Source organism: Bradyrhizobium sp. Pha-3, assembly GCF_042258615.1.
Classification (GTDB): domain Bacteria; phylum Pseudomonadota; class Alphaproteobacteria; order Rhizobiales; family Xanthobacteraceae; genus Bradyrhizobium.
Genome location: NZ_CP170152.1, coordinates 3815293 through 3926421 on the forward strand (window position 1 = coordinate 3815293; position 111129 = coordinate 3926421).

At 65.1% G+C, this 111129-nt stretch carries 114 protein-coding genes (2 of these 114 cut by a window edge); 66 read left to right on the forward strand and 48 right to left on the reverse strand.

Translation table 11 applies throughout. The annotated features are described in order from the left end of the window. Window positions 1–274, forward strand: partial view of a cyclic nucleotide-gated ion channel gene (locus ACE10Z_RS17880; RefSeq protein ID WP_375789089.1) — the 3' portion only. It extends 974 nt beyond the left edge of the window; 274 of the gene's 1248 nt are visible here — the last part of the coding sequence; its start codon lies beyond the left edge, outside the window; its stop codon occupies window positions 272–274. A 205-nt stretch (window positions 275–479) separates the two neighbouring features. Here ACE10Z_RS17880 and ACE10Z_RS17885 read toward each other — a convergent pair whose 3' ends face one another. From ACE10Z_RS17885 to ACE10Z_RS17900, 4 genes are all read right to left on the reverse strand, one after another. After that, window positions 480–980 (reverse strand): DUF3455 domain-containing protein, encoded by a 501-nt coding sequence (locus ACE10Z_RS17885; RefSeq protein ID WP_375789090.1) that lies wholly within the window; start codon window positions 978–980, stop codon window positions 480–482. Window positions 981–1017: 37 nt separating this feature from the next. Further along, window positions 1018–2232: an NADP-dependent isocitrate dehydrogenase gene (locus ACE10Z_RS17890; protein WP_375789091.1), complete on the reverse strand. Its 1215-nt coding sequence runs from the start codon at window positions 2230–2232 to the stop codon at window positions 1018–1020. A 193-nt stretch (window positions 2233–2425) separates the two neighbouring features. Then, on the reverse strand, window positions 2426–3604 hold the full coding sequence (locus ACE10Z_RS17895) for a hypothetical protein (RefSeq protein WP_375789092.1): 1179 nt from the start codon (window positions 3602–3604) through the stop codon (window positions 2426–2428). Between the two features lie 18 nt (window positions 3605–3622). Beyond that, entirely contained in the window at window positions 3623–4153 is a 531-nt protein-coding gene (locus ACE10Z_RS17900) for an alpha/beta hydrolase family protein (protein WP_375789093.1), read from the reverse strand. A 319-nt stretch (window positions 4154–4472) separates the two neighbouring features. On the opposite strand from ACE10Z_RS17900, the gene ACE10Z_RS17905 reads away from it, so the two are divergent. Continuing rightward, window positions 4473–5669, forward strand: a complete 1197-nt coding sequence (locus ACE10Z_RS17905) for a TrmJ/YjtD family RNA methyltransferase (protein WP_375789094.1) — start codon at window positions 4473–4475, stop codon at window positions 5667–5669. A 140-nt stretch (window positions 5670–5809) separates the two neighbouring features. Here ACE10Z_RS17905 and ACE10Z_RS17910 read toward each other — a convergent pair whose 3' ends face one another. Further along, window positions 5810–6004 (reverse strand): hypothetical protein, encoded by a 195-nt coding sequence (locus ACE10Z_RS17910; protein ID WP_375789095.1) that lies wholly within the window; start codon window positions 6002–6004, stop codon window positions 5810–5812. Between the two features lie 253 nt (window positions 6005–6257). On the opposite strand from ACE10Z_RS17910, the gene ACE10Z_RS17915 reads away from it, so the two are divergent. After that, window positions 6258–7103, forward strand: a complete 846-nt coding sequence (locus ACE10Z_RS17915; RefSeq protein WP_375789096.1) for a c-type cytochrome — start codon at window positions 6258–6260, stop codon at window positions 7101–7103. A 35-nt stretch (window positions 7104–7138) separates the two neighbouring features. On the opposite strand, the gene ACE10Z_RS17920 is transcribed toward ACE10Z_RS17915, so the two are convergent. The 4 genes from ACE10Z_RS17920 to ACE10Z_RS17935 all read right to left on the reverse strand — a co-directional run bounded on the left by ACE10Z_RS17920 (window position 7139) and on the right by ACE10Z_RS17935 (window position 11685). Further along, window positions 7139–7909, reverse strand: coding sequence for an SDR family NAD(P)-dependent oxidoreductase (locus ACE10Z_RS17920; protein WP_375789097.1), 771 nt, complete (start codon window positions 7907–7909; stop codon window positions 7139–7141). A 74-nt stretch (window positions 7910–7983) separates the two neighbouring features. Continuing rightward, window positions 7984–9648 carry a thiamine pyrophosphate-binding protein gene (locus ACE10Z_RS17925; RefSeq protein ID WP_375789098.1) on the reverse strand — a complete coding sequence of 555 codons (1665 nt, stop codon included), beginning with the start codon at window positions 9646–9648 and terminating at the stop codon, window positions 7984–7986. Window positions 9649–9766: 118 nt separating this feature from the next. Further along, window positions 9767–10993: an ABC transporter substrate-binding protein gene (locus tag ACE10Z_RS17930; RefSeq protein ID WP_375789099.1), complete on the reverse strand. Its 1227-nt coding sequence runs from the start codon at window positions 10991–10993 to the stop codon at window positions 9767–9769. 230 nt (window positions 10994–11223) lie between these two features. Beyond that, entirely contained in the window at window positions 11224–11685 is a 462-nt protein-coding gene (locus ACE10Z_RS17935; protein ID WP_375789100.1) for a PACE efflux transporter, read from the reverse strand. A gap of 149 nt (window positions 11686–11834) precedes the next feature. Between ACE10Z_RS17935 and ACE10Z_RS17940 the strand changes: the two genes are divergently transcribed. From ACE10Z_RS17940 to ACE10Z_RS17950, 3 genes are all read left to right on the forward strand, one after another. Continuing rightward, window positions 11835–12725, forward strand: a complete 891-nt coding sequence (locus ACE10Z_RS17940) for a LysR family transcriptional regulator (RefSeq protein ID WP_375789101.1) — start codon at window positions 11835–11837, stop codon at window positions 12723–12725. Between the two features lie 102 nt (window positions 12726–12827). Further along, the gene (locus ACE10Z_RS17945; protein ID WP_375789102.1) at window positions 12828–13556 is read left to right on the forward strand and encodes an SDR family oxidoreductase; all 729 of its coding nucleotides are present in this window, start codon (window positions 12828–12830) and stop codon (window positions 13554–13556) included. 106 nt (window positions 13557–13662) lie between these two features. After that, window positions 13663–15249, forward strand: a complete 1587-nt coding sequence (locus ACE10Z_RS17950; RefSeq protein ID WP_375789103.1) for a tetratricopeptide repeat protein — start codon at window positions 13663–13665, stop codon at window positions 15247–15249. Between the two features lie 38 nt (window positions 15250–15287). On the opposite strand, the gene ACE10Z_RS17955 is transcribed toward ACE10Z_RS17950, so the two are convergent. Together ACE10Z_RS17955 and ACE10Z_RS17960 are read right to left on the reverse strand one after the other, a co-directional pair. Further along, window positions 15288–16505, reverse strand: a complete 1218-nt coding sequence (locus ACE10Z_RS17955) for a diguanylate cyclase domain-containing protein (protein ID WP_375789104.1) — start codon at window positions 16503–16505, stop codon at window positions 15288–15290. Between the two features lie 259 nt (window positions 16506–16764). Further along, on the reverse strand, window positions 16765–17424 hold the full coding sequence (locus tag ACE10Z_RS17960) for a TetR/AcrR family transcriptional regulator (RefSeq protein ID WP_375789862.1): 660 nt from the start codon (window positions 17422–17424) through the stop codon (window positions 16765–16767). A gap of 267 nt (window positions 17425–17691) precedes the next feature. Between ACE10Z_RS17960 and ACE10Z_RS17965 the strand changes: the two genes are divergently transcribed. The 4 genes from ACE10Z_RS17965 (at window position 17692) to cynS (ending at window position 20987) form a co-directional block, all read left to right on the forward strand. Beyond that, window positions 17692–18234, forward strand: coding sequence for an OsmC family protein (locus tag ACE10Z_RS17965; protein ID WP_298374753.1), 543 nt, complete (start codon window positions 17692–17694; stop codon window positions 18232–18234). 35 nt (window positions 18235–18269) lie between these two features. Continuing rightward, window positions 18270–19397, forward strand: coding sequence for an acyl-CoA dehydrogenase family protein (locus ACE10Z_RS17970; protein ID WP_375789105.1), 1128 nt, complete (start codon window positions 18270–18272; stop codon window positions 19395–19397). A 123-nt stretch (window positions 19398–19520) separates the two neighbouring features. Beyond that, window positions 19521–20399: a sulfurtransferase gene (locus ACE10Z_RS17975; RefSeq protein ID WP_375789106.1), complete on the forward strand. Its 879-nt coding sequence runs from the start codon at window positions 19521–19523 to the stop codon at window positions 20397–20399. A 99-nt stretch (window positions 20400–20498) separates the two neighbouring features. Next, window positions 20499–20987, forward strand: coding sequence for a cyanase (cynS, locus tag ACE10Z_RS17980; RefSeq protein WP_106951845.1), 489 nt, complete (start codon window positions 20499–20501; stop codon window positions 20985–20987). 59 nt (window positions 20988–21046) lie between these two features. Here cynS and purB (ACE10Z_RS17985) read toward each other — a convergent pair whose 3' ends face one another. From purB (ACE10Z_RS17985) to ACE10Z_RS17995, 3 genes are all read right to left on the reverse strand, one after another. Beyond that, window positions 21047–22480: an adenylosuccinate lyase gene (gene purB, locus ACE10Z_RS17985; protein WP_375789863.1), complete on the reverse strand. Its 1434-nt coding sequence runs from the start codon at window positions 22478–22480 to the stop codon at window positions 21047–21049. A gap of 214 nt (window positions 22481–22694) precedes the next feature. After that, window positions 22695–23498, reverse strand: coding sequence for an oxaloacetate decarboxylase (locus ACE10Z_RS17990; RefSeq protein WP_375789107.1), 804 nt, complete (start codon window positions 23496–23498; stop codon window positions 22695–22697). Window positions 23499–23623: 125 nt separating this feature from the next. Then, on the reverse strand, window positions 23624–23947 hold the full coding sequence (locus ACE10Z_RS17995; protein WP_375789108.1) for a DUF1476 domain-containing protein: 324 nt from the start codon (window positions 23945–23947) through the stop codon (window positions 23624–23626). 347 nt (window positions 23948–24294) lie between these two features. Here ACE10Z_RS17995 and purC point away from each other — a divergent pair, with 347 nt between their 5' ends. From purC to ACE10Z_RS18025, 6 genes are all read left to right on the forward strand, one after another. Further along, window positions 24295–25062, forward strand: coding sequence for a phosphoribosylaminoimidazolesuccinocarboxamide synthase (purC, locus tag ACE10Z_RS18000; protein WP_016843454.1), 768 nt, complete (start codon window positions 24295–24297; stop codon window positions 25060–25062). A gap of 15 nt (window positions 25063–25077) precedes the next feature. Further along, on the forward strand, window positions 25078–25320 hold the full coding sequence (gene purS, locus ACE10Z_RS18005; RefSeq protein WP_029083848.1) for a phosphoribosylformylglycinamidine synthase subunit PurS: 243 nt from the start codon (window positions 25078–25080) through the stop codon (window positions 25318–25320). Window positions 25321–25528: 208 nt separating this feature from the next. After that, window positions 25529–25915 (forward strand): hypothetical protein, encoded by a 387-nt coding sequence (locus ACE10Z_RS18010; RefSeq protein WP_375789109.1) that lies wholly within the window; start codon window positions 25529–25531, stop codon window positions 25913–25915. A gap of 4 nt (window positions 25916–25919) precedes the next feature. Continuing rightward, window positions 25920–26621: a phosphoribosylformylglycinamidine synthase subunit PurQ gene (gene purQ, locus ACE10Z_RS18015; protein WP_375789110.1), complete on the forward strand. Its 702-nt coding sequence runs from the start codon at window positions 25920–25922 to the stop codon at window positions 26619–26621. 5 nt (window positions 26622–26626) lie between these two features. Next, complete coding sequence (locus ACE10Z_RS18020) at window positions 26627–27586, forward strand: tripartite tricarboxylate transporter substrate-binding protein (protein WP_375789111.1); 960 nt, start codon at window positions 26627–26629, stop codon at window positions 27584–27586. Between the two features lie 189 nt (window positions 27587–27775). Then, window positions 27776–28513 carry a tetratricopeptide repeat protein gene (locus ACE10Z_RS18025; RefSeq protein WP_375789112.1) on the forward strand — a complete coding sequence of 246 codons (738 nt, stop codon included), beginning with the start codon at window positions 27776–27778 and terminating at the stop codon, window positions 28511–28513. A 143-nt stretch (window positions 28514–28656) separates the two neighbouring features. Here ACE10Z_RS18025 and ACE10Z_RS18030 read toward each other — a convergent pair whose 3' ends face one another. Further along, a complete protein-coding gene (locus tag ACE10Z_RS18030) occupies window positions 28657–29631 on the reverse strand; it encodes a DMT family transporter (protein WP_375789113.1) in 975 nt (324 codons plus the stop codon). Between the two features lie 292 nt (window positions 29632–29923). Here ACE10Z_RS18030 and ACE10Z_RS18035 point away from each other — a divergent pair, with 292 nt between their 5' ends. Continuing rightward, window positions 29924–30328: a hypothetical protein gene (locus ACE10Z_RS18035; protein WP_375789114.1), complete on the forward strand. Its 405-nt coding sequence runs from the start codon at window positions 29924–29926 to the stop codon at window positions 30326–30328. A 65-nt stretch (window positions 30329–30393) separates the two neighbouring features. Here ACE10Z_RS18035 and ACE10Z_RS18040 read toward each other — a convergent pair whose 3' ends face one another. After that, window positions 30394–32625 (reverse strand): alkaline phosphatase family protein, encoded by a 2232-nt coding sequence (locus tag ACE10Z_RS18040; protein WP_375789115.1) that lies wholly within the window; start codon window positions 32623–32625, stop codon window positions 30394–30396. Between the two features lie 335 nt (window positions 32626–32960). After that, window positions 32961–33452 (reverse strand): PaaI family thioesterase, encoded by a 492-nt coding sequence (locus ACE10Z_RS18045; protein ID WP_375789116.1) that lies wholly within the window; start codon window positions 33450–33452, stop codon window positions 32961–32963. 198 nt (window positions 33453–33650) lie between these two features. Here ACE10Z_RS18045 and purL point away from each other — a divergent pair, with 198 nt between their 5' ends. Next, a complete protein-coding gene (gene purL / locus ACE10Z_RS18050; protein ID WP_375789117.1) occupies window positions 33651–35882 on the forward strand; it encodes a phosphoribosylformylglycinamidine synthase subunit PurL in 2232 nt (743 codons plus the stop codon). A 112-nt stretch (window positions 35883–35994) separates the two neighbouring features. On the opposite strand, the gene ACE10Z_RS18055 is transcribed toward purL, so the two are convergent. Next, on the reverse strand, window positions 35995–36255 hold the full coding sequence (locus tag ACE10Z_RS18055; protein ID WP_223976144.1) for a GlsB/YeaQ/YmgE family stress response membrane protein: 261 nt from the start codon (window positions 36253–36255) through the stop codon (window positions 35995–35997). Window positions 36256–36356: 101 nt separating this feature from the next. Further along, window positions 36357–36833, reverse strand: coding sequence for a redox-sensitive transcriptional activator SoxR (gene soxR, locus ACE10Z_RS18060; RefSeq protein ID WP_375789118.1), 477 nt, complete (start codon window positions 36831–36833; stop codon window positions 36357–36359). 136 nt (window positions 36834–36969) lie between these two features. On the opposite strand from soxR, the gene ACE10Z_RS18065 reads away from it, so the two are divergent. Both ACE10Z_RS18065 and ACE10Z_RS18070 read left to right on the forward strand, forming a co-directional pair. Next, window positions 36970–38085, forward strand: a complete 1116-nt coding sequence (locus ACE10Z_RS18065; RefSeq protein ID WP_375789119.1) for an efflux RND transporter periplasmic adaptor subunit — start codon at window positions 36970–36972, stop codon at window positions 38083–38085. Window positions 38086–38098: 13 nt separating this feature from the next. Next, window positions 38099–41197, forward strand: coding sequence for an efflux RND transporter permease subunit (locus ACE10Z_RS18070; RefSeq protein WP_375789120.1), 3099 nt, complete (start codon window positions 38099–38101; stop codon window positions 41195–41197). On the opposite strand, the gene ACE10Z_RS18075 is transcribed toward ACE10Z_RS18070, so the two are convergent. Continuing rightward, on the reverse strand, window positions 41198–42382 hold the full coding sequence (locus ACE10Z_RS18075) for an acyltransferase (RefSeq protein ID WP_375789121.1): 1185 nt from the start codon (window positions 42380–42382) through the stop codon (window positions 41198–41200). A gap of 184 nt (window positions 42383–42566) precedes the next feature. Between ACE10Z_RS18075 and ACE10Z_RS18080 the strand changes: the two genes are divergently transcribed. Beyond that, on the forward strand, window positions 42567–42740 hold the full coding sequence (locus tag ACE10Z_RS18080) for a DUF1328 domain-containing protein (RefSeq protein ID WP_021077845.1): 174 nt from the start codon (window positions 42567–42569) through the stop codon (window positions 42738–42740). Window positions 42741–42867: 127 nt separating this feature from the next. Here ACE10Z_RS18080 and ACE10Z_RS18085 read toward each other — a convergent pair whose 3' ends face one another. Continuing rightward, a complete protein-coding gene (locus ACE10Z_RS18085; RefSeq protein WP_097675699.1) occupies window positions 42868–43227 on the reverse strand; it encodes a DUF427 domain-containing protein in 360 nt (119 codons plus the stop codon). A 210-nt stretch (window positions 43228–43437) separates the two neighbouring features. On the opposite strand from ACE10Z_RS18085, the gene ACE10Z_RS18090 reads away from it, so the two are divergent. Together ACE10Z_RS18090 and ACE10Z_RS18095 are read left to right on the forward strand one after the other, a co-directional pair. After that, window positions 43438–43674, forward strand: a complete 237-nt coding sequence (locus ACE10Z_RS18090; RefSeq protein ID WP_021077843.1) for a BolA family protein — start codon at window positions 43438–43440, stop codon at window positions 43672–43674. A gap of 30 nt (window positions 43675–43704) precedes the next feature. After that, window positions 43705–44886: a low temperature requirement protein A gene (locus tag ACE10Z_RS18095; RefSeq protein WP_375789122.1), complete on the forward strand. Its 1182-nt coding sequence runs from the start codon at window positions 43705–43707 to the stop codon at window positions 44884–44886. Window positions 44887–44894: 8 nt separating this feature from the next. On the opposite strand, the gene ACE10Z_RS18100 is transcribed toward ACE10Z_RS18095, so the two are convergent. From ACE10Z_RS18100 to egtB, 3 genes are read right to left on the reverse strand one after another with little or no spacing between them, the layout of a single operon-like run. Further along, window positions 44895–45290, reverse strand: a complete 396-nt coding sequence (locus tag ACE10Z_RS18100; RefSeq protein WP_375789123.1) for a DUF4345 domain-containing protein — start codon at window positions 45288–45290, stop codon at window positions 44895–44897. A gap of 29 nt (window positions 45291–45319) precedes the next feature. Next, window positions 45320–46288, reverse strand: a complete 969-nt coding sequence (gene egtD / locus ACE10Z_RS18105; protein WP_375789124.1) for an L-histidine N(alpha)-methyltransferase — start codon at window positions 46286–46288, stop codon at window positions 45320–45322. A gap of 53 nt (window positions 46289–46341) precedes the next feature. Continuing rightward, window positions 46342–47595: an ergothioneine biosynthesis protein EgtB gene (egtB, locus tag ACE10Z_RS18110; RefSeq protein ID WP_375789125.1), complete on the reverse strand. Its 1254-nt coding sequence runs from the start codon at window positions 47593–47595 to the stop codon at window positions 46342–46344. A gap of 293 nt (window positions 47596–47888) precedes the next feature. Between egtB and grxD the strand changes: the two genes are divergently transcribed. Genes grxD through ACE10Z_RS18130 form a run of 4 tightly spaced genes read left to right on the forward strand, consistent with a single transcriptional unit; the run spans window position 47889 to window position 51369 of the window. Further along, on the forward strand, window positions 47889–48221 hold the full coding sequence (gene grxD, locus ACE10Z_RS18115) for a Grx4 family monothiol glutaredoxin (protein ID WP_028336765.1): 333 nt from the start codon (window positions 47889–47891) through the stop codon (window positions 48219–48221). Window positions 48222–48223: 2 nt separating this feature from the next. Further along, entirely contained in the window at window positions 48224–48769 is a 546-nt protein-coding gene (locus ACE10Z_RS18120; RefSeq protein ID WP_375789126.1) for an O-acetyl-ADP-ribose deacetylase, read from the forward strand. Between the two features lie 49 nt (window positions 48770–48818). Further along, window positions 48819–50105 carry a serine hydrolase domain-containing protein gene (locus tag ACE10Z_RS18125; protein WP_375789127.1) on the forward strand — a complete coding sequence of 429 codons (1287 nt, stop codon included), beginning with the start codon at window positions 48819–48821 and terminating at the stop codon, window positions 50103–50105. Between the two features lies 1 nt (window position 50106). Beyond that, a complete protein-coding gene (locus ACE10Z_RS18130) occupies window positions 50107–51369 on the forward strand; it encodes a serine hydrolase domain-containing protein (protein ID WP_375789128.1) in 1263 nt (420 codons plus the stop codon). A gap of 112 nt (window positions 51370–51481) precedes the next feature. Here ACE10Z_RS18130 and ACE10Z_RS18135 read toward each other — a convergent pair whose 3' ends face one another. The 5 genes from ACE10Z_RS18135 to ACE10Z_RS18155 form a co-directional block, all read right to left on the reverse strand. Beyond that, window positions 51482–52549 carry a threonine aldolase family protein gene (locus ACE10Z_RS18135; protein WP_375789129.1) on the reverse strand — a complete coding sequence of 356 codons (1068 nt, stop codon included), beginning with the start codon at window positions 52547–52549 and terminating at the stop codon, window positions 51482–51484. A gap of 38 nt (window positions 52550–52587) precedes the next feature. Then, complete coding sequence (locus tag ACE10Z_RS18140) at window positions 52588–52884, reverse strand: type II toxin-antitoxin system RelE/ParE family toxin (protein ID WP_375789130.1); 297 nt, start codon at window positions 52882–52884, stop codon at window positions 52588–52590. Then, on the reverse strand, window positions 52863–53090 hold the full coding sequence (locus tag ACE10Z_RS18145) for a hypothetical protein (protein ID WP_375789864.1): 228 nt from the start codon (window positions 53088–53090) through the stop codon (window positions 52863–52865). The genes ACE10Z_RS18140 and ACE10Z_RS18145 overlap by 22 nt, the downstream gene beginning before the upstream one ends. A gap of 134 nt (window positions 53091–53224) precedes the next feature. After that, window positions 53225–53842 (reverse strand): 30S ribosomal protein S4, encoded by a 618-nt coding sequence (rpsD, locus tag ACE10Z_RS18150; protein WP_092115295.1) that lies wholly within the window; start codon window positions 53840–53842, stop codon window positions 53225–53227. 333 nt (window positions 53843–54175) lie between these two features. Further along, window positions 54176–54565 carry a cupin domain-containing protein gene (locus ACE10Z_RS18155; protein ID WP_375789131.1) on the reverse strand — a complete coding sequence of 130 codons (390 nt, stop codon included), beginning with the start codon at window positions 54563–54565 and terminating at the stop codon, window positions 54176–54178. 784 nt (window positions 54566–55349) lie between these two features. On the opposite strand from ACE10Z_RS18155, the gene ACE10Z_RS18160 reads away from it, so the two are divergent. The 10 genes from ACE10Z_RS18160 (at window position 55350) to ACE10Z_RS18205 (ending at window position 66058) form a co-directional block, all read left to right on the forward strand. Beyond that, complete coding sequence (locus ACE10Z_RS18160) at window positions 55350–56351, forward strand: formylglycine-generating enzyme family protein (protein WP_375789132.1); 1002 nt, start codon at window positions 55350–55352, stop codon at window positions 56349–56351. A 26-nt stretch (window positions 56352–56377) separates the two neighbouring features. Further along, window positions 56378–58180 carry an arylsulfatase gene (locus ACE10Z_RS18165; protein WP_375789133.1) on the forward strand — a complete coding sequence of 601 codons (1803 nt, stop codon included), beginning with the start codon at window positions 56378–56380 and terminating at the stop codon, window positions 58178–58180. A 75-nt stretch (window positions 58181–58255) separates the two neighbouring features. Beyond that, window positions 58256–58540 carry a hypothetical protein gene (locus ACE10Z_RS18170; protein WP_375789134.1) on the forward strand — a complete coding sequence of 95 codons (285 nt, stop codon included), beginning with the start codon at window positions 58256–58258 and terminating at the stop codon, window positions 58538–58540. After that, window positions 58537–58776 carry a DUF3302 domain-containing protein gene (locus ACE10Z_RS18175; protein WP_375789135.1) on the forward strand — a complete coding sequence of 80 codons (240 nt, stop codon included), beginning with the start codon at window positions 58537–58539 and terminating at the stop codon, window positions 58774–58776. The genes ACE10Z_RS18170 and ACE10Z_RS18175 overlap by 4 nt, the downstream gene beginning before the upstream one ends. Beyond that, window positions 58776–59717, forward strand: a complete 942-nt coding sequence (locus ACE10Z_RS18180; RefSeq protein WP_375789136.1) for an HlyD family secretion protein — start codon at window positions 58776–58778, stop codon at window positions 59715–59717. Before ACE10Z_RS18175 ends, ACE10Z_RS18180 begins: the two co-directional genes overlap by 1 nt. Before the next feature lie 26 nt (window positions 59718–59743). Continuing rightward, on the forward strand, window positions 59744–61210 hold the full coding sequence (locus tag ACE10Z_RS18185) for a DUF1254 domain-containing protein (RefSeq protein WP_375789137.1): 1467 nt from the start codon (window positions 59744–59746) through the stop codon (window positions 61208–61210). A gap of 13 nt (window positions 61211–61223) precedes the next feature. Continuing rightward, window positions 61224–62252, forward strand: coding sequence for a DUF1254 domain-containing protein (locus ACE10Z_RS18190; protein WP_375789138.1), 1029 nt, complete (start codon window positions 61224–61226; stop codon window positions 62250–62252). Between the two features lie 46 nt (window positions 62253–62298). Then, a complete protein-coding gene (locus ACE10Z_RS18195; protein WP_375789139.1) occupies window positions 62299–62907 on the forward strand; it encodes a transporter in 609 nt (202 codons plus the stop codon). 21 nt (window positions 62908–62928) lie between these two features. After that, on the forward strand, window positions 62929–65031 hold the full coding sequence (locus ACE10Z_RS18200; protein WP_375789140.1) for a cache domain-containing protein: 2103 nt from the start codon (window positions 62929–62931) through the stop codon (window positions 65029–65031). 1 nt (window position 65032) lies between these two features. Next, entirely contained in the window at window positions 65033–66058 is a 1026-nt protein-coding gene (locus ACE10Z_RS18205; protein ID WP_375789141.1) for an ABC transporter substrate-binding protein, read from the forward strand. A 7-nt stretch (window positions 66059–66065) separates the two neighbouring features. Here ACE10Z_RS18205 and ACE10Z_RS18210 read toward each other — a convergent pair whose 3' ends face one another. Together ACE10Z_RS18210 and murI are read right to left on the reverse strand one after the other, a co-directional pair. Next, window positions 66066–66842 (reverse strand): HpcH/HpaI aldolase/citrate lyase family protein, encoded by a 777-nt coding sequence (locus ACE10Z_RS18210; protein ID WP_375789142.1) that lies wholly within the window; start codon window positions 66840–66842, stop codon window positions 66066–66068. A gap of 59 nt (window positions 66843–66901) precedes the next feature. Beyond that, window positions 66902–67699 carry a glutamate racemase gene (gene murI / locus ACE10Z_RS18215; protein WP_375789143.1) on the reverse strand — a complete coding sequence of 266 codons (798 nt, stop codon included), beginning with the start codon at window positions 67697–67699 and terminating at the stop codon, window positions 66902–66904. A 172-nt stretch (window positions 67700–67871) separates the two neighbouring features. On the opposite strand from murI, the gene ACE10Z_RS18220 reads away from it, so the two are divergent. Together ACE10Z_RS18220 and ACE10Z_RS18225 are read left to right on the forward strand one after the other, a co-directional pair. After that, entirely contained in the window at window positions 67872–68471 is a 600-nt protein-coding gene (locus ACE10Z_RS18220) for a cytochrome b (protein WP_375789144.1), read from the forward strand. Between the two features lie 93 nt (window positions 68472–68564). Beyond that, window positions 68565–69593: an agmatine/peptidylarginine deiminase gene (locus ACE10Z_RS18225; protein ID WP_375789145.1), complete on the forward strand. Its 1029-nt coding sequence runs from the start codon at window positions 68565–68567 to the stop codon at window positions 69591–69593. A 222-nt stretch (window positions 69594–69815) separates the two neighbouring features. On the opposite strand, the gene ACE10Z_RS18230 is transcribed toward ACE10Z_RS18225, so the two are convergent. The 4 genes from ACE10Z_RS18230 to ACE10Z_RS18245 all read right to left on the reverse strand — a co-directional run bounded on the left by ACE10Z_RS18230 (window position 69816) and on the right by ACE10Z_RS18245 (window position 74687). Continuing rightward, complete coding sequence (locus tag ACE10Z_RS18230; RefSeq protein WP_375789146.1) at window positions 69816–70988, reverse strand: M20 aminoacylase family protein; 1173 nt, start codon at window positions 70986–70988, stop codon at window positions 69816–69818. A 184-nt stretch (window positions 70989–71172) separates the two neighbouring features. Then, the gene (gene purB / locus ACE10Z_RS18235) at window positions 71173–72480 is read right to left on the reverse strand and encodes an adenylosuccinate lyase (protein ID WP_375789147.1); all 1308 of its coding nucleotides are present in this window, start codon (window positions 72478–72480) and stop codon (window positions 71173–71175) included. Between the two features lie 166 nt (window positions 72481–72646). Further along, entirely contained in the window at window positions 72647–73315 is a 669-nt protein-coding gene (locus ACE10Z_RS18240) for a response regulator (protein ID WP_375789148.1), read from the reverse strand. Between the two features lies 1 nt (window position 73316). Further along, a complete protein-coding gene (locus ACE10Z_RS18245) occupies window positions 73317–74687 on the reverse strand; it encodes a sensor histidine kinase (protein ID WP_375789149.1) in 1371 nt (456 codons plus the stop codon). Between the two features lie 221 nt (window positions 74688–74908). Here ACE10Z_RS18245 and ACE10Z_RS18250 point away from each other — a divergent pair, with 221 nt between their 5' ends. The 7 genes from ACE10Z_RS18250 (at window position 74909) to ACE10Z_RS18280 (ending at window position 80618) form a co-directional block, all read left to right on the forward strand. Beyond that, window positions 74909–75685, forward strand: a complete 777-nt coding sequence (locus ACE10Z_RS18250; RefSeq protein ID WP_375789150.1) for a MotA/TolQ/ExbB proton channel family protein — start codon at window positions 74909–74911, stop codon at window positions 75683–75685. Further along, window positions 75682–76353 (forward strand): hypothetical protein, encoded by a 672-nt coding sequence (locus ACE10Z_RS18255; RefSeq protein ID WP_375789151.1) that lies wholly within the window; start codon window positions 75682–75684, stop codon window positions 76351–76353. Before ACE10Z_RS18250 ends, ACE10Z_RS18255 begins: the two co-directional genes overlap by 4 nt. Next, window positions 76346–76954: a hypothetical protein gene (locus ACE10Z_RS18260; protein ID WP_375789152.1), complete on the forward strand. Its 609-nt coding sequence runs from the start codon at window positions 76346–76348 to the stop codon at window positions 76952–76954. Before ACE10Z_RS18255 ends, ACE10Z_RS18260 begins: the two co-directional genes overlap by 8 nt. Before the next feature lie 607 nt (window positions 76955–77561). After that, window positions 77562–77696, forward strand: coding sequence for a hypothetical protein (locus ACE10Z_RS18265; protein ID WP_279705295.1), 135 nt, complete (start codon window positions 77562–77564; stop codon window positions 77694–77696). Continuing rightward, window positions 77693–78286: a TetR family transcriptional regulator gene (locus tag ACE10Z_RS18270; RefSeq protein ID WP_298374879.1), complete on the forward strand. Its 594-nt coding sequence runs from the start codon at window positions 77693–77695 to the stop codon at window positions 78284–78286. The genes ACE10Z_RS18265 and ACE10Z_RS18270 overlap by 4 nt, the downstream gene beginning before the upstream one ends. A 107-nt stretch (window positions 78287–78393) precedes the next feature. Continuing rightward, window positions 78394–79134, forward strand: coding sequence for a metallophosphoesterase family protein (locus ACE10Z_RS18275; RefSeq protein WP_375789865.1), 741 nt, complete (start codon window positions 78394–78396; stop codon window positions 79132–79134). Window positions 79135–79139: 5 nt separating this feature from the next. After that, window positions 79140–80618, forward strand: a complete 1479-nt coding sequence (locus ACE10Z_RS18280; protein ID WP_375789153.1) for a serine/threonine protein kinase — start codon at window positions 79140–79142, stop codon at window positions 80616–80618. Window positions 80619–80832: 214 nt separating this feature from the next. Here the strand turns inward: ACE10Z_RS18280 and rpe are convergent, their stop codons facing one another. Beyond that, window positions 80833–81534, reverse strand: coding sequence for a ribulose-phosphate 3-epimerase (rpe, locus tag ACE10Z_RS18285; RefSeq protein ID WP_375789154.1), 702 nt, complete (start codon window positions 81532–81534; stop codon window positions 80833–80835). Between the two features lie 252 nt (window positions 81535–81786). Between rpe and ACE10Z_RS18290 the strand changes: the two genes are divergently transcribed. Next, window positions 81787–82608, forward strand: coding sequence for an EF-hand domain-containing protein (locus tag ACE10Z_RS18290; RefSeq protein WP_375789155.1), 822 nt, complete (start codon window positions 81787–81789; stop codon window positions 82606–82608). Here the strand turns inward: ACE10Z_RS18290 and ACE10Z_RS18295 are convergent. The 7 genes from ACE10Z_RS18295 to ACE10Z_RS18325 all read right to left on the reverse strand — a co-directional run bounded on the left by ACE10Z_RS18295 (window position 82605) and on the right by ACE10Z_RS18325 (window position 89966). Further along, window positions 82605–83600, reverse strand: a complete 996-nt coding sequence (locus ACE10Z_RS18295; protein WP_375789156.1) for a P1 family peptidase — start codon at window positions 83598–83600, stop codon at window positions 82605–82607. The two genes, ACE10Z_RS18290 and ACE10Z_RS18295, sit on opposite strands and share 4 nt — an antisense overlap. A 116-nt stretch (window positions 83601–83716) precedes the next feature. After that, window positions 83717–84835: a branched-chain amino acid ABC transporter substrate-binding protein gene (locus ACE10Z_RS18300; protein WP_375789157.1), complete on the reverse strand. Its 1119-nt coding sequence runs from the start codon at window positions 84833–84835 to the stop codon at window positions 83717–83719. Window positions 84836–85001: 166 nt separating this feature from the next. Next, window positions 85002–85751, reverse strand: a complete 750-nt coding sequence (locus ACE10Z_RS18305; protein ID WP_375789158.1) for an ABC transporter ATP-binding protein — start codon at window positions 85749–85751, stop codon at window positions 85002–85004. Further along, on the reverse strand, window positions 85748–86581 hold the full coding sequence (locus tag ACE10Z_RS18310; RefSeq protein WP_375789159.1) for an ABC transporter ATP-binding protein: 834 nt from the start codon (window positions 86579–86581) through the stop codon (window positions 85748–85750). The genes ACE10Z_RS18305 and ACE10Z_RS18310 overlap by 4 nt, the downstream gene beginning before the upstream one ends. Further along, window positions 86578–87903 carry a high-affinity branched-chain amino acid ABC transporter permease LivM gene (livM, locus tag ACE10Z_RS18315; RefSeq protein WP_375789160.1) on the reverse strand — a complete coding sequence of 442 codons (1326 nt, stop codon included), beginning with the start codon at window positions 87901–87903 and terminating at the stop codon, window positions 86578–86580. The genes ACE10Z_RS18310 and livM overlap by 4 nt, the downstream gene beginning before the upstream one ends. A gap of 10 nt (window positions 87904–87913) precedes the next feature. Then, window positions 87914–88831, reverse strand: coding sequence for a branched-chain amino acid ABC transporter permease LivH (locus tag ACE10Z_RS18320; protein WP_375789161.1), 918 nt, complete (start codon window positions 88829–88831; stop codon window positions 87914–87916). A gap of 376 nt (window positions 88832–89207) precedes the next feature. Continuing rightward, a complete protein-coding gene (locus ACE10Z_RS18325; RefSeq protein ID WP_375789162.1) occupies window positions 89208–89966 on the reverse strand; it encodes a hypothetical protein in 759 nt (252 codons plus the stop codon). Window positions 89967–90148: 182 nt separating this feature from the next. On the opposite strand from ACE10Z_RS18325, the gene ACE10Z_RS18330 reads away from it, so the two are divergent. After that, window positions 90149–90706 (forward strand): hypothetical protein, encoded by a 558-nt coding sequence (locus tag ACE10Z_RS18330; protein WP_375789163.1) that lies wholly within the window; start codon window positions 90149–90151, stop codon window positions 90704–90706. On the opposite strand, the gene ACE10Z_RS18335 is transcribed toward ACE10Z_RS18330, so the two are convergent. The 4 genes from ACE10Z_RS18335 to ACE10Z_RS18350 form a co-directional block, all read right to left on the reverse strand. Next, window positions 90686–91078: a carboxymuconolactone decarboxylase family protein gene (locus ACE10Z_RS18335; protein ID WP_375789164.1), complete on the reverse strand. Its 393-nt coding sequence runs from the start codon at window positions 91076–91078 to the stop codon at window positions 90686–90688. The two genes, ACE10Z_RS18330 and ACE10Z_RS18335, sit on opposite strands and share 21 nt — an antisense overlap. Before the next feature lie 145 nt (window positions 91079–91223). After that, on the reverse strand, window positions 91224–92006 hold the full coding sequence (gene pcaD, locus ACE10Z_RS18340; RefSeq protein WP_375789165.1) for a 3-oxoadipate enol-lactonase: 783 nt from the start codon (window positions 92004–92006) through the stop codon (window positions 91224–91226). A 40-nt stretch (window positions 92007–92046) separates the two neighbouring features. Beyond that, window positions 92047–92313, reverse strand: coding sequence for a hypothetical protein (locus ACE10Z_RS18345; protein ID WP_375789166.1), 267 nt, complete (start codon window positions 92311–92313; stop codon window positions 92047–92049). A gap of 63 nt (window positions 92314–92376) precedes the next feature. After that, window positions 92377–93732 (reverse strand): 3-carboxy-cis,cis-muconate cycloisomerase, encoded by a 1356-nt coding sequence (locus ACE10Z_RS18350; protein ID WP_375789167.1) that lies wholly within the window; start codon window positions 93730–93732, stop codon window positions 92377–92379. Between the two features lie 211 nt (window positions 93733–93943). Between ACE10Z_RS18350 and ACE10Z_RS18355 the strand changes: the two genes are divergently transcribed. The 9 genes from ACE10Z_RS18355 (at window position 93944) to ACE10Z_RS18395 (ending at window position 101466) form a co-directional block, all read left to right on the forward strand. Continuing rightward, the gene (locus ACE10Z_RS18355) at window positions 93944–94390 is read left to right on the forward strand and encodes a carbon monoxide dehydrogenase subunit G (RefSeq protein ID WP_016840413.1); all 447 of its coding nucleotides are present in this window, start codon (window positions 93944–93946) and stop codon (window positions 94388–94390) included. Window positions 94391–94558: 168 nt separating this feature from the next. Then, the gene (locus ACE10Z_RS18360; protein ID WP_021077804.1) at window positions 94559–95044 is read left to right on the forward strand and encodes a (2Fe-2S)-binding protein; all 486 of its coding nucleotides are present in this window, start codon (window positions 94559–94561) and stop codon (window positions 95042–95044) included. A gap of 37 nt (window positions 95045–95081) precedes the next feature. After that, window positions 95082–95888, forward strand: coding sequence for an FAD binding domain-containing protein (locus ACE10Z_RS18365; RefSeq protein ID WP_375789168.1), 807 nt, complete (start codon window positions 95082–95084; stop codon window positions 95886–95888). Between the two features lie 98 nt (window positions 95889–95986). Further along, window positions 95987–96895, forward strand: a complete 909-nt coding sequence (locus tag ACE10Z_RS18370; RefSeq protein ID WP_375789169.1) for an AAA family ATPase — start codon at window positions 95987–95989, stop codon at window positions 96893–96895. 159 nt (window positions 96896–97054) lie between these two features. Next, window positions 97055–98257: a VWA domain-containing protein gene (locus tag ACE10Z_RS18375; RefSeq protein WP_375789170.1), complete on the forward strand. Its 1203-nt coding sequence runs from the start codon at window positions 97055–97057 to the stop codon at window positions 98255–98257. A gap of 29 nt (window positions 98258–98286) precedes the next feature. Further along, a complete protein-coding gene (locus tag ACE10Z_RS18380; RefSeq protein WP_021077800.1) occupies window positions 98287–98610 on the forward strand; it encodes an XdhC family protein in 324 nt (107 codons plus the stop codon). Window positions 98611–98612: 2 nt separating this feature from the next. Continuing rightward, window positions 98613–99314, forward strand: coding sequence for an XdhC family protein (locus ACE10Z_RS18385; protein ID WP_375789171.1), 702 nt, complete (start codon window positions 98613–98615; stop codon window positions 99312–99314). Continuing rightward, window positions 99311–100915, forward strand: a complete 1605-nt coding sequence (locus ACE10Z_RS18390; RefSeq protein WP_375789172.1) for an NTP transferase domain-containing protein — start codon at window positions 99311–99313, stop codon at window positions 100913–100915. The genes ACE10Z_RS18385 and ACE10Z_RS18390 overlap by 4 nt, the downstream gene beginning before the upstream one ends. Window positions 100916–101115: 200 nt before the next feature. After that, window positions 101116–101466 (forward strand): DUF4189 domain-containing protein, encoded by a 351-nt coding sequence (locus ACE10Z_RS18395; RefSeq protein WP_375789866.1) that lies wholly within the window; start codon window positions 101116–101118, stop codon window positions 101464–101466. A 9-nt stretch (window positions 101467–101475) separates the two neighbouring features. On the opposite strand, the gene ACE10Z_RS18400 is transcribed toward ACE10Z_RS18395, so the two are convergent. Beyond that, the gene (locus ACE10Z_RS18400) at window positions 101476–102693 is read right to left on the reverse strand and encodes an NAD(P)/FAD-dependent oxidoreductase (RefSeq protein ID WP_375789173.1); all 1218 of its coding nucleotides are present in this window, start codon (window positions 102691–102693) and stop codon (window positions 101476–101478) included. Window positions 102694–102886: 193 nt separating this feature from the next. Between ACE10Z_RS18400 and ACE10Z_RS18405 the strand changes: the two genes are divergently transcribed. The 9 genes from ACE10Z_RS18405 to ACE10Z_RS18445 all read left to right on the forward strand — a co-directional run. Next, the gene (locus ACE10Z_RS18405) at window positions 102887–103297 is read left to right on the forward strand and encodes a DUF2000 family protein (protein WP_375789174.1); all 411 of its coding nucleotides are present in this window, start codon (window positions 102887–102889) and stop codon (window positions 103295–103297) included. A gap of 361 nt (window positions 103298–103658) precedes the next feature. Further along, complete coding sequence (locus ACE10Z_RS18410; protein WP_375789175.1) at window positions 103659–104384, forward strand: TetR/AcrR family transcriptional regulator; 726 nt, start codon at window positions 103659–103661, stop codon at window positions 104382–104384. Next, a complete protein-coding gene (locus tag ACE10Z_RS18415; RefSeq protein ID WP_375789176.1) occupies window positions 104381–105178 on the forward strand; it encodes an HlyD family secretion protein in 798 nt (265 codons plus the stop codon). Before ACE10Z_RS18410 ends, ACE10Z_RS18415 begins: the two co-directional genes overlap by 4 nt. Beyond that, window positions 105175–106134: an ABC transporter ATP-binding protein gene (locus ACE10Z_RS18420; RefSeq protein ID WP_375789177.1), complete on the forward strand. Its 960-nt coding sequence runs from the start codon at window positions 105175–105177 to the stop codon at window positions 106132–106134. The genes ACE10Z_RS18415 and ACE10Z_RS18420 overlap by 4 nt, the downstream gene beginning before the upstream one ends. Before the next feature lie 6 nt (window positions 106135–106140). Then, window positions 106141–107304: an ABC transporter permease gene (locus tag ACE10Z_RS18425; protein WP_375789178.1), complete on the forward strand. Its 1164-nt coding sequence runs from the start codon at window positions 106141–106143 to the stop codon at window positions 107302–107304. A 111-nt stretch (window positions 107305–107415) separates the two neighbouring features. Further along, entirely contained in the window at window positions 107416–108729 is a 1314-nt protein-coding gene (locus ACE10Z_RS18430) for an adenylate/guanylate cyclase domain-containing protein (protein WP_375789179.1), read from the forward strand. Window positions 108730–108800: 71 nt separating this feature from the next. Next, window positions 108801–109529 carry a GntR family transcriptional regulator gene (locus ACE10Z_RS18435; RefSeq protein WP_375789180.1) on the forward strand — a complete coding sequence of 243 codons (729 nt, stop codon included), beginning with the start codon at window positions 108801–108803 and terminating at the stop codon, window positions 109527–109529. A 45-nt stretch (window positions 109530–109574) separates the two neighbouring features. Beyond that, window positions 109575–110819, forward strand: a complete 1245-nt coding sequence (locus ACE10Z_RS18440) for an MFS transporter (RefSeq protein WP_375789181.1) — start codon at window positions 109575–109577, stop codon at window positions 110817–110819. A gap of 15 nt (window positions 110820–110834) precedes the next feature. Further along, window positions 110835–111129, forward strand: the 5' portion of a protein-coding gene (locus ACE10Z_RS18445; protein ID WP_375789182.1) for an amidohydrolase family protein. The gene runs 605 nt beyond the window's last position; only the first 295 of its 900 coding nucleotides appear in the window; its start codon is at window positions 110835–110837; the stop codon falls past the right edge of the window.

The following is a 111129-nucleotide window of genomic DNA, read 5'->3' on the forward strand; positions in this document are numbered from 1 at the left end:
GGTGCGGCTTGCCGACGGCTCGTTCTTCGGCGAGATCGCGCTGCTCCGGCGGACCAACCGCTCCGGCACGGTGACGGCGATGCGGAAGACCAAGCTGCTGCTGCTCGATGCACAGGACTTCCACGCCCTGACCGAGCGCATGCCGGCGCTCGCCGCGCATGTCAGGGAGACGGCGGAGGCGCGGCTCGCCGATCCGCTCACCGCCGGTGGCGACCTTGCCGCCGGCGAGATCGCCCAGGCGCCGGGCGAGACCGACGGCGGTATCCGTGATTAGAGCATGATGGTTTAGCTTGAGGAACGGCGTCGAAGTTTACCTCTCCCTTTGGGAGAGGTCGATTTGCGCAGCAAATCGGGTGAGGGGTTACGGTCTATCGAGGGAGCAAGAGCCCTCACCCGGATTGCTTCGCAATCCGACCTCTCCCAAAGGGAGAGGTGAACCGAAAGCGCGGTAAGCCGATTCAACCAAAACTCATCCCGCTTTAGTCTCTCCGCAGAAACACGTAATCGGCCGAGTACACAGCGCTCTTCAGTGCGCCAGCCTTGTCGCAGGCACCGCTGAGCTCGCCGCCCGAAGTGTTGATCCGCTGCACGGTGGCGACGCTCGAGAGCAGGCCGTTGCCGCGGTGGGAGATCACCTCGAGCTTCAGCCAGGGAATGTCTGCTGGCGTCGCGCCGGGCGCGCTGCCGGCGGTGCGGGCGGTCACGGCGCTGCCGTCGACATGCTCCCAGTTCGGGCCGGCATAGTGCCGGCCGACAGTGCGGCCTCCGGCGATCAGGGTGGCGACCGGTTCGCGGAACGACCAGGCGAGCTTGCCGTCGGTGACCGGCTTGCACTCATAGACCTGCACGCCCTCGGCATGGGCGGTGAGGACCGCGGTTTCGTCGGGCGCCGCGACGGCGTCGGGCAGGGGATCGGCAGCGAGTGCCACCGATCCGGTCAGCAACAACGATGCGAGCGTCACCCGGCCGGGAAAGGTCATGGTCACGCTCGCTATTGTGTTCGGCAACAGGCGGCCGTCAGGCCGCCATCGCCTTTCCGAGATTCTCGGCGACCTTGTCGAGGAAGCCGGTGGTCGAGAGCCAGCGCTGATCGGCGCCGACCAGGAGCGCGAGGTCCTTGGTCATGTAGCCCTCTTCGACGGTCGCGACGCAGACCTTCTCCAGGGTGGTGGCGAACTTCGCCAGCGCCTCGTTGTTGTCGAGCTTGGCGCGGTGGGCGAGGCCACGGGTCCAGGCGAAGATCGACGCGATCGAGTTGGTCGAGGTCTCCTTGCCCTTCTGGTGCTCGCGATAGTGGCGGGTCACGGTGCCGTGGGCGGCTTCGGCTTCCACCGTCTTGCCGTCCGGGGTGAGCAGCACCGAGGTCATCAGGCCGAGCGAGCCGTAGCCCTGGGCCACGGTGTCGGACTGCACGTCGCCGTCATAGTTCTTGCAGGCCCAGACATAGCCGCCGGACCATTTCAGCGCCGAGGCCACCATGTCGTCGATCAGGCGGTGCTCGTAGGTCAGGCCCTTGGCCTCGAAATCCTTCTTGAACTCGCGGTCGTAGATGTCCTGGAAGATGTCCTTGAAGCGGCCGTCATAGACCTTCAGAATCGTGTTCTTGGTCGAGAGGTAGACCGGGTAGTTGCGCAGCAGGCCGTAGTTGAGCGAGGCGCGGGCGAAATCGATGATGGAGTCGTCGAGATTATACATCTCCATCGCGACGCCGGCGCCGGGCGCCTTGAACACTTCCCGCTCGATCACGGTGCCGTCCTCGCCGACGAACTTCAGCGACAGCGTGCCCTTGCCGGGGAACTTGATGTCGGTGGCGCGGTACTGGTCGCCATAGGCGTGGCGGCCGATGATGATCGGCTTGGTCCAGCCGGGAACCAGGCGCGGCACGTTCTTGCAGATGATCGGCTCGCGGAAGATCACGCCGCCGAGGATGTTGCGGATGGTGCCGTTCGGCGACTTCCACATCTGCTTCAGGCCGAACTCCTTCACCCGGGCCTCGTCGGGGGTGATGGTGGCGCATTTGACGCCGACGCCGACCTTCTTGATGGCTTCGGCGGCGTCGATGGTCACCTGGTCATTGGTCTCATCGCGGTATTCCATGCCCAGATCGAAATAGAGCAGCTCGACATCCAGGAACGGGTTGATCAGCTTGTCCTTGATGTGCTGCCAGATGATCCGGGTCATCTCGTCGCCATCGAGCTCGACGACGGGGTTGGATACCTTGATTTTTGCCATGACGGGGAGGCCCTCTTGGGAACGGCGCGCTTTTTGACGGCGGGGGTGGAATACGCCTGCGCTATAGCACCGCCCGGGGACGGGCGGAAGCGCACCGGTTATGCACTTTCAGCCCATCTTTTCACCGAGAACCGCCATTCTGACGGCGGCTCTAGCTCCTTGTCCTGGACGGGCTTTCCTCGCCTGACCCCCTCTAGAACGGGACCTGCGTGGCGGTGCCGGCCACGATGTACCAGGTCACGAACAGGCCCGCGATCAGGGCCCCCGGCAGGCTCGATCCGGTCCGCCGCCAGGTGAAGGTCGCGATCACGGCGACGATCGCCAACAGCGGCACGAACTGGATCGCGACGATGGTCGAGAGTGGCACGAAACCGGGGTCCGGGATCGGGTTGAGCAGCTTACCGGTCAGCCACAGCGTGCCGTATTGCAGCACCAGCAACACGATGAAGCCGAGCGTCAGCGCCAGGATGTTAGTCAGATAGAGCGCTCCGCGCGGCGCGCCCATGGTCGAGAAATTCCGGTGCAGCACGTGCAGCGCCACCACGAAAAACGCCGTGAACGGAATCAGATAGATCAGGAAGATGAGGAATTGCTTCGCGCTCATCAATTTGAGTGCGACGATCCAGAACCTGAAGTCGATCTTGAAGGCGAGGTCGGCGAGCCAGAGCGCAGCGTAGCCGACCGCAACCGAGGCCATCGCGATCACGACGGATTGACCGACGAGGCCGGCCCGGGTGGCGCGCTTCGGGGCGAACCACATCAGGGCCAGCGTGATCAGGCCGTTGATGATGGCCCAGACCAGGATCTGGTTGGTGATGCCCTGCGGCAGGAATGCGCTCGGGGTCGCGAAGGTGCCGCCCAGCGCAAAGGCCGGATAATAGGTCAGCGCCGGGATGAGGGCGGACAGGATGAACGCCGCGGTCCAGCGCCGGCCTTTGGCGGCCTCGTGCGGCGGCATGGTGCCGTCGGCAACCGCCGGCAGCCGCAAGCGCGAGAACATCGGTGCCTCCAGCAGCCCGTCGAACGTCCCGATCACAAGAGCGACGAAGCCGATCAGCGCGATCAGGGTGCCGATCTCTTTGCGGAACCAGATCTGGTCGTCGACCGGACGAGGGGTGCCGCCCTTCAACGTCTTGGCGAACCAGTCGAGGCTGTAGCCGATCGCCTCATGCGAGATGTGCTCGGCCGGATGGGTCGTCGCCGGGGTGTACAGTACCCGCGCGGAGCCGTTGGCCGGATCGCCATAGACCTTGCCCGGTTCGATCGCGCCTTGCGTGCCGAACAGCGCCCAGAGCTTCGGGCTCATGGTGACGTCGCGGGCGAGGTCGACGCCCCACATCAGCTCGGGGAATTCCTCGTACTGGGCGAACACCAGCGCGGTGTTGCGCGGCTATGTCGTGGTGCCCTCGGCGGCGAACGGCTTGCCGGTGGACGAGCCCTCCAGCACCATCGACTTGTAGCCATTGGGCTGAGCTGCGGCGGCCGCCAGCACGGTCCAGCCACCCATCGAATGACCCTCGAGCCCGATGTTGTCCTTGTCGACGAAGGGCAGGCTGCGGAGATAGGCAAGGCCGTCAGGTCCGCCAAAGCCGTTGGCGAAGGAGGGCGGGTCGCTGTAGCCGTGGCCGGTCTGGTCGAGCGCCAGCACCACATAGCCGCGGCGGGCGAACTCGATGGCGAAGCCGTCCTGGGTCTCGCGCGAATTGATGTAGCCGTGGACCGCGAGGATGCCGGGCGCCGGGATCTGCGGCGTGGCGTTCGGCGGGACGTAGAGCAGGGCGCTCATGGCGTTGCCCTTGGCGCCCTTGAACCTGACATCCTCGATCCGGATGCCGCCTGCGGTCTGCGTGAGGTGGGCGAGCAGGCCCCCCGCCACGATCAAGACCACGCCCACAATCGCCAGCGTCCATCTGCCCCGCATCCGTCGTCCCCCCAAGTGCTTCGACCCAAGTGCCGCGCCGTTCAAGCGGCGTCTCAAGCGTGCCTTTACAGCTTCGCTTTGGTTGTGGTTGATAGCCTATCCGAAGGCGAAGCGCGCGCAAGCGGCAGTCTTCGCGCCGTGCGATTGGGATTCCGATTGAGGATTCGCAAACGCCGCTAACCCTGTTATCTCCTTGGAGAAAATGGTCCCGCGCAAAACCGGTGCAAAGCTGGTCGCGCCGCCCTGCATAAGAGTTTGAATCAGCCGCTTCGGAAGCTGATTCAAAATCTTCAGACGCTGAATCAGAAAGTGAAGTGAGATGTCCGGCACCGACAAGACCAAGGCAGGGCACGACCTTGCCGGTCCCGTCGTCATCCTGGTCGAGCCGCAGCTTGGCGAGAACATCGGCATGGCCGCGCGCGCGATGGGCAACTTCGCGCTGACCCGGATGCGCATCGTCAATCCGCGTGACGGCTGGCCGAATGTTGCCGCGCAACGCGCCGCCGCCGGCGCCGACCACATCACCGGTTCCGTCGAGCTGTTCGACACGGTCGAGCAGGCGATCGCCGATCTCACGCTGGTGTTTGCGACCACTGCGCGCGCCCACGATCAGGCCAAGCCGGTGGTCGGGCCGGAAGGCGCGGCGAACGAGATCGTCAGCCATGTCGCCTCCGGCGGCGGGGCCGGCATCCTGTTCGGGCGGGAGCGCTCCGGCCTGACCAATGAGGAGGTCGCGCTCGCCAATCGCATCATCACCTTCCCGGTCAACCCGGGCTTCGCCTCGCTCAACCTGGCGCAGGCGGTGCTGCTGATGGGCTACGAATGGTTCAAGCTCTCGACCGCGGGCGCGCTGCCCTTCGCGATGCCCGAACGGTCCGAGCCGGCGTCCCAGCACCAGATGCAGGCGTTCTTCGATAACCTTGTCGCCGAGCTCGACAAGGTCGAGTTCCTGCGGCCGGCCGAGAAGCGCGACACCATGCTGGTGAACCTGCGCAACATCTTCACCCGGATGGATCCGACCAAGCAGGACATGCACACGCTGCACGGCGTAGTGATGGCGATCGCCGAGGGCCGCAAGGGTCCGGCCAAGGGCGGCGTGCTCGACGGCGCCCAGGCAACGCGTCTGCGGGCGCTGCTCGCCGAGCAGGGGCATGGCGGCGCCGCCGACAACTCCAGCACCGTGCGCGGGCTCGCCCGGCTGCTCCGCCGCAACCCGACCGACGCCGAGCGGATCCTGTGGCAGGCGCTGACGCGGGATCGCCGCTTCGCTGGCCAATTCAAGCGCCAGACCCCGGTCGGCCGCCACATCCCCGACTTCGTCTCCTTCGTGCACCGGCTCGCGATCGAGCTGGCCAATCCGAACGAGAGCGAGGCCATCGTCGCCGACCGCGCCAAGCGCAGAGCCTGGCTCGAGGCGCGCGACTATCGGGTGGTGGATATGCAGGTGGCCGATGTCGAGCGCGACCTCGACGGCGAGCTGGCGCGGCTGGAGGGGAGTTTGCCGCAGGGGCGGTGAGCCTGGCCGTCGTTCTGTCTGCTCGGCAAGAGTGAGTTCGAGGCACGACTCTCTCCGCGCGTCGTCCCTGCGAAAGCAGCGACCGATAACCACAGGATTGGGGTGGTGAGAAAAGCTGCGGCCCCAGCGTCGCGCAACAATCACCGTCGGGGGGGATCGGCCCCCGCCTGCGCCGGGACGACGCTGAATTTGTTGCGCCACTTGTGAGTCACGCATCCGGGGCGCGGCCCTTCTGTTTGCCCGTTGACCCGCACCAGTTGCAATTGCTCGCGCAATAGCGATTGGTCGGTGAAGTGTTGATCCCGATAACCAGCGCGCCTTTTCAGCGGGGTCATGCCGCCTTCTCAAGCGCGTGAAATCTGCTAGATTTTGTCTAGCCAGCCCTCCGGCAATCGGATGTGCCGAAGAGAGGGGTGGCGATCGTACCATCGACTTGCGCGCGGCTTTTCTTGCGCGCCAGTTACCTGGTTTTTGCACATGGCCTTCGCACCGTTGAACACCGGTGCGCACATTTCGCTGACGTAGGTTTTTGAAGCCAGAAATCGATCTGAGTTCTACCGCCATACTTAATTGATTGGAGGCGTCGTCATGATCCGTATCGGATCGTTAGCGCTCGTTATCGGCGTGGTATTGACCGGCCCGGTCAGCGCAGAATCGGAACTGGTCGCGCGCGGTCATTACCTCGTCAATGGCATCCTGACCTGCGGCAATTGCCATACTCCGAAGGGACCATCGGGGGAGATCAGCGACAAGGCGTTTTCCGGCGGCCTGTCATGGGATGAGCCACCGTTCAAGGTGACAGCCCCAAACATCACGCAAGACAAGGAAACCGGCATCGGCAATTACACCGATGCCGAGCTCAAAGAGCTGCTGCGCAAGGGCATCAAGCGCAACGGCGCGCGGGTCGCCATGATCATGCCGAGCGGCTTCTACGAGATCATGACCGATCGCGATCTCGATGCGGTGATCGCTTATCTGCGCACGATCAAGCCGATCAGGAATGCGGTGCCGGAGCCGGTCTACAAGATGATACAAGGACATCCTGTCCCCCCGGGCGGTGAAAGCCCGTACACCGAAGCGATGTTGGGCGACAAGGTGAAGCAAGGGTTCTACCTCGCCACGATTGCGCACTGCATGGAGTGTCACACCCCGATGGGGCCGCAGGGGCGAGAATTTGCCACCAGCATGGGCGCCGGCGGCGGCAAGTTTCATGGACCTTGGGGCGTCTCGGTTTCGCGGAACATCAGCTCCAGCAAGACGAAGGGCATTGGCGGCTGGACTGATGACGAGATCAAACGCGCCATCACGCAGGGCGTCAGCAAGGACGGCAGCAAGCTCAATCCGCCGATGGGCTTCCATTACTACGCCACCGTGTCGGCTGCCGATCTCGACGCCATCGTCGCCTATCTGCGCACGCTGCCGGCAAAGGAATAGCCTGAACGCCGCACCGCGCTCCGCTGAAGCGCGCCTCAGGCGGCGCTGTAGCCGCCGTCGACCACCTGCGATGCGCCGGTCATGAACGACGCCTTGTCCGAGCACATCCAGACCACGGCCTCCGCGATTTCCTCGGGCACGCCCAGGCGGCGCGCGGGCACCTTGGCGATGATTTCGTCGTAACGTTCGTCCATCGTCTCCTTGGTCATCGGCGTCTTGATGTATCCGGGATTGACGCAATTCACGCGGATGCCGTCCTGGGCGTATTCGATCGCAGCGGACTTGGTCAGCCCGACGACACCGTGCTTGGCCGCGACATAGTGGCCTGACGTCGCAAGGCCGACCAGCCCGGCGATCGAGGCGGTGTTGACGATCGCGCCGCCGCCGCCCTGCTTGAGCATCTGCGCGACCTCGTATTTCAGGCACAGGAACACGCCCATCAGATTCACCGAGAACATTTTTGCGACCGACGCCTGGGTGAGTTCATGAATGCGCTGGCCGGGCGGCCCGACGGAGCGCCCGGCCACGCCGGCATTGTTGAACGCGCAATCGATGCGCCCAAACGCCGATACCGTGCGCGCCACCATGCTGGCGACATCAGCCTCGTCGGTGACGTCGCCCTGGATCGCGATCGACTGGCCGCCCGCGGCGTTGATGAGCGCGACCGTCTGTTCGATGCCGTCCTTTGACAGGTCGGACACCGCGACGCGCGCGCCTTCGCGCGCCATGGCAATCGCCGTTGCGCGGCCAATGCCGGAGCCGCCGCCCGTCACCAACGCAGCCTTGCCGTCCAGAATGCCTGCCATCAGAAGCTCCTCCTGCTTTTTTTATGGAGCATGATCTTGTCGGAAAACCGCTTCGCACTTTTCCGGATCATGCTCTAGCGCTTTCCTTCGATTGCAATCTCGACGAGGTACGGCCGCCGGGTCGCGACAGCCTTTGCGACCGCGCCGGCGATGTCGTCGGCCTTCTCGACCCTGATCGCCTCGACGCCCATGCCGGCCGCGAGATGCACGAAGTCGAGCGCGGGACCGGTGATATCCATGTTCTGATAGGGATGCTGGGTGCCGGCCTCGAAATTCTGCCGCCAGACGTCCACATTGTGCTTGAGGATGCGGTACTCGCGGTTCGCGAGCACCACGAATACGATCGCAAGCCTGTGGTGCGCGGCGGTCCATAGCGCCTGGATCGCATACATCGCCGAGCCGTCGCCGGAGATCGCCACAACCGGACGGTTCGGCATCGCGACCTTGACGCCGATCGCACCGGCAAGACCCTGGCCGATGCCGCCGCCGCGTCCGCCGAAATAATCGCCGAAGCCGCGATAGTCGAACGCGCGGGCGAGATCGAGGCTCGCCGTGATGCTCTCATCGACGATGACCACATCATCGGGCAGGCCGCGACGCAGTTCCGCGGTGACGCGCGGCATCGAGCTCGGCTCGCGGTTCCAGCTCTTCTCGACGCGCGCGCGATAGGCTTCCTTTTCTTTCGCCTGCAATTCGGCCAGCGCAGCGTTGCGGTTCTGCGCAGCCTGCTTGAAGTCCGCGGTGGCCTTGGCGCGCAGCACGTCCGTCAATGCACTGATGCTGACCGCGATGTCGCCGACGATGCCGGCATCGAGCCTGTTGTTGAGCGCGAGCCGCTCGGTTGAAGCTTCGATCTGGAGCACGGACGCGCCGTGGGGAAGGTGGCTATCAGGCGCAAACCAGATGTCCTCGAAGAACGGACCGCCGATCAGCAGCACGAGATCGGTATCGCCGAGCACCTTACGCACCTGCCGGGCGTCGCCCGGGAGCGACTGACGATAGCTCGGATGGTTGGTCGGAAAGGGCGCGTGATGCCGCAACCCTTCGAACCATACGGTGGCGCCGATCGTTTCCGCAAGCGCGACCAATGCCTGCTCGCCGCCCGATCTCGCGACGTCGTCACCGGCGATGATCGCCGGATTTTTCGATTCCAGAAGCAGCGCAAGCATCGCTTCGATGCCGGCCGGATCGGGGCGCGTCGACCGCCACAGATTGTCCGGCGTCGACGCATCGACCGCGGTTTCCTGTTCCATGACGTCGATGGGGACCGCTACGAACACCGGCCCCTGCGGCGCATCGGTCGCCATCTTGAACGCACGGCGCATGATCGGCGCGATCTCGTCGGCGCGCTCGATCTGAACGCTCCACTTTGTTACGGGCGCCGCCATCGCAACGAGGTCATGGCCGAGCAGCGGATTGTTGAGCCGCATGCGCGTGTCCTGCTGACCTGCCGTCACGACCACGGGCGAACCCGCTTTCAGCGCGCCGTAGAGCGAGCCGATGCCGTTGCCAAGGCCGGGAGCGACGTGCAGGTTGGCGACGGTGACGCGTCCCGATGCCTGCGTATAGAAGCTGGCGGCGCTGACGGCGACACCTTCATGCAGCGCCATGATGTATTCGAGCTGCGGGAATGCCGGCAGGCTGTCGAGCAGCGGCGTTTCGGTCGTGCCGGGATTGCCGAAGATATGACGCACGCCGTGCGACACGAACGATTCCATCAGCACACGGCGGCCACGCATTCACTTCCTCCCGGTTGGTTCGGCTTCGTTTCGCGCATCATCGGCCGGTGAGCGGCCGATGGCAACTGCGCGACGGCTCGCGTATGCCGCGCTGGTTTTCGCGGAACGCCGTGGACGATCACGCCTTCGAGATGCCGCCGTCGATCACGGGGCCCATCGGCTCGTAACGTTCGCCGCTGAAGCGCGTCAACTGCAATTGCTCGAGCGGATAATAGTCGGTCGGCGAGGTGTTGATCTTGATGCCCGGCAGCAGCATGTCGGATTCGACGTCCCTTAAATTCGCCGCCTGCCTGATGATGTTTTCGGGTGAGACGTCGTCGCCGCACTGCTTGAGCACCTGAACCAGGATCTGGCTGGTGAGATAGCCGGTGACCGCGTAGATGTCGTTCTTGGCCGCCGCGGGATCGTATTTGTCGAGGAAGGCGCGCCATTTCTGGATCGCGGGATCGCTGTCCCAGGCGGCGTCGACGGGATCCTTCAGATAGGCGCTGGAAATGATCCCCTTGGACACGTCGAAGCCCGCGGCCTTCAGTGTCGAGCCGGCGGAAGAGGCGTTGTTGCCGATGTAATGCGCCGGCTGCCAGCCGAGCTCGGCGATCTTCTTGATGCCTTGCGCCGCGAATTTCGGCGTGGTCATGCTCATGAACACGTTGGCGCCGGCGGATTTGCAGCGGACCACCTGGCTGTCGATGGTCGGATCCGCGGTCTCATAGGACAACTCCGCCACGATCGACGATGTCTTACCGCCGAGTCCGTCCTTGAAGCCCTTCAGCACGTCGCGTCCGAAATCGTCGTTCTGATAGACGATGCCGATCTTGGGATCGTTCTGTGTCGACAGGACATGTTTCGCGAAAGCGCGGCCCTCGATCTGGTAGCAGGGCTGGAAACCCATGGTGTAGGGGAAGTTCTTGTAGTCGCCGAACTTGGTGGCGCCCGAGGCGATGAAGAGGTGCGGGACCTTCTTCTGGTTCATGTACTTCATGATCGCGGCATTGGTCGGCGCACCGAGCGGTGCAAACAGCACGTCGATCTCATCGCCTTCGACCAGCTTGCGCGCCTGTTCCACGGTCTTGGCCGGGCTGTAGGCGTCGTCATAGGTGATGTACTTGATCATGCGGCCGTTGATGCCGCCTTGCTCGTTGATCATCTTGAAATAGCCGCCGGGCGTGCGGCCGATCGACGAATAGACCGCAGCCGGTCCCGAATAGGCGTCGATGTTGCCGATCACGATCTCGGTCTTGCCTTTGGCAATCGCGGGCCTGCCGAGCAGCAGCGTGGCTGACGTGGCGGCGGTGCCCTTGATGAGATCACGGCGGGTGAGCTGGGGTGAACGGTTCCTTGGCATTGTGGTCCTCCGCTTCTTGTTGTTGGCCGTTTTGGCATTGTTGGCCGGCTGGCAGCCTCTGACGGGCATGTCGGCTTGAAGCATTCCATCGCCTCCAAGCCGGATCGAACCAGTCTATGAGTGGAGCGCGGCGGAACTTGTGTGCAGTCGCTATTGCCGGAAATATTCGCGCGGTGTCAGGGTCCGGCGCGGCAGATCGAATGATCCGCCGCGCCGGGCGCCGCGATCGATCAGGCCGGCACGGCCCGGTTCGCCGTACGACCGTGCGCGCTGAGTTCGCGCACCGGAAACACGCGATCGTACGCGATGTTGAAGGCGAACGCGTAGACCAGATAGAACGCGACGATCGAGATATCCATCATCAGCGCGGCCCACAGCGGGATGCCGAGATACCAGGCGACGAACGGGATCAGCAGCACGATCAGGCCGGCCTCGAACAGCATCGCGTGCGCGAGGCGAATCGGCATCGTCTTGGCGACACGGCCGGTGACGCGGACCAGCGCGTGGTCGAAGCCGAGATTGAACAGCAAGTTCCAGATCGTCGCCACCGTCGCCGAGACGACGCCGATGACGCCCATGTGGGCGATCGGCTGATTGAACAGCCAAGCGGCTGCCGGCGTGAAGATCGCGATACCGATCAGTTCGAACAGGACTGCGTGCCTGATCCGGTCGGAGAAGGAACGCATAGACATTTTGAAACCCTTTCTTGATTCTTGTTTTGACGCGTTTTCTTCACGCGAACCGGTATCCACTTCGCTTGAAAACGCTCTCGTCGTTGTGACCGGATTTCTATCTGATATTGTGGGATAAGAAAGTTAGGTAATATCTGGAAAAGAGATAGATGGCCGTTTCCATGGACCAGCTCGAATCGTTCGTGGCGGCGGCCGAGCAGGGCTCGTTCTCCGGCGCGGCCCGGCTCCTGAAGAAAGCGCAATCGGCCGTCAGTACGCATGTGGCGAACCTAGAGACAGACCTCGGGATTGCGCTGTTCGACCGGGCCGGCCGCAACCCGGTGCTGACCGAAGCGGGGGCGCGGCTGTTGCCGGAAGCAAGATTGATCCTCGATCGCCGCGAACACCTGATCGGGGTTGCCAGCAGTTTCGAGGCGCATGTCGAGAAGCGCCTTGTGGTGGCGATCGACGAGCTCTATCCGGAGAGCGCGGTCGGCGAGTTGTTTGAGGAATTCGCCAAGCGCTTTCCGCATGTCGAAGTGGAGCTGCTGTTTCCGATCATGGAGGACGTCAGCCGTCTCGTGCTCGACGGCAAGGCCGATCTCGGCGTGATGTGGCGACAGGAGCATCTGCCGCCCGAGCTCGGCTTCAGGACCATCGGCTGGGTGCCGCTGCAACTCGTTTGCGGCAAGAACCATCCGCTGGCGCATGGCCGGGTGGATTGGGAGGAGCTGAAGCGGCATCGCCAGATCATGGTCACGGTGCGCAACGAAGGCACCGAGCGGCACCGGCTGCGTGTCGCAGCCGAGGTGTGGTGGGTCGAGAGCCACTGGGTGATCCTGCAAATCCTCAAGCAAGGCGTCGGCTGGGCGCTGATCCCGGCCCATATCATGGCGAGTTCGTCGATTGCCGAAGAGCTTGCAATTCCCGAGCTGGAATTCGACGAGGGCGCGCATCCCGTCGCGCTCGAGGTGGTCTGGCACAAGCAGCGGCCGGCGGGACCCGCGGCAAAATGGCTGCGTCGCCGCTTCGCCACGCGGCCGCCGATGCTCCGCATGTGATCCGACAGGCGCGTCGGACAACGCCGTTCGTCGCATGGGAGCTGACATCGCGGCCGTGATGTGTTGCCATGCGCGTCGCACTGACCTGACAGGGTGGAGACGATGGCGAAGCAATTGGAAGGCAAGGTCGCAGCCGTGACCGGGGCGGCGTCAGGCATTGGACTTGCGAGCAGTGAGGCGATGCTGGCCGCGGGCGCGCGCGTGGTGATGGTCGACCGCGACGTAGCCGCGCTGCAAGCGCTTGCCGGCAAGCACGGCGATGCGGTGATCCCGCTGGTCATCGACCTGCTCGATCCGAAGGCCTGCGCGAGCCTGCTGCCGCGGGTGCTCGAGCAAGCCGGCCAGCTCGACATCCTGCACGCCAATGCGGGGATCTATGTCGGCGGTGATCTCGTCGATGCCGATACAGGTGCGATCGACCGGATGCTGAACCTCAACGTCAACGTCGTGATGAAGAACGTGCACGACGTGCTGCCGCACATGATCGCGCGCGGAACCGGCGACATCATCGTCACCAGTTCGCTCGCCGCACATTTCCCGACGCCGTGGGAGCCGGTCTATGCGTCGTCGAAATGGGCGATCAACTGCTTCGTGCAGACGGTGCGGCGCCAGGTGTTCAGGCACGGCATCCGCGTCGGCTCGATCTCGCCCGGGCCCGTGATCAGCGCGCTGCTCGCAGACTGGCCGGCGGAGAAGCTCGAGGAGGCCAAGGCAGCGGGCAGCCTGCTGGAGGCGAGCGAGGTCGCCGAGGTCGTGATGTTCATGCTGACCCGGCCGCGCGGCATGACCATCCGCGACGTCGTGATGCTGCCGACGAATTTCGATCTTTAGGCAACATCGCCCATACCGTCGGCCTGCCGTTGCGGCGCAGGCAACGAAAGGTTGTGTTGCGGGCAGGGGCTTTGCTACTAGTCTCCCGGTGGGGGTGGGGGACAAGGTGACAGAACGGGTCAAACGTGCATTCGCCGCAAAGGCGATGATGATCGCGCTTGGCGTGCTGTTGGCGCCGATTCCAACGGTCCGCGCCCAGCCTTCGCTGGCGGCCAAGTGCAACGGGACTGCAAATATCGGCGCGGATGATCGCATCGCGGGTTGCACGGCCGTGATCGAGGCGGCGCCGGGCAATCTGCAAGGGACGACCTTCGCGTATTTTCGGCGGGCCATGTTCCTGCTTGAAAAGGGCGAGGTGGACCGGGCAATCGCGGACTACACGCACGTCATCGAGCGCGATCCGAACAATCAGATCGCCTTCGTGCGCAGGGCATGGGCGTACCAACGGAAAGGCGACGTCGATGCCGCACTTGCCGACTTCGGCAGGGCCGTTGAACTCAATCCGAAGGATGCCTACGCGTACCTGGGACGGGCTGGCGCCTATATCATGAAAGGAGACGCCGACCGCGCAATCGCCGATTATGGGCAGGTGGTCCTCATTCATCCCGACAATGTCGCCGCATATCTCGGCCGCGCGCAGGCCTACGACCTCAAGCGTGAACCGGACCGTGCCATCGCCGACTGCAATCGCGCGATCGAGATCAGCCCGGAGCGGGGCGCTGGCGCCGGGCTCATCTGTCGCGCCAGGGTGCGGATCACCAACGGCGATTTTGCACTTGGGCTGGCCGACCTCAACCAGGCCATCCAGTTCAATCCAAAGGACGCCGGTGCATACCTGACACGCGCCGCCGCCTATTTGATGAGGAGGGATATCGATAGCGCGATCGCCGACTACAGCCAGGTCATTGCACTTCATCCGGACAATGTTGACGCGTATACCGGTCGCGGGCGGGCCTACGACTTCAAGGACGAACCGGACCGTGCCATTGTCGACTGCGATCGGGCGATCGCGATCGGCGGGCCGCGCGGGGCGGCTGCTGGGCTGGTCTGTCGTGGCCACGCGCACGTCGCCAAGGGTGATTTTGAGCTTGCCTCGGCAGACTTTGATCAGGTTATCCAGCTTAGTCCGAAAGCTTCTGGACCCTATGAAGGCCGTGCAGCCGTATTTCTCGCGCGTGGCGATCTTGAACGCGCGCTAGCCGACATCAAGCAGGGGATCCAGCTGGCTCCAGACGCACCTGGTCTCTACCGTTTGGCCGCGGTCGCTCATTTCCAGGGCGGCCTCTTGCAGGAGGCGCGCGACGATCTTGTCCGCGCAGGCGAGCTCGACCGGAAAAATCCCTACACGCAGCTATGGCTCGACCTCGTGCGCCAGAAGACCGGCCAACCGAGCGGACTTGATGAAGCCTCCGGGCGGCTCGACCTGTCGAATTGGCCGGCGCCGATCGTTCGCTTGTTCCTCGGCGCTACAACGCTGGAGGATGTCGTGAAGGCCGCCGACGATGCCAATCCGGTCAAGATGAGAGGGCAGCTCTGCGAAGCGCATTTCTATGGTGGTGAGCTGGCGCTGGCGAAAGGCGCGACGGACGAAGCCGTGCGGCTGCTTCGCCTCGCCGCTGACGGATGCCCGAAGACCTACGTCGAATGGGCGCCAGCCAATGCCGAGTTGCGCAAGCTCGACACCAGACACTGACGGCGTTTTGCCGATCGCTGGGCCTGCCGGACGTCGCCTCAGGCGGCGCCGCGATCGAGAACCGGCGTGGAATCCTTTTTCGTCAGCCGGCGCAGCGCCGCGACATTGGTGGCGACGGAGGCCAGGCGGCACTGTGCCTTGCCGTCGGATTTGGCCTCATAGAGCGCGGCATCGGCAACGGCCAAAAGCTCCTCCGCCTCGGTGCCGTGCTCGGGCGAGACAGCGACACCGACACTGACGCCTACCTTTGCGAAGATGCCGTCGGCGAGCCGGTACGGCATCGTGACAGCCTGGATGATGCGATGGCCGATCCCGAGCGCCTGCTCCGCGGTGACGCCGTTTGCCAGCACCACGAATTCATCGCCGCCGAGCCGCGCGATCACCGCGGTCTCTGGCAGAGCGCGCCGCAGCCGCTCGGCGGCCAGCATCAGCACCTGGTCGCCGGCCGCATGGCCATAGGTGTCGTTGACCGGCTTGAAATTGTCGAGGTCGAGGAACAGCAGCGCGAACGGCCTGCCATTTCCGGCCGGAGCCGCCAGCTTCGTGTTCAGCGAGGCGACGAAACCGGCGCGATTGCGCAGGCCGGTCAGCGTGTCGTGATGGGCAAGATGACCGTTCTCGCGCTCGGCGCGCATGGTCGCGATCAGCATCTTGTTGAGGCGGAAGGCCGCGACCGTCATCGCCGCGAGATACATCGGCACCTGCAGGAACACGATGAACAGCAGCGGCTCGCCGGCCAGCGCCGCGCCGGGCACGATCGGGCCGAGGCTGAGCAGGATCATGGTTCCGGCAAGGCGCGGGGCGCTGAAGTTGCGGAAGCAGATTCCGCCGACCATCGCCGCCGCCGACAGCGAGGCCAGCATCGCAACCACCCAATCGCCGCTTGCGAGGCTGATCAGGATCCCGAAGCCGACGCTGGCGCTCCAGGCGACCGCGAGGACGAGGTGCAGATCGGTCGGCGTCGGCCGCCGTTCGCGTGCCGCGCGATGCGCCGCCACGAGCACCGCAAGTCGCGAGAGGCAGATCACGAGTTCGAGGATGACCCAGGTGATGAACGGCGCGGTCGGCTCGCGGATCGCAATCACGGCCGCGACGGCGACCGTATTGACCGCGCCGGCCGCGAACACCGGCAGCGAGCCATAAAGATCCCCGATCAGCGCCGCGCGGATGTCATCGGGCACGCCCGGACCCGCATCGGCGAGCCAGCGCGTCACGCCCCAGCGCGGCTGGCTGTATCGTCCTTTTTCGGACTGCATTGTTCTTGCCCCGTACTTTCACGTGGCAACTGACCCGGCCGGAGCTAACAGGCGTTTAAGGCCGCGGCGGATCGCGCGGTGTGATTGACGACAGGTAAATCCGGCGGGCGATCGCGCCGCCGAATACCGATGCCGGAGGCTGCGATGCGGCCGTTGGCCGCGCCGATCCGTTCGGCCAGCGGTTAATTTTCGAGCGGCAGCGATCAAGTCGGGCAGCGAGGTGATCGGGGGCGTCGCTCTATCGCGGCGTCCTACTGTGTCAGACTGCTACCAGTTCGTCCGCGCGGCCCGCGCGCTTCGTCTTCTTCAGCTTCGCCGGCGCGAACAGATTGCTTGCGGCGAGGCCCGCGGTGTCGGCCACCGTGGGGTCACATGACACCATGGCGGCGACGATGGCGCCGTCGATCAGCAGCGCGAGCTGATGCGCCAGCACGGCCGGCTCGGTCGCGCCCATCTCGCCGGCGAGCTTCTCGATATGCGCCAGCACCACCTTCTTGTGCTTCAGCGCGATGTTGCGGAACTGCTTGGCGTCCTTGTCGTGCTCGGCGACCGCGTTGATGAACGGGCAGCCGTAGAAGCGTTCCTCGGCGAACCAGCTCTTCAGGGCGGGGAAGATCCGCGCCAGCTTGGTCTGCGGATCGCCGCCGCCGGCCTCGATCGCGCCGATGAACCATTCGCGCCACTGCCGGCCTTCGCTCTCCAGCACCGCATGCACAAGGTTGGTCTTCGAGCCGAACAGCTTGTAGAGCGTGGTCTTGGCGGTTCCGGCCTCGTCGATGATCGCATCGATGCCGGTGGCGTTGATGCCGTTCTTGCAGAACAGGTGCGTTGCCGCATTCAGCAGGCGCCCGCGCGCCGATTCATCGTCGCCGGCGGCGAACGCCGCGGCAGGTTTTTTCTTCGCAAGCGATTTGGCCATGCGCGGCAGTAAATCGGAGCGCGGCAAAATCATCAAGTCGCATCTTCACGGGGGCGGGCATGTGCGCCGTCCTGCGCTCAAAGTAATCGCGGCAGCGCGGCAGATGCACCGCGTTTGAGCAGCCGCGTCCTGATCAATCCGCAGGCAGGCACAGCTAACCGCCTGCGCGATTTCACCTTTTGATTTGGCGGAGGACTGGCACGCTTCGTGCAGGAAACAGACCGTTCGGTATCCTGATCCAATCCATCGCTCCCAGGGAGAAAACTGATGACCGCTGTCGCTCAAAAAACCGCACTGACCGGCTGCCTCGCGCCGATCGACAGAGGCGGGCTCGAGCAGCTGATTGCCAACGGCAAGGCCAACCCGAAGGTGATCAAGACCTTGAAGTGCAGAACGGTGGCCGAGGGCAAGTTCCGCCACGCCAACTACATCCGCAACCTCGCGCCCTACATCGTCGACGAGCCGCCGGGCCTGCTCGGTGACGACACCGCGCCCAATCCCTCCGAGGCCTCGCTCGCCGCGCTCGGCTCCTGCCTGGCGGTCGGCCTGCACGCCAACGCGGTGCATCGCGGCTGGATCGTCAACAAGCTCGAGCTCGAGCTCGAGGGCGATCTCAACATCACCGCGGTGTGGGGCACCGGCGACGTCAGCGAGAAGCCGGTCGGCTTCACCGATGTCCGCGTCAAGGTCGACATGGAGTGCGAGGGCGTCGCGCAGAGCGAGATCGACGCGCTGGTGGCGCATGTGAAGAAGTGGTCGCCGGTCGCCAACACCTTCACCCGTCCCGTCAATCTCGAGGTCAGCGCGTAAGGCCCGACCGGCCATTCAAGGTGCGGAGATCAACCATGGGTTCAATGGCTTTATCGCGGGTCGCAGCTCAAGATCCCGCACCGACCATCACGGACGAGGTTGCGCGCCTCGCCCGTCAGGAGCTGGCGCCGCTCGCATCCGCGATCGATGCCGGCTCGGTCTATCCCGGCGAATTCCTGCGCCGGCTCGGCAAGACCGGCGCGTGGAGCAGCCACGTGCCGCAGGAGGGGCCCGCCGACCTGCGCTGGGCGATCCAGTCGATGGCCGCGCTCGGCGAGGTCTGCGGCGCCACCGCTTTCATGGCGTGGTGCCAGAACACGCTGGTCTGGTACGTCGCCAATTCCACCAACATGAAGCTCGCCGCGCGCTTCGGCAACTGCTTCTCCAGCGGGCGCGCGCTCGGCGGCACCGGGCTCTCCAACCCGATGAAGAGCTTCTTCGGCATCGAGCGGCTGAAGCTGAAGGGCCGCAAGGTCGATGGCGGCTACATCGTGCGCGGCGCGCTGCCCTGGGTGTCCAATCTCGGGCCCGACCACTACTTCGGCACGATCTTCGAGCGCGAGGACGAAGGCACCAACGGCGAGCCGGGCAGCACGGTCATGTTCCTCGCCGATTGCTCCGACCCCGCGATCACGCTGACGCCGTGCAAGCCGTTCCTGGCGATGGACGGCACCGGCACCTACGGCGTCCAGTTCCGCGACGTGTTCGTGCCTGACGAACTGATCCTGGCCGAGCCGGCCGCGCCGTTCGTCAAGAGGATCCGCGCCGGATTCATCCTGCTGCAGACCGGCATGGGGCTCGGCCTGATGAGGGATTGCATCAACATCATGGACGAGGTCCATGCGCCGCTCGGTCACGTCAACCGCTATCTGCCGCAGCAGCCGGTGCAATTCCGCGAGCTCTATGCCGAGTTCGAGAAGGAGGCGATGACGCTGGCAAGCGATCCCTACAACGCCGACGACAGCTACTGGCGCCGCGTCGTCGCGCTGCGCTTGCGGATCGGCGATGCCAGCGTCGCGGTGGCGCATGCGGCGATGCTCCATTGCGGCGCGCGCGGCTATCTGATGAGCCATCGAGCACAGCGCAGGCTGCGCGAAGCCTATTTCGTCGCCATCGTCACGCCCGCCACCAAGCAGCTGCGCAAGATGCTGGCGGATGGCTGAAGCATGATCCGGAAAAGTGGAAACCGGTTTTCCCTCGCGACAAACGCGGAACGCGTTTGCGCGGAGATCATGCTCAAACAGGTTCGGGACCACCACAACTGCAACCACAAACAGGAGAGAGCCATGACGGACGTTCTGATCACCGCCGGCGAACTAGCCGAGCTCGTCAAGAAAGAACCGTGTGTCATCATCGACACGCGGAATCCGGATGCCTATGCGGCCGGCCATTTGCCCGGTGCCGTCAATGTGCATGACGTCTTCACGTTTCTTGCGACCTCGACGCCGGAGGGAATCCACGAGCTGAAGACCAAGTTCGCCGATGCCTTCGGCGCCGCCGGTCTCTCCGGCAAGGAGACTGCCGTGATCTACGAGCAGTCGATGAATTCCGGCTTCGGCCAGTCCTGCCGCGGCTACTACCTGCTGACGATGCTCGGCTATCCCAAGGTGAAGGTGCTGCATGGCGGCTTCGATGCCTGGAAGGCCGCCGATCTGCCCGTTACCACCGACGTTGCGGTGCCGCCGAAGGCCTCCTTTGCGATCGTGCCCGAGGCCGGCGAGATCATGATCGACGCCAAGGCCATGCTGGCCGCGGTCGGCAAGCCCGGCGTCGCGATCCTCGATGTGCGCGATGTCGACGAGTGGATCGGCGATAGCTCCTCGCCCTACGGCAAGGATTTCTGCCCACGCAAGGGCCGCATCCCCGGTGCCGTCTGGCTGGAATGGTACCGCATGATGAAGCCGACCGCCGAAGGTCCGCGCTTCAAGTCGAAAGACGAGATCCTGGCGGAATGTGCCACCGTCGGCATCTCGCAGACCACGCCGGTCTATCTCTACTGCTTCAAGGGCGCGCGCGCCTCGAACACCTTCCTGGCGCTGAAGAACGCCGGCGTGAAGGACGTGCGGATGTACTTCGGCTCCTGGAACGAATGGTCGCGCGACCCGGCGCTGCCGATCGACGAGGGGCTGCCGACCGCTGCCGTCGTCACGGGCAAGGCGGCATAGAATCTGCATGTTTGCGGGCGTCCGGCGGCGTAAAATGCGGCCGGACGCCGATCAATGCCGGCGTCGGCACTGCGCCCCGATGCCCAAGGAGGAAGCCTCATGAAACGCGAAGACCTGACCGAAAAGCTGCTCGACATCAAGCGCGAGAAGGGCTGGAGCTGGAAGCACATCTGCGAGAAGATCGGCGGCTATTCCGAGGTCCTGATCGTGGGCGCGATCCTCGGCCAGATGAAGCTGACAAAACCGCAGGCGGCCAATGCCGGCGAGCTGTTCGGGTTGTCGAAGGCCGAGACCGCGATGCTCAACGAGGTGCCGATGCGCGGCACCGGCACGCCGATGCCGCCGACCGATCCGCTGATCTATCGCTTCTACGAGATGGTGATGGTGAACGGCCCGGCGTGGAAGGCGCTGATCGAGGAGGAATTCGGCGACGGCATCATGTCGGCGATCGACTTCGACATGGCGATGGAGCGCGTCGCCAATCCGAAGGGCGACCGTGTCAAGATCACCATGAGCGGCAAGTTCCTGCCGTACAAATATTACGGCGCCAGCGGCAACGTGCCGGAATACGGCTTCAAGGAAGAGTGAGACGATAGCGCGAATGGCGAGTAGCGAATGGAATCGTTACTCGCCAATGTCGAATGACATCACAGGATCGTGCCCGGCGCGTAGCTCGCCGCTTCGGGCTTGGCCCGGGCCAGCGCGTCGACTTGCTGGGCGAAGTAATCGACCTGGGCGCCGGCGTCGCCGGAGTTGGCGCGACCTTGCGCGAGCACAAGCTGCAATTCGGCTTCGCTGAGGCCAAGCCGTTGGTCGGCGGCGAGACGCTGCAGCAGATCGTTCTGCACGATCTTGCCGGTGCGCAGGTCGCCGATGGCGGCGACGGCGTGCTCCTTGATCGCCTCGTGGGCGCCTTCGCGGCCGGCGCCCTTCTTGACCGCTTCCATCATGACCGTGGTGGTCAGCAGGAAGGGCAGATAGCGGTTGAGCTCGGTCGCGACGACGGCTTCGAAAACCTCCATCTGATCGAGCACGGTGAGCAAGGTCTCGAGCAGGCCGTCGGTGGCGAGGAAGGCATCGGGCAGCATCACGCGGCGGACCACCGAGCAGGAGACGTCACCCTCGTTCCACTGATCGCCGGCGAGCCCGGAGGCCATGGCGAGATAGCCCTTCAGGATCACATGCAGGCCATTGATGCGCTCGCAGGAGCGGCTGTTCATCTTGTGCGGCATGGCCGAGGAACCGACCTGGCCCTTGGCAAAGCCTTCGCTGGCGAGTTCATGGCCCGCCATCAGGCGGATGGTCTTGGCGAAGTTGCCGGGACCGCTGGCAAGCTCGGTGAGCACGCTGACCGCGCGGAAGTCGAGACTGCGCGGATAGACCTGGCCGACGGCATCGAGCGCCTTCGGCAAGCCGAGGTGAACGAGGATGCGCTCCTCGAGCGCGCGCGCCTTGCCTGCATCGCCATTGAACAGGGTGATCTGGTCGAGACGCGTGCCCACTGCGCCCTTCAGGCCGCGAGCGGGGTAGGTCTGCAGCACATTGACCAGGCTCTGATGCGCCAGCAGCATTTCCTCGCCTGACATGGCGATGCGCTTGCCGAGCGTCGTGACTTGCGCGGCCACGTTGTGGGTGCGTGCGGTGAACGGGATGTCGCGCAATTGCTGCGCGCGCTTCGCAAACCGAATCAGCGCGGCGATGCTCTTGGTCTCGACCAGCTGCAAGGCGCGGTAGACTTGCAACTGCTCCACGTTCTCCGTGAGGTCGCGGCTGGTCATGCCCTTGTGCAGGTGCTCATGGCCAGCCAGATCGCAGAACTCCTCGATGCGCGCCTTGACGTCGTGGCGGGTGACGCGCTCGCGCTGCATGATGGAGGCCAGGTTGATCTGGTCCTTGACGCGCTCGTAGCTTTCGATCACGCCGTCCGGAACCGGAATCCCGAGATCGCGCTGGCCCTTCAGCACGGCGATCCAGTAGTCGCGTTCGAGGCGAACCTTGCCCTCGCCACTCCAGATGGCGCGCATGGCGGGTGAAGCGTAACGTTCAGCGAGAACGTTGGAAATGTGATCCTGGGACATGATCCCGCTCTCTTGGCATTGCCCGAGGCTGCCTGCAAGTCGTGACCTGTGATGAATCGTCAGGTCTGGCAGCGCCTTGGCCGGACTTGCGGTGTTGGCGCTACCATACCAGATCCTTGCAGCCGCCGCCTCAGGCGATCCGGGGGCGGCGCCGGCCCGTTTCGCGTTGGCCAACGGCTCGTCGCCAGCGCCCCTGCGATGACCGCCGGCGGTTAGGTCATGCCTGACCAGTTGCAAACATATCCCTTATCTCCTTCACCGGCGCCATGTCGCGCACGAAACTGAACGATCCCTGATCCTTCATCTCGCGGGCACAGCGCAGGAACGCAGCCAGCGCGTGACGCTCCATCGCGCCGCCGACGCTGATGCGCTTGACGCCGGCGGCGGACAACTGCTCGACCGTCAGGGTCGGATCGGCAAAGCCCATCACGAGATTGAACGGCCGCTTCACGGCCGCGACCACGGTCTTGATGGTGCCGATGTCATACAGACCAGGCGAATACAGCACGTCGGCGCCGGCGGCCTCGAACGCCTGCAGCCGCTTGATGGTGTCGTCGAGATCCTTGCGGCCGTGCAGGAAGTTCTCGGCGCGGGCGGTCAGCGTGAATGGGAATGGCAGCGCTCGCGCGGCTTCGACGGCGGCCTGAACCCGCTCGACCGCGAGCGAGAAGTCGTAGATCGGGCGTTGCGGATTGCCGGTCGAGTCCTCGATCGAGACGCCGACGACGCCGGCTTCGGCGGCGCGGGTGATCGCCTTTGCCGCGGTCCTCGGATCATCCGCGCCGCAATTCTCCAGATCGGCATTGACGGGAAGGTCGGTGGCATCGGCGATCGTCCGGCAGTTCTCGATGATGGTATCGAGGCTGACGGTTGCGCTGCCGAGCGTGTTGGCGAGGCCGAGGCTAGTGGTCGCGAGCCCCTCGAAACCCATCGCCGCGAGCAGCTTCGCCGTGCCGGCATCCCACGGATTCGGGATGATGAAGGCGCCGGGGCGCCGATGCAGCGAATCGATCAACGTCAATATCAACGTCGCCCGGCAGTACGGTCAGCAGCAGGAAGGTTTCAACGTGAACGGCTCGATGAGCATGCAGATCACGTTGAAATAGGTGTCGGGAATCGCTGTCGCGGGGACTTACGTCCCAGCTTTCAAGTTCCAGCTTTGACCTGGGCCGCGGCTACGGCCAGCAATTCGTCCATCTTGGCGCGGACGTCGCGCTCGGTGAGGCCCTGGCCCTTGGCGGTGAGGTCCTTCAGGACCTTGTGCAGCACGTCATTGTCGCCGGCCTCCTCGAAGTCGGCGGCCACCACGTCCTTGGCATAGGCGCCGGCCGCGTCGCCCGTGATCCCGAGCTTCTCGGCGGCCCACAGGCCGAGCAGCTTGTTCCGGCGCGCTTCGGCCTTGAACTTCAGCTCCTCGTCGAGGGCGAACTTCTTCTCGAAACCTTCCTCGCGCTTGTTGAATTCGTTCATGCCGAAGTTCCATTTCCCTGCTGAATGGCGGGCCGTTGCTCGTTGCGGCAGCCCCGATGCCTGCCTAGATAGTTGGGAGGAATCGGCAAGACAACGAGCCGTTAAGCCGCAGGCAAACAGGCGGAATCGGGCCTTTTTGATAGGGCGGTATAAGTGCCGTGAAGGGGGCACTATCGATTGTGCTGGAAGGGCCAATCGGATAGGTTGCCAACAGGCATGGTTCTTGTTCTGTTTCCAGTTGGATTGCCCAGGTTCCAGGCCTCCGCGGCAGCTCCGTCGTGGGTCGTAACCCCAAGTCATCCGGAGCACCCAAATCCATGGATTTCAACAAAACACGGTACATCCCAATGAGCCGTCGACGCCGTATTTATGAAGGCAAGGCCAAGGTGCTTTACGAAGGCCCCGAGCCGGGAACCCTGATCCAGCACTTCAAGGACGACGCGACCGCGTTCAACGCCAAGAAACACCAGGTGATCGAGGGCAAGGGCGTCCTCAACAACCGGATTTCGGAGTACCTGTTTCAGCACCTCAACGACATCGGGGTGCCGACCCACTTCATCCGCCGCCTCAACATGCGCGAGCAGCTGATTCGCGAGGTCGAGATCGTGCCGCTCGAGGTGGTGGTGCGGAACGTCGCCGCCGGCTCGCTGTCGCAGCGGCTCGGGATCGAGGAGGGCACCCAGCTGCCGCGCTCGATCATCGAGTTCTATTACAAGAACGACCAGCTCAACGACCCGATGGTGTCGGAAGAGCACATCACCGCCTTCGGCTGGGCCACGCCGCAGGAGATCGACGACATCATGGCGCTGGCCATCCGCGTCAACGACTTCCTGACCGGCCTCTTCCTCGGCATCGGTATCCGCCTCGTCGACTTCAAGATGGAGTGTGGGCGGCTGTTCGAGAACGAGATGATGCGGATCATCGTCGCCGACGAGATCTCGCCAGACTCCTGCCGGTTGTGGGACATCAAGTCGAACGAGAAGCTCGACAAGGACCGTTTCCGCCGGGATCTGGGTGGCTTGCTCGAGGCCTACACCGAGGTCGCGAAGCGGCTCGGCATCCTGATCGAAAACGAGCGGCCGGCCGGCAGCGGCCCGGTGCTGGTGAAGAGCTAAGCTTAAGGGGCGACCGTGAAGGCACGTGTAACTGTGACATTGAAGTCGGGCATCCTCGATCCGCAAGGCAAGGCGATCGAGGGCGCGCTGAAATCGCTCGGCGTCGACGGCGTCGCCAGTGTTCGCCAGGGCAAGGTGTTCGACATCGAGCTCGCCGCGACCGACAAGGCCAAGGCGGAGGCGGCGCTCAAGGCCGCGGCCGACAAGCTGCTGGCCAATACCGTGATCGAGAACTATCGGGTCGAGGTTCTGAGCTAGCGGAGCGAGCCAAATGACATCCGCCGCTCCCGCCGCTGCTCACAGTGACCGAATCTTCGTCCGGGCGCTCCTGGTTGGCTTGCTCACGGCAGCTGGAATCGGCGGGGCTTCGGCTCAACCGGCGCCGGCAGCGCCTGCCGCGACGACGCAACCGCCGCCATTCACGGTCAGCGGATGGAGCTACGAGCGCCGCGGCTCCGATGTGCATATGTTCCGCTGCGCGCAATCGTCCTGCGGCGCAGGCTCCAAGGTGAGCTACCGGTATTATACCGGCGGAAAACAGATGACTCTCGACCAGTTCCGTGAGGGGCAGGAGCAGATCATCAAGGCGCTTGAGCAGCGGACGCCGGGGCAGCGCATTACGCTGCTCGGCGTTGATGGCGACAAGGGCACCGCGGGGCCGCGCATGTTCAAGGCACGGCGCCTGACCGTGACAGCCAACGGCGCAAGCGAGTATCAGGTCAGCGGCTTGCTGCTTGCCGGACAAGGCTCCGCCAGCCTGATCAGCTCGGCGCATGACGAAAAGGCCAGCAACGACAATTACGCGAAGTTTGCCGCCGCAGTTAAGCTCGTGCTGGCACCCAAAACCAGGTGATGCAATGAAATCAGCCGTCCTCGTCTTCCCCGGCATCAATCGCGAGCGCGACATGGCGCGCGCGCTCAAGCTTGCATCCGGCAATGAGACCGCGATGGTCTGGCACGCCGAGACTGCGCTGCCCAAAGGCACCGACCTCGTGGTGGTGCCCGGCGGCTTCTCCTATGGCGACTATCTGCGCTGCGGCGCGATCGCGGCCCGCGCGCCCGTGATGGACGCGGTGCGCGCCTTCGCAGCCTCGGGCGGGCTGGTGCTCGGCGTCTGCAACGGTTTCCAGATCCTCTGCGAGTCCGGGCTGTTGCCGGGCGTGCTGATGCGCAATGCCGGGCTGAAATTCGTCTGCCGCGACGTGCATATGCGCATCGAACGCTCCGACACGCCGTTCACCCGCGGCTACAATGCCGGCCAGGTGATCCGCGTGCCGGTCGCGCATGGTGAGGGCAATTACGAGGCGGACGAGGAGACGCTGAAGCGGCTCGAAGGCGACGGGCGGGTGCTCTATCGCTACTGCTCTGCCGATGGCGTGGTCGACGAGGCCTCCAACTTCAACGGCGCCGCGCATTCGATCGCCGGCATCGTCAACGAGCGCGGCAACGTGCTCGGCATGATGCCGCACCCGGAAAACCACGTCGAAGAGATCATGGGCTGCACCGACGGCCGCGGCCTGTTCGCAGGCCTGGTCCAGCAGTTCGAAAAGGCCGCGTAACCATCATGTTTGGACGGTGGTTCGCGGCGGCCGCAGCGCTGTTGCTTGCGACGGCGGCACACGCTCAGGACTTCCCGAAGCGTCCGATCACGATGATCGTGCCGTTCGCGGCCGGCGGCACCTCCGACGTGATTGCCCGCGCGGTCGCCGACCAGATGAGTGCCGCGCTCGGCCAGACCATCATCATCGAGAATGTCGGCGGCGCCGGCGGCTCGACGGCGCTGACCCGCGCCGCGCGTGCCGAGCCGGACGGCTATACGATCGCGATCGGCAACGCCGGCACCAATGCGGCGAGTTACACGATCTATCCGAAGCTGTCGTTCACGCCCGACTCCTTCGCGCCGATCGCCGTGGTCGCGAAAACCTTCGGCATCGTCGCGCTGCGCAAGGATTTCCCGGCCAAGGATCTCAAGGAATTCATCGACTACGCCAGGAAGAATCCGGGCAAGGTCAATCTCGGCCATGCCGGCATCGGCTCCTCGAATTATCTGATCTGCAAGAGCTTCGTGCATGCCGCGGGGATCGACGTGCAACTCGTCGGCTATCGCGGCGCGGCGCTCGCGCTGACGGACGCAATCGGCAGCCAGATCGACGGCGTCTGCGATGCCGCCGCCTCGGTGTCGCAGGCGATCGACGACAAATTGATGAAGGCGGTCGTGGTCGGCTCGACCGTGCGGCTCGCGTCGCTGCCGGACCTGCCGACCTCGACTGAAGCTGGCCTGGCCGAGTTCGAGGCGCAGGGCTGGAACGGCCTGTTCGCGCCGAAGGGCACCCCGGGCGAGATCATCGCCAAGCTCAACGCCGCCGCGCGCACCGCGGTCGCGAGCGAGGCGGTCAAGAAGCGCTTCGTCGAGTTGTCGACCGTTGCGCCCGACTCCGATGAGCTCGCACCCGAGGTGCTGCAGCAACTCGTGACCCGCGACGTCGCGAAATACCGCGCGCTGCTCTCGGACGACAAGAAGTAGCGGCTTCGCGATGCGCGCGGATCATGAACCTGATCCGCTCCGGCAGACACCAACGCAGGGATAGCCGCTTCCATTTCATCATCTCGTCACGCTAGCGCCGCTCGAGTGGCAACCTGGGATTGTCGCAGCGTGCCGGGTACGCTATGACGGAAGCGATTTGGATGATTGGTCTGGTTCGCTGGAATTCGCATGCCCGTTGCATTGGTCGTACTGCTGCTCGACATCACGCTGATCTATCACGCCTCGCGCACCGGGCGCCTGCAGCCATGGGCCTTCATCATCCTGATGGTGCCGCTGGTCGGCGCGCTCGCCTACATCGTCGTCGAGCTCGTTCCGGAATGGTGGGGCGGACCGGCTGCCGCGCAGGCGCGCAAGCGCGTCGCCAACCGTATCGATCCGGAGAAGCGGTATCGCGAACTGTCTGACCGGCTCGCGACATCCGACACGATCGCCAACCGGGCGGCGCTGGCCGCGGAGTGCCAGACCGTCGGGCGCTTCGAGGAGGCGGAGAGCCACTACGATCACGTCTTGAGGCTGCCGCAGGGCGACGATCCGGCCTACGCACTGGCCAAGGCGCAGGCGCAGTTCGCCCGCAAGCAACCGTCCGAGGCGCTGGCGACGCTCGATGCGTTGCGCGAGCGCTGGCCGGATTTCGAGTCCGCCGAGGGGCATCTGCTCTACGCCCGCTCGCTCGCCGAGTTGGGCCGGCTCGACGAGGCGCTGGAGGAATATCAGGCGGTGTCGCAGTATTTTCCGGGCGCCGAGGCGCGGGTCCGCTATGGCTTGTTGTTGCAGCTGGTCGGCCGCACCGCCGAAGCGCGCATCGTGTTCAACGAACTGTTGATCCAGATGCGGCGAGCACCGAAATACCTGCGCGACGCGCAGGCCGAGTGGCTCTCGATCGCCGAGAAGCAATTGTCTGCGTAGCGGCTGTGAAGGCATATTGACCGTCATTGCGAGCGAAGCGAAGCAATCCATCTCTCCCCGAGTTGAGGCATGGATTGCTTCGCTTCGCTCGCAATGACGTGGATAGTGCTGTGCACCAATGCGTCGTTGGATCTGAACTGCGGCTATCGGCTTCGCAGCCACCGCTTCACGGCTTCGCCCGGGATTGTCATCGCGGCGACGCCGGCCATCACCAGCAACAGACCGAGCGCGAGGTTCGACGGCACGGATTCCCCGAGCAGGATCACCGACAGCGCGACGCCGATCGGAATCCGCAGATAGCCTTGCGCATTTGTGGTGAGCGTGCCGAGCCGCGTCAGGCACATGTAGAACAGCATCAGGCCGAACGCGCTGGAGAAGATGCCCATCACGACGGTGGCGACCAGCGCCTGCGGCGTCGGGTGCAGCGTCCAGGGATGGTCGACGATCAGGGCGACCGGCAGCAGCACGGTGCCGCCGAACAAAAGCGAGCCGGCGGCTACCACCATGGGGTCATAGTCGGAGAGACGAAGCCCGAAGATCGTGGCGCAGGCGAACGAGACGGTGGCGAGCAGGATCGCGATCTCGGCGACAATCTCCTTGCCGAAGCCCGAGAGCGCGTCGAGGCCGATGATCGCGATCGTGCCGGCGAGGCCGAGGATCGCGCCGACGAATTTGAGCGGCGAGGCGGGCTCGTGCCGCGTGATCGCCCAGGTGATCAGGAAGGCGAAGATCGGCGTCGTCGAGGCCAGCACCACGGTGTTGGACGCCGGCACGTAGAGCTGCGCCCAGGTGATCACCAGGAACGGGATCGTCGAGTTGATGGTCTGCTGGAAGGCGAACAGCTTCCACGCCTTGATGTCGGTCGGGATCCGGATGCCGCGGATCCGGAGCACCACGAGCAGGAAGGCGGCCGCCACCAGCGAGCGCGCCGAGATGAAGGTGACTGGCGGGATCGAGCCGAGCCCGATCTTGGTCAGCGGATAGGTCGAGCTCCAGCAGCAGGCCAGCGCCAGCAGCAGCGCATAATCGCGCCAGCCGCGCACGCCCGGCGCGGCGGTCGAAGTGGGCGTGATCTCGGGAGCCGTCACGCCACCCGTCTTCGCTGTGCTCTGCGGCACCTTGATTGGCTCCCCCGCGCGTTGGCGCGCGACGGGTCCAATGTAGCGCGGCGCCGCGCCGCAAGGCTAGGGCGTTTGGCCGGTGCGCGGCCGGATCCCGCGACCGCCCAGTCGGGCCGTGGGTGTTCGCGGAATCGCACTTCAAACGATCACAACACCGTTCAAGGGCGTAAATCACACGCGTCCGCAGCGAATTCGAACTAGCATGGTGCCGGCGCCGCCGTTCCCTGCGAAGCACAGGGAGCAGTGCGGACGGCACCGCATTCTGCGAACGATTGACAAGGAGCACAGCATGAAGAACGCTCTCGTTTGCGGCTTTGCCGCGCTGGTCATCTGCTTGATGGCGGCGGACGTCGCTCGCGCCCAATCCGGAGCTCCGCCGGTACCGACGACGCGAATTCTTGCGATCGGGACCCTGAACCCGGGCGTCGACCCGGCCGCGGCGCGCGCGATCCTACCGACCGAGGTCCGCGAGACCGTCAAGCTTTACCTCGATAGCAAGATCGACCAGTGGTTCTCGCTGCAGGGGCGTCCCGGCGTGGTGTTCATCCTGAACATGACTGACACCGCGGCGGCCCACGAGATGCTGGAGAAATTGCCGCTGGGGCAGGCGCATCTGATGAGCTTCGAATTGATCCCCGTCGGCCCGCTTAATCCGCTCCGGCAGTTGCTGGGGACGGCGGCGGGCTCGCCGTAGGCCGGGTATGGAGCAAAACGATGGACGCCGGCTTGGCGTCCATCGCGTGACATTTGCCCGAGCTCCTAGCGCAGGACCTCGCTCAGCACCTCGCCATCGACCTGGTGCGGTGTGGTGCCGAGGAGCCGCATGATGGTCGGCGCCACGTCGATGTTGCGCATGCGCCGCACGACGGTGTCCTTGCGGATCTGCGGCCCTGCGGCGATGAACGTCGCGCTCATGACCGGAAGCTCGGGATCGTGACCGTGGGCGCCGTAGAAGTTCGGCATCGACAGCGCAGTGGTTGCCGAATTGAACGGCGCATCGCCCTGGCGCGCGACACCGGGGTTCTGGATGCCGTCGAAATTGTAGCCGGGCGCCATCAGCGCGAACACGTCGCCATAGTCCTGGCCGACGGTCTTGCTGATGCACTGTCCGGTTCCGGCGTCGCATTGCAGCGGCCGGGTCTCGACGACGGTGAAGATGCGCTGGTCCTTGAGCGAGTAGTTGAAGCGCACATTGGGATCGACCGCGTTCTTCACCGCGTCGGTGATCTGCGCCACCAGGTTACGGTAGGTCGCCAGATCGACGGTGCCGCCGAGCTCGCGGTTTTGCAGGTTGATGTAGATGTCGGCGGCAGGACCCGAGGTGCGGATCCCGACCTTGCTGGTGTCGATGCCGGCGTTGCGCAGGATGTTGGTGAGATTGACCGAGGTGTGGAACGGCGCGAAGCCGTGATCCGACACCACGACGACGTTGCTGTCATGGCCCGCCGCATCGGCAATCTGCTTCACCGCCCTGTCGGCGGTCTGGTAGGCGAAACGGATGTAGGACGCGTAGCGCTTGACCTTGGCCGGATCCTGGTTGGCGCCGATCGAATTCGGGTCGGTCGGGTTGGTGCCCTGGCGGGGATCGGTCAGCAGGAACTGGTGCTCGGAGCCGTCGGGCTGCTCGATATAGACCATGACGAGGTCGGCGTCCGGATGGGTCTTGATCGCGCGCTCGCCGATATTTGCCTGGTAGCGCACGAAGGTCTTCACCATGTCCTCGTACATCGTTTCGATCTCGACGTCGGGGAAGCTGGTGAAGCCCGGGCTCAGACGCTCCGGAATGCGGAAGTCGGCCTGCGGACGCCAGAACCCGATGTTATCGTTGATGTCGTCGACATCGGCCAGCACCGGCGTGTTGCGCGGGATGTAGTTGGCGCCGTAGCGGGCCAAGCGCACCACCGAGAGGTCCGGCGACAGCGCCGAGACGAAGTAGGCGGCGCCGACCTTCGCCCCGCTGCCTTCGAAGAAGAACGGCGCGTTCTCGCCGCCGAACTTGACGTAGGCCGGCCCGGTCGACGGCGCATGGAACGGTCCTGCGGTGATGCCGCGGTTGGCGTCGAAGAACACCAGCGTGTCGTAGTTCACCTTGCGGTCATTGGTGGTGTCGATCGCGGCGACGCGGATCGAATACTTGACGTCAAGCGTCGCGGCATTGGTGCAGGTCGCCGTCGCGGCCGCGGAACATGAGAATGTCTCGATCGGTGCCGAGGTCACCAGCACCGGGCTGAACGAGAAATGGCCCGCAGCCTGCAGCGCCGCGACGATGCCCGGATCGGTCGTGAAGTCGCTGCGCGACAGCGAGAAGCCTTGGGCCCCGATACCGCCGAAGGCGCCGAACGGCACCGTGAAGTCGGTCACGCGTGTCGGCTGAGCCGGCTGCACCACGGTCTTGTTGATCGAGATGTCGGCGCCGTCGCCGCCGGGCCACGTCGCGGTGATGACCTTCTTGCCCTGCTGGCGCAGCTGCACCCACAGGGGCTGTGCCGTCGGGTGCGTCGACGGCCCGAGCGGGCTTTCGTTGTAGCCGCCGATCGGCGCCGCGAAGCCGCTGATGCTGCTGGAGATCGGCCCGACGATCGGCTGGAACGTGTTGGAGGGGATGTCGTTATGCACCGCCGTCGAACCGGTCGCGATCGCGATATGCGAGACCGCCGTGAGCGACGGTGATGCCGTCACGTTCTGCTGCGCCACTGCGCCGCGCCGGCTGAGCCTGGCGAGGCCGCCGTCGCGCGGCAGCACGCCTTCCTCGATGAATTTCTGGATGAAATCGGGCTTGGCACCGTCGAGCGAGATCATCACCACGCGCGGCTTGCGGCCGTGACCGCCGTCATGGTCCTGATCCTGGTCCTGATCGTGACCGCGGGACTCGCCGACGCCGCGATCGCCATTATCGCCGTCCTGACCGGCGCGCGCCGGAGTTGCAACGCACGCCAGCGATGCGACAAGCGACATCACCGACGTGACGGAAACAAACGTCTTCAATTTCATGAGAATGCCCCAACCTCGCTGCGCGAATGCACAAACAGAAACCGTTCAGCAATATTCGGGGGCTTGGCTGACGCGCATGTGACGCGCGCGCGACGACGCAACGACAGCATGTCGTCGCGTCACAACTGGCGTCTGCATTGCTTCACGCGACAAACGCGCGTGAACACAATGCGCTAATGCTGCGCTTTCGATTCAACCCGTGGCGATGTAACAGCTGGATGACGGCGTGCGTCCACAGACGTGGAGCGTTTTCCAGCGAAGTGTTCGCGTGAAGAAAACGCGTCAAGGAAAAATCTGGAGCCGTTCCGATTCAACCGGACGGGCTCCAGCGCGCTTTACGCTGTCTTCTCCGCCGGCGCCTTGCGCTTCGTCCGCTTGATGGTGCCGGAGAAGCTGAGCAGGGGTCGCTCGGCCGATGTCAGCATGCCGCGCACGAAGATCAGCGACCCGCCGGCGCGGGTGACCTCGCCGGTGCATTCGATCAGATCACCCTCGCGGGCCGCGTCGAGGAATTCCGAGGCGAACGAGACCGTGACCCCGGGGCCCTGGAGCACCGGAGAGGCGAGCGCGAACAGGCAGTAATCCGCGAAGGTCATGAGGCAGCCGCCATGGACGTTGCCCGAGCCATTGAGGTGCTTCGGGCCGACCCGGAACGCGCAGGCGATGCGGCCGTTCTCGTCCATGCGGTGGTAGAATGGGCCGGTATGGGTCTCGAAACTGTCCCGGGTCCAGGTTCGCCAGCCGACGAATTCGCCCTCGGTTTCGACGTGCAGGTCGGGGCGGCGGTTGAATGCCGTATTGAGTGCGGTCTTGGCGAGCTCGTTCACGAAATCTGGCCTTCAATTATCGGGTTCGGGACCTTAAATCCGATCCATCCCGATTGTGCAAATCCCAGGCACAAATCCAGGTGCGATTCCGGGCCGCAAATCCCGGGCCGCGCCAAACCGCCGCAAAGCTCTGGACAGGCCGGAAATGGGCCGTAAAAGGCCTTTTCGCCCCCGTTCGATCTACCTATTAAGGGTCCCATGACCGCGCCCAAGAACGACCCCAAGAACGAGCCTCAAATCACCCCCGAACTCGTCGCCGCCCACGGGCTGAAGCCGGACGAGTACGAGCGCATCCTGAAGCTGATCGGGCGGGTTCCGACCTTCACCGAACTCGGCATCTTCTCGGCGATGTGGAACGAGCATTGCTCGTACAAGTCTTCGCGTATCCATCTGCGCGGGCTGCCCACCAAGGCGCCTTGGGTGATTCAGGGCCCCGGCGAGAATGCCGGCGTGATCGATATCGGCGACGGCCAGGCCGTGGTCTTCAAGATGGAGAGCCACAACCACCCGAGCTACATCGAGCCGTACCAGGGCGCAACCACCGGTGTCGGCGGCATCCTGCGCGACGTCTTCACCATGGGCGCCCGGCCGATCGCCTGCCTGAATGCGCTGAGCTTCGGCGCACCCGAGCACCCCAAGACCCGGCATCTGGTGTCCGGCGTGGTCGCGGGCGTCGGCGGCTACGGCAATTCGTTCGGCGTGCCGACGGTCGGCGGCCAGGTGCGCTTCCACACCCGCTATGACGGCAACATCCTGGTCAACGCGATGGCGGTCGGCCTCGCCGACGCCGACAAGATCTTCTACGCGGCGGCCTCCGGCGTGAATATGCCCATCGTCTATCTCGGCTCCAAGACCGGCCGCGACGGCATCCACGGCGCCTCGATGGCTTCGGCCGAATTCGACGACGCCTCCGAGGAGAAGCGCCCGACCGTGCAGGTCGGCGATCCCTTCGCCGAGAAGCTGCTTTTGGAAGCCTGCCTCGAGATCATGGAAAAGGGTTGCGTGATCGCGATTCAGGACATGGGCGCGGCCGGCCTGACCTGCTCGGCGGTCGAGATGGGCGCCAAGGGCGATCTCGGCGTCGACCTCGATCTCGATGCGGTACCGACCCGCGAGACCGGCATGAGCGCCTACGAGATGATGCTCTCGGAGAGCCAGGAGCGCATGCTCATGGTGCTCAAGCCCGAGAAGGAGGAAGAGGCCGAGGCGATCTTCCGCAAATGGGGGCTCGATTTCGCCATCGTCGGCTACACCACGCCGAGCAAGCGCTTCGTCGTCAAGCATGGCGGCGACGTGATGGCCGACCTGCCGATCAAGGAGCTCGGCGACGAGGCGCCGGTCTATGACCGCCCGCACGTCGCCTCGAATGTGCTGCCGGTGATCCGCGGGCAGGACGTCAAGCCGCCGCTCGGCCTCGCGGAGGCGCTGACGAAGCTGATCGGCACGCCCGAACTGTGCTCGAAGCGCTGGGTCTGGGAGCAATACGACCACGTCATCCTCGGCAATACCATGCAGCGTCCCGGCGGCGATGCCGCGGTGGTCCGCGTCGAGGACGGGCCGAAGGGGCTTGCGCTCACCGTCGACGTCACGCCGCGCTATTGCGAGGCCGATCCGTTCGAGGGCGGCAAGCAGGCGGTGGCCGAAGCCTGGCGCAACATCACCGCGGTCGGCGGCCGGCCGCTCGCGATCACCGACAATCTCAACTTCGGCAACCCGGAGCGGCCCGAGATCATGGGCCAGTTCGTCGGCTGCCTGAAGGGCATCTCGGAAGCCTGCCGCGTGCTGGACTTCCCGGTCGTGTCCGGCAACGTCTCGCTCTACAACGAGACCAACGGCCGCGGCATCCTGCCGACGCCCTCGATCGGCGGCGTCGGCCTGCTCGACGACTTCACCAAATCGGCGACCCTGGCGTTCAAGGCGGCGGGCGAGGCGATCCTGCTGGTCGGCGAGACCCAGGGCTGGCTCGGCCAGTCGGTCTACCTGCGCGATGTCTGCGGCCGCGAGGAGGGCGCTCCGCCGCCGGTCGATCTCGCCACCGAGAAGCGCAACGGCGACGTGGTGCGCGGCATGATCCGCGCCGGTACTGCGACCGCGGTGCATGACGTGTCCGACGGCGGGCTGCTGATCGCGCTCGCCGAGATGGCGATCGCAAGCGGCATCGGCGCGCAGCTCCTGGCGGCGCCATCCTCGATCGTGCCGCATGCCTACTGGTTCGGCGAGGATCAGGCGCGCTACATCGTTACCGTGCCTGCGGCCGACGCAGGCCTCGTGCTGGCCAAGATGAAGGGCGCCGGCGTGCCATGTGCGCGCATCGGCACCACCGGCGGCGAGGCGATTGCGGTTGCCGGCGAGCCGCCCGTGACGATCGAAAGCCTGTCCCGCGCCTTCGAGCACTGGCTGCCGAACTACATGCACGGCACTGCCGCCTGATTCCGTCGGATCAGGCGCTACAAGCGTCGAGCGAACAAAGATCCCAATAGCGCGATGAACCCATCATCGCGCTATTGCCTTATGTCCAGGCGCGATCCTTTCGGATCAAGCGCTAGGTCGCACCGCGGATCGCGCGCCAGGCAAAGATGATAATGACTGCGCCGATGAAGCCGGCGACGAGGTAGCCGATCCATCCGCCGCCAAGTGACACGCCGAGCAGACCCAATAGCCAGTTCGCCAGCGCGGCGCCGACGATGCCGAGGATGATATTCATGAAGATACCGGTTCCGGTCTTCATGAACATCTCGGCGAGCCAGCCGGCCAATCCGCCGACGATGATTGCGGCGATCCATCCAACTTGAGGGTCGTTCATCTCAGGACTCCCTAGGGTCAAGCAGTCCGGCCAGCATAACTGAGAATCACCCGGCGGCATGTGACCAATGGCAGGTTGTGCGCAACTTGTCGGCGACGGGCTCAAGCCTGCCGCCCACGGCGCTGCCGGCGTTCGGCTGCCGTGATCAGGATGCGCGGGCCCGGGCCCTGGGCGCCGAGCCTGTCGTTGCCGTTGCGCAGCGGGCAATCGGTCACCGACAGACAGCCGCAGCCGATGCAGTTGAACAGCTTGTCGCGAAGATCGGTGAGATCGCTGATGCGGTGCTCCAGCGCCGCGGTCCAGGCGCGCATCGCACGCTCCCATTCGCGCATGGTCGGGGCGCGATCGAGCGGTATCGCGGCGAAGGTCTGCCTGATCTCTTCCAGTGGAATCCCGGCGCGCTGCGCGATCCTGATCACCGCGATGCGCCGCAGCACGCCGCGCATGTAGCGGCGCTGGTTGCCGCTGGTGCGCCGGCTCGCGATCAGCCCCTTGCTCTCGTAGAAGTGAAGGGTGGAGACGGCGAGGCCGCTGCGCTGCGCCACTTCGCCGACTGAAAGCTCTTGTGGAAGCGCCATTTGCCTCGAGATCCCGGATTAGAAGTCGTGCAAGCTGCGAGCCTTGACCTCAACCATACTTGAGGTTCTATACCAGTTGCGGGCTTGCAGGGGCAAGCTTCCGGCCGAGATGCCGGGGTTCGTTCTTGGAAGCGAAATGCCGTCCGCATCATCCTCGTCGCGCCGCTGGCTCGGGCTTCGCGCCAAGCCGTTCGGCATCACCCTTGTCTTGCTGATCTGTACCGCGGCCGCCTTGTTCGCCTGGCGCGCCGGCGGATCCAGTGCGTCCGCCAAGGCCACGACCGAGGCCCCGCCGACGCCGGTGGCGGCCATGGTGGTGCGGACCGAAACCTTGCCGCGCGCGATCGAGGCGATCGGCTCGTTGCAGGCAGTGCGGCAGGTGGTTCTGGCGCCCGAAGTGGCCGGCCGCGTCACCGCGATCAACTTCGATGCCGGTACCGATGTCGCCGAGGGTGCAGCGCTGGTGCAGCTTTATGATGCGCCGCTGCGCGCCTCGCGCGCGGTCGCGGTTTCCAAGGGACGCTTTGCGCAATTGCAGGAGAAGCGTTCGCAGGGCCTCGCGCCCTCCGGCTTCGTGACCCAGGAGACGCTGCAGCAGCGGCAGGAAGACCTGAAGCAGGCTGACGCCTCGGTCGAGCAGCTCGATGCGCAGATCGCGCAGACGACGATCCGCGCGCCGTTCGCCGGCCAGATCGGCCTGCGCAAGGTCAATCTCGGCCAGTACGTCAATGCCGGCGATGCGCTCGCTACGCTGACCGCGCTCGACCAGCTCTATGCCAATTTCACCGTTCCGCAGCAGCGCCTGTCAAATCTGAAGGTGGGAGGCGCGGTGACGATCCGTACCGATGCTTTCCCCGATCGGGTGTTCGAGGCCAAGATCAACGCCATCGAACCGCAGGTCGCCGAGGATACCCGCAATGTCCTCGTGCAGGCTTTGTTCAGCAATCCCGACCGGCTGCTGCGGCCTGGGCTCTTCGTGATGGTGAACGTCGTGTTGCCGCCGCAGCTCGACGCCATCGTGGTGCCCGTCACCGCGATCCAGACCAGCGCGTCCGGCGAGAGCGTGCTCGTGGTGCGCGACAACAAGGCGATCGGCGTCGCCGTCAGGACCGGCCAGCGCATCGGTGAACGGGTCGTGGTGGAGCACGGGCTTTCGCCTGGCGATCACATCGTGACCGCGGGCCAGCTCCGCGTCATGCCGGGTGCTGCCGTCCAGATGACCATGGCGGAGACGCCGGAGAAGGGGCGCTAACCCGCGAGGGGCAGTGTCCGAGGCAGGCATCATGCATTTCACCGACATCTTCATCCGCCGGCCGATCCTTGCGACGGTCGTCAGCCTGCTGATCCTCTTGATCGGCACCGCGGCGATGGTCTCGCTGCCGGTGCGGCAATATCCCAGCATGGAAAGCGCCACCATCCAGGTCGATGTGTCGTTTCCCGGCGCCACCCAGGACGTCATGCAAGGCTTCGTCACCTCGGTGATCGCGCAATCGATCGCGACCGCCAACGGCATCGAATACATGACCTCGAATTCGACGCTGGGTCTCAGCCAGATCAAGGCCAAGCTGGTGCTCAATGCCAATGCCGACCGCGCCATGACCGAAGTGCTCGCCAAGGTGCAGCAGGTCAAGTACCGCATGCCGGCCGGCGTGTTCGATCCCGTGATCACCAAGATCACCGACGGCGCATCGGCGGTGCAGTACATCGCCTTCACCAGCGATACGCTGACGCCGGCGCAGATCACCGACTTCGCCACCCGCGTGGCGCAGCCGCTATTGACCTCGGTGCCCGGCGTGGCCTCGGCCGACACATCGGGCGGATCGTCGCTGGCGATGCGGGTGTGGATCGATCCGTTCAAGCTCGCGGCGCGGGGCCTGACTGCGGCCGACATCGCTGCTGCGCTGCGCGCCAACAATGTGCAGGCGGCGCCCGGACGGCTGCGCGGCGAGATGACGGTCACCAACATCACCGCGGCGACCGACCTCAGGAATCTCGACGATTTCCGCAAGATGGTGATCAAGACCGGCGCCGGCGGTGGCGGCCTGGTGCGGCTCGGCGACGTCGCGACGCTCGAGATCGGCGGCGAGAACTACGATTCCAACGCGCGCGACAGCGGCAGGCCCACCGTCTACATCGCGGTGCAGCCGACGCCCGACGGCAACCCGCTGGAGATCGTCGCCGCCACCGCCAAGGTGATCGAGGACCTCAACCGCGTCGCGCCGCCCGGATTGCAGGTCGCCGACGTCTTCAACATCGTGCACTTCGTCAAGGCTTCGATATCAGAGGTGCAGCACGCGCTGGCCGAGGCGATCGCGATCGTCGTGGTGGTGATCCTGCTGTTCCTCGGATCGTTCCGCTCGGTGCTGATCCCGGTCGTCACCGTGCCGCTGTCGCTGGTCGGCACTGCCGCAATGATGCTGGCGCTCGGCTTCTCCATCAACCTGTTGACCCTGCTTGCGATGGTGCTGGCGATCGGGCTCGTGGTCGACGACGCCATCGTCGTGGTGGAGAATATCCATCGTCACATCGAGGAGGGCCTGAGCCCGGGCGACGCGGCACTGATCGGCGCGCGGGAAATCGTCGGCCCGGTGATCGCGATGACGATCACGCTGGCCGCGGTCTATGCGCCGATCGGCCTGATGGGCGGCCTGACCGGCAGTCTGTTCCGCGAATTCGCCTTCACGCTGGTAGGCTCGGTGGTGGTCTCGGGCGTCATTGCGCTGACCTTGTCGCCGATGATGAGCGCGCAGCTGCTGGGAGGGGCGACCTCGCACGGCCGGTTTGCCCGCTTCGTCGAGCACCAGTTCTCGAAACTGTCGCGCGGCTACAGCCGGCTGTTGGCTGCGACGCTCAAGATGCGCGCCGTGGTGCTCGTGGTCGCGGTCAGCGTGCTGGCGGCGATCGTGGTGCTGTTTCTCGGCAGCCAGCGCGAGCTCGCGCCGTCCGAGGACCAGGGCTATGTGTTCACCGTGCTCAGGGCGCCGCAATATGCCAGCGTCGATTACACCACGCGCTACACCGACCAGGTCGAGCAGCTGTTTCGCTCGTTCCCGGAGTACCACGCGAGCTGGGTCATCAACGGCACCGACGGGCAAAACCACGCTTTCGGCGGCATCACGCTGACCGATTGGGACAAGCGCAAGCGCTCCGCCAACGACATCCAGAACCAGCTCTACGGCATGTCCTATGGCGTGCTCGGCGCCAGCGTGACGCCGTTCCAGCCCGCCGCATTGCCGGCCGCGACCGGTGGTCTGCCGTTCCAGATGGTGGTGCGCTCGGCCGGCGATTTCTCGACCATCTATCAGGAGGTCGAGACGCTGAAGGGAGCGGCCTGGAAGAGCGGACTGTTCGTCTTCGTCGACAGCGACCTCGCGTTCGACAGCCCGACCGCGCGGATCACGATCGATCATGCCAAGGCGGCCGAGGCCGGCGTCAGCATGCAGACCATCGCCGATACGCTCGCCGTGCTGGTCGGCGAGAACTACGTCAACCGCTTCAACTTCTTTGAGCGCTCCTACGAGGTGATTCCGCAGGTGCGGCAGGCCGACCGGGTCACGCCGGAAAATCTCGGAAACTTCAATGTCCGTTCGAGCTCGGGGCAGATGTTCCCGCTGTCGACGGTGATCAAGGTCGACGTCAAGCCCGAGCCGAACCGGCTGCCGCAATTCAACCAGATGAACGCGGCGACGATCTCGGCCGTGCTGAAGCCCGGAGTCACCATGGGGCAGGCGGTGTCGTTCATGCAGGCGCAAAAGCTGTCGCCGGGCATGACCGTCGACTGGCTGTCGGACAGCCGGCAATATGTCCAGGAGGGCAACCGCCTGATCGTCACGTTCGGCATGGCGCTGATCGTGATCTTCCTGGTGCTGGCGGCGCAGTTCGAGAGTTTCCGCGATCCCCTGGTCATCATGGTGACGGTGCCGCTCGCGGTCTGCGGCGCGCTGCTGCCGCTGTATTTCGGCTTCACCACGCTGAACATCTACACCCAGATCGGCCTCGTCACCCTGATCGGGTTGATCTCCAAGCACGGCATCCTGATGGTGAGTTTCGCCAACGAGATCCAGCATCACGAAGGGCTCGACCGGATCGCCGCGATCCAGAAGGCCGCTGCGGTGCGCATGCGGCCGGTGCTGATGACGACGGCCGCGATGGTCGCGGGCCTTGCGCCGCTGCTCTATGCCGACGGTGCCGGCGCGGCCAGCCGCTTTGCCATCGGCATCGTCGTGGTGATGGGCATGCTGATCGGCACGCTGTTCACGCTGTTCGTGCTGCCGACCTTCTACATCCTGATCGCCCGCGACCATCGCGCCGCGGCCGCCCCGCGGCTGGAAAGCGTGGCGGCCAGGGGCGAGATCGCGGCGTGATCAAAGCACGTATTTCGAGCCGGGAATCTTGCGCAGCACGGCTGTCGCGGCCCAGCTCAGCGCTACGGTGGCGAAGAATGCGATCGCGGCCTTGGCGATCGCCGGCAATTCCATATCGAACAGCCAGTATTGCAGCCACAGCACGATCGGATAGTGCACCAGGAACATGCCGTAGGCGTCGCCCTGCATGCGGTCGAGCAGCGTCGGTCCCGTCGCCTTCGATTGCAGGAAGTAGGCCAGGATCGCGAACAGGATCGAGGCGCTGAACAGCACGTAGAAGGTGCCGTAGGACGCGAGGTACCAGCCCGGCAGCGGGTCGGGGTTACCGATGATCCCGCGCTTGATGTAGATCATCACCCACATCAAGCAGTAGGGGATCAGCGTGATGCCGGTCCAGAACCAGCGCCGCTCGGTCAGCCGTCCGTTTGCGCTGAGCAGGCCGCCCTCGAGGTTCGCTGCCCCGATCCCCGCACCGATGAAGAAATAGGATGCATAGAGCAGCACCCGGCTCGCCTGCACCGAGAACGGTCCGAGCTCGAACCAGTAGTTCTGGCCGTAACGGACCAGCATCGGCAAATAGGCGGCGGCACTGACGACCACGAGGAACAGCCAGAACTTCGAGGGGCGTTCAAATCCCTTGATCGACAGTCGGTTGATCGGCTCGAGCAGGCGCGACGACACCCGGTACAGCACGCTCGCCGTCAGATCGAAGGTCATCAGGACCCAGACGAACCAGATCGGGCCGCTCGGCCAGGGCCCGAAAATCATGGTCTTCCGCCAGAATTCGGAGAAGGTCAGCTCCGGCGTCGCACGCAGCGCGATCGCGTAATAGGCGATCGGAATCACGGTGAACGCGCAGATCACGAAGGGCAGGCCGAGCCGCAGCAGCCGGTCGCGCAGGAAGATCAGCCACGGCTTGTGGCCGAGCCCGGGCCAGACGAACAGCCCCGACAGGAAGAAGAACATCGCCATGAAGAAGCTGTCGGTGGCGAGCACCATGCAGTCGAAGCCGATCCAGGACGTCGGGTCGGTGTGCCCGAAATAGGTGTAGGGGATCACCGCATGATGCAGCAGCACGACCAGCGTCAGGAAGGTGCGTGCACGGTCGAGGGCGACGTTGCGCTTGTGGAGCTTCGGTGCTGCCTGGACGTCGACGGCCGGAGCCGCGTGAGCAATCGATTTCATGGTGCCCCCAGCCGGGTCTGCACCCGGATGTTGCAACCGGGAACCCGATTCAGCAAGGCCCAATCGTCCCGATTCCGTGGTGTCGAGGTCGGTCATTTCAGTCGATCTGTTTCGTTCTGGAACCGGGGTCGGTGGCGGGCGTTGTCGGGCGGACGCGCAAGGCGCGGGGTTTGTGGAGCGAGCAATGACACTGCTGAAATGGGCGTTGGTCTTCCTTGTCGTCTCGATCATCGCGGGCCTGCTCGGCTTCACCGGCATTTCCGCCGCCTCCGCCGACATCGCGCGCTTCCTGTTCTATGTGTTCGTCGTGATCTTCCTGGTGCTGCTGATCCTTGGGCTCACGATATTCAGGGTCTAGCGGCGATCCGGCCGAACACTCCCGTCGTCATGCCCGGGTCTCGCCCGGGCATTTCGGTTTTCAGGCTGGTAGGCACGCACGCCGAAACGGCCGGGCGAGGCCCGGCGCGTGCGGCAGGCGCGACGGTCTAGGCGACTTCCTCGATCTTCACTTTGTCCGGATAGAAGGCGAGGTGGCCGGCGATCTCGGTCATGGCCGGAAAGGGCGCCTCGTAGGTCCAGATCGCATTGTCCAGCGTCTTGCCGTTGGCCTTGATGCTGAAGTAGTTCGCATCGCCCTTGTAGGGGCAATGCGTGGTCCGCTCGGTGCGGGTCAACAGCTCCATGTTGGCGTCCTGCCGGGGGACGTATTGCACGGCCGGATAGCTCGCTTCCTTCAACGTCAGCGCATGGGTAGTCTCGGCGATGACGACGCCGTCGGCGGTGACGCGGACACGCTTGGCATTGGGCGTGATCGTGATCGGATGGTCGGGGCCGGGGAGCTTCATGATTCTGCGCCTCTTCTGGTCATTTCGGCGTGATGGCTTGTGACCGATTGATGCAGGTTTAAATCGCTGGGAATGGGAATATAGTGTGCCCCGGAATGACCTAGAAGACCTCAAGCGCTAGGTTTTATCTGAGGTTTTATCCTAGGTTTCGTCTTAGTTTTCCTGGCCGAATCGGCCCTGATTCGAATGACCTGACGGAGGTGGACTGGGATGCCGATGGACGCCCGTGATATCGAATCGATGATCAAGGCAGCGATCCCTGATGCCGAGGTGACGATCCGTGATCTGGCCGGCGACGGCGACCACTATGCGGCCACTGTCGTTTCCGAGTCATTCCGCGGCAAGTCCCGCGTTCAGCAGCATCAGATCGTCTACCAGTCGCTGAAGGGCCAGATGGGCGGGGTGCTGCACGCGCTGGCCCTGCAGACCGGCGTGCCGGAAGGCTAGTCCCCGGCAACCGGGCGGGGGCCCCAAGCGATGGCAGATAATCCGCGCGGCGCGATGTTTCGCGTCATCGTGCCGAACCAGCACAGCCGCGTCACCAATGCCGAGCTGTTCTTCGACCTCGTCTTCGTCTTCGCCGTCACGCAGCTGTCGCACACGCTGCTGCACCACTTCACCCCGCTCGGCGCGGTGCAGGTCACGGTGCTGTTCCTCGCGGTGTGGTGGGTGTGGGTCTACACCACCTGGGTCACCAACTGGCTCGATCCCGACCTGACGCCGGTCCGCCTGCTGCTGTTCGTCCTGATGCTGGGCGGGCTGCTGCTGTCGACCTCGATCCCGACCGCCTTCGAGGGCCGCGGGTTGTGGTTTGCCGGGACCTATGCGGCGATGCAGGTCGGCCGCACCGCATTCTGGCTGCTGGCGACGCCGCGGCGCCGGACCGCGGTGCGCCACAATGCGATTCGTATCCTGACCTGGCTGTCCTGCTCGGCCGTGCTCTGGGTTCTCGGCGGTTTCGCCGAGCACGAGACGCGGATGTGGCTCTGGATCGCGGCGCTGGCCATCGAGTATGCCGCGCCGGCTCTGCGGTTCTGGACCCCCAGGCTCGGCTTCTCCTCGATGGAGGCCTGGTCGGTCGAGGGCGGCCACATGGCCGAGCGTTGCGCAGGGTTCATCATCATTGCGCTCGGCGAGGCCATCGTGGTCGACGGCGCGACCTTTGCCGATCTGACCTGGACGCCGGAGAACGTCGCCGCGTTCATCTCGGCGCTGGTCGGCAGCATCGCGATGTGGTGGATCTATTTCCACAAGGGCGCCGAGGCCGGCGCTGACATGATCTCCAAGTCGGAGGAATCCGGCCGCGTGGCGCGGATCGCCTACACCTATCTGCACATGCCGATCGTCGGCGGCATCATCCTCACCGCGGTTGCCGACGAACTGGTGCTGAAGCATCCCGGCGGCCAATCCGATCTGAAGACCATCGTGAGCTCGGTCGGCGGCCCCGCGCTGTTCCTGGTCGGGACCATCCTGTTCAAATACGTGATCCGCAATTTCCTGCAGCTCTCGCATGGCGTCGGCATCGTGGCGCTGGCGATCACGGCCTATTTCGCGCGCGAGATGTCGCCGCTGGTGCTTTCGATCGTCACCACCGCCATCATGATCGTGGTCGCGGCGTGGGAATCGATCTCGCTGCGGTCGAGCGGGGAGGAGGCATAGCGGGGTCGCTACCTGCGACCGGCCGTGGCCACGCGGTGCTGCCAATAGACGAACAGCGGGGCGCCGATCACTTCGAGGGCAGTGAAGCCCACGAAGGGCAGCGGCGGGAGGCCAACCATCACCATCGACAGCAGCCGGCCGATGCCGCCGAGGAAGATGCCGCCCCAGACCACGCGGTACAGCACGCTCTCGCTTTCGATGCGCGGCACCAGCCAGAGCAAAGCGAGGCCGAGACCGAGCCAGACCCCGCCGAAGAAGCGCAGATTGCTGTCGAGCACCGGCAGCGCCGGAATGCCCGACGAGGCATAGAGCGGATCGCTCACGCCGAGCATGGTGATGATGCCGGTCAGGATGGGGACGAGGGCGAGCAGGGCCGTCGCGATCTGCAGCGCACGCCGGGCCATGATTGTTGCCCCATCTCTTGGCTTGGATGCTAGTCCGCGACCAGCGCGTGCACCGAGAACATCGTGTTGGCGTCGGTCCAGCTGTCGCGCACCGTCCAGCCCGCGCTGCGGGCGAGCGCGGTGAAACGCTCGAGCGAGTATTTGTAGCTGTTCTCGGTGTGGATGCTCTCGCCCGGACGGAACGCAAAGGTGTTGCCGAGGATGCGCACGGTCTGCGCCTTGCGGCTGATCAGGTGCATCTCGATGCGGTGGCGGTCGCGATTGTAGATCGAGCGGTGGGTGAAGCCCGACAGGTCAAAATTGCCGCCCAGCTCGCGGTTGATACGAACCAGCACATTGAGGTTGAAGCGCGCGGTGACGCCGGCCGCGTCGTTATACGCATCGTACAGCACGCGCTCGTCCTTCTCGAGGTCGACGCCGATGATCATCTGCGCGCCGTGGCCGAGGATCTTGCGCGCGCTGCGCAGGAAGGCCAACGCCTCGCTTGGTTCGAAATTGCCGAGCGTCGAGCCCGGGAAGAAGCCGACCTTCGGCATGTCCGCGACCGCCTCGGGCAGCGCGAACGGCGTGGTGAAATCGGCCGCGACCGGATAGATGCCGAGACGCGGGAAATCCCGGCGCAGTCCATCGGCCTGGGCCTTGAGGAAATCGCCGGAGATATCGACCGGCACATAGGCGCCGAATTCGCTAGTCTCGAGCAAGAGGCGCACCTTGGTGGTGGCGCCGGCGCCGAACTCCACCAGCGCCGCGCCGTCCGGAATGATCGCGGCGATCTCGCCGCCGCGGTCACGCAGGATGCCGAGCTCGGTGCGCGTCGGATAATATTCCGGCAGCACCGTGATCTGCTCGAACAGCTCCGAGCCGGTGGCGTCGTAGAAATATTTCGGCGACAGCCGTTTCGGGTGACGGGCGAGATCGCCGATCACATCGCCGGCAAACGCCGAGGTCGCTTCGTCGAACGGATACGCTTTGGCCAAAGCGGTGGCATGCACATTCATGATACTCTCCCGAACGCGCTTACCGACGCGTTATCGATGTCGACAGGACTCAATCAGGCGTAGTCGGCGAGGCGTAACCCCGTGAATTGCCAGCGATGGTGCGGATAGAAGAAGTTGCGGTAGGTGACACGGCTGTGACCGGCCGGCGTCGCCAGCGATGAGCCGCGCAGCACGAGCTGGTTGACCATGAACTTGCCGTTGTATTCGCCGAGCGCGCCTTCGATCGCGCGGTAGCCCGGGTAGGGCGAATAGGCGCTGCGGGTCCATTGCCAGACGATGCCGTAGGCGTCGTTGAGCAGGCCGGCGCGCGCCGCGACCTCCCATTCCATCTCGGTCGGCAGATGCTTGCCTGCCCAGCGGGCGAAGGCGTCGGCCTCGTAGTAGCTGACGTGGCAAACCGGGGCCTGCGGATCGATCGGCTGCAGACCGCCAAGCGTCATGATCTTCCACTCGCCGTCGATCACGCGCCAGTGGCCCGGCGCCTGCCAGCCCTCGTTGGTCACGGTGCCGAAGCCGTCCATCAGCCACAGCGTGGCGGTGGAGTAGCCGCCGTCCTTGATGAAGGCGAGCCAGTCGGCATTGGTGACGAGGTCTTTCGCGAGCTTGACCGGGCCGACCAGGGCGCGATGCGCGGGCTTCTCATTGTCGAAATGGAAGCTGTCGTCGGCGTGGCCGACGGTGTGGATGCCCTCGTTGAGCGTCACCCATTCCTCAGGCCCGCGCTGCGATGCGGGGAAGCGCCACGCCGGATCGTAGGCCGGCGGGATCGGGTTCTGTGCGAAGGCATGCAGGATGTCGGTGTACATCAGCTCCTGATGCTGCTGCTCGTGATTGAGGCCGACCTCGATCAGCGGCACCAGCGCCGCGAGCTTGTCAGTTGTGGCGGTCTGGAAGAATTTCACCACCTCGGCGTCGACATGGCGGCGGTAGGCGGTGACTTCGTCGGCAGTCGGGCGGGTCAGATGGCCGCGCTGGTGGCGGGCATGGCGGGGGCCGGCGCTGACGTAATAGGAATTGAACAGATAGGCGTAGTCGGGATGGAAGGGCGTGTAGCCCTTGACGTGCTCGCCGAGCAGAAACTGCTCGAAGAACCAGGTCGTATGGGCGCGATGCCATTTGACGGGGCTCGCATCCGGCATCGACTGGATCAACTGGTCTTCCGCCGACAGCGGCGCGGCCCGGCGCTCGGTCTCGTCGCGGACCGCGCGATAGCCATCCACCAGCCGCTGCGCGAGCGATCCGGATTCGGAGGACAATGACGGGGGGGTGCCGGGAATGGCGGCCGCGGCAGAGGCTGGTTTCGTCAACGATGGTCTCCGATTCAAGGGGAGAACGTTGCTTCGGTAAACTGGTTCCAGACGGACAGTTCGTCCTAGATAGGGGCTCCGTTACGGGAAAAAAGCCTCCCCCCGCGATGATATTGGGGCCGTCAGATAATCCCGGCTCCTTTTGCGGTGCCGTCCGGCCCCCGCCGCATGCCAGATTTTCGCCATTTTGCTTTGGATGCACAATGGTTTGAGCTACATATATAGCCAGTCACGGGTTAGAAGGGTGGGCCGGCCCACAAGGCTTGAGAGCGCCGCCCCCGAAGGAAGCGAAAATGAGCATCGAGCAATTCATCGACAACGAAGTGAAGTCGAACGACGTCGTGCTGTTCATGAAGGGCACGCCGCAATTCCCGCAGTGCGGGTTTTCCGGTCAGGTCGTGCAAATCCTCGACCACATCGGCGTCGGCTACAAGGGCCTCAACGTTCTGGAATCGGCCGAGCTGCGCGACGGCATCAAGGTCTATTCGAACTGGCCGACGATTCCGCAGCTCTATGTGAAGGGCGAGTTCGTCGGCGGTTGCGACATCATCCGCGAGATGTTCCAGGCCGGTGAATTGCAGCAGCTGTTTGCCGACAAGGGCATCCCGGTCGACGTGGCTGCCTGACCTTGACGGCGCGCCAGATCGGCACGGCGCGGCTCGAAGTCATCGTTACCGACATCACGACCCTGCGCGTTGACGCCATCGTCAACGCGGCCAATTCGTCGCTGCTCGGCGGCGGCGGTGTCGACGGCGCGATCCATGAGGCTGCTGGTCCGGAATTGTTGGCCGAATGTCGGACACTCAACGGCTGCGAGACCGGCAACGCCAAGATCACCAGAGGGTATCTGCTCCCCGCCAAGCATGTGATCCATGCTGTTGGCCCGATCTGGTACGGCGGCAACCGCGGCGAGGATGCGCAGCTCGCGTCCTGCTATCGCCGCAGCATCGAACTGTGTCGGGCTAACAATCTCATATCAATTGCATTTCCGGCTATTTCGACAGGCGCCTTTCGATTCCCAGCTGATCGGGCCGCCAAGATTGCCGTCAAGACCGTGGTCGAGGCGTTGACCCAGGCACCGGACGTGACGCGCGTCACCTACTGCTGCTTTTCGATGCCTAGTGGCGAACTGCATCAGGAGGCCCTGGACGCCTTCGGTAGCCCTTGTGCCTGATGATACCGCCGCTACACTTCCCGGTGATATCCGGGGAGGGATCCATCAAATGCATTCACTTCGTTTGACGTGCGCCGCCGCAGCCGCCGCGGCGTTGCTGGCGGCATCGTTGGCGTACGCGCACACCGAGGGCACCTACGAGATTCCGGCGGGCGCGCATTTCAACCCCGACAAGCTCGCCAGGATCAGCGAGTTCTTCAAGAACGAGGTCGCGACCGGAAAGATTCCCGGCGCCATCGTCCTGATCCAGCAGCACGGCAAGCCGGTGTATCACGAGGCATTCGGCGTGCAGGACGTGGTCAGCAAGGTGCCGATCACCGACAAGACCATCTTCCGGCTGGCTTCGATGTCCAAGTCGATCACCGCCGTGGCCTCGATGCAGCTGCTGGAGGAGGGCAAATACAAGCTCGACGATCCCGTCTCGAAATACATTCCTTCCTTTGCCAACATGAAGGTCGGCGTCGAGAAGAAGGCCGAGGACGGCACCAAGACGCTCGAGCTGGTGCCACTGAGGCGGCCGATCACGATCCTCGATCTGATGACGCATACGTCGGGCATCACCTATGGCTTCTATGGCGACAGCCTGGTCCGCAAGGCCTATAAGGAAGCCAATATCTACGGCGGAGATTTCGATCTCGCCGAATTCGCCGAGCGGATCGCCAAGCTGCCGCTTCACGACCAGCCCGGCGCGCTCTGGCAATACGGCCATTCCACCGACATTCTGGCGCGCGTGATGGAGGTGACCACCGGCGAGAAGCTCTCGACGATCGAGCGCGAAAGGTTGCTCGACCCGCTCGGCATGAAAGACACCGGCTTCTTCGTCACCGATCCCGAGAAGCAGAAGCTGATGGCCGAGCCGATGCCGAACGACAGTGATTTCCGGGTCGGCCGGGTCAACGATCCGACCAAGGTCAAGAAATGGGAGTCCGCCAGCGGCGGCATGGTCTCGACCATGGCGGATTATTCGCGCTTCGCGCAAATGCTGCTCAACGGCGGCACCCTCGACGGCAAGACCATCCTGAAGCCCGAGACGTTCAAGGAGCTGACGACCGATCGCGTCGGCCCGGGCTCCGGCGTCGAGCGCGACTTTTTCTACTTCCCCGGCGACGGCTTCGGCTTCGGGCTCGGCATCGCGGTGCGCACCGATCCCGGCACTGCCAAGCCGCCGCCGCCTGGCGATCTCGGCGAACTGAAATGGGATGGTGCCAGCGGCTGCTATTACATCATCGACCGCAAGCAGGACTTTTTCTTCGTCCTCCTGGAGCAGACGCCGACCGAGCGTCAGCGCATCCAGCGGACGTTGAAGCAGCTCGTCTATGAAGCCATGGAGAATTGACATGCGTGGGTGCCGCGCGTTCGTCGCGGCGCTCGTGCTCGCGTCCGCTGCAACGGTTGCGCAGGCCGGCTCCCCAGGGCCGGCTCCGCACAGCTTCTCGGCGGAGGGCCTCGCCAAGGTCTCCGACTATGTCAGGAACGAGGTCGCGACCGGGAAGATTCCCGGCGCAATCCTGCTGCTGCAGCAGCACGGCAAGCCGGTCTACTACGAGAATTTCGGAGTTCGCGACGTCGCAACCGAATTCTCGATGAGCGCGGATACCATCTTTCGCCTCTATTCGATGTCGAAGCCGATCACGTCCGTCATCGCGATGATGCTGGTGGAGGAGGGCAGGCTCGCGCTCAGCGATCCGGTGTCGAAATACATCCCGGCCTTTGCCGACACGAAGGTCGGCGTGGAAAAGCGCGGCGATGAGGGCAGGGCGGCGATGACGCTGGAGCCGCTCAAGCGTCCGGTGACGATCGAAGACCTGATGCGCCACACGGCAGGGCTGCCTTACGGCTATTATGGCGGCGGTGTCGTGAACAAGACCTACGCCGATGCCGGCCTGTTCGACAACGATCCCGACAATGCAGAATTCACGGCGCGGCTCACGGCACTGCCGCTCGCCGAACAACCCGGAACGCAATGGGATTATGGCCATTCCACCGACGTGCTCGGCCGCATCATCGAGGTGATCACAGGAAAATCCCTGTTTCAGGTCGAGAAGGAGCGGCTGCTCGGTCCGCTCGGGATGAACGAGACCGCATTCTATGTTGCCGACCGGGCGAAATGGCCGCTGATCGCCGAGCCGATGCCGAAGGATCGCACGCTCAGCCCGGTCGCCGACGTCAGCGACCCGCGCCAGCCGCTGCGACGGGAATCCGGCGGCGGCGGCATGGTCGGCACCATCGGCGACTATGCGCGCTTCTCGCAGATGTTGTTGAACGGCGGCAGCTATGGGGGGAAGCGCTATCTGAACCCGGAAACCATCGCGCTGATGGCTTCGGATCACATCGGTCCCGAAACCGGTGTCGTGCGCGACAAGAACTATTATCCCGGGCCGAACTCCGGCTTCGGCCTCGGTTTCGCGGTCCGTACCTCGGTGCCGCCGAACACGTCCTGGCCGCTCGGCGAGTATCGCTGGGACGGCGTCGGCGGCACGTTCTTCTTCATCGACCCGGCCGACGATCTGTTCGGGATCTTCATGGTGCAGACGCCGTCACAGCGCGGCCGGATCCAGCAGGAGCTGAAGACGCTGATCTACCAGGCGATGGGGCGGTAACCGGCTTCGTAGCCCGGATGCAGCGCAGCGCAATCCGGGGACGGCCTCATCCGAGGTGCCAATCGCCCCGGATTACGCTTCGCTGCATCCGGGCCACAATTTACGGCCGGACTTACGCCCCGCGCACGATATCCCTGACGTAACCGACGGCTTCGTCGATCATCGCGGCCGTGACGTCGAGATGCGTGCAGGCCCTGATCCGGCCGTCCATCATTGCGAGCGTCACCCCGCGCTTGCGCAGCTCGGCGACCATCTTGTCACCGGAGACGCCGGCGCCGTCGGGCTTGAAGAACACGAGGTTGGTCTCTGGCGCCTGCACCGCGATGCCGTTGATCTGCGCCAGCCCGCGCGCCAGCGCCCGCGCATTGGCATGGTCGTCGGCAAGACGATCGACATGGTGATCGAGCGCGTAGATGCAGGCCGCGGCACAGACGCCGGACTGCCGCATCGAGCCGCCGAGCCGCTGCTTCCAGCGCCAGACATCGTCGATGAAGGCGCGGGTGCCGGCGATCACGCCGCCGATCGGCGCGCCGAGTCCCTTGGAGAAATCGATCCAGGCGGAATCCCAGCCCGCCGTCATGTCGCGCGGCGAGATGCCGGAGGCGACGGTCGCGTTCAGGAGGCGTGCACCGTCCATGTGGGTCACAAGCCCGTGGTCCTTGGCGATGCGCACGACCTCGTCGAGCGCCGCCTTCTTCCAGATCGTGCCGCCGCCGATATTTGCGGTCTGCTCGACGCTGACGAGGACTTGCGGCGGCTGGTAGCGGGTGCGCGGATGCAGCGCGGCGCGGAAGGCGTCCGGCATGAACTGGCCGTCATCGCCCGGCAGCTGCGTAATCTGGAAGCCGCCGAGCGCGGCATGCGCGCCGCCCTCGCGCGCGATGATATGCGCGGTCGCGTGCGCCAGGATCTCGTCGCCAGGGCGGCAATAGGCCAGCGTCGCCGCGACGTTGCACATCGTGCCCGACGGCATGAAGACGGCGGCTTCCTTGCCGAGCAGATCGGCGACGCGGGCGTTGAGCTCATTGGTGGTCGGATCGTCACCGACCTGCTCGTCGCCGACCTCCGCCCGCGCCATCGCCTCGCGCATCGCTGGCGTCGGCCTGGTCTGTGTGTCCGACAACAGGTTGATGCGGACGGCGGGTGCCTTGGGATCGGGCCGGGCAGGGGTGTAGTGCATGGCTTTCCTCATCGCTCCGCTAGCGTGCGGATTCGCCGCTAGCGTATAGGCTTCCGGGCAGCGTGACGAAACCGCATTATGATGATCTCGGTCTGTGTTACGCGATAGTCGATCAGGTAGGGGTATGGTGTGGACGAGAGCCGGCGGACGCCTGGGCGGCTCGTCGCGCGCCCAGCACGGGGCTGCTCTTGCAGCAACGTGACAAGGGTCTGGATTCGGTCGCGAACGTGGACCGCCCCTTGAGGCGATCGCGCTTCGATATAGGAGAGCGCTTGATCAATCTGAGCAAGGGCCTGTCGCGTATAGCGGACGTTCACAGCCCGTGCTTGCTCCACATCGCACGAACTTCCTCGTCCGTTGCCAACTCGCCGCGTGCAATCTCGGCGTCAGCTTCAGCCAGATCGGCGTCTTCTTCCGGCGTGAGCTGGAGCGGCGGCTGGTCGACACCGGCAAGCTGCAGCATGATACGCGCGAGCGCATCCTGCTCGGTGTCAGGCAAACTTGAAACTGTATCGAACGCTTCTTCGAGTAGCCGTGTCATCGGCAAGTACCTCTACGGGCGGCCATCTGCCAGGTCCTACGCATCCAAGTCTCCGCGAATGATAGTCGTCCTGCGCCCAAACAAAAAGGCCCCGGCAAAACCGGGGCCTTTCGGATCTCGCATGCGTGCCGTGATCAGCGCGAATAGAATTCGACGATCAGATGCGGCTCCATCTGCACCGGGAACGGCACGTCGCCGAGCGCCGGGATGCGGACGAACTTCGCGGTCATCTTGCCGTGATCGACCTCGAGGAAGTCGGGCAGGTCGCGCTCGGGCAGCTGGGCAGCTTCCAGCACCGGGGTCAGCTGCTTGGAGGCTTCCTTGACCTCGATGGTGTCGCCGACCTTCAGCTTGTAGCTGCCGATGTTGACCTTGCGGCCGTTCACCTTGACGTGGCCGTGGTTGATGAACTGGCGCGCGGCGAACATCGTGGCGACGAACTTGGCGCGATAGACCACGGTGTCGAGGCGGCGCTCGAGCAGGCCGATCAGGTTCTCGCCGGTGTCGCCCTTCAGGCGGCTGGCCTCGACATAGATGCCGTGGAACTGGCGCTCGGAAATGTTGGCGTAGTAGCCCTTGAGCTTCTGCTTGGCGCGGAGCTGCACGCCGAAGTCGGAGAGCTTGCCCTTGCGGCGCTGGCCGTGCTGGCCGGGGCCGTATTCGCGGCGGTTCACGGGGCTCTTCGGGCGGCCCCAGATATTCTGGCCCATGCGGCGATCGATCTTGTACTTCGCCTCACTGCGCTTTGTCATCGCGTCCTCTTTGCATAGCCGGCGCAACAGGGCGCCCGGCGTTTTGTCAGTTTCAGGTTTGAGGAGACGCGCCCTCCTGTGTACCGGCCAAAAGGCCCGTACCGACAGGTCCGCCTCGAAAGCTCGGGGAGAACCACGGGTCGCGAAACGCATCGCGGGCCGAAACCGGCCCGCGAGCAAGGGTGGTCTTAAGGAGAAAGTCCGGCTCTGTCAAACAAAACGCAGGCCGATTTGACCCGAATCGGCGTCAAAATTGGCCAGTTTCGCTTCTCGATGGCGATTTCCGACCGCTCGGACGGCCGGGCGTCTGACCCGGAGACCGATTGGTCCGGTTCAGGGCGCAGGTTTTGCCAGGGGCTCGCCGGCCTTGACCACGTAGACCCCGAGCACCTTGAGCGCTTTGTCGCCGGACGTCTTGGCGTCGTGCACCGCGCCTTCCGGGATCTGGTAGGAATCGCCTGCCTTCAGCTTCAACGGCGGCTTGCCGTCGATCACAAGTTCCAGCTCGCCTTCGAGCACATAGCCGGTTTCAGCGCCGGGATGGCTGTGACGACCCGACGCCCCTCCGGCTGGAACCTCGGCAATCGCCGTGACCGTGTTGTAGCCCACCGGGAAATCGACCTTCTGCAGCGGTGTCCGCTTGATGCCGCTCTGCTGCGCAAGGGCAGCGCCGGCACCGGCAAAAGTAATCACGGTGAGACCAAGCAGCAATTTCCTGAACATGCATTTTCCTCCCAAGGTACGAAAGTCTAGCACGCGCAATCGCAGCGGAAACCGGGCGTTGTGTGATCTGCGCTTGCGACGTTCGGAAAAGTCCGTCCATCCCGCGCCGCTCGTCCGGGATAGACGCAAGTCATATGCCGAGCAAGTCAGCGTCCGCGAGGATTCCAATTCACAAGTGCAGCGCGATTGATCGACTGGGTGCAAGTGCGTGAAGTCAGCACACTGCGCCCCCTGCGACAGCGTGCCTCGATTGGTCTGATCCGCATCGCGAGTTCGCGGCGCGGATCTGCAAACGAGCAGATTTTCGCTTGTTTTCTCGAAAAACCAAATCCGGCGACGACATCGGATTGATCGAATTGGGACATCCTTCGTTAAGGTTGCACGCCTTGGGGTTGCGATTGGCACAAAATGCACATCACACGCCTGGCGCGTTGCGCTATCGTTTGATCTCAAAGCGAAACAGCTCGTGACAACGTCCGGCGGGACGGATCACGCGCCGCAGGAGCGGCCGCGGCTGTGGACGCGCGCACAGACGACGAGGAGGGAAGGGGAAGAAGGCCTGACGTAATCAACGCTGCCGAAAAAGTGCAGCACAGAAAAATGGAAGGGCGCGACAATGCAATCGAGCACGACGTTTGATCACCAGGAGCCCAAGCCCGTGATCTACAAGGCTGCGATCGTTAGTAAGATTTTCCGCGTAGCACTCATCGGAATCATCGCCCCATCGAGAATACAGGGCTTCTGGGACTATTGCCCTCGGTAGTGCGCGAACAGGTGCATCGCCATGGTCCGGGCAGAGATCGCCTCCGCTGAACCAGAGCCGAACGACCGCGTCGAGACCGACGACATGGTCTGGATTCCCGGCGGCACCTTCCGCATGGGCTCGGACCATCATTATCCCGAGGAAGCGCCGGCGCATCGGGCCTCGGTCGATGGCTTCTGGATCGATCGCACGCCGGTGACCAACGCCCAGTTTCGCGACTTCGTGCGGGAGACCGGTCACATCACCGTCGCCGAGCAACCGCCCGATCCCGCGCAATATCCGGGTGCGCTGCCGCATATGCTCTACGCCGGCTCGCTGGTGTTTTCGCCGCCGCGCCGGGTCCACACGCTGCGCGACTGGAGCCAATGGTGGACCTTCCTGCGCGGTGCGAACTGGCGCCGTCCTTACGGCGCGCGCAGCAACATCAACGTGCTCGGCAGCCATCCGGTCGTCCACGTCGCCTATGCCGACGCGCTCGCCTACGCCAAATGGGCCGGCAAGGAGCTTGCGACCGAAGCGGAATGGGAGTTCGCTGCGCGCGGCGGGCTCGAAGGCGAGGAATATGCCTGGGGCAATGCCCTGACGCCTGGCGGCAAGCACATGGCCAACATCTGGCAGGGCAACTTCCCGCTGCAGAATCTCTGCGAGGACGGTTTTGACCGAACCTCGCCGGTGACCGCATTCCCGCCGAACGGTTATGGCGTCTACGACATGATCGGCAATGTCTGGGAGTGGACCGCCGACTGGTGGTCGGCCCGCCACGAGGCCGACGCGGCAAAACCCTGTTGCATCCCGCAGAATCCGCGCGGCGGCCGCGAGGATGCGAGCTACGACGACGGCCAGCCCGCAATCAAGATTCCGCGCAAGGTGCTGAAGGGCGGCTCGCATCTCTGCGCGCCGAACTATTGCCGCCGTTATCGCCCGGCCGCCCGTCACGCCGAGCCGGTCGATACCTCGACCAGCCATGTCGGGTTCAGGTGCGTGGTGCGGCCATCCGCCGACGTTTCTCGCCCGCCGAAATGAATGCCTTGCAGTGAAGGGAATGTCTTATGAGCAACGACGCCGAGAACAACAAGCAGAACGGCACGAAGCAGGCGATTGACCGCCGCAATCTGTTGCTGGGGACATCGACCCTGGTGGCCGCGGCGGCGTTGACGTCCGATGCGCTGGCGCAGGCGCAGAAGGCCGCCCCGGCCGCCAGTCCCGCGCCCGCAGCGCCGTCCGGCCGCAAGCCCAACATCCTGATCATCTGGGGGGACGACATCGGCATCGCGAACATCAGCGCTTATTCGAATGGCCTGATGGGATACGAGACGCCAAACATCGATCGCATCGCGCGCGAAGGGCTCAAGATGCAGCACTATTACGGCGAGCAGTCCTGCACGGCCGGTCGGGCTGCGTTTCTCACCGGCCAGCATGGCATTCGTACCGGCCTGACCAAGGTCGGCTTTCCCGGTGCGCCGATGGGAATGAGCCAGCTCGATCCGTCGGTCGGCGGTCTGCTCAAGAATCTCGGCTATGCCACCGGCCAGTTCGGAAAGAACCACGTCGGCGACCGCAACGAGTCGCTGCCGACCGTGAACGGCTTCGACGAGTTCTTCGGCAACCTCTACCATCTCAATGCCGAGGAAGAGCCCGAGCTGCCTGACTATCCCAAGGATCCGGCCTACCGCGCCAAGTTCGGTCCGCGCGGCGTGCTGCGCTGCAAGGCGACGGATCGCGACGATCCGACCGTCGATCCGCGGTTCGGCAGGGTCGGCAAGCAGACCATCGAGGACACCGGCGCGCTGACCAAGAAGCGCATGGAGACGGTCGATGACGAGACGTCCGCGGCGGCGATCGACTTCATCAAGCGGCAACAGGCAGCGGGCAAGCCGTTCTTCTGCTGGTTCAACGCCACCCGCATGCATCTGCGCACCCATGTGCGCGCCGAGCATCGGGGCCGCTACACCCACGGCGACAGCGAGTATGTCGACGGCATGATGGAGCACGACGACACCGTCGGCTCGCTGCTCAAGACGCTGGACGACCTTGGAATCGCCAACGACACCATCGTAGTTTATTCGAGCGACAACGGCCCGCACATGAACACCTGGCCGGACGGGGCCATGACCTGGTTCCGCTCCGAGAAGAACACCAACTGGGAGGGCGCCTTCCGCGTGCCGTGCCTGGTGCGCTGGCCGAGCACGATCAAGCCCGGTACGGTCAGCAACGAGATCATGAGCCACAACGACTGGATTCCGACGCTGTGCGCGATTGCCGGCGAACCCGATATCGTGGGCAAGCTGAAGGCTGGCTACACCGCGAACGGCATCAACTACAAGGTCCACCTCGACGGCTACGATCAGTCCGCATTCCTCCGCAACGTCAGCGGGACCGCCGGCAACAACAACGGCACCAAGAGCGCACGCGACAAGTTCTTCTACGCGGACGACGACGGCCTGTTGGTGTGCTTCCGGCAGGGCGACTACAAATACGTCTTCTCCGAGCAGCGCAAGGAAGGGACGTTGGGGGTGTGGGCGGAGCCCTTCACCACGCTTCGCTTGCAGAAGATCTTCAACCTGATGCAGGACCCCTTCGAACGGGCTGACATCACTTCCAACACGTTCTGGGACTGGAATATGAATCACGTCGGTTCTGCCTACGGGATGATGGACGAGGTGTTTCAGTTCGTCGCGACGTTCAAGGAGTTTCCGCCGCGCTCGTTCCCGCCGAGCTTCAATCCCGCCAACATCCTGGAAGGCATGATGGACGGGATCAAGCAGAAGAAGGCGCTGGCGGAAGGTGTCGATGTCGAGAAGGTCCGCGCCGGACTGAACCGGATCATCCAGCAACAACTCCAGAATCGCTGACGTTCCGCGCCCGGCCCGTCTGCCGATGGGCCGGGCGACTTTCCACCTGCAGGCTATCCGAGCGAGCAGACGCGCATGAAGCTGCCCGACGAGCTGTACTTCCAGCGCGGTGCAAGTCCATCTCAGCCGCCTGCCGGCCGTGAACATGCTGGCGATCCGAGATGGGTCGGAGGCCAGATTCGGCTCCGGTTACAACATTCCGCCGACCTGGAAGAAGCGGATGGACGCCAAGGCGATCATTCCCGACGACGTCGTGAAATTCCAATCAGCGCCTCGAAGCGGGGAGGCAAGCCAAACACCTATCCGACGGTGCCATTTATGAACGAGAGTCCAACCGCCCGGGAGAAGGCAAGACGATGAGCGGCTACGACATCTTCGCCTGGATCGTCCTGATCATCCTGCTCGCCAGCGCGATCGGCGTGTTTTGCATCGCGGGCTGGCTGCCCGGACACATTGCCAAGTCCCGCAATCATCCGTGGGCGCAGGCGGTGACGGTGGCAGGCTGGATCACGTTGATTTGCGGCTTCGCGCTCTGGCCGGTCGCGCTGATCTGGGCCTATGTCGACGTGCCCCAGCGCAAGACGGGAGATGCGTGATGGGCATCGCGATCTTCAACACCTATCTGGTGCTGCTGTTCTTGCTGGTGCATTTCAAGGTCGTGCGCTTCAACCTGTTCTGGAAGGCGTCACCCTTCATTGTGCTGGTGCTGCTGCTGTTCGGCCTGCTGGTGCCGATGGGCTGGGGCGCGCCGCAGGGCCCGGTGCTGGTGGTGCGCAATGCGGTGTCGATCGTGCCCAACGTCGCGGGCGAGGTAACTGATGTTCCCGTCGCCGCCAACGCGCCCCTGAAGGCGGGCGACGTTCTCTTCAGGATTGATCCGACGCCCTATGACGCGCAGGTCAAGGCGATCGAGGCGCAGCTCAAGCTGTCGAAGACGCGGCTCGCGCAGATGACGACGCTCTATGAGCGCGATGCCGGGCGCGGCTTCGACGTCGAGCAGCGGCAGTCCGAGGTCGACCAGCTCAGCGGCCAGCTCGAGGCGGCGCAGTGGAACAGCGACAAGACGGTGGTCCGCGCACCGGCCGACGGCTACGTCACCAACGTCGCGCTGCGCAAGGGCGCGCGGGTGGCCAACCTGCCGCTCTCGCCGGTCATGGCGTTCATCGACACCTCGAACACGATCATCGGCGTCGAGATCAATCAGATCGATGCCCGCTACGTCGCGCCGGGGCAGGAGGTCGAGGTCACCTTCAAGTTCGCGCCCGGGCAGATCTATTCCGGCAACGTCGAAAGCGTGTTGCAGGCGATCGCGACCGGCCAGACCCAGACCTCAGGCACCGCGGTGGCGCCGAAGGCGATCGTGGCGGCACCGTTCGTCGTCCGTGTCAGGCTCGACGATGCCGCCTTCGCCGATCGGCTGCCCGCGGGCGCAACCGGCACGGCGGCAATCTACACCGACCACATGAGGCCGACGCACGTTGTGCGTCGCGTGATTCTACGACAGATTGCAATCGTCAACTACGTCAATCCGTTCTGAAAGTGCAGGGAAGAGGTATGGCATCGATGAAGTCGATATGCGCTGAAGACCAAGGGTCGCCGCGCCGCGACGGGCGAGGCGCCGTGAACCGGCGGCAGACACTGCTTGGGGCGGCGGCGCTGGTGACCGGCGGGCTTCTGGCGCCGGCTCGCGCGTGGGCTCAACCCCCGTCGGCCGATGAGGTGCGCGCGATCGCCAAGGACGCCTATATCTACGGCTTCCCGCTGGTCGACAGTTACCGCATCCAGTACTCGTACTTCGTCGATCGCGGCGGCGCCGAATACAAGGCGCCTTGGAACACGATCTTCAACAACGCGCGGGTCTATACGCCCGACGACAAGGCGATCCAGACGCCCAACTCGGACACGCCGTATTCCTATGTCGGTGCGGACCTGCGTGCCGAGCCGATCGTGTTCACGGTGCCGGCCGTGGACAAGGGCCGTTATTACTCGCTGCAATTCATCGACATGTACACGTTCGACTTCGCGTATGTCGGCAGCCGCGCCACCGGCAACGGCGCGGGGAGCTACCTGCTGGCGGGGCCGGCCTGGAAGGGCCAAAAGCCGAAGGGGATCAGGCAAGTCATTCGCTGCGAGACCGAGTTCGCTTTCGTGCTGTATCGCACCCAGCTCTTCAATCCCGGCGACATCGAGAACGTGAAGAGGATTCAGGCCGGCTACAAAGTGCAGACGTTGTCGCAGTTTCTCGGCAAGCCGGCGCCGCCAGCCACACCCGAGATCGCGTTCATCAAGCCGATCACTGCCGAGCAGGAGCGCAGCTCGCTCGACTTCTTCGGCATCCTCAACTTCATCCTGCAATTCTGCCCGACCCATCCGAGCGAGAAAGCGCTGATGGCGCGCTTTGCAAGGATCGGGGTCGGCGCCGGGAAACCGTTCGACGCCAATTCGCTGTCGCCTGAGACGCGGACTGCCTTGCAAGAGGGCATGGCCGATGCGTGGAAGGCGTTTGCCAGCTTCAAGGAGACGCAGCTCGATACCGGAAAGAAGTCAAGCGCCGACGGCTTCGGGACGCGGGCGCATCTGAAGAACGACTACATGCAGCGGATGTCGGCGGCGGTGCTCGGAATCTACGGCAATGCCAAGGAGGAGGCGATTTATCCCGTCTATTTCGTCGACTCCGGCAAGCAGAAGCTGGACGGCGCCAATCGCTACACGATCCGCTTTGCGCCGGGCCAGCTGCCGCCGGCCAATGCGTTCTGGTCGCTGACCATGTACCAGCTGCCGTCGAGCCTGCTCTATGCCAATCCGCTCAACCGCTATCTGATCAACTCGCCGATGTTGCCGAATTTGAAGCGTGATGCCGATGGCGGGATCACGCTGTATGTCCAGAACGAGCCGCCGGGTGTGGACAAGGAAGCCAATTGGCTGCCCGCTCCGAAGGGCCCGTTCTTCGCGGCCATGCGGCTGTACTGGCCGAAGCCCGCGGCGCTTTCCGGCCAATGGAAGGCCCCACCGATGCAGAAGATTTCGTAGGAGAAGGTAACAGATGACGATCAAGGAAATTGCTTTTGGCTTGGTAGCGTTCGCAGGCATCACGAGCGCACAGGCCCAGTCACCCGCTGGCAGCGTGGTGCCGGTCACCGTCGACAACTTCATTCGCGCCGAGTCGGATCTCTACCTCGGCAACATCGCCAAGGAGAATGGCTTCGGCAAGTTCAACCATCGCCGTGAACCTGCCGCTATCGACAAGCAGGCCGTCATCCGCCTCAACCGCGACACGCTCTATTCCAGTGCGGTGTTCGATCTCGACGCAGGGCCAGTCTCGATCACACTGCCGGATGCGGGCAAGCGGTTCATGTCGATGCAGGTGATCAACGAGGATCATTACGTGCCTGAGGTGGCCTACGGCGCCGGCACGCGGACCCTGACCAGGGAAAAGGCTGGCACACGCTACGTGGCCGTCGCCATCCGCACGCTGGTCGATCCGGCCAACCCCAAGGATGTCGATGAGGTCCACAAGCTGCAGGATGCCATCAAGGTCAGCCAGAAGGATGCCGGCAAGTTCGAAGTGCCGACCTGGGATCAGGCCAGCCAGAAGAAGGTCCGCGACGCGCTGATTGTGCTGGGGTCCACTATTCCCGACTTCAAGAAGGCGTTCGGCACCAAGCAGCAGGTCGATCCTGTGCGGCATCTGGTCGGGACCGCTGCGGCCTGGGGCGGCAATCCGGACAAGGACGCGACTTATCTCAACATCACGCCGGCGAAGAACGACGGCGCCACCGTCTACACGCTCAAGGTCAAGGACGTGCCGGTCGACGGCTTCTGGTCGGTCAGCGTCTATGACGAGCAGGGCTATTACGAGAAGAACCCCTACAACGCTTATACGCTGAACAACCTCACCGCCAAGCGCGGCGATGATGGCGCGATCGCGATCCAGTTCGGCGGCTGTGACGGCAAGATTCCGAACTGCCTGCCGATCACCAAGGGCTGGAACTACACGGTGCGGCTCTATCGGCCACGCGCGGAAATCCTGAACGGCAAGTGGAAATTCCCGGAGCCTCAGCCGGCAAACTGATGCGAATCCGTTACGATGTCTTGAACGAGGTGGGGAGATCGGGACGATGGCCAGACATCACAAGCGCGCTTTACTCAGCATTGTCGGCGCGCTCGCGTTGTCGGCGATGCCGCGTACCGCGTTGGCCGACGCCGGTGGATTGAGCTTCTGGCTTCCCGGCGCGTTCGCGAGCCTGACGGCGGCGCCGGCGACGCCCGGCTGGGCGTATGAGACGATCTACATTCACCTCGATCAAAGCGCCAACGCGAACAAGAATTTCGTCATCGGCAACCGCGTGCCGGGATCGGTCGTCGCCGGTCTTAACGCCCACGCGGACGTGCTGATCGAAGGGTTCACCTATACCTGGGCGCAGTCCGTGCTCGGCGGGCAGGCGGCCATCACCTTCCTTGCTGCCCCTGGAAATATCGGTGTCGGCGTCGACGCGACGCTGACCGGCCCGCGGGGCAACACGCTCTCGGGCGTCGCAACCGACAGCCGCACCACGGTCTCCGACGTCTTCTACCAGGGCACGCTGAAATGGAATCAGGGTGTCAATAACGAGATGTTCTACATCATGGGCAACATCCTGAGCGGGACCTATGACAGCACCCGCCTCACCAATTTGACGCGTTTTCTTCACGCGAACCGGTGCCCACTTCGCTCGAAAACGCTTTGAAGGAGGCGAACGACAGACCCGATGAGTGATGCGCGCGCGACCAGCCGGAGGCCGGTTCGTATCGGCTTCCGCACCTCGATCATCACGGTGTTCATCGCCGCGGTGCTGGTGGTCGGGCTGACACTGGTCTATCTGAGCTTCAGGCGGGTCTCGTCGATCACGCAGATGGCCGCGAGCACCTTCATCGACAAGGTGGGACAGCTCGGCGCCGACCGTATCGACGCGCAGTTCAAGAATGTGCGCGACAATCTCGAAATTCTGGCGGGGCTGCCGGCCATCCAGGAGGCCGACATCGCCGACAACACCAGGCTCTACGGCCTGCTGGCCTCGATGCTGCGCAACAATCCACAGATCTTCAATCTCTATGTCGGCTATGAAGACGGCTCGTTCCTGGAGATGGACGTCATCGATCGCGCCAACCCGCAATTCCGCACCGCGCTGAATATCGATGCCGACGCTGTCTACCGCCTGGTTGTGATCGCCCGCACCGGGCCGGCCGCGGCGGCGCCGGTGACGCTGTTCCTGTCGGAAAACCTGATCCAGGTCGCGGACGTCGCAGGACCTGACAGCTACGACCCGCGGCAACGTCCCTGGTATGTCGAGGCCTTCAAGGATCGCAAGACACTGCTCACCGGGCCTTATGTGTTCTACGCAACCGGCGAGCCCGGCTATACGCTGCGCATCCCGCTCAAGGAGGGCCGCCGCGGGGTGGTGGCCGCCGATCTCCTGCTCAATCGCCTCGAGGAGATGCTGAGCCGGCAAAAGCTCGGCAAGTCCGGGCAGGCCTTCCTGTTCAATGATGCCGACCGCATCGTCGGCCATCCCGAGATGCGCGGCCTGATGGCGGAGCGCAGCGACGCGCTGCCCCGCATCGACGCCCTCAAGCTTCCCGGACTGTCCGCGGCGATCACGTCCTGGCGCAGCGATGGGAGAGCGCAGCAGTTCTTCACCGACGCAGACGGGCGGACGCTGGTTGCGGCCTTTCACCGCATCGAGACGGCCGGGGCGGCCAACATTCATCTCGCGGTGATTGCACCGCTCGATGAATTCTTTGCCAAGATCATCTCGGAGCGGCGTGCGCTGTTCGCCATCGCGCTCGGCTTTGTGGTCGCAATGCTGCCGTTCGCGTTCTGGCTCGGCTCGCTGCTGGCGCGGTCGCTGCGCGAGCTCGCGCGGCAGACCGACGAGATCCAGCGTTTTCAGCTGGCCGACCAGCCGCGCATGCAATCGGCCATTGACGAGATCGACGAGCTCGGCCGTTCGGTGTTCACGATGCGCACCGTCGTTCGCAACTTCTCCAGCTTCATTCCGCAGCCGATCGTCCGCCAGCTGATGGTGTCCGGCGCATCGTTGCAGCTCGGCGGTGTCAGGCGCGAGGTCACGGTGCTCTTCACCGACGTCGCCGACTTCACCGCGAAGACTGAGAAGGCGGATCCGTCGCAGGTCATGATCTTCACCTCGCGCTACTTTGCGGCGATGTCGCAGGCGATCATGCGACACCACGGCACCATCGATAAGTTCATCGGCGATGCCGTGATGGCGCTCTGGAATGCGCCGGACGAGGATGACGATCACGTCATTCATGCCTGCGAGGCGGTGTTGGACTGCCTGCAGCGCAATGCCGAGCTCAACCGGGCGTTCCGGAGCGAGGGCTGGCCGGCCTACACCACGCGGTTCGGCCTGCATCTCGGCGATGCCGTGGTCGGCAATGTCGGCTCCGCCGACCGCATGAGCTACACCGCGCTCGGCGCCACCATCAATCTGGCCTCGCGGCTTGAGGGCCTCAACAAGAATTACGGCACCCAGGTCCTGGTCAGCGCGGCCGTGCGGGCGCGAGCCGAACACGCTTTTGCGTTCCGCAGCGTCGACGAGATCCGGCCGAAGGGCTTTGCCGAGGCGATCACGGTCTACGAGCTCTGCGGCGCGCGCGGCGATTGCGAGCTGACGTTCTGCGCGCGTTGGGAAACCGTCTACGCTACGATCCGCGGCGCCGAGCCGGCCGCGGCGCTGCTGCGCATTGCCGACTTCCTGGCCGAATATCCCTGGGACGGTGTCGCGCAATACCATGCCGAACGGCTGCGCCACACCGTTCAGCAATCGCTGTTCGATCATCCGGTGCGCTGAGATGCCGATCGAGGCCTGCCTGCTGCCCCGCAAGATCAGCCGTCGACGTCTCCTCGGCGGAAGTATCGGCGCGGCGCTGAGTGCCGCGGCGATCGCTGCACCCGCAATCGCGCGGGACCGAGCCCGGCTGCGGCTCGGCTATCTCCATGTCGTCGCCGTCGACGGCCAGATCCTCACCGGCCTCGACCGCGGCTCGTTCGACCGCGAAGGGGTCGATTTCGATCTGGTCGAGTTCAACACCAGTCTCGAGGTGGTGCAGGCGATGGCCGCCGGCAAGCTCGACGTGCTGTCGGCCGGCGCCGTGATCTCGAGCCTGCTGCCGCGTGGCGGTTACACCGCGTTCCTTGTCAACGACATCGAGATCGCGACCGCCCAGCTGTGGGTGCGGCCCGACAAGGGCGTGCGGGCGTTCGCTGACCTCCGCGGCAAGCGCATTGCGACCACGCGGATGAGCACGGCCCACATCTTCCTGGATCGCGCGTTGCGCGCCAACGGCCTCGCGCCGGCCGATGTCGAAATCGTGAGCAGCAGCATGTCCACGGCGGTGGACGCGTTCATCGCCGGCGAGGTGCCCGCCGTCGCGCTGTGGGTCCCGTTCGATACCGCGGTGCGTGAAAGGGCGCCCGGTGCCATCAAGCTGGTCGATGCATCCGCCTACTATCCGCAATCCGCCGTCGTCGGCGGCTGGGTCGCCCGGCAGGACTATTTCGGCGCCAACCGGGACGTCTTCGCCCGGGTCATCCGCGGCTGGGCCGATGCCAACGACCACATGCTGCGCAACGGCAAGGCCGCGACCGGTGCGTTGCAGAAGAACCACTATCCGCAGGCGTCGCTCGCCGATATCGAGGAGGCGCTGGCGGCGCAGAAGATGTTTTCGTCGCGGGAGTGGAAACGGCTCTATGCCGACGGCACGGTGGCGAGATGGCTGCAGCAGGTCAGCGATTTCTTCCTGACCGAGGCCCCGCTTGCGGCCGCGATACCGGCCACGCAATATTTCGATCCGAGCCTTTATCTCGCGACGATCTAGCGCTCTCCTACCGCTTGATCCCGGCGAACGCGGCTGCGATGCCGCGCTGGAACAGCGACCAGTCGAAGCCGAGCGCGAGCGCGAGGTAACCGCGCTCGATCATCGCATTGGCCTGCTCGGCGGTGCGCGCGACGCCGCCGATCGGCACGCCGCTCTTCAGGATGCCTTGTTCGGCGCGCTGCATCAGCGCGACCACTTCGGGATCATCAGGCAAGCCGCGCTTGTTGATCGAGGTGGCGAGATCGCCGGGCCCGATCACCGCGAGGTCGATTCCCGGCGTCGCCATGATCTCGTCGATCCGGTTCACGGCATCGACATGCTCGATCGTGATCATGCAGATCATGTCGTCGTCGGCGGTCGCCATGTAGTCGTTCATCGAGACGCCCCAGCGGAACGGTGCATGGAACGGCCCCCAGAGCCGGTCGCCGTTCGGCGGATAGCGCACGCTGCGCGCGGCCTTCTCGGCGTCGCCTCGGTTGCAGATCATCGGGAAGTTGATGCCGAGCGCACCGATGTCCATCGGCGCCTTGGCAAGATGGGGCTCGTTCGCGCCGATCCGCACCATCGGCACGCATGGCGTGCCTGAAGTGGCCACGATCATCGCATGCGCGGTGCCGAGGTCGATCGGCCCGTGCTCGAGGTCGACGATGATCCAGTCCAGCGACTGCGCCATGATCTGCACGGTCTGGATGCTCGGAATGGTCGCGATCGCGCCGAAGGTCGGGCGCTTGTCGCGCCATGCCTGGCGCAGGCGATTGAGCGGCGTCAGCGGGGCTGGGGTCAAATGCGGTCCTCCCTCGAAGGAGGGCAGAGGCTAGCAGCGCGTTGTGACGGCGAAAAGGATCAGGCGGGGACGCGGCCGCCAAAGAACGGCGTCAGCGCTTCGGTCAGCCTGTGCGGGCGCTTCGAGGTGAAGATCATCTCGGCACCGGCCTCGTCGCTCTCCGTGCCGGCAGGACCGAGCAAATCGGCGACGCGGCGGGCGATCGCCGGCGCCGGATCGATCCAGTCGACCGGCCAGGGCGCGAGCCGGGTCAGGCGCTCCAGCAGCAGCGGATAGTGCGTGCAGGCGAGCACGACGGTATCGGTGCGGGCGGGGTCATTGGCGCCATCGCCGACGAAGCAGGGGGCCAGTTCGGCGGCAATGTCCTCGTCGCGCACGGTCTGGCCGCTCAGCGCGGCCTCGGCAAGCGAGGCGAGCTCGCCGGAACCGACCAGGGTCACTTCGCAGCCCTGCGCGAAATCCGAGATCAGCTTGCGGGTATATTCGCGCTTCACGGTGCCCCTGGTGCCGAGCACCGAGACGCGCCGTGTTTTCGACGAGGCGCAGGCCGGCTTGATCGCCGGCACCGTGCCGACGAAGGGCAGGCGGTAGGCGTCGCGCAGATGCGACATGACCAGGGTCGATGCCGTGTTGCAGGCGATCACCACGAGGTCGGGCGTGTGGGCCTCGATCAGCTCTCCGACCAGCGGCACCACCCGGGCGATGATCTCGTCCTCGGTATGGTGGCCGTAGGGGAAGAAGGCGTCGTCGGCGACATAGACATAGTGCGCGTCGGGCCGGGCCCGGACGATCTCGCGCAGCACGGTGAGGCCGCCGAGGCCGGAATCGAAGACAAGGATGGTCGGGGGAGTGGACACGGTGAAAAGTCTATCCGAAGCAGGGTTACCATTCAGTTGTTTTGGCTATCCGGCCTCTGCGGCCGACAAAAGGCGGTGAAGGCGGGAATTTCATATGGCCTTGACCTATCCCTGCAAGTATCACGGCAAACTATTGCTGCGACGTGCGAAATCCAAACGGGGCCACTCGACCATGATCCGCAATACCACCGCAAGCTGGGGCTCGCTCGCCCGTGCGTTCCACTGGGTGCTGGGCATCACCATCATCGGCATGCTGGCCTATGGCTGGTGGATGAACCACTTCCCGGCGCGGGCGGACAAGTTCTTCTACCGGTCGATCCATGCCGATATCGGCTACATGGTGCTGCTGCTGACCGTGCTGCGGCTGCTCTGGCGCGGCGTCAACCCGACGCCGGCGCTGCCGGCCGACATGCCCGCCTGGCAGCGGATCGCCGCCCACGTCAACCACGGCGCGCTTTATACCGTCACCATCCTCGTCGCGATGCTGGGCTGGGCGCATTCCGGATCCCGTGCCCAGGACTATTCGAGCTTCTTCGGCCTGTTCCACGTTCCCCAGATCACCTCGCCCGACAAGGCGGCGGCGGACGCCTATGAAGGCCGCCACATTTTCTTCGCCTATGTGCTGCTCGCGCTGATCGTGCTGCACCTTGCCGCGGTCGCGTTCCATCATTTCGTCAAGCGCGACCGGGTCGCCGCGCGGATGATGGGGGCGGGCGAGGTCGACCCCGCCCACGAGGTAGCGCGGGCGGCGACGTCCAGGACGAGCGGATGACCGCCGAGTCTTGACGGCCAGGTGATGGCATCGCACCGGCGTCGGCGCTAGTCTGGCGGCGAACCCCGGAGGGCCATCGCGGCCAGGACGCTCGTGGACGATTTGGCGCGGGACAATGCGAACTGGCGGATGCCGGACGAGGCCGCGCCGCATGCCGCGACCTGGATGGCCTTCGGCGCCAGCGCCGCGATCTGGGGCGGCAAGCTGCTTCCGGTCGCGCGGGAAAATCTCGCCAACATTGCCAAGACGATCGCGGCCTATGAACGCCTCAACATGCTGGTGCGCGAGGAGGACCGCGAGATTGCCGCGCGGCTGTGCGGTCCCGCGGTCAGCCTCGTCGTGCAACCGGTCGACGACGTGTGGATGCGCGACACCGGACCGGTGTTTGTGAGGGACCCGTCGGGGCAACTTGGCGCGGTCGGTTTCAACTTCAACGGCTGGGGCAACAAGCAACGCCATGCGCTCGATGCCGAGGTCGCCGCGTATGTGGCGCGGGCCGCGGGGGCGACGTTCGTCAAGGCGGGCCTGGTGCTGGAAGGCGGCGGGATCGAAGTCGACGGTGAGGGAACGGCCATCATCACCGAGAGCTGCGTCCTCAACCCAAATCGCAATCCTGATGTCTCCAGGGACAAATGCGAAGCCGAGCTGTCTCGCCTGCTCGGGCTGGAAAAGATCATCTGGCTGCCCGGCATCGCCGGCAAGGATATCACCGACGGACATACCGACTTCTACGCACGATTTGCCGGTCCCGGCGTGGTCGTGGCGGGCCTCGAGGTGGACCCGTCGTCGTTCGATCACGCGGTGACCAGGCGACACCTCGATATCCTGCGCGGCGCTGTCGATGCGAAGGGCCGGCGTCTGGATGTCGTGGTGTTGCAGGGCCCGTCGACGGTGCGTCCAAAGCACGGCAGCAAGGACTTCGCCGCCGGCTACATCAATTTCTACGTCTGCAACGGGGCCGTGATCGCCCCGGAATTCGGCGACGCGACCGCGGACCGCAACGCGCGCGATATCCTGCGAGAGCTGTTTGCGGACCGGGAGATCGTCCAGCTCAACATCGACGGCATCGCTGCCGGCGGCGGCGGCATTCACTGCACCACGCAACAGCAGCCGCGTTCGTGACACGTTGAGCTGGAACGCCGCCGAAGGTGCACCTCTCCCTTGGGAGAGGTCGATTTGCGCAGCAAATCGGGTGAGGGGTTACGGTCTATCGAGAGAGCAGGAGCCCTCACCCGGATTGCACTGGACGATGCTCCGCATCGCCAGGCGCAATCCGACCTCTCCCCGACGGGGAGAGGTGGACCGAGCTTGCGGCGAGCTGATTCAACCCAATCTCATCGCGCGCTAGCCCGCCGGCATCTGCTTCTCGACCAGCCGCACCCAATACGACGCGCCGTGGCCGAGGATGTTGTCGTTGAACTTGTAGGCCGGGTGGTGGCACATCGGGCCGTCGCCCATGCCGAGGAAGACGAACGCGCCGGGCCGCGCCTCCAGCATGAAGGCAAAATCCTCGGCGCCCATCACCGGCACCAGATTGTCGTTGACGCGCTCGGTGCCGGCCACATCGCGGGCGACCTCGGCGGCGATGCCGGCCTCACGCGCATGGTTCAGCGTCACCGGATACATGCGTCCATAGTCGGTCTCCGCCGATCCGCCATAGGCTTTGGCGATGTTGGAGGCGACCTCGCCGATCCGGCGCTCGACCAGATCGCGCACGCCGGGATCCAGCGTGCGCACGGTGCCGCCGAGCGTGACGGTCTCCGGGATCACGTTGAACGCGGTGCCGGCCTCGAACATGGTGATCGAGATCACAGCCGATTTCAGCGGATCGACATTGCGCGACACGATCGATTGCAGCGCATTGATGATCTGGGCGCCGATCAGCACGCTGTCGACCGCCTCGTGCGGGGCGGCGCCGGCGTGGCCGCCCTTGCCGCGGACGACGATCTTCAAGGTGTCCGACGAGGCGAGCATCGGGCCGGGCGTGGTCGCGAAATAGCCCTCGGGCAGGCCGGGCATGTTGTGCAGGCCGTAGACCTCCTGGATGCCCCAGCGGGTCATCAGCCCGTCGTCGACCATCGCCTTGCCGCCGGCGCCGCCTTCCTCGGCGGGCTGGAAGATCACGACCGCGGTGCCGTCGAAATTGCGGGTCTCGGTGAGGTATTTCGCGGCGCCGAGCAGCATCGCGGTGTGGCCGTCATGGCCGCAGGCGTGCATCTTGCCGGGGATCTTCGAGGCGTAGGCGACGCCCGAGGCCTCGGCGATCGGCAGCGCGTCCATGTCGGCGCGCAGCCCAATGGTCTTGCCCGAACCGGACTTGCGGCCGCGGATCACGCCGACCACGCCGGTGCGTCCGATCCCCGTCACCACCTCGTCGCAGCCGAACTCGCGCAGTCTGTCGGCGACGATGCCGGCGGTGCGGTGCACCTCATAGAGCAGTTCGGGATTCTCGTGGAAGTCATGGCGCCAGGCGGCCATTTCATCCGAGAGGGCAGCAACGCGATTGACGATGGGCATGGGAGCGTCCGTTTCTTGTGGGCTTTGTCGGGCGGGCAGCCTAGCCTAACCCGCCGACTTGTCACGCGGGAATGGCACCGAATCCGCAGCCCGTAGCCCGGATGCAGCGCAGCGCAATCCGGGGTCTGTACCCGGCGGCAAGATCCCCGGATTTCGCTTGCGCTGCATCCGGGCTACAGAGTGTTCACGCTTCGCCGAACACCCGCTTGAAGATCGTGTCGACGTGCTTGAGGTGATAGCCGAGGTCGAACTTCTCCTCGATCTCGGCGTCCGTCATGTACTTTTTCACGTCCGGGTCCTGCTTCAGTAGCGTCTGGAAGTCGCCTTCGCCGCGCCAGACCGGCATCGCGTTGCGCTGCACGAATTTGTAGGCGTCCTCGCGGCTGGCGCCCTTCTGGGTCAGCGCGATCAGCACGCGCTGCGAATGCACGAGGCCGCCGAGCCGGTCGAGGTTCTTCTGCATGTTCTGCGGATAGACCAGCAGCTTCTCGATCAGGCCGGCGAGCCGGACCAGTGCAAAGTCGAGCGTGACGGTGGCGTCGGGGGCCATCATACGCTCGGCCGAGGAGTGCGAGATGTCGCGCTCATGCCACAGCACGACATTCTCCAGCGCCGGCGTCACATAGGCGCGCACCATGCGCGACAGGCCGGAGAGGTTCTCCGATAGCACCGGATTGCGCTTGTGCGGCATTGCCGACGAGCCCTTCTGGCCCTCGGAGAAGAACTCCTCCGCTTCCAGCACCTCGGTGCGCTGCAAATGGCGCACTTCCACCGCGAGCCGCTCGACCGAGGCGGCGATCACGCCGAGGGTGGCGAAATACATTGCGTGGCGGTCGCGCGGGATCACCTGCGTCGAGACCGGTTCCGGCCGCAGGCCCATCGCCTTCGCGACGTGCTCTTCGACCCGCGGGTCGATCTGGGCGAAGGTGCCGACCGCGCCGGAGATCGCGCAGGTCGAGATCTCGTCGCGCGCGGCGACCAGGCGGGCGCGGGCGCGCGCGAACTCGGCATGGGCATAGGCGAGCTTGAGGCCGAAGGTAACCGGCTCGGCATGGATGCCGTGGGAGCGGCCGATGGTCGGCGTCATCTTGTGCTCGAAGGCGCGCGTCTTCAGCGCCGCCAGCACCCGGTCGAGATCGGCGATCAGGAGGTCGGCGGCGCGCTTGAGCTGGACGTTGAGGCAGGTGTCGAGCACGTCGGAGGAGGTCATGCCCTGATGCACGAAGCGCGCCTCGGGACCGACGATCTCGGCGAGATGGGTCAGGAAGGCGATGACGTCGTGCTTGGTCTCACGCTCGATCTCGTCGATCCGCGCGACGTCGAAGGTGGCATCCTTGCCCTTGGCCCAGATCGTCTTCGCGGCTTCCCTGGAGATCACGCCGAGCTCGGCCAGCGCGTCGGCGGCATGTGCCTCGATTTCGAACCAGATCCTGAAACGCGTCTGTGGCTCCCAGATGGAGGCCATTTCCGGGCGGGTATAACGGGGGATCATTGCGTACTCCGAATCGAGCAGGGTGGGCCCGCTCACAGCGGAATATAGTGCGGAAAACCGGCCAAAATAGCCGGCGCGGCGGCCGTAGCCCGGACGAGCGCAAGCTAGATTCGGAGACTTGCCGCCGGTGCCGGGTGTCGCTGCGCTCACCCGGGCTCCAAGGCGGCTACAAATTCGCCAGCCCGCATTCGACGGCCAGGCGGACCAGCTGGGCATCGGTCCGCATGCCGGTCTTGGCCTTGATCAGATAGTGGTAGTTCTGCACGGTCTTGGTGCTGAGGTTGAGGTTTACAGCGATCTGTTCCTTGGTGTGGCCTGCCGCGAACTGCCGGAGAATCTCGATCTCCCGCTCGCCGAGCTGGTCGAGCGCCGATTTGGACGGCACCAGGCTCTCCAGCGCGAGCACCCGGGCGACGTCGTCGCTCATCGCATGCTCGCCGCGCGCCACCCGGCGGATCGCGGCGATCAGCTCGGCCGGCTCGCTGCCCTTGGTGACGAAGCCGCTGGCGCCGGCGCCGAACGCCGCCTTCACTTGGGCGGCCTCGCTGTGCATGCTGAACACCAGGACGCGGGCGTCGGCATCGCGCGCGCGGATGTTGCGGATCGCTTCCAGTCCGCTCGCGCCGGGCATCGAAATGTCCATCACCACCACATCGGGTTGGTGCGACTTGAAGGCGCGGTAGGCATTGGCGGCGTTGTCGGCCTCGGCGACCACGCTGAAATCGTCCTGATGTTCCAGCACGCGCCGGTAGCCCTGGCGAACGACGGGATGATCGTCGACCAGGAGGATCGAGATGCCGCGAGTCTTTGCGGCTATCGTCTTCGCGGTCGTCATCTCAGGCAGCAAGCGGAATCGTGGCGGCGACGGAGAGGCCGCGGCTGGCCCGCGCGATCGACAGCGAACCGCCGAGCGCTGCGACGCGCTCGCTGACACCGGTGAGACCGAAGCCCGCCGACTGCGCCACCTTGACCGCGTCGCCGCCGCCATCGTCCTCGACCCGCACCAGCAGCGCGTTCTCGGCTCCGGTGCGCCGCTCGATCCGCAGCACGATCTCGCGCGCGGCGCTGTGGCGCAGCGCATTGGTCAGGCACTCCTGCGCGATGCGATAGGCAGTCGCGGCGACCGTGCCGCTGATGTCGGCGAGATCGCCCTGCAGATCGAGCTGGATCATCGGCTGCGTGGTACGCGATCGGCAGCTGTCGACCAGATTGACCAGGCTTGCCTCGAGCCCGAGCTCCTCGGCCGGCGGATGGCGCAGGCGGTTCAGCGTATCGCGCAGGCAGGCGATGATGCGGCGCGTGGCCTGCGAGATCATCCGTGCATCCTGGGCAATCTCGGTGCCGGCGGCGTATTTGTCCCCGGCGCTTGCCTCGATCGTGGTGGCGAAGGCGAGGATCGCGGTGAGATTCTGACCGAACTCGTCGTGCAGCTCGCGGGCCAGCGCGCGGCGTTCGTCGCTGCGGATTTCGAGCAGCCGCCGCGTCAGCATCGTGCGCTCCTCCTCGGCCCGCGCGAGGCGGTCGCCGAGATCGCCGACGGCGCGTCCGATCATCGCGAGATCCATCGAGCGGACGCGCGGCAGCGGCGTGCGGTACTCGCCGTCGGCCATGCGCCGCAGCGCCGACACGATCGAGTGGGCGGGCGCCAGCGTGTGCGCGATCGCGAGCGAGGCGAGCAGCGCGATGGCCAGCGCCATCAGGAGCGCGACATGGATGTTGTCCAGGATGTGCTGCCAGGCAAGCGCGATCGCGGCCTCCGGATCGGAGATGGCGCGGACGGTTCCCGCGGTCGCGGCGCGGGCGCTGATCGGCCGCTCGACGGTGGCGTGATCGCCGAGCACCGATTGCACCGTTGCCGCGAACCAGCGCGGCGGCGCCTTGCCGATCCCCTTGCTCTGGCCGCAGAGCGGCTTCTCGAAGGCGCCGGCTGGTTCGAACTGCACGCAGATCCCCGGCGCGATCAGTCCCATGGTTTCGATGGTGCGCCAGTCCGGCGCCGGCAGCAGTTGTTCGCGCATCCGGTTGCTGCGCAGCAGCAATTCGCGCCAGTACAATGCTTCGAGCGCCTGCGAGACCCGCTCGGCGGAAGCCGATGTGGCGCGATCGACGCTGCGATAGGCATCGATCGTGGCCCAGACGGTGGCCGCGCCGAGGCACAGCGCGACGATGACGAGCAGGCGGGCGACCAGTTGAAGCACGAGGCGCATGCGATCACTCCACAGCCGGAGCATGATCCAGAATGAGGGGCGAAGCGTAACAGCAACCCCGTTCCCGGCAAGTGCAAGCATGCCCAGCGATGCAGGTCGGGAAATTTGCCCGACGAAACTTGGGCAGATGTCTTTGGACGGCGCACGCCGGCTCTGCTCTAACGGGAGGCGAGGCCCTTGCGGAGCCTCATGGAACAATCGTCACAGGGAGATCAAGCAGCATGAATGCCAAGGTCGGCGCCGCCGCATCGGCCGGCACGGATGCGGCGGAGCGCAGCGTGCTGCTGCTCTGGATGATCTTCACCGGCCTTTCGGTGTTCGCCGCCTTCCTGCTGTGGCGCTACGGGCTGATCCGCCTCATGGTCAATTCCGATCGCACCTACATTTCCAGCATCATCGCCGTTCTCTACATCGTCACCTGCATCCATTGCTTCTGGCGGACGCGGGCGATTGCGCGGGAAGGGGAGGTCGCGCGCGGCTGCCGCGCCATCCTCGCCGCGCCCGATGGTGCCAAAGCGCTGGCATCGGATGCGCGCGGCCTGCCGGGCGGCCTCGTCACCGATCACATCAAGAGCCTGGTGCAGAAGGCCGATGCGCAAGCCAAAGGCCGCATCGACCAGACCCTGCTGCTGCGGACGCTGGCCGACCGCCTGCGCGGGTCTAACGGGTTTGGCGCCTTCGTCTCCGATACGCTGATGAAACTCGGCCTGCTCGGCACCATCATCGGCTTCATCATCATGCTGGCGCCGATCGCCTCGCTCGATGCCGCCGACAAGGTGGCGATGAAATCGTCGATGGGCCTGATGAGCGACGGCATGGCGGTCGCGATGTACACGACGCTGGCCGGGCTGATCGGATCGGTCCTGGTCCGGATCCAGTACTACATGCTGGATTCCGCGACCCAGCGGGTGTTTTCCGATGCCGTCGTGCTGACCGAGACGCACGTCACACCGGCCCTGGAACGCCGCCTTGGTACGCCCCTTGGAACGCTGCCATGATGGATGAGTTCGGGCTCTATCCGCGCGAGGAGCCGTTTGATCCGCTCGGCGTGATGCTGTTCAAGGCGCTGCAGGTGATCGCCTTCCTGTTCTTCCTCGCGCTGCTTTCGGTGTCGCCGGATTCCAAGGAAGGCAAGATCGAATCCAAGGCGGAGTTCATCATCACGATGGACTGGCCGGACAACCATCCCGATGATCTCGACCTGTTCGTGCAGGACCCGGCCGGCAACATCGCCTGGTACCGGCATCGCGAGGCCGGCTTCCTGACGCTCGATCGCGACGATCGCGGCGGCGCCAACGACTTCATCGTGGTCAACGGCAAGAAGATCGCATCGCCGATCCGCGAGGAGATCGTCACCCTGCGCGGCTTCGTCGCCGGCGAATACACCGTCAACGTCTCGCATTTCCAGGCGACGACCGGTGAGCCGGTGCAGGCGAATGTGAAGGTGCAGAAGCTCAATCCGACGGCGCAGGTGATCTTCGACGACAAGCTGACCGTCAACCACACCGGCGACGAGAAGACCGCGGTCAGGTTTCGCCTCGACGCCGAGGGCAAGGTGATCAACGTCGACCGGCGGCCGAAATCGCTGCTGGAGACGTTCCGCAACGTCCACGCCAACGGCGCCGATCTCGACCCGAAGACCGGGGTGAGGATGCGCCGTGATTAGTCTGCAGTCAGTCATTTTCACGCTTGCGGTGGCCTACGCGATGGTCGGCGCGCTGCTGCTGATCGTGCTGGTCTATGCGCGCCTGCACTGGTCGTTGAAGGCTGTCGTCATCGTCGTCACAAGCGCGTTCTATTTCGTCAGCTTCGGTGGGATGCGCGGCCTGCTCGGCTGGGCCTCCGCGGAAAAGCTGCCGGCGAATTTCAAGCTGCTGTCGACGCGGATCGTGGAGCCGCATTCGCTGGAGGGCGATCCGGGCTCGATCTATCTCTGGGTCGAGGAGCTCGACGAGGACAACCGGCCGAGCGCCGTGCCGCGCGCCTTCCGGATTCCCTACAGCGACGCGTTGGCCGAGCAGACCCACACCGCCGACAACGAGATCAAGGCCGGGCATCCGCAGGGCGGACGGGCAGCGGATTTCGGCGGCGGCGACGGCACCATCATGGATTTCGTCAGGGAGTACATCACGCCGAAGACAATCCTGGAGACCACCGGCGGCGATTCCACGACCGGCACCTTCGTGCCGCCGCCGGCAGGCGCGCAAGGATCGGTCTTCACGCCGCTGCCACCGCCCCGGATGCCGCCCAAGGACGAGCAGCAATAGCAGGATGCGCACCAACGCGCGGATGGCATAAAAATAGGGATCGCCAATAATCGGTCAGCCGGGTGGACAGTAGTCATCCGGAATCCCGCCAATGGTCAGCCCGGTGTAATCTGTTCCTAACCGGGGCTAGATTTCATCCCGAAGCCATTTTCCCGGCAAAGGGGCCGCTGCGTGAAGCGGCCCCTTTCGATTCCGGTGCTCTGAGTCGGCCTCAGAGCACTGTCAGGAACGCGATCGCGAGAACCATCAGCCACCCGACGATGACGAGCGAGATCACCGCGCCCGCGGTGATCTTTACGATCTCCTTGAAGGTCATCGGCCGGTCCATGGAAGCCTCTCCCGGGTAGCCCTAAGGGGGACATATGCACGGACCGCCGGATCGCCCGGCTGCTCACGGAACGGTGTAGCGCCCATAAGCCAAACGCCGGGGCGGAGCCCGCCCGGGGTCCGGCTATCATTTCACAAAATATTGTCTGACAGATATTGAAATCTGTCATCGGGATGGTGTATATACTAACCAGCCCAAGGGAGGAGGGCGCCCAGTGGCTGTTCCGGCGTTTGGCCGGGGGAGCCGTACTTAATTTGACTACCTCGAAGGACTACCTCCATGACGATAGAAATCTTTCAATTGACCGCCCAGATTCAACAGTGGCTCAATCTTCGCGTCGCCCGCCATTTGGCAGCCCAGGCAGCCAAGTTCACCCGCGGGCAGGACGGCGATAACCAGACGGTAAACGCATGAACGAGGCGGTGGTTTTGACTCCGGAGCGGATCCTCGAAGCAACCGAGGATGTTTTGAGGCGCTTCGGGCTCGCCAAGGCCACCGTTGTCGACGTTGCCCGTGCGCTGGATGTCAGCCACGGCAGCGTGTACCGCCATTTCCCCAGCAAAGCCTCGCTCCGTGACGCGGTCGCCAAACGCTGGCTCGACCGCGCCAACGAGCCGCTGTGCAAGCTCGCGGCAAGCGATGGCCCTGCGCCGGAACGGCTGGAGAAATGGCTGCGCACCGCCTTCACGATCAAGCAGAAGAAGGTCTGCGACGATCCCGAGATGTTCGCGACCTACCTCGCGCTGGCGCAGGGCGCCCGTGAGGTGGTGGAGGCCTACAAGGACAAGCAGGTCGATCTGATCGCGAAGATCCTGTCCGACGGTGTCGCGCAGGGCGTGTTCGAGGTCGACGATGTGAAGGCGACCGCGCGGGCCGTATTCGACGCAACCGTCCGCTACCATCACCCGGCGCATGCCGAGGAATGGGCCAAGCCGGAATGCCCGTCGCGGATCGACGCCCTGATCGCCCTGCTGCTGCGGGGCGTGCGGGTGTGCAAGCACTAATCGACCTTTCTTCCAACATCCTCTGACCAGCTGATGCCTTTGGCCCGATTGCGAGCCCGGGGCCGCGTGTGCTTGATATCGGGTACGGATCAGCACCACGGACCACGATGCGGCTCGCGCTCTTTGCCGATATTCATGCCAACCGGCAGGCCTTCGCGGCCTGCCTGGACGTCGCGCGCGCGCGCGGCGCCGAGCGGCTGATCTGCCTCGGCGATATCGTCGGCTACGGCGCCGATCCGGAATGGGCCGTCGATACGGTGATGGACCTCGTCGCGAAGGGCGCGGTCGCGGTGCGCGGCAATCATGACAATGCGATCGGCGTGCCGAGCGACAGCATGAATGCCGACGCGCAGGCCGCGATCGACTGGACCCGCGGCCGGCTCAGCGGCGAGCAGAAGCAGTTCCTCGCCGAGCTTCCGATGTTGCGGGAAGAGGACTACCGGCTCTATGTGCATTCCGAGGCGTCCGACCCTGCGAAGTGGCGCTACGTCCGCGACACCTCGGATGCCGCGCGCAGCATGATGGCAACCGAATTGCAGATCACCTTCTGCGGCCACATCCATCGTCCCGGCCTCTACTCGATGTCCTCGACCGCGAAGATGACGAGCTTCGTTCCGACCGCGGGTGTTGCGGTGCAGTTGCTGACCGGCCGGCGCTGGCTCGCCGTGCTCGGCTCGGTCGGCCAGCCGCGCGACGGCGATCCCGCCGCATCGTTTGCGATGTTCGACACCACAAGCCGCGAGATCACCTATCATCGCGTGCCCTACGACGTCGCGACCGCCGCGGCGCGGATCAAGGCCAACGGCCTGCCGCTCTGGCTCGCCGACCGCCTGCCGATCGGCAGGTGACTGACATGGCGGCGCTGACGATGCAGGCGGGCGCCGAGATCGATGGCTTCACCATCGGCGAGCGCGTGCACCGCGGCGGCATGGCGACGCTGTGGAGCGTCACCCATCCCGGCATCACCGTGCCGCTTTTGATGAAGGTGCCGCTCACCTCGGAGGGCGAGGATCCGGCCGCGATCGTCAGCTTCGAGATGGAGCAGATGATCTTGCCGCGGCTGTCGGGGCCGCACGTGCCGACCTGCTTCGGCACCGGCGATTTCGAGCGCCAGGCCTATGTGGTGATGGAGCGCATCCCCGGGCAGACGCTCTACAAGCGGCTCGACGCGCTGCCGCTGCCGTATGAGGAGGTGAGGGTGATCGGCGGCAAGGTCGCGACCGCGCTCGCCAGCCTGCACCGGCAGAACGTCATCCATCACGACATCAAGCCGAGCAGCATCATGTTCCGCGAGCGCGGCGAGGCAGTGCTGATCGATTTCGGTCTCTCGCATCACCAGCATCTGCCCGACCTGTTGCAGGAGGAGTTCCGGCTGCCTTACGGCACTGCGCCCTACATGGCGCCGGAGCGCCTGCTCGGCGTGCGCGACGATCCGCGCAGCGACCTGTTTTCGCTCGGCGTGCTGCTCTATTTCTTTACCACCGGCGTCCGCCCGTTCGGCGAGACCGAGACCCTGCGCGGCATGCGCCGGCGGCTGTGGCGCGATCCCGTTCCGCCGCGCAAGCTGAAGCCCGACTATCCGCTTTGGCTGCAGGAGATCGTGCTGCGCTGCCTGGAGATCGATCCGGCGGCGCGCTATCCGACCGCGGCGCAGCTTGCGTTCGATCTCGGCCACCCCGAGCAGGTCAAGCTGACGGCGCGGGCGCAGCGGCAGAACCGCGATCCGCTCGGCACGGTCTGGCGCCGCCGCTTCAATCTCGGCGCGGTGCCGCCGCAGCCGAAGTCTGATGTCGCAGCGCAGCTCGCATCGAGCCCGATCGTTGCCGTCGCGCTCGATCTCGGCGAAGAGGCCGAAGCGCTGAACGAGATCATCCGCGTCACCGCCGAGCAGGTGCTGTCGACGTCGCCGTCGGCGCGGCTCGCCTGCGTCAACGTGCTGAAGCTCAATCGCCTGGCGATCGACCGTACCCATGACGAGCAGGGCCAGAACAAGCATGTCGACCGCCTGGTGGCGCTCCAGCATTGGGCGCGGCCGTTCAGGCTCGCGGAGGGGCGGCTGACCGTGCATGTGCTGGAGGCGATCGATCCCGCCGCCGCCATCCTGGAATTCGCTGCGGTCAATCTGGTCGACCACATCATCGTCGGCGCGCGGCAGAACTCGATGCGGCGCGCGCTGCTCGGCAGCGTGTCCGCCAAGGTCGCCGGCGAAGCGCCGTGCACGGTGACCGTGGTGCGGCCGTCGCGGCTGATGCCTGCGACGGACGCTGATGAGGGCGATGGCGCGGCGGACCCGGCGGAGAATACCGCGGTCAGGCCGCCCGCCTTGTTCTAATCGTGTTGCGATTAGGCTGAGCTGGAACGGCATCGAAAGTTTACCTCTCCCTTGGGAGAGGTCGATTTGCGCAGCAAATCGGGTGAGGGGTTACGGTCTATCGAGAGAACAAGAGCCCTCACCCGGATTGCACTGGACGATGCTTCGCATCGCCAGGCGCAATCCGACCTCTCCCCGATGGGGAGAGGTGAAGTGAAGTCGCGGCCGCAGCCGATCAGATCGCTTCGCCACGCGCCCCGGCGGCCGCATGGCGGATCGCGGCGATGTTGGTCTTGTAGGCCTCGACGGTGCCGCCCTTGAAGACGGCAGATCCTGCGACAAAGGCGTTGGCGCCGGCGGCGGCGAGCTGGCCCGCGACATCGGGCGCGACGCCGCCATCGACCTCGATGTCGATCGGCCGGCCCGCGACCATCGCCCTGACGTCAGAGATCTTGCCGATCGCCGAGCGGATGAAAGCCTGGCCGCCGAAGCCGGGATTGACCGACATCACAAGCACGAGGTCGATCAGGTCGAGCACATATTCGATCGCGCTCGCCGGCGTTGCCGGATTGAGCGAGACGCCGGCCTTCTTGCCGAGCGCGCGGATCGCCTGCAGCGAGCGATGCAAATGCGGGCCGGCCTCGGCATGCACCGTGATGTGGTCGCAGCCCGCCTTGGCGAACGCCTCGAGATAGGGGTCGCAGGGCGAGATCATCAGATGGGCGTCGAAGATCTTCTTGGTGTGCGGCCGCATCGCCTTGATGACGTCGGGACCGTAGGAGATGTTCGGCACAAAATGTCCGTCCATCACGTCGAGATGGATCCAGTCGGCGCCGGCCTGGTCGACGGCGCGGACCTCCTCGCCGAGTTTTGAGAAATCCGACGCCAGGATCGACGGAGCGATGACGAGGGGACGCGGGGTGAATGACTGAGTCATGTCAGCTGTTCCGGAAGACTTCAGGGGGCGACGGGTGATCCCGCCTAACACGCGGACGCGTGGCGGGCAATGCGAGCGGACGGCACGGCGGAGCCGGAAAATTCTGCCGCCGGCGGCAGCTCTTGCCGGGTGCGCGGAACCCGCATCGATGCGCCAAGGCCTGGTTTTATTGGGTTTTTGCCATGGCACGCCGCTTGCTGCGCCTTTGCCAAGCGTTTGCGCCGCCAGGCGCGGCCTTGTTGGAGTATTGCCATGTTATTTGCCATTGGCGCTGCGTCATCCGCCATCGATCTCTTGAGCTCGCTGATGTCGTCGAAGTCGACGACACAGACCGGCAGCTCCACGCAGGGAAATCAGTCGACCGGGCTGTTCTCGGCCGCGACCAGCAGCTCGACGTCGACCAGCAGCAGCACCAGCGCCGGATCGGGCGGCAGCACCCCGCAGATTTCGCCGCAGACCATGAGCGCGCTGCTCGACGCGCAGAGCCAGTCGCAGACCACGGCTTCGACCAGTGCGACCCCAACCAGCCGGTCGGATGCGCTGAAGGACCTGTTCTCGCAGATCGACGCCGACGGCAACGGCCAGATCACCAAGGCGGAATTCGAGAAGGCGCTCGGCGCCGGCGGCACCAACACCGCGCAGGCCGACGACGTGTTCTCCAAGCTCGATACCAATGGCGACGGCAGCGTCAGCCTCGACGAGATGTCGAAGGCCCTGCAGGGCCACAAGGGCGGCGGCCACCATCACCACGCGGCCGGCGGCTCGACTGACGGATCCGGTGCCAGCAGCGGCTCGGGCGGATCGAGCTCCGATCCGCTGATGCAGGCGCTGAACGGCGCGACCTCGACGTCGGTGACCAACAGCGACGGCTCGACCACGACGACGACGACCTATGCCGACGGCTCGAAGGTGTCGATGACGTCGCCGGCGGCGGCTTCCACCACCAGCAGCGCGAGCTCGTCCTCCGCCGGCAGCAATGCCACCTCGTCCTACAATTTCATCGAGCAGCTGATCCAGCGCCAGTCGCAGGCGATCTCGGCCCAGGCCTCGTCGTCGCTGTCGGTCAGCGCCTAACCGAATCTGTCCCGCCAGCTCGGCAGCGCGCCGGGGAAGGGCAGGGCGGTGGCTGAATGGACGCCGCGTGCGATGGCGCGCGCCACTGTGTTGGCGGCGATCGCGCCGAGCTTGGTCAGCCCGAACAGCGGATCGACCGGCTTGGCGCCGGTCGCGGCGGCAAATACCACATCGCCATCGAGCGGGGCGTGCACCGGATAGATCGCGCGCGCCATCCCGGTCTGCGCCATCATAGCAAGGCGTCTCGCCTGCGGCTTGGTCAGCTGCGCATCGGTCACGACGACGACGAGCGTGGTGTTCTCGGCGGCGGTGGCGTCCGCGCCGCCCTTCAGCCGCATCTTCAGCATGTCCGGCGTGAACGCGGGCGGCAGGCCGCGCCCGCCGAATTCACCGTCGACCTCGAACGGCGCCGCCCAGAACCACGGGCCGCTGCCGACCGTGACGCTGCCGACCGCGTTGACCACCGCGAGCGCTGCGACCTTGACGCCGTCGTCGGTCACAGCCGACGCCGAGCCGAGGCCGCCCTTGAGGTTGGCGGTGGTCGCGCCCATGCCGGCGCCGACGCTGCCGAGCTCGAAATCGTCGGAGGCGGCATTCGCCGCCGCATAGCCGAGATCGCGATAGGGCGGAAAGCGTCCCCACGCCTTGTTGCCGCCGTTGAGCAGGTCGAAGCAGATCGCGCCCGGCACGATCGGGATCACCGCATCGCGGATGCGAAAGCCGCGGCCGCGCTCGGCGAGCCAGGCCTGCACGCCGCCGGCCGCGTCGAGCCCGAGCGCCGAGCCGCCGGACAGCGTGATGGCGTCGATCGCCTCGACGACATTGTGCGGGGACAGCAGCGCGTCCTCGCGGGTGCCCGGACCGCCGCCGCGGACATCGATCGAGGCCACCGCCGGCCGCTCGAACAGGATGGCGGTGACGCCGGAGGCGATCACTGCGTCGTCGGCGTGGCCGACGCTGACGCCGGCAATATCGGTGAGAAGGTTTTTCACGATGGGTCCGTCCGCCTGCTGTCCGATCGATCCGGTATAGCAGCCGCGGCGGATAAGCAAAACGCCCCGGCGGACCGGGGCGTTTCGTATCTCTGATCAGGTCAGATGCGAGAGGCTCAGGAGCCCTTCGGATTGATCTCGGTGTAGTTGCCCTTGGCGTCCCACTTGTAGACGACGTAGTCGATCGCCTTGATGTCGCCCTTGGCGTCGAAGCCCATCTTGCCGAGCACGGTGTCCCAGTCGCCGGCCTTGATGGTGTCCATCACCTTCTTGGCGTCGGTGGTGCCGGCCTTGGCGACGGCCTGTGTCCAGACCTGCATCGCGGCGTAGGTGTAGAGCGTGTAGCCTTCGGGATCGATGTTCTTGGCCTTGAACTTCTCGACGATCGCCTTCGCGGTCGGCTTGTTGCGCGGATCGGGGCCGAAAGTGAACAGCGTGCCTTCCGCGGCCGGGCCGGTGATCGAGGCGAACTCCTTGTCGTTCATGGCGTCGCCCGCCATCAGCACGGTCTGCAGGCCCTGGTCGCGCATCTGGCGCAGGATCAGGCCGGCTTCCTGATGGTAGCCGCCGACATAGACCAGATCGATATTGTCACGCTTCAGGCGCGAGACGATCGAGTTGAAGTCCTTGTCGCCCTTGTTGTAGGACTCGAACATCTTCTCCTGGAAGCCGGCCTTGTTCAGCGCCTTCTTGGTCTCGTCGGCGAGGCCTTTGCCGTAGGTGGTCTTGTCGTTCAGGATCGCAACGTTCTTGCCCTTGAAGTTCTTCATGATGTAGTCGGCGGCGACCAGGCCCTGCTGGTCATCGCGGCCGCAGACGCGCGCCACGTTCCAGAGCTTGCGCTCGGTGAACAGCGGGTTGGTCGAGGCCGGGGTGATCTGCAGCACGCTGGCGTCGGCATAGGCCTCGGAGGCCGGGATCGACGACGACGAGCAGAAATGGCCGGCCACGAACGGGATCTTCGAGGAGCCGATCTTTTCAGCGATCGAGCGCGCCTGCTTCGGATCGCAGGCATCGTCGTCGGCTTCCAGCGCGAGCTTCTTGCCGAGCACGCCGCCGGCGGCGTTGATATCGGCGACTGCCTGCTCGGCGCCGTTCTTCATCTGCCGGCCAAAAGCGGATTCGGAGCCCGTCATCGGGCCCGCGACTGCGATGGTGATGTCTTGCGCGAACGCGCTCGCCGATAATGCGAACGACGCGCCCAGTGCCAGGCCGATCAGCTTCAGTGATTTCATGAGACGTCCCTCGTGGTCGTTGCCTCTTGCGGAAGGGCCCGGCACGCCGGGCCCCAAAACCGCGGGCATTCTCGGCTGATTTCGCGGCGAAGTCACCGGCAATTTTCAGGCAATTCGACGCCACATCAGCCACACATTGCTGCAAGGGGCGGCGCTCAAGGGTGAGCTAGCCGCGTCGGCCGCCTTCCAGATAGGCGGCGCGGATTTCCGGGCGCTGCAGCAATTCGGCGCCGGTTCCGGCCAGCGTGATCAGGCCGTTGACCATGACATAGCCGCGATGGGCGAGCTTCAGCGCATGGTTGGCGTTCTGCTCCACGATCAGCACGGTGAGGCCGTCCTGCCGGTTCAGCGTGCGGATAGCATCGAAGATCTGGCGTGCGATCAGCGGCGCGAGGCCGAGCGAAGGCTCGTCCAGCATCAACAGGCGCGGCCGGCTCATCAGGGCGCGGCCGATCGCCAGCATCTGCTGCTCGCCGCCCGACAGCGTGCCGCCGCGTTGTGCGACGCGCTCCTTCAGCCGCGGAAACAGCGCGAACACACGCTCCAGCCCGGCCTCGCGTTCGGCGTCGCTGCATTCGGTGGCGTCGGCGCCCATCTGCAGGTTTTCGGCGACGCTCATGCGCGGAAAGATCCGCCGGCCCTCGGGCGATTGCGCGATCCGCAGCCGCGCGATCTCGTGGGTCGGCACGCCGGTGATGTCATGGCCGTCGAATTCGATGCGGCCGGCGCGGGCGCGCGGCCGGCCGAAGATCGTCATCATCAGCGTCGACTTGCCGGCGCCGTTGGCGCCGATCAGGGCGACGATCTCTCCTCGATTGATCTCGATGTCGACGCCCTTCAGCGCCTCGATCTTGCCATACGCCGCACGCACGCCGCGCACTGCGAGCAGGGGTGTGGTTGCCGCCGCCGCGCTCACGTGCCGCTCTCCATCACGGCGATCGCCTCTTCCTCGTCGGCGCCGAGATAGGCGGCGATCACCTTGGGGTCGTCGCGCACCGCTTGCGGCGTGCCTTCGGCGATCTTGACGCCGTAGTCCATGACCACGACGTGATCGGAGATCTCCATCACCACAGACATGTCATGCTCGATCAAGAGGATCGAGGTGCCCTGTTCGTTGCGGATAGACAGCAAGAGCTCGTTGAGCCCGCCGCTCTCGCGTGCGTTCAGCCCGGCCGCCGGCTCGTCGAGACAGAGCAGCGCAGGTTCTGTGCACATCGCGCGCGCGATCTCGAGCCTGCGCTGGTCGCCATAGGGCAGATTGCCCGCGGCGTCGTCGGCGCGGTCGAGCAGGCCGACGCGTTTGAGCCAGGTCCGCGCCAGCTCGATGGCGCGCGCTTCGGCCTCGCGCCAGGACGGCAGGCCGAGCAGGCCGAGCAGGGTCAGGCCCGAGGCGCGCATCAGCGCGTTATGCTGGGCGACCATCAGGTTTTCCAGCGCGGTCATGCCGGGAAACAGCCGGATGTTCTGGAAGGTGCGCGCCACCTTGGCCTGCTTGGAGATGCGGAAATCGTTCAGCCGCTCGAGCTGGATGGTGCGGCCGTCGTCATGGGCGAGGCGGATCGCGCCGCCGCTCGGCCGGTAGAAGCCGGTGATGCAGTTGAAGACGGTGGTCTTGCCGGCGCCGTTCGGCCCGATCAGCGCGGTTATCTTGCGCCGCTCGGCCGCGAAGGAGAGCTCGTTGACCGCGACGATGCCGCCGAAGCGCATCATCAGGCGATCGACGGTGAGGATGTGGTCGCCGCTCATCCGTGGCCCTCCTTGACGAGGTCGGAGGAGATCGCCTGGTTGCGTTCCAGGAACACGGTGGGCGCGCGATGGCCGATCAGTCCGCGCGGCCGCCAGATCATCAGCAGCACCATCGCGATGCCGAACACCAGCATGCGGTATTGATCGAGGCCGCGGAACAGCTCGAAGCCACCGATCATGGCGAGCGCGGCAAGCGCGACGCCAAGCTGCGAGCCCATGCCGCCGAGCACGACGATCGCCAGCACCAGCGCCGATTCCTGGAAGGTGAAGGATTCCGGGCTGATGAAGCCCTGCCGCGTGGCGAAGAACGCGCCGGCGAAGCCGCCGAACATCGCACCGGTCGCGAACGCCGTCAGCTTGGTGGTCGTGGTATTGATGCCGAGCGCACGGCAGGCGACCTCGTCCTCGCGCAGCGCCTCCCAGGCGCGGCCGATCGGCAGCCGCCGCAGCCGGATCGTCACCCAGTTGGTGAGCAGCGCCATCGCCAGGATCAGATAGAACAGGAACACGAGGCGGTGGGTCGGCGAGAACTCGATGCCGAGCTTGGCGGCGAGCCCGTCGTCGCCCGGTGTCAGCGGAATGCCGAACATGGTCGGGCGGGGAATTCCCGAGACGCCGTTGGGGCCGCCGGTCAGGCTCTGCCAGTTGATGATGACGAGGCGGATGATCTCGCCGAAGGCGAGCGTCACGATCGCCAGATAATCGCCGCGCAGCCGCAGCACCGGGAAGCCGAGCAGCACGCCCCAGAACGCCGCCAGGATGCCGGCGAGCGGCAGGCAGACCCAGAACGACAATCCAAAATTGGTCGCGAGCAGCGCGTAGGAATAGGCGCCGACCGCATAGAACGCGACATAGCCGAGGTCGAGCAGGCCGGCGAGGCCGACCACGACGTTCAAGCCCCACCCAAGCATCACATAGGTCAGGACCAGGATCGACAGGTCGAGAATGTAGCGCTGGTTGTAGAAGATGACGGGCACGAGGAACGCGAACACCAGGAGCGCGGGCGCCAGCCATCGTCCGGCGAACGAGATCGCTGATTGCACCGGCTTCGGCACAATGCTGTCCTTGTCGACCGGTCCCCACCATTGCCGCAGCAGCTCGACAATGATGCTGCCGCCGAACACCGTGCCAACGAGGGCGGCGAGGTCGCCGAACCGCGTCCAGTAGATCAGGCCGCCTTGCGGTCCGGCTTCGGTGCGCACGCCGATCATCAGCGAGAACAGCACCAGCGCGACCAATGCGCTGATCAGGGCTTTCTTGAGAATGAAGGCGCTGCCCGAGGGCTGCGCGGCGGGCGATGGGCGGGCTGAGGTCGCGCTCACGAAGTGCCTGTCAGACTTTTTCGACTTCGGGACGGCCAAGCAGGCCGGTCGGCATGAAGATCAGCACCACGATCAGGATCGAGAACGCGGCGACGTCCTTGTATTCCACCGAGAAATAGGCCGACCAGAACGTCTCGATCAGGCCGATCGCAAGCCCGCCGAGCATCGCGCCCGGCAGCGAGCCGATGCCGCCGAGCACGGCGGCGGTGAACGCCTTGATGCCGGCGACGAAGCCCATGAAGAAATCGACCAGGCCGTAATACAGCAGATACATCATGCCGGCGACGGCGGCGAGCGCGGCGCCGATCACGAAGGTCATCGAGATGGTCCGGTCGACGTCGACGCCGAGCAGTGCGGCCATGGTCTGGTCCTGCTCGCAGGCGCGCATGTCGCGCCCGAGCCGGGTGCGCGACACCAGCCAGGTGAACAGCGCCAGCACCACGATGGTGGCGAGCACGACCATGATCTGGACGTTGGAGAGCTGCACGGCGAAGCCTTGCGCGCCCTCATGCAACGTGTAGCCGCCGGTGATGATCGGCGGCACCGGCTTGACGCGCGCGCCCTGCGACACCTGCGAGAAGTTGGTCAGCACGAACGACATGCCGATCGCCGACAGCATCGGCGCGAGGCGGAACGAATGCCGCAACGGCCGGTAGGCGATGCGCTCGATGGTCCAGCCATAGAGCGCGGTGATCGCCATCGAGACCAGCAGCACGATCAGAAGGATCAGGGGGATCGCGGTGAGGCCGAACGACACCAGCACCAAAAACGAGATCAGCGCGATGAAGCCGCCGATCATGAAGATGTCGCCATGGGCGAAGTTGATCATGCCGACGATGCCGTAGACCATCGTGTAGCCGATGGCGATCAGGCCATAGATCGAACCGAGGACGAGGCCGTTGATCAGTTGCTGGGCGAAATAATCCATGCGCTGCCGTAACTCGAGGGGTGACGCGCCGAGGGCCCCCGGCAGCCTGATCCGTCGCGTCGTGGTATTTTCTAACAGTGGAACCCCGGCGGCGGCAACAGCGCGGCAGCAGCAGAAAGGGCTTGTACATAACTACTTCGGCGGGTGCGGTTCCGATGTCACAGGGTCGACACCTCGTCGCCTTGCAATGATCGCGCCGGAACCCGTGTTCCCCGAGCAACCGCGGCGGCCAGAGAAGCCCGGCGAGCAGCAGGATCCCGGCCGGCAGGGCCACAAGCCCAATCCGCAGCACTCATTCGGGGCAGTTGAGCAGATGCAACAAGAGGGTCTCGCGAACGGCGTAGCCCTCTCTAGCTCATTTGTTTCTGCTTTCTGTTCAGGCCAACTGATCGGCGAAGCGGCCGCGGAAGGCGTATGAACCGAAATGCGTGAGCTCGCTTCGAAGGTCGAGCCAGATCTCTCCGCCGAGGTCGAGCCAGCGCCGGCAGAAGGCGTAGTCTTCGGACAGATACTCGCCGGTCGTCTTGTCGATCATGCATTCGAACAGCGAGACGCGGTCGAGGTCGGCGCGAACCAGGTCGCCGGTGTTCAAGTCGTTGCTCTTGTGGTTCGCCCGATATTTGAGTTCGGGATGGGCATCGCACAGCCTGACGAGGGCGGATCGCTTCATCATCAGGAAGCCGGTGCCGGCATATCGGACCTTGGCGAAGCCATCGCCGCGAGCCGTGACCTGGTCGCCCTCCCATGTGACGACATAATCCAGCGAGGATGACGCGAGGTTTTGCCGCTTGGCCTCCGCAGCCCGCTGCACCTTTGCCCAATCGATGTGCTTGAGCGGGTAGGCCGCGGCCGAAACATCGGCGCCGCAATCCAGCAGCCGGAAGACGGCCTCGGGTTCGAACCCGATATCGGCATCGATGAACAGGAGATGGCTGGCGCCGGATACAAGGAACTGGTGGGCCAGTTCGTTCCGGGCGCGGACGATCAGCGATTCGTTTCCGATCAGGTGGAACTGGATGTCGATGCCCCGGGCAGTGGCCACAGCCTGAAGCTTCAGGGCGGACAGCACGTAGGCCATCTTCAGGTCGCCCCCGAAACAGGGCGTCGCGACGAAAACGCGGGTTCTTTCGGTCATTTTACCCCCTTCATCTCGGCCGGCGCAGGTGCCGGCCGGGCCCGATCGCATCGATCCGGAACCATCGCACCGCGCTTAACCTTAACAAAGGGTTTAAATTGCCGCCGGCAATCGATCGGCGTTACCTCGCAGGCTGAACCGTCGCCGATCCAAAAGGCGCCGGAGAGAAACGGGAAGCGGCAATGTCGAGCAACTGGCGGATCAGCTCCTTCAACGGCGCGCTGCTTGCGGCCTATTTCATTCCGGTCTGGACCATCATCGCCTTCAGCATCATGGTGTCGCCGATCCACGGCCTCTATGAGCGGCCGAGCGTGTCGATCGCGTTCTATGCCAGCGACTATCTGCACCTCGGCAAGATGACGACGGTGCGGCTGGCATGGCTGCTGGCGCTGGCGCGGATCACCGTGGTGGCGTTCTTCGGGGTCTTCCTCGCGATGGCCGCGTTCTCGCCGTTGCGCAAGACCAGCAGCGGCGCCGACGAGGCGCTGGCGGTGGCGCTCTGCCTCGGCAGCGTGCTGAGCTTCGCCAGCATGATGATGGCCTCGAAGGTCGGCGAGATCGAAGCGTTGCGCATGCATGCGGCCGAGCTTCTGATGCTGCTCGGCACCGCGATCGTGATGCTGTTCGAGACCTCGCCGAAGCGAACCGCCGAGTCGTCCGCTGCCAAGTCGTCCACTGCCAAGGCACCTGCCGCCGAGACGGGCGCACCGGCGGGCGGGCTATCCCTTCAGCAGCCCTAGTTCGGCGATGATCGCGCCGGCTTCCTTGACGGCGTGATTGGCCGCGGGCACGCCGCAATAGATCGCCTGCTGCAGCAGGATCTCCTTGATGTCCTCGGGCGTGAAGCCGCCTTCGCTGAGCGCTGCGCGCACATGCAGGCGGAATTCGTCCCACTGGCCGAGTGCGACCATGGTGCCGATCACCAGCACGCGGCGCGTGCGGTGATCGAAATGCGGCCGGGTCCAGATATCGCCCCAGGCATAGCGCGTGATCAGGTCCTGGAAGTCGGTGTTGAACGCGTTGCGGTTCTTGATCGACTTGTCGACCCATTCATCGCCAAGCACCTTGCGGCGCTGTGTCATGCCGTCGTCACGGCGCTGATTGTCGTCCATGGATGTCTCCTCATGAAATCGTAGCCCGGATGGAGCGAAGCGCAATCCGGGGCTTCAGCCTCCGCCACAAAGACCCGTCCCGGATTTCGCTTCGCTGCATCCGGGCTACGCAGCTCTTGCGGTACTCCGCTCGCAATGAGGGCTATTACCGTTGCGTCAGGAAGCCGACCACGGCTTCGGTGAAGGCGTGCGATTGCTCGACATTGGAGATGTGCGCGGCATCGAGCAGCGTCATGCTGGCACCGGGAATGAGGCTCCGGATCATCTCGCCCGCCGACACCGGCGTTGCCATGTCCTGCTTTCCCGCGATCACCAGGGTCGGGCTCTTGATCCTGGGTAGCAGCGCGCGCTGGTCGAGCGTCGACAGCGCCTCGCAGCAGGCGAGATAGCCCTCGACGGGAGAGGCCAGCAGCATCGCCTTCATCCGTGCCGTGGTCTCCGGCTCGCGTTCGCGGAAGTCGGCGGTCAGCCAGCCCGCGATCACGGTGTCGGCGACGGCGGCAATGCCGCCTTCCTTCACGGCCTTGATGCGGTTCAGCCAGTTGGTCGGATCGGGATAGTAGCAGGCGGTGTTGGCGAGGATGATCTTGCCGAATCTCTCGGGGGCATTGGCGCCGAGCCATTGCCCGACCATGCCGCCCATCGACAGGCCGCACCAATGCACCTTCTCGATGTTGAGGTCGTCGAGGATCGCGAGCACGTCGCGGCCGAACCGCTCCATCGAGTAGGGGCCGGCGGGCACGCCGGATTTGCCGTGGCCGCGACGATCGTAGCGGATGACGCGGAACATCTGCGTCAGCGCCCGCATCTGCGGCTCCCACATCTGCAAGGTGCAGCCCAGCGAGTTCGACAGCATCAAGGTCGGCCCGCCGTCACGGCCATCCACCTGGACGTTGAGCAGGCATCCGTCGGCGTTGATCATCGGCATCTTGCACTCCTTGTCATAAAGCAGGCTTCGGTTGCTCCGGTTAGCGCTGCGCGGCCAAAAGGTCGACCAGTTCGCGCCAACGCCAGTCCATCTCCTGCCTCATCTGCTTGTCATAGTCAGGGTCCCTAGAGCGTATGTCGATGTCGTCGGCGAAGTGGCGCAACCTCATCCACGACGTGTTGGCGGCCTTTTCGACAATTCGGTCTTTTAGATCGAACGTGATGGTTCGAACGTATTGAACATCAATGTTCTCACCTGACGCGGCTCGCTTCAGTGTTTCAATGAGCATATCGATGCCTTCGGTCATAAGCCACTTTTGCGCGTTGATTACGATGTAAGGTTTGGCATCTGCCTTCGCATCGACCGATTTTCAGGACGCGTCGAGCGAGGCGAGCAGGCGGTCGATCAGCGCCTGCGAGGCGCCCTGATAGGCCATCGGCTCGAACAGTCCCGCGATACGCTTTGTGTCGAGATGCGCGGTGACCTTGGCATCCGCCGACAGCACGTCGCGCAGATGCTTGTTCTCCGCGACCGCTTTCTTGCTGGCGGCCTCGATCAGATGATGGGCGTCGCTCTTGCCGATCTTTTCGGCTAGCGCAAAGGTGACGGCTTCCGCCATGATCAACCCGTGAGTTGCATCGAGATTGGCACGCATCCGCGCCGCATCGATCTCGAGGCCTTCGGCGAGATCGACGATGGCGGCAAGTGCGCCCGAAGTCACCAGCATCAGGCCGGGCAGTGTCGGCCATTCCGCATGCCACGGGCCGGCGCTGCGCTCATGGTCCTGCACCTGCGCGGCGAAGATCGTCGCGGCGAGGTTCGGCGCAATGGTCGCGGCGCCGAGTGCGCTGGCGGCTGCGACCGGATTGCGCTTGTGCGGCATGGTTGAGGAGCCGCCGCGGCCGGCGCCGGCGGGCTCGAAGGCTTCACCGACATCGGTCTGCATCATCAGCGAGACGTCGCGCGCGATCTTGCCGCAGCTGCCGGCGAGGATCGCAAGCACCGACGCGGCCTCCGCGATGCGGTCGCGCTGGGTGTGCCAGGGCGCATCGGGCAGGGGCAGGTCGAGCTCTGTCGCAAGGCGAACTGCGACCGCCAGGCCCTTGTCGCCGAGCGCGGCGAGCGTGCCTGCGGCGCCGCCGAATTGCACGGCCAGCGTCTCACGGCGCAGGCGCAGCAAGCGCCTGCGGGAGCGATGCAGGGCCGCGGCATATTCGGCAAGCTTGAGGCCGAACGGCATCGGCAGCGCATGCTGCAGCCAGGTCCGCGCCACCACTGCGGTGTCACGATGGGCACGGGCAAGCCTGGCAAAGCCCGCAACGGCGCGGTCGAGGTCGGCGAGCAGCGCATCGATGCCGGCGCGCAGCGACAGCATGGTCGCGGTGTCGATGACGTCCTGGCTGGTCGCACCCCAATGCACGTAGCGCGCCGCCTCGGCATCCGCCTTGGCGACATTGGCGGTGAGGTCCTTCACCAGCGGGATCGCCAGATTGCCGGATCGCGTCGCGGCATCGGCCAGCGCGGCGAGGTCGAATGATTCGGCCTTGCAGGCCGCGGCGATCGGGCCGGCGCTGGCTGCGGGAATCACGCCGCAGGCCACCTCGGCGCGGGCCAGCGCGGCCTCGAAATCCAGCATGTTTTGCAGGGTGGCGGCGTCGTCGCACACCCCGCGCATCGCGGCGCTCGACAGCATCGGCGCAAGCAGGGGGGAGAGGGCTGTGCTCATGGCGCGCGACCTAACCACTCCCGCGGCTCCCTGCCAATGCCCCGGAGCTGCCGCAATTTTCGACAGCGCCGATCGCGCGATTTTGTGAACGGCGGAGAAGTCTTGCTGCGGTTGCGAATATGCATCGCTCATCCTCCGAAGGTGCCCTTTCCTTTGCGCCCCGGCTGCTTTACTTGGGGGAAAAGGTTTCTTGCGATCGAGGAGGTCCCCCATGGCCATGACGATGACCGGCGAAGTCCAGCTTGCAGCGCCGCGCCAGGCTGTGTGGGACAAGCTCAACGATCCCGAGGTGCTGAAGGCCTGCATTCCCGGCTGCGAAGAGCTGGAGAAGACCGACGAGGGCGGCTTCCGCGCCACCGCCAAGATGAAGGTCGGCCCGGTCTCCGCCCGCTTCAAGGGCAAGGTCACCTTGAGCGACCTCGATCCGCCGAACGGCTACAAGATCTCGGGTGAAGGCGAGGGCGGGGTCGCCGGCTTCGCCAAGGGCGGCGCCACCGTCGGCCTTGCCGACAAGGATGGCGGCACGCTGCTGAGCTACAACGTAGAGGCGCAGATCGGCGGCAAGCTCGCCCAGCTCGGCCAGCGCCTGATCAACGGCGCCGCCAAGAAGCTGGCCGACGAATTCTTTGCAAATTTCGCCAAGGCGGTACAAGGTTAGCCCCGCAGGCGGGCCGGATCATTCAGGCCCCGCCGTGCCTTGCCGTTATGTCCTGGGTGGGTGGCTCGAAAGGTTGCCCATCGCGGGGCGCGCCCATATTATGCCGTCTGGAATGATTTTAAACCGCCTGCTTCGCCTATATGCGGTGGGGCAGATAAGAGAGTGCTGATGGCCAAGATTTCAATGATCGTGAACGGCAACCCCGTTAACGCGAATGTCGACCCCCGTACCCTTCTGGTCCAGTTTCTGCGCGAAAACCTGCGGCTGACGGGTACCCATGTCGGCTGCGACACCTCGCAGTGCGGCGCCTGCGTCGTGCATCTGGACGGCAAGGCGGTGAAGTCGTGCACGACGCTTGCGGTGATGGCCGACGGTCATGAGGTCAAGACCATCGAGGGGCTGGCGGCCGATGGTGCGCCGCTGCATCCGATGCAGGAGGCCTTCCGCGAGCATCACGGCCTGCAATGCGGCTTCTGCACGCCGGGCATGATCATGACCGCCGTCGACTTGGTGCATCGCAAGGGCCACGACCTCTCCGACGAGGTGATCCGCGAGGAGCTGGAAGGCAATCTGTGCCGCTGCACCGGCTACCAGAACATCGTTGCTTCGATCGCCGCCGGCGCCAAGGCGATGGCCAAATCGGATCTCGCCTAATCAGCAATTCGTCGCGACAAGCGATCAGGACATTCCAATGTACGAATTCAAATATCATCGCCCCGGGACCGTGCGGCAGGCCGCCAACCTCCTGGTGAAGAACGAGGACGCCAAGCTGATCGCCGGCGGTCATACGCTGGTGCCGGTCATGAAGCAGCGGCTCGCGAGCCCGCCGCATCTGGTCGACCTCTCCCACATCGAAGGTCTCGACACGATCGAGATGAAGGGCCGCTCGCTGGTGATCGGCGCCACCGCCAAGCACGCCGAGGTCGCGAACTCGGCGATCGTCGGCGAGGCGATCCCGGCGCTCGCCGAGCTGGCCGGCCTGATCGGCGATCCCGCCGTGCGCCACCGCGGCACCATCGGCGGCTCGCTCGCCAACAACGACCCGACCGCCGACTATCCGGCCGCGGTGCTGGCGCTGGGTGCGACCATCGTCACCAACAAGCGCCGGCTCAAGGCCGAGGAGTATTTCCAGGGCCTGTTCTCGACTGCGCTGGAGGCCGACGAGATCATCACCAAGGTGATGTTCCCGCTGCCGAAGAAGGCGGCCTACATCAAGTTCCGCAACCAGGCCTCGCGTTATGCGTTGGTCGGTGTGTTCGTGGCCAAGCGTCCATCCGACGTGCGGGTCGCGGTCACCGGTGCGGGCTCCGACGGCGTGTTCCGCGTGGCCGCGTTCGAGGAGGCGCTGAAGAAGCGCTTCTCGCACAAGGTGCTCGACGGCATCGCGGTTCCCTCCGACGGGCTGAACAGCGACCTGCACGGCAGTGCGGAATACCGCGCGCATCTGATCGGCGTTCTGACGCGCCGGGCGGTGGAAGCCGCCAACGCCAAGGACTAGATCCAAGGGACCAGACAAGGGACTAGATCCGAACTGGATCCCAAGGACTAGATCTAACGCGTGATTTTGCTAACCCCTGTTCGAAGACTGGCTGTTCCATGAGTGCATCGGCGTTACCCACTTCCGTCGATGCGCTCGAGGATCTCCTGACGTCGCGCGGCTATCTCGCCGAACGCTCGCTTGCGACCGTGACCTATCTTGCGCTGCGCATGGGGCGGCCGCTGTTCCTCGAAGGCGAGGCCGGCGTCGGCAAGACCGAGATCGCAAAGGTCCTGTCGGCGGCGCTCGGCCGCAAGCTGATCCGCCTGCAATGCTATGAAGGCCTCGATGTCGCCTCCGCCGTCTATGAGTGGAGCAGCGCGGCGCAGATGATCGCGATCCGGCTCGCGGAAGCATCCGGCGATACCGATCGCGACCAGCTCGCGAGTGACATCTTCGCCGAGCGCTTCCTGATCAAGCGGCCGCTGTTGCAGGCGCTCGAACCCGATGTCGCTGGCCCCCCGGTGCTGCTGATCGACGAGCTCGACCGCGCCGACGAGGCGTTCGAGGCGTATCTGTTGGAAATCCTCAGCGACTTCCAGGTCACGATCCCCGAGCTCGGCACCGTGAAGGCGCCGGCGCCGCCGATCGTGATCATCACCTCGAACCGCACCCGCGAGATCCACGACGCGCTGAAGCGCCGCTGCCTCTATCACTGGGTAGATTATCCCACAGCCGACCGCGAGCTTGCGATCGTCAAGTCGCGGGTGCCGAACATTTCCGCGAAGCTGTCGCAGCAGGTGGTCCGCTTCGTGCAGGCGCTGCGCAACCAGGATTTCTACAAGTCGCCGGGCGTCGCCGAGACCATCGACTGGGCCACCGCGCTGTCCGAGCTCGACGCGCGCTCGCTGACGCCGCAGGTGGTCGGCGACACGCTGGGTGCGCTGCTGAAATACCAGGATGACATCGCGCGGATGCAGGGCGATGCGCTGCAGAAGACATTGAAGGAAGCGACGAGCGAGACGTAAGTCGCGCGTGTCACAACAACGTTCGTCATTCCCCGATGCGCAATTGCGCATCTGAGGATACGCCGTCAGGCGCAGGCCCGGAATCCATAACCACCATCGTGAGTATGGATTCCGGGCTCTCGCTTCGCTAGCCCCGGAATGACGGGAGTGGATAGTTCGATGCCGATCAACCACCTCGCGCCTCCGACCGGCCACATGGCCGACAACGTGATCGGCTTCGCCCGCGCGCTGCGGGCGGCCGGGCTTCCCGTCGGGCCGGGCTCGGTGATCGATGCGCTCGACGCGCTGCAGCTGATCGAGGTCGGCTATCGCTTAGACTTCTACGCCACGCTGGAAGCGATCTTCGTCAAGCGCCACGAGCATGCGCTGATCTTCCGCCAGGCCTTCGAGCTGTTCTTCCGCGCCGCCGAGGAGTGGAAGAGCATGCTGGATTCCGTCCCGCTGCCCGACCACGCCAAGAAGAAGCCGCCGCCGGCCTCGCGCCGCGTCCAGGAGGCGATGGCGCAGCCGGCGAAGAGCGAGGAGCGGCCGCAGGCCCAGGAGCAGGAGCTGAAGCTCTCGGTCTCCGACAAGGAGGTGCTGCAGAAGAAGGATTTCGCGCAGATGACCGCGGCGGAGATCGCCGAGGTGACGCGCGAGATCGCCAAGATGCGGCTGCCGCAGGCCGAGCTCGTCACCCGCCGCTACCAGCCGGATGCGCGCGGCTTGCGGCTCGACATGCGCCGCACCGTGCGCAACTCGCTGCGCACCGGCGGCGAGATCATCGATATCAGGAAGCTCGGCCGGATCGAGAAGCCGGCGCCGATCGTGGCGCTGCTCGATATCTCCGGTTCGATGAGCGAGTACACCCGCCTGTTCCTGCACTTCCTGCACGCCATCACCGACTACCGCAAGCGGGTCTCGGTATTCCTGTTCGGCACCCGCCTGACCAACGTGACGCGCGCGTTACGGGCGCGTGACCCCGACGAGGCGCTGGCGAGCTGCACGTCCTCGGTCGAGGACTGGGCCGGCGGGACGCGGATCGCGACCTCGCTGCACACCTTCAACCAGCTCTGGGCCCGCCGGGTGCTGGGGCAGGGCGCCATCGTCCTCCTTATATCCGATGGACTAGAACGGGAGGCCGATGCCAAACTGGCCTTCGAGATGGACCGATTGCACCGTTCCTGCCGCCGCCTGATCTGGCTCAACCCGCTGCTGCGTTATTCGGGCTTCGAGGCCAAGGCCCAGGGCATCAAAATGATGCTGCCCCACGTTGACGAATTTCGCCCGGTGCATAACTTGACGTCCATCAAGGGCTTGATCGGGGCGCTGTCATCCCCGCCGCCGGCGCACCACCGCAGCCTGATCCGCTCTGTAGCCTAAGAAGCCTGACCCGATAGCAGGAGGCCACCATGCTGAACCGCGACGAAGACATCCTGCAAGCCGCCGAGACCTGGCAGAAGCAGGGCCATGGCGTGGCGCTCGCCACCGTGGTCGAGACCTGGGGCTCGGCGCCGCGCCCGGCCGGCTCGAGCCTCGTCATCAATGACGACGGCACGTTCTTAGGCAGCGTTTCCGGCGGCTGCGTCGAGGGCGCCGTCGTCACCGAGGCGCTCGACGTGATCGCGAGCGGCCAGCCAAAAATGCTCGAATTCGGCGTCGCCGACGAGACGGCCTGGAATGTCGGCCTGTCCTGCGGCGGCACCATCCGCGTGTTCGTCGAGAAGGTCGGTTAGCCGTGAAACTCGAGATTTTGAAAGAGCTGAACGCCGAACGCGCCGCGCGCCGGCCGGTCATCATCGTCACCGACACCGCCAACGGCGAGCAGCGCCTGGTCAAGGCTGCGGACATCGCCGCCGATCCGCTGTGCGCCGAACTTTCAAAGCAGCTCAGGATGGGCAAGAGCGGCAATGTCGAGGTCGCGGACAGGAAGCTGTTCCTCAACGTCTACGCGCCGACGGCAAAGCTCGTGATCATCGGCGCGGTCCATATCAGCCAGGCCTTGGCGCCGCTGGCACGCTCGCTCGACTATGACGTGACGGTGGTCGATCCGCGCACGGCGTTTGCAAGCCCGGAGCGCTTCCCCGACGTGCCGCTGGCCGCCGAATGGCCCGACGTCGCGCTGCCGCCGCTCAACGTCGATCACTACACCGCGTTCGTCGCGGTGACGCATGATCCGAAGATCGACGATCCGGCGCTGCTGCACGCCTTCGACCGCGACTGCTTCTACATCGGCGCGCTCGGCTCACGGAAGACGCACGCCAAGCGCGCCGAGCGGCTGCGCGCGCAGGGCGCCAAGGACAGCGACATCGCGCGGATCCACGCGCCGATCGGGCTCGACATCGGCGCGGTGTCGCCGGCCGAGATCGCGGTCGCGATCATGGCCGAGATCACCGCGCAGCTGCGCTTGCCCCCCAAAGAAAAAGAAGAAGCGGCATGAAGTTCGGTCCCGCCAGTCCGGCCGACGCGATTGGCGGCGTCACCGTGCATACGCTCCGCCAGGGTACGCTGGTGCTCAAGAAGGGCACCACGATCGGCCCTGACGAGGTCGAGGCGCTGACCAAAGCCGGCGTCAAGGACGTCGTCGTGGTGCGGCTGGAGGAGGGCGACGTCTCCGAGGACGTCGCGGCCGCCAGCATCGCGCAGGCGGTAGCGGGCGAGGGCGTCAATGTCGAGCGCGCCTTCACCGGCCGCGCCAATCTGTTCGCGGCGCGCCCCGGCGTGCTGGTGGTCGACCGTGCCGCGGTCGACCGCATCAATGGCGTCGACGAGGCGATCACCTTCGCAACGCTGGCGGCGTTCAAGCCGGTGGTCGAAGGCGAGATGATCGCGACCGTCAAGCTGATCCCGTTCGGCGTCGAGGGCCGCTTACGCGATGCCGCCGTGGCCGTCGCCGGCAAGGACACGCTGCGCATCGCGCCTTACGTGATCCGGAAGGTCGGCGTGGTCTCGACGCTGCTGCCGGGCCTCGCGCCGAAAGTGATCGACAAGACGCTGCGCGTCACCGCCGAGCGGCTCGCGCCGGCCGGCGCCACCATCATCGCCGAGCGCCGGGTGCCGCATGACGAGACCGTGCTCGCGGCCTCGATCAAGGAATTGCTTGGCCTCGGGGCCGAGCTCGTCATCGTGTTCGGCGCATCGGCGATCGCCGACCGCCGCGATGTGATCCCGGCCGCCATCAGCGAGATCGGCGGCGCGATCGAGCATTTCGGCATGCCGGTCGATCCCGGCAATCTGCTGCTGATCGGCAGCGCCGGCGGCGTGCCGGTGCTGGGCGCGCCGGGCTGCGCGCGCTCGCCGGTCGAGAACGGCTTTGACTGGGTGCTGATGCGGCTGCTCGCCGGCATCAAGGTGACGCGGTCGGATCTCACCGGCATGGGCGTCGGCGGTCTTCTCATGGAGATCGTGACGCGGCCGCAGCCGCGTACCGTCCCCGACACCGAAGGCAACCGCAATGTCGCGGCGATCGTGCTCGCCGCCGGCCGTTCGACCCGGATGGGCGGCCCGAACAAGCTGCTCGCCGAGCTCGACGGCAAGAAGCTCGCGCGCATCGTCGCCGAGCAGGCGCTGGCCTCGAAAGCCTCGGAGGTGATCGTCGTCACCGGACACCAGGCCGACCTGGTCGAGCAGGCGCTGGCCGATCTCAAGGTCAAGTTCGTCCGCAACCCGGATTTCGCCGGCGGCCTCGCCAGCTCGGTGAAGGCCGGCATCTCTGCCGTCTCCGACAGCACCGACGGCGCGGTGGTCTGCCTCGGCGACATGCCGCTGATCGATGCGAAGCTGATCGATCGCCTGATCGAAAACTTTGCCCCTGACCGCGGCCATCTGATCGCAGTCCCAGTCTGTGAGGGCCGGCGCGGCAATCCGGTCTTGTGGTCGCGGCGTTTCTTCAAGGAATTGATGACGCTCGACGGCGACATCGGCGCGCGTCATCTGATCGCCAAGCATGCCGAGGTGGTCGCCGAGGTCCCGGTCGAAGGCAACAGCGCCTTCCTCGACATCGACACGCCGCAGGCGCTGGAAGCGGCAAGGCGCGGCTAGGTCCATCCGTCGTCGTCCCTGCCTAGTGCGCAATTGCGCACTAGGCAGGGACGACGAGCAGATAGAGTTCGCCGTCAACCCGTCATTCACCATCTGGAAACGACCCCTGCGTACAGTCCGCGCCGGACTTTGGGGATTTCCGCTTGATCATTTCGACTGCCGCCGCGCAGCGCCGCGCGCTGACGATTCTCGTCCTGACATTGCTGCTCGGTGCCACGCGTTTCTCCGTGGAAACCTTCATCCCCAAGGCTCACGCCGCCGGCGCTTTCGCGGTCGGCAAGTGCGGGGCGTATGGCCAGGCCTACGACTATCCGGCGGAGGGCGCGGCGCGCGCCGCGGCGCTGAAGCAGTGCAAGGGCGATTGCACCACCGTTACCATGAAGCGCGCCTGTGCCGCGCTCGCGATCGACATGAAAAATCCCTGCGGCGCCCATGGCTATGCGGTGGCGCCGAAGATCTCCAGCTCGCTCAATGCCGCGACCAAGAAATGCTACGACTATGGCGGCAAGGAATGCGTGATCCGCGCCTGGGCCTGCGACGCCAAGGGGTAGGCGGTGCGCTCAGACGGCGCCGTAGAAGTGTCGATATTGCCAGGCGGCGTCGCTCTGCAATTGGTCCTCAGACCACGATTGATCCTTGAACCGCGTGACCGACATCGGCGATAGATCGACCGGCGGCTTGCCGTCCACGATCCAGGCTGCAAGCGCCTCGCCGACAGTCGGCGAGATCGACAGACCGGCGACGTTACACCCGCTTGCAAAATAGAAACCGGTCGTGTCGGTGGCCGGGCCAAGAATATGATGGCCGTCGGCGGTCATCGTCGGAATGCCGCCGCGAAATTCCCGCACCTTGGCGGTTTGCAGGAACGGCAGCTGATCCTTCACCTCACTGGCGGCTGCATGAAGCACGTCGATGTCGAGCGGCATGTCCTTGACGTCGAAGCCGGCCCCCAGCGACTGCATGTCGAAGAAGCGCGGCGATTCCTCGTAGACACCCCACAGGAAGCCGTCTTGGCACGGGCGCATATACACCGCGGCATCCATGATGCGGATCATCGGCAAGTCGGCACGCGCGCCATCCAAGGGCTCGGTGACGATCAACTGCTGCCGGGTCGGCACGAGCGGCACGCGAATCCCGCTTGCCTCGGCGACCTGCCGCGTCCACGCACCGGCCGCATCGACAACCACTGGACTTTCGATGACGCCGTTTGCCGTGGTCACGCCGATCACGTTGCCGCCGATGATATTGACGGCGCGTACGTCGGTCTTCGGTAGCAAGGTTGCACCGTGGGCCGCCGCGGCCCTGGCGAAGCCGACGGCCACTTGCGCCGGGTCGAAATAGCGGTCGTCGCCGATCCGCATCGCGGCGACGACACCGGCCGGCTGCAAGAACGGATTAAGTTGGCTCGCCTGCTCCGGAGTGATCAGTTCGACATCGAGGCCCATGCGGTGCCCGCGCTCAAAGTCATCCCTGATCACCTCGGCGTCCTGTGGCCGACGCGCGATCTTCAGGCTGCCCGAATGCACCCAGTCGAGCGGCTGGCCGGTTTCTTCCGTGAATGCCTCGATCTTGCGGCACGCGTCCTTGATGAGGCCAATCATCAGGTCGCTCTTGCGTGCGCAACTCACCATGCCTGCTGCTCGCGGCGAGGTTTGCGATCCGATCTCATGCTTGTCGACAAGGGCGACGCTGAGATCGCCGCGCTTGCTCAAGTAATACGCTGTGGCCGCGCCCAATCCGCCCGAACCAATAACAACAACATCGGCCCTGCTGATCATGTGCAACGCCTTGAATTGTGCTGATGGTAATCGAATGCTCGAAGCCTACTACGCGGCCCAGGACCTGACTATGGCTTTCCGGCGCATTTGGAAGCAGACGTTCAAGCCTTTGTCGCGGGCGCGGAACGGCAGGTTCCGGCCGTCGGTGGAATCCGACTGGCGTTGCTCGCGGCTCTCCGGATAAGCTCCCGCCATGCAGTTCGATACCAAGATCGCGGTCGTGATCCGCACCGACCTGGAAGTCTGGCAGAAGCTCAACGTGGCGTCGTTCCTCGCCGGTGGCATCGCCGCTTCGTTTCCCGAATGCATCGGCGAGAATTACCAGGACGGCTCGGGGACGAAGTATCTGTCCCTGATCGGCCAGCCGATCCTGATCTACGGCGCCGACCCTGCGCAGTTGTCACGCGCGCTGGAGCGAGCGTTGGCGCGCGACGTGCGGCCGGCGCTCTACACCGAGGACATGTTCAAGACCACGCATGACGCCGCCAACCGCGAGGTGGTGAGGGCGGTGGCACGCACTGAACTCAATCTGGTCGGCCTTGCCTTTCGCGCCGAGCGGAAGGTGGTCGACAAGATCCTCGATGGGTTGAAGTTTCATACGTAGCCCCCAGCGCACGCTAGCGCCTCGGCGCGTGGGCGGAGCAGGGCGTCGGTGCACCGGAGCCATGGGTGCAATTGGCACCCGGCTTTCCCTGCGTCCCCACCCACACTGTCATCGCCCGGCCTGTGCGCAATTGCGCACAAGGACCGGGCGATCCAGTACGCCGCGGCCTCTCGGCTTAAGCACTGGCGTCTCTGGAAGACTGGATCACCCGCATGCGCGGGTGATGACACCGAACTATGACGGCGAGAGATGGGGTTCAGGCGCGGCCTGACGACCTGCCGGCGGATAGGAACGCTTAGCGTCACCAGACGTCCTATTCGATCACATTGACAATGACTGACCAGTCAGTCATATTGTACTCATGACAAAGCGCAGCGAAAAGACGACCCGCACCCAGCCCGCCAAACGCCGGCCCACGACGCGGGCCGCTGCGGCGAGGATCCCGAAGGTGGTCTCGGCAACACTGCCTGAGGCGAAGCCGGCTGCGAGCCGCGCCGGGAAATCCGCCGAGCGGCGTGCGGCGATCATCGAGGCGGCGATGGACGAGTTCATCGCACGCGGCTTTGCCGCGACGCGGCTCGACGACGTCGCCAAGCGGGCGGGCGTCGCCAAGGGCACGCTCTATCTCTACTTCAAGGACAAGGAGTCGATGTTCGAGGAGCTGATCCGCACCGCGCTGGTGCCGCTGATCGGCCGCCTGGCCGCGCTGCCCACCATCACCGGTCCGGTGCGCGACGCGGTGGAGGGGTTTGCCGAGACCTTCATGCGCGAGGTCGTGGCGACCCGGCGCGGCGACATCATCCGCCTGATCGTGTCCGAAGGGCCGCGCTTTCCGGCGATCGCCGATTTCTATTTCCGCGAGGTGGTGTCGAAGGGCCTGACCGGCATGAAGGCGCTGGTGCAACTCGCGATCACGCGCGGCGAGATCAAGCACCGCGAGCTCGGGGATTTCCCGCAGCTGGTCGTCGCGCCCGCGATCGTCGCGGTGATCTGGCAGAGCCTGTTTGCCCGCCACGCGCCGCTCGACGGGCTCGCGATGTTCAAGGTTCATCTCGATCTGATCTTCGGCGAACGGAGGAAGCCATGACCGCGTCGCGCATCATGAAGCTGATCGCGGCCATCGCGCTGGCGGCGGCGCTCGCCGGCTGCAAGGAGAAGCGGGACCCCGGCTTCCAGGGCTGGGTCGAGGCCGACATGATCTTCGTCAGCCCGGATGAATCCGGCCGCGTCATCAAGCTCAACGTGCGCGAGGGCGACGAGGTCAAGCCCGGCGATCAGCTCTATTCGGTGGACGACGATCTGCAGCGCGCCGATCTCAACCAGAACAACGCGACCCTGGCGAACGCGCAGCAGAGCTATGACCGCGCGGCCTCGCTGCGTGGCACCGGCGCCGGCACCCAGGCCAACCTGGATTCCGCCGTCTCGGCGCTGCGCGTCGCGGAAGCGCGCGTCGTCACTTCGCAGACCCGGCTCGACCGCCGCAAGGGCTTTGCGCCGATCGCGGGCTCGATCCAGCAGATCTATTTCCGCGAGGGCGAGATGGTGCAGGCGCAGCGGCCGGTGCTGTCGATCATGCCGCCCGGCAACATGAAGCTGCGCTTCTTCGTGCCGGAGACCGAGCTGCCGAAGCTTGCGCTCGGCGACGAGGTGAGGGTGACCTGCGACAATTGCGCTGCGGATCTCACCGCCAAGATCTACTTCATCGCCACCACGGCGGAGTACACCCCGCCCGTCATCTACAGCCTCGATGAGCGCAACAAACTGGTCTATCTGATCCAGGCGCGGCCGAGCCGGCCCGATGTGCTGCGCGTCGGCCAGCCGATCAGCATCTACCTCAATTCCAAGACCAACTCGAAGACGCCGGTGGCGGAGGGCAGATGAACGGCGGCCCCTCCAGCGCGCGGCCCGACGCATCTTCCATCGCGATCGATGTGAAGGGCCTGACCAAATCCTTTGGCGGGCGCGAGGTCGTCCACGACCTGTCGATGCAGGTCAAGCGGGGCTCGATCTATGGCTTCCTCGGCCCCAACGGCAGCGGCAAGACCACGACCATCCGCATCCTGTGCGGCCTGCTGACGCCCGACAGCGGCGAGGGCACCTGCCTCGGCTACGACATCCGGCGCGATGCCGACAAGATCAAGCGCAAGGTCGGCTACATGACGCAGCGCTTCAGCCTCTACCAGGATCTGTCGGTGCGCGAGAATCTGGAGTTCGTGGCGCGGCTCTATGGCATGCCGGATGCGCGCGGCGCCGCGGCCGACATGATCGCGCGGATCGGGTTGAAGGGCCGCGAGGAGCAGCTCGCCGCCAATCTCTCCGGCGGCTGGAAGCAGCGGCTGGCGCTCGGCGCCTGCACGCTGCCCAATCCGCAATTGCTGCTGCTGGACGAGCCGACCGCCGGCGTCGACCCCAAGGCGCGGCGCGATTTCTGGAACGAGATCCACGCGCTCGCGGCCGAAGGCCTCACCGTGCTGGTCTCGACCCATTACATGGACGAGGCCGAGCGCTGTCACGAGATCGCCTACATCGCCTACGGCCATCTCTTGGCCCACGGCACGGTTGACGAGGTGATCGCTGCCTCCGCGCTGTCGACCTGGACGGTGACGGGCGAGGATTTCAACGGCCTGATGGCCGAGCTCACCGGCAAGCCCGGCGTCGACATGGCGGCGCCGTTCGGCACCAGCCTGCATGTCTCCGGCCGTGACAAGACGGCGCTCGAGGCTGCCATCGCACCTTACCGCGACAATCCGCGATGGCACTGGCAGCCGAGCGAGCCGTCGCTCGAAGACGTCTTCATCGACCTGATGGGGCGCTCCAAAGATAATTTTCAAGGATAGGGTCCGATGAGCGCAACGGATACGATCCAGAAAGGTGAAGAGAGGGAGCCGGCGTTCGGCTTCTGGCGGCGCAGCTATGCGATGCTGGTCAAGGAGTTCATCCAGCTCCGCCGCGACCGGGTCTCGTTCGCCATGATCATCATGCTGCCGGTGATGCAGCTCACGCTGTTCGGCTACGCCATCAACACCACGCCGCGCAATCTGCCGACCGCGGTGCTGACCCAGGAGGACACCGATCTCGGGCGTTCGATCCTGAAGGCGATGGAGAACACCGCCTATTTCCATTTTGTCCGCGAGGTCCACACCGTCGAGGAATTCGACGAGCTCCTGCAATCCGGCAAGGTGCTGTTCGGGGTCGAGATCCCGCGCGGCTTCGAGCGCGCGGTGCGGCGCGGCGACCGGCCGGCGCTGCTGGTCGCGGCCGATGCCACCGACCCGGTGGCGTCAGGTTCGGCGCTCGGCGCGCTCGGGCCGCTGGTGCAGTCCGCACTGGCGCACGACCTGCACATCGGCGATCCCCCGGACATGCCGTTCGAGATCCGCGCCCATGCCCGCTACAATCCGGCGGCGGACTCGCGCCTCAACATCGTGCCCGGCCTGGTCGGGACCATCCTGACCATGACCATGCTGATCTTCACCGCGCTCTCTGTGACGCGCGAGATCGAGCGCGGCACCATGGAGAGCCTGCTCTCGATGCCGATCAAGCCGGTCGAGGTGATGTTCGGCAAGATCATCCCCTACGTGCTGGTCGGCTTCATCCAGGCCACGCTGATCATCGCCATCGGTATCGTGCTGTTCGGTGTGCCGGTGCTCGGCAGCCTGACGCTGCTGGCGCTGCTCACCACGCTGTTCATCACCACCAACCTGTCGATCGGCTACACGTTCTCGACCATCGTGCAGAACCAGCTGCAGGCGATGCAGCTCTCGATGATGTTCTTCCTGCCGAGCATCCTGCTGTCCGGCTTCATGTTCCCGTTCGCGGGCATGCCGGTCTGGGCGCAATATATCGGCGAGGGGCTGCCGCTGACCCATTTCGTCCGCATTGTCCGCGCCATCATGCTGAAGGGCGCGGCGATGGCGAACCTGCAATACGACACCATCGCGCTGGTCGCCCTGATGCTGTTCGCCATGACCATCGCCGTGACGCGCTTCCGCCGCACGCTCGATTGAGGCAGAATGGGAGTGATTGTTGATCGTCATTCCGGGGCGCCTCGAACAGGCGAGCCCGGAATCTCGAGATTCCGGGTTCGCTTCGCGCCCCGGAATGACCGGGACGGGGAAATGGCGGACTCTTCGGATATTGACAGCGCAGCGGCAGGCACGACGGTATCCGCCGATTTCCACCACGCCCTGATGCGCGAGGTGATGACCACCGAGCTGCTCCGCATCAAGGTGCTGATCGGCACCGCCATCGTGCTGGGGGCGATCAGCCTGCTGGTGTATCTGTTCGCGCCCGAGGCGGTCAGCCGGGTCTGGCACGGCAACCTCAGCGCCGTCTACATTTTCTATGTCACCGTTCCGCTGATCCTGTTCGAAATCTGGGTGCACGGTGCGATCAGCTGGTACATGCGCAAGGGCCGCGACCTGCCGGTGATCCGGCGCTACATCGGCGTGCTGGTCGAGACCTCGCTGCCGAGCGTCGTGCTGGCGCTGCATATCGACAGCATGGGCCGGCAGGAGGCGCTCGGCTTCGTGGCCCCTCTGGTCTATTTCGTCTTCATCATCCTCTCGACGCTGCGGCTCGATTTCTGGCTCTCGACCTTCACCGGCGTCGTCGCTGCGACCGAGCTGTTCTACATGGCGGTGTTCTACCATGCAGTCGATGGCGTCGCGGCCGATCAAGGCATCTATTATCACGCCGCGCGCAGCACGATCATCCTGATCTGCGGCGTGCTCGCCGGTGCGGTGGGCTTGCAGCTGCGGCGGCAGTTCGCGGCCAGCATCGCCGCCGCCACCGCGCGCGACCGCATCACCAATCTGTTCGGCCAGCACGTCTCGCCGCAGGTGGTCGAACGCCTGATGGCGGAGGGTGCCACCACCGCGAGCGACATCCGCCGTGTCGCCGTGATGTTCGTCGATTTCCGCAGCTTCACTGCCGGTGCGCGCTCGCGTTCGCCGCAGGAGGTGGTGGATCGGCTCGACGGCGCCTTTGCCGTGCTGGTCGATATCCTCGATCGCCATGGCGGCATCGTAAACAAGTTTCTCGGCGACGGCTTTCTCGCGCTGTTCGGCGCGCCGTTCGAGACCGGCGACGCCGCGCATCAGGCGGTCGCCGCCGCCCGCGAGATGCTGGCCGCCAACGAGCGCACCAATGCGTCGTCGAGCTGGCCGCTGCGCATCGGCATCGGCATCCATATCGGCGAGGTCGTGGCCGGCAGTATCGGCTCGCCGCGGCGCAAGGAATACACCGTGATCGGCGACACCGTGAATTTTGCTGCGCGGCTCGAGGCGCTCAACAAGGAGCTCGGCTCGCAGTTCCTGATTTCCTCCGCGGTGCGTGAGGCGCTCGGCGACGCGTGCCCGGACGCCGTCTCGCGCGGCGAGATCCCGGTGCGGGGTTACGAGCACCCGGTGCCGGTCTGGCAATTGGGGTAGGGCGCAGCATTCAGGTTTAAGGTACTAGGGTAGCGATTGACGCGGCATCATATACTCATATAAATGACTATATGAGTTCAGCCCTCGACGACCGCCTGCCGCGCTACCAGCGTCTCCGCGACGACCTCGCGGCGCGCATCAATCGCAACGAATGGCGTCCGGGGGACCTGATCCCCTCCGAGGCCGAGCTCGGCGCGCATTACGGCGTCGCGATCGGCACCGTGCGCAAGGCGATCGACCAGCTCGTCAGCGACGGCGTGCTCGAGCGCCAGCAGGGGCGCGGCACCTTCGTGCGCCGCGCGCGGTTCAACTCGTCGCTGTTCCGCTTCTTCCGCTTCCAGTCGGAGAGCGGCGAGCGTCGCGTGCCGCAAAGCCGTATCCTGCGGCGGAAGGCGATGCCGGCGACGTCGGCGGTCGCCTCGGCGCTGCGCATCGCCGTCGGCGAGCCGGTCATCAGCCTGTCGCGGCTGCGGCTGATCGACGACGTGCCGCTGCTCGCCGAGGAGATCTGGCTCGAGAGGTCGCGCTTCGAGGCGCTGCTCGCACTCGCGACCTCCGAATTCGGCGACTTGCTGTATCCGCTCTACGAGGATCGCTGCGGCCAGGTCGTGGTCTCCGCCGATGAAATCCTCACCGTCGAGATCGCGACCGAGATGCAGTCGCGCCTGCTGCGGCTCGAAGCCAACGCGCCGCTGATCGTGATCGAGCGCCTGGCCTTCGATCTGGAGCGGCGACCGATCGAATGGCGCCGCTCGCGCGGGCCGGCGGATCGCTTCCGCTACCACGCCGAGATCCGATAGCGCGGCATCAAGACAAAACAACAGACAAAATCACGGGGAGGAATGATGGCAAACTGGTACAGCGAATGCTCGCCGCTCGAGCGGCGCACCTTCTGGGCAAGCTTCGGCGGCTGGGGGTTAGATGCGCTCGACGTCCAGATGTTCAGCCTCGCGATTCTGGCGCTGATCACCGCCTTCGGGATCAGCAAGGCCGATGCCGGGCTGCTCGGCTCGGTCACGCTGTTCTTCGGCGCGTTCGGCGGCTGGCTCGGCGGCGCACTCGGCGACCGCTTCGGCCGGGTGCAGGCGTTGCAGATCACGGTGGCAACCTTTGCGCTCGCGACCTTCGCCTCGGCCTTCGCGATGAACTACAGCCAGCTCGTGGTCTTGAAGGCGATTCAGGGCATCGGCTTCGGCGCCGAGTGGGCCTGCGGTGCGGTGCTGATGGCCGAGATCATTCGCGCCGAGCATCGCGGCAAGGCGCTCGGCGCCGTGCAGAGCGCCTGGGCGGTCGGCTGGGGCGCCGCGGTGCTGCTCTCGGCGCTGGTCTTCACCTATGCGCCCGCCGATATCGCCTGGCGCATCCTGTTCGCGGTCGGCCTGATCCCGGCGCTGCTGATCCTCTACATCCGCCGCGGGCTGAAGGAGCCGCCGCGCGCTGCACCGCGCGAGGCCGAGCCGCCGTTCTTTGCCACGCTCGCCGGAATCTTTCACCGCGACGTGCTGCGGTCGACCTTGATAGGCGGCCTGTTCGGCATCGGCGCCCATGGCGGCTATGCGGCGCTGACGACATTCCTGCCGACCTATCTGCGCGAGGTGCGGCATCTCTCGGTGCTCGGCTCCAGCGCCTATCTCGCCGTGATCATCGTCGCCTTCTTCTGCGGCTGCGTGGTCTCGGGGATCATCAGCGACCGGATCGGGCGGCGCGCCAACGTGACCCTGTTCGCTGCCGCCTGCGTCGTGACGGTGCTGGTCTACATCTTCGCGCCGCTCTCCAATTCGCAGATGCTGGTGCTCGGCTTCCCATTGGGCTTCTTCTCGGCGGGCATTCCCGCCAGCATGGCAGCGCTGTTCAGCGAGCTCTATCCGGCCGGCGTGCGTGGGACCGGCGTCGGCTTCTGCTACAATTTCGGCCGCATCGTCTCCGCGGCGTTTCCCTTCCTGGTCGGCTACCTCAGCGATCACATCGGTCTTGGTGCTGCGATCGGGATCGACGCGGCGTTCGCTTATTCGCTGGTGCTGGTCGCGGTGCTGATGTTGCCGGAAACCCGCGGCAAGGTTTTCGAGCAGGCCGCCGCCACGCGCGCGTGATGATGAGGAATGATCATGACATCGTACGAACATGGGTTGACGCGGCGCCGGTTTGCCGTGGGAGTGGTTGCCGCGCTGTCGGCAAGTGCATTGGCGAGCAAGGTGAGGGCTGAGGTGCCGAAACTCGCGATCGATACCCACGCCCACGTCTTCCATCGCGGGCTGAAGCTCGCGCCGGGCCGGCGCTACGCGCCCGACTACGACGCGCCGCTCGCGCTCTATTTGCAGCAGCTCGACCAGAACGGCATCACCAACGGCGTGTTGGTGCAGCCGAGCTTTCTCGGCACCGACAATTCCTATCTGGTCGAAT

Bases quoted from the DNA above. Each gene is read 5' to 3' on its own strand.
- purC (WP_016843454.1), top strand. From the start codon at position 24,295: ATGAGCCGTCGACGCCGTATTTATGAAGGCAAGGCCAAGGTGCTTTAC.
- ACE10Z_RS18245 (WP_375789149.1), bottom strand. From the start codon at position 74,687: ATGCGCCTCGTGCTTCAACTGGTCGCCCGCCTGCTCGTCATCGTCGCG.
- ACE10Z_RS18100 (WP_375789123.1), bottom strand. From the start codon at position 45,290: ATGGCCCGGCGTGCGCTGCAGATCGCGACGGCCCTGCTCGCCCTCGTC.
- purB (WP_375789147.1), bottom strand. From the start codon at position 72,480: ATGATCCCCCGTTATACCCGCCCGGAAATGGCCTCCATCTGGGAGCCA.
- ACE10Z_RS18290 (WP_375789155.1), top strand. From the start codon at position 81,787: ATGTTATTTGCCATTGGCGCTGCGTCATCCGCCATCGATCTCTTGAGC.
- ACE10Z_RS18400 (WP_375789173.1), bottom strand. From the start codon at position 102,693: ATGATCAGCAGGGCCGATGTTGTTGTTATTGGTTCGGGCGGATTGGGC.
- ACE10Z_RS18420 (WP_375789177.1), top strand. From the start codon at position 105,175: ATGAACGGCGGCCCCTCCAGCGCGCGGCCCGACGCATCTTCCATCGCG.
- ACE10Z_RS18325 (WP_375789162.1), bottom strand. From the start codon at position 89,966: ATGACCGAAAGAACCCGCGTTTTCGTCGCGACGCCCTGTTTCGGGGGC.
- ACE10Z_RS17960 (WP_375789862.1), bottom strand. From the start codon at position 17,424: ATGGCCAAATCGCTTGCGAAGAAAAAACCTGCCGCGGCGTTCGCCGCC.
- ACE10Z_RS18160 (WP_375789132.1), top strand. From the start codon at position 55,350: ATGGTCCGGGCAGAGATCGCCTCCGCTGAACCAGAGCCGAACGACCGC.
- ACE10Z_RS18415 (WP_375789176.1), top strand. From the start codon at position 104,381: ATGACCGCGTCGCGCATCATGAAGCTGATCGCGGCCATCGCGCTGGCG.
- ACE10Z_RS17885 (WP_375789090.1), bottom strand. From the start codon at position 980: ATGACCTTTCCCGGCCGGGTGACGCTCGCATCGTTGTTGCTGACCGGA.
- ACE10Z_RS17940 (WP_375789101.1), top strand. From the start codon at position 11,835: ATGGCCGTTTCCATGGACCAGCTCGAATCGTTCGTGGCGGCGGCCGAG.
- ACE10Z_RS18425 (WP_375789178.1), top strand. From the start codon at position 106,141: ATGAGCGCAACGGATACGATCCAGAAAGGTGAAGAGAGGGAGCCGGCG.
- pcaD (WP_375789165.1), bottom strand. From the start codon at position 92,006: ATGCCGATGATCAACGCCGACGGATGCCTGCTCAACGTCCAGGTGGAT.
- ACE10Z_RS17905 (WP_375789094.1), top strand. From the start codon at position 4,473: ATGTCCGGCACCGACAAGACCAAGGCAGGGCACGACCTTGCCGGTCCC.
- ACE10Z_RS18090 (WP_021077843.1), top strand. From the start codon at position 43,438: ATGCCGATGGACGCCCGTGATATCGAATCGATGATCAAGGCAGCGATC.
- ACE10Z_RS18320 (WP_375789161.1), bottom strand. From the start codon at position 88,831: ATGGATTATTTCGCCCAGCAACTGATCAACGGCCTCGTCCTCGGTTCG.
- ACE10Z_RS17935 (WP_375789100.1), bottom strand. From the start codon at position 11,685: ATGTCTATGCGTTCCTTCTCCGACCGGATCAGGCACGCAGTCCTGTTC.
- ACE10Z_RS18055 (WP_223976144.1), bottom strand. From the start codon at position 36,255: ATGAACGACCCTCAAGTTGGATGGATCGCCGCAATCATCGTCGGCGGA.
- ACE10Z_RS18175 (WP_375789135.1), top strand. From the start codon at position 58,537: ATGAGCGGCTACGACATCTTCGCCTGGATCGTCCTGATCATCCTGCTC.
- ACE10Z_RS17945 (WP_375789102.1), top strand. From the start codon at position 12,828: ATGGCGAAGCAATTGGAAGGCAAGGTCGCAGCCGTGACCGGGGCGGCG.
- ACE10Z_RS18370 (WP_375789169.1), top strand. From the start codon at position 95,987: ATGAGTGCATCGGCGTTACCCACTTCCGTCGATGCGCTCGAGGATCTC.
- ACE10Z_RS18230 (WP_375789146.1), bottom strand. From the start codon at position 70,988: ATGCCCATCGTCAATCGCGTTGCTGCCCTCTCGGATGAAATGGCCGCC.
- ACE10Z_RS18195 (WP_375789139.1), top strand. From the start codon at position 62,299: ATGGCCAGACATCACAAGCGCGCTTTACTCAGCATTGTCGGCGCGCTC.
- ACE10Z_RS18190 (WP_375789138.1), top strand. From the start codon at position 61,224: ATGACGATCAAGGAAATTGCTTTTGGCTTGGTAGCGTTCGCAGGCATC.
- ACE10Z_RS18085 (WP_097675699.1), bottom strand. From the start codon at position 43,227: ATGAAGCTCCCCGGCCCCGACCATCCGATCACGATCACGCCCAATGCC.
- ACE10Z_RS18205 (WP_375789141.1), top strand. From the start codon at position 65,033: ATGCCGATCGAGGCCTGCCTGCTGCCCCGCAAGATCAGCCGTCGACGT.
- soxR (WP_375789118.1), bottom strand. From the start codon at position 36,833: ATGGCGCTTCCACAAGAGCTTTCAGTCGGCGAAGTGGCGCAGCGCAGC.
- ACE10Z_RS18310 (WP_375789159.1), bottom strand. From the start codon at position 86,581: ATGAGCGGCGACCACATCCTCACCGTCGATCGCCTGATGATGCGCTTC.
- ACE10Z_RS18345 (WP_375789166.1), bottom strand. From the start codon at position 92,313: ATGACCGAAGGCATCGATATGCTCATTGAAACACTGAAGCGAGCCGCG.
- ACE10Z_RS18410 (WP_375789175.1), top strand. From the start codon at position 103,659: ATGACAAAGCGCAGCGAAAAGACGACCCGCACCCAGCCCGCCAAACGC.
- ACE10Z_RS18275 (WP_375789865.1), top strand. From the start codon at position 78,394: ATGCGGCTCGCGCTCTTTGCCGATATTCATGCCAACCGGCAGGCCTTC.
- ACE10Z_RS18390 (WP_375789172.1), top strand. From the start codon at position 99,311: ATGAAGTTCGGTCCCGCCAGTCCGGCCGACGCGATTGGCGGCGTCACC.
- ACE10Z_RS18405 (WP_375789174.1), top strand. From the start codon at position 102,887: ATGCAGTTCGATACCAAGATCGCGGTCGTGATCCGCACCGACCTGGAA.
- ACE10Z_RS17930 (WP_375789099.1), bottom strand. From the start codon at position 10,993: ATGCCAAGGAACCGTTCACCCCAGCTCACCCGCCGTGATCTCATCAAG.
- ACE10Z_RS17970 (WP_375789105.1), top strand. From the start codon at position 18,270: ATGGGTTCAATGGCTTTATCGCGGGTCGCAGCTCAAGATCCCGCACCG.
- ACE10Z_RS18220 (WP_375789144.1), top strand. From the start codon at position 67,872: ATGATCCGCAATACCACCGCAAGCTGGGGCTCGCTCGCCCGTGCGTTC.
- ACE10Z_RS18185 (WP_375789137.1), top strand. From the start codon at position 59,744: ATGAAGTCGATATGCGCTGAAGACCAAGGGTCGCCGCGCCGCGACGGG.
- ACE10Z_RS18095 (WP_375789122.1), top strand. From the start codon at position 43,705: ATGGCAGATAATCCGCGCGGCGCGATGTTTCGCGTCATCGTGCCGAAC.
- ACE10Z_RS18025 (WP_375789112.1), top strand. From the start codon at position 27,776: ATGCCCGTTGCATTGGTCGTACTGCTGCTCGACATCACGCTGATCTAT.
- ACE10Z_RS18080 (WP_021077845.1), top strand. From the start codon at position 42,567: ATGACACTGCTGAAATGGGCGTTGGTCTTCCTTGTCGTCTCGATCATC.
- ACE10Z_RS18145 (WP_375789864.1), bottom strand. From the start codon at position 53,090: ATGACACGGCTACTCGAAGAAGCGTTCGATACAGTTTCAAGTTTGCCT.
- ACE10Z_RS18375 (WP_375789170.1), top strand. From the start codon at position 97,055: ATGCCGATCAACCACCTCGCGCCTCCGACCGGCCACATGGCCGACAAC.
- grxD (WP_028336765.1), top strand. From the start codon at position 47,889: ATGAGCATCGAGCAATTCATCGACAACGAAGTGAAGTCGAACGACGTC.
- ACE10Z_RS18265 (WP_279705295.1), top strand. From the start codon at position 77,562: ATGACGATAGAAATCTTTCAATTGACCGCCCAGATTCAACAGTGGCTC.
- ACE10Z_RS18135 (WP_375789129.1), bottom strand. From the start codon at position 52,549: ATGCACTACACCCCTGCCCGGCCCGATCCCAAGGCACCCGCCGTCCGC.
- ACE10Z_RS18355 (WP_016840413.1), top strand. From the start codon at position 93,944: ATGGCCATGACGATGACCGGCGAAGTCCAGCTTGCAGCGCCGCGCCAG.
- ACE10Z_RS18365 (WP_375789168.1), top strand. From the start codon at position 95,082: ATGTACGAATTCAAATATCATCGCCCCGGGACCGTGCGGCAGGCCGCC.
- ACE10Z_RS18020 (WP_375789111.1), top strand. From the start codon at position 26,627: ATGTTTGGACGGTGGTTCGCGGCGGCCGCAGCGCTGTTGCTTGCGACG.
- ACE10Z_RS18330 (WP_375789163.1), top strand. From the start codon at position 90,149: ATGTCGAGCAACTGGCGGATCAGCTCCTTCAACGGCGCGCTGCTTGCG.
- ACE10Z_RS18010 (WP_375789109.1), top strand. From the start codon at position 25,529: ATGTTCCGCTGCGCGCAATCGTCCTGCGGCGCAGGCTCCAAGGTGAGC.
- egtD (WP_375789124.1), bottom strand. From the start codon at position 46,288: ATGAATGTGCATGCCACCGCTTTGGCCAAAGCGTATCCGTTCGACGAA.
- ACE10Z_RS18250 (WP_375789150.1), top strand. From the start codon at position 74,909: ATGAATGCCAAGGTCGGCGCCGCCGCATCGGCCGGCACGGATGCGGCG.
- ACE10Z_RS17900 (WP_375789093.1), bottom strand. From the start codon at position 4,153: ATGCGGGGCAGATGGACGCTGGCGATTGTGGGCGTGGTCTTGATCGTG.
- ACE10Z_RS18065 (WP_375789119.1), top strand. From the start codon at position 36,970: ATGCCGTCCGCATCATCCTCGTCGCGCCGCTGGCTCGGGCTTCGCGCC.
- ACE10Z_RS18035 (WP_375789114.1), top strand. From the start codon at position 29,924: ATGAAGAACGCTCTCGTTTGCGGCTTTGCCGCGCTGGTCATCTGCTTG.
- ACE10Z_RS18165 (WP_375789133.1), top strand. From the start codon at position 56,378: ATGAGCAACGACGCCGAGAACAACAAGCAGAACGGCACGAAGCAGGCG.
- ACE10Z_RS18440 (WP_375789181.1), top strand. From the start codon at position 109,575: ATGGCAAACTGGTACAGCGAATGCTCGCCGCTCGAGCGGCGCACCTTC.
- ACE10Z_RS18380 (WP_021077800.1), top strand. From the start codon at position 98,287: ATGCTGAACCGCGACGAAGACATCCTGCAAGCCGCCGAGACCTGGCAG.
- ACE10Z_RS18180 (WP_375789136.1), top strand. From the start codon at position 58,776: ATGGGCATCGCGATCTTCAACACCTATCTGGTGCTGCTGTTCTTGCTG.
- ACE10Z_RS18435 (WP_375789180.1), top strand. From the start codon at position 108,801: ATGAGTTCAGCCCTCGACGACCGCCTGCCGCGCTACCAGCGTCTCCGC.
- ACE10Z_RS18335 (WP_375789164.1), bottom strand. From the start codon at position 91,078: ATGGACGACAATCAGCGCCGTGACGACGGCATGACACAGCGCCGCAAG.
- ACE10Z_RS17910 (WP_375789095.1), bottom strand. From the start codon at position 6,004: ATGACCCCGCTGAAAAGGCGCGCTGGTTATCGGGATCAACACTTCACC.
- ACE10Z_RS18125 (WP_375789127.1), top strand. From the start codon at position 48,819: ATGCATTCACTTCGTTTGACGTGCGCCGCCGCAGCCGCCGCGGCGTTG.
- ACE10Z_RS17955 (WP_375789104.1), bottom strand. From the start codon at position 16,505: ATGCAGTCCGAAAAAGGACGATACAGCCAGCCGCGCTGGGGCGTGACG.
- ACE10Z_RS17915 (WP_375789096.1), top strand. From the start codon at position 6,258: ATGATCCGTATCGGATCGTTAGCGCTCGTTATCGGCGTGGTATTGACC.
- ACE10Z_RS18075 (WP_375789121.1), bottom strand. From the start codon at position 42,382: ATGAAATCGATTGCTCACGCGGCTCCGGCCGTCGACGTCCAGGCAGCA.
- ACE10Z_RS18240 (WP_375789148.1), bottom strand. From the start codon at position 73,315: ATGACGACCGCGAAGACGATAGCCGCAAAGACTCGCGGCATCTCGATC.
- ACE10Z_RS18040 (WP_375789115.1), bottom strand. From the start codon at position 32,625: ATGAAATTGAAGACGTTTGTTTCCGTCACGTCGGTGATGTCGCTTGTC.
- ACE10Z_RS18360 (WP_021077804.1), top strand. From the start codon at position 94,559: ATGGCCAAGATTTCAATGATCGTGAACGGCAACCCCGTTAACGCGAAT.
- ACE10Z_RS18280 (WP_375789153.1), top strand. From the start codon at position 79,140: ATGGCGGCGCTGACGATGCAGGCGGGCGCCGAGATCGATGGCTTCACC.
- ACE10Z_RS18430 (WP_375789179.1), top strand. From the start codon at position 107,416: ATGGCGGACTCTTCGGATATTGACAGCGCAGCGGCAGGCACGACGGTA.
- ACE10Z_RS18255 (WP_375789151.1), top strand. From the start codon at position 75,682: ATGATGGATGAGTTCGGGCTCTATCCGCGCGAGGAGCCGTTTGATCCG.
- ACE10Z_RS17925 (WP_375789098.1), bottom strand. From the start codon at position 9,648: ATGCGTGGCCGCCGTGTGCTGATGGAATCGTTCGTGTCGCACGGCGTG.
- ACE10Z_RS18350 (WP_375789167.1), bottom strand. From the start codon at position 93,732: ATGAGCACAGCCCTCTCCCCCCTGCTTGCGCCGATGCTGTCGAGCGCC.
- ACE10Z_RS17890 (WP_375789091.1), bottom strand. From the start codon at position 2,232: ATGGCAAAAATCAAGGTATCCAACCCCGTCGTCGAGCTCGATGGCGAC.
- ACE10Z_RS18130 (WP_375789128.1), top strand. From the start codon at position 50,107: ATGCGTGGGTGCCGCGCGTTCGTCGCGGCGCTCGTGCTCGCGTCCGCT.
- ACE10Z_RS18170 (WP_375789134.1), top strand. From the start codon at position 58,256: ATGAAGCTGCCCGACGAGCTGTACTTCCAGCGCGGTGCAAGTCCATCT.
- ACE10Z_RS17920 (WP_375789097.1), bottom strand. From the start codon at position 7,909: ATGGCAGGCATTCTGGACGGCAAGGCTGCGTTGGTGACGGGCGGCGGC.
- ACE10Z_RS17995 (WP_375789108.1), bottom strand. From the start codon at position 23,947: ATGAACGAATTCAACAAGCGCGAGGAAGGTTTCGAGAAGAAGTTCGCC.
- ACE10Z_RS17975 (WP_375789106.1), top strand. From the start codon at position 19,521: ATGACGGACGTTCTGATCACCGCCGGCGAACTAGCCGAGCTCGTCAAG.
- purL (WP_375789117.1), top strand. From the start codon at position 33,651: ATGACCGCGCCCAAGAACGACCCCAAGAACGAGCCTCAAATCACCCCC.
- ACE10Z_RS18270 (WP_298374879.1), top strand. From the start codon at position 77,693: ATGAACGAGGCGGTGGTTTTGACTCCGGAGCGGATCCTCGAAGCAACC.
- ACE10Z_RS18155 (WP_375789131.1), bottom strand. From the start codon at position 54,565: ATGTTCAGGAAATTGCTGCTTGGTCTCACCGTGATTACTTTTGCCGGT.
- ACE10Z_RS18300 (WP_375789157.1), bottom strand. From the start codon at position 84,835: ATGAAATCACTGAAGCTGATCGGCCTGGCACTGGGCGCGTCGTTCGCA.
- ACE10Z_RS17965 (WP_298374753.1), top strand. From the start codon at position 17,692: ATGACCGCTGTCGCTCAAAAAACCGCACTGACCGGCTGCCTCGCGCCG.
- cynS (WP_106951845.1), top strand. From the start codon at position 20,499: ATGAAACGCGAAGACCTGACCGAAAAGCTGCTCGACATCAAGCGCGAG.
- rpe (WP_375789154.1), bottom strand. From the start codon at position 81,534: ATGACTCAGTCATTCACCCCGCGTCCCCTCGTCATCGCTCCGTCGATC.
- rpsD (WP_092115295.1), bottom strand. From the start codon at position 53,842: ATGACAAAGCGCAGTGAGGCGAAGTACAAGATCGATCGCCGCATGGGC.
- purQ (WP_375789110.1), top strand. From the start codon at position 25,920: ATGAAATCAGCCGTCCTCGTCTTCCCCGGCATCAATCGCGAGCGCGAC.
- ACE10Z_RS18200 (WP_375789140.1), top strand. From the start codon at position 62,929: ATGAGTGATGCGCGCGCGACCAGCCGGAGGCCGGTTCGTATCGGCTTC.